The 115,343-nt window shown below is 63.8% G+C and carries 97 protein-coding genes and 1 tRNA gene (1 of these 98 running past the window's edge); 65 read left to right on the forward strand and 33 right to left on the reverse strand.

What is annotated here, in order from left to right; all coding sequences use genetic code 11:
* The first annotated feature begins 91 nt into the window (after nt 1-91).
* Together proB and APH44_RS09710 are read left to right on the forward strand one after the other, a co-directional pair.
* Nucleotides 92-1,210: a glutamate 5-kinase gene (proB, locus tag APH44_RS09705; protein ID WP_054892485.1), complete on the forward strand. Its 1,119-nt coding sequence runs from the start codon at nt 92-94 to the stop codon at nt 1,208-1,210.
* Nucleotides 1,211-1,233: 23 nt separating this feature from the next.
* Nucleotides 1,234-1,677, forward strand: coding sequence for a CreA family protein (locus APH44_RS09710; protein WP_054892486.1), 444 nt, complete (start codon nt 1,234-1,236; stop codon nt 1,675-1,677).
* A gap of 59 nt (nt 1,678-1,736) precedes the next feature.
* Here the strand turns inward: APH44_RS09710 and APH44_RS09715 are convergent, their stop codons facing one another.
* From APH44_RS09715 to mksB, 4 genes are all read right to left on the reverse strand, one after another.
* Nucleotides 1,737-3,281 carry a Fic family protein gene (locus APH44_RS09715; RefSeq protein WP_054892487.1) on the reverse strand — a complete coding sequence of 515 codons (1,545 nt, stop codon included), beginning with the start codon at nt 3,279-3,281 and terminating at the stop codon, nt 1,737-1,739.
* A 196-nt stretch (nt 3,282-3,477) separates the two neighbouring features.
* Nucleotides 3,478-6,309 carry an Mks condensin complex protein MksF gene (gene mksF, locus APH44_RS09720; RefSeq protein ID WP_054892488.1) on the reverse strand — a complete coding sequence of 944 codons (2,832 nt, stop codon included), beginning with the start codon at nt 6,307-6,309 and terminating at the stop codon, nt 3,478-3,480.
* Nucleotides 6,306-7,013, reverse strand: a complete 708-nt coding sequence (gene mksE / locus APH44_RS09725) for an Mks condensin complex protein MksE (protein WP_054892489.1) — start codon at nt 7,011-7,013, stop codon at nt 6,306-6,308. The genes mksF and mksE overlap by 4 nt, the downstream gene beginning before the upstream one ends.
* Entirely contained in the window at nt 7,003-8,289 is a 1,287-nt protein-coding gene (gene mksB / locus APH44_RS09730) for an Mks condensin complex protein MksB (protein WP_054892490.1), read from the reverse strand. The genes mksE and mksB overlap by 11 nt, the downstream gene beginning before the upstream one ends.
* A 268-nt stretch (nt 8,290-8,557) precedes the next feature.
* Between mksB and APH44_RS09735 the strand changes: the two genes are divergently transcribed.
* A complete protein-coding gene (locus APH44_RS09735) occupies nt 8,558-9,352 on the forward strand; it encodes a hypothetical protein (protein ID WP_054892491.1) in 795 nt (264 codons plus the stop codon).
* On the forward strand, nt 9,349-9,804 hold the full coding sequence (gene rimI, locus APH44_RS09740; RefSeq protein ID WP_054892492.1) for a ribosomal protein S18-alanine N-acetyltransferase: 456 nt from the start codon (nt 9,349-9,351) through the stop codon (nt 9,802-9,804). Before APH44_RS09735 ends, rimI begins: the two co-directional genes overlap by 4 nt.
* A 12-nt stretch (nt 9,805-9,816) precedes the next feature.
* Here rimI and APH44_RS09745 read toward each other — a convergent pair whose 3' ends face one another.
* Complete coding sequence (locus APH44_RS09745; RefSeq protein WP_054892493.1) at nt 9,817-10,593, reverse strand: TatD family hydrolase; 777 nt, start codon at nt 10,591-10,593, stop codon at nt 9,817-9,819.
* A 2-nt stretch (nt 10,594-10,595) separates the two neighbouring features.
* Nucleotides 10,596-11,588, reverse strand: coding sequence for a catabolite repressor/activator (cra, locus tag APH44_RS09750; protein WP_054892494.1), 993 nt, complete (start codon nt 11,586-11,588; stop codon nt 10,596-10,598).
* A 279-nt stretch (nt 11,589-11,867) separates the two neighbouring features.
* Here cra and ptsP point away from each other — a divergent pair, with 279 nt between their 5' ends.
* From ptsP to APH44_RS09765, 3 genes are read left to right on the forward strand one after another with little or no spacing between them, the layout of a single operon-like run.
* Nucleotides 11,868-14,720 carry a phosphoenolpyruvate--protein phosphotransferase gene (gene ptsP, locus APH44_RS09755; RefSeq protein ID WP_054892495.1) on the forward strand — a complete coding sequence of 951 codons (2,853 nt, stop codon included), beginning with the start codon at nt 11,868-11,870 and terminating at the stop codon, nt 14,718-14,720.
* A 1-nt stretch (nt 14,721) separates the two neighbouring features.
* A complete protein-coding gene (gene pfkB, locus APH44_RS09760) occupies nt 14,722-15,672 on the forward strand; it encodes a 1-phosphofructokinase (protein ID WP_054892496.1) in 951 nt (316 codons plus the stop codon).
* Complete coding sequence (locus tag APH44_RS09765; protein ID WP_054892497.1) at nt 15,669-17,396, forward strand: PTS fructose transporter subunit EIIBC; 1,728 nt, start codon at nt 15,669-15,671, stop codon at nt 17,394-17,396. The genes pfkB and APH44_RS09765 overlap by 4 nt, the downstream gene beginning before the upstream one ends.
* Before the next feature lie 61 nt (nt 17,397-17,457).
* Here the strand turns inward: APH44_RS09765 and APH44_RS09770 are convergent, their stop codons facing one another.
* Nucleotides 17,458-17,673: a DUF3820 family protein gene (locus tag APH44_RS09770; RefSeq protein ID WP_054892498.1), complete on the reverse strand. Its 216-nt coding sequence runs from the start codon at nt 17,671-17,673 to the stop codon at nt 17,458-17,460.
* A 224-nt stretch (nt 17,674-17,897) separates the two neighbouring features.
* Between APH44_RS09770 and APH44_RS09775 the strand changes: the two genes are divergently transcribed.
* Nucleotides 17,898-18,374: a PA2169 family four-helix-bundle protein gene (locus tag APH44_RS09775; protein WP_054892499.1), complete on the forward strand. Its 477-nt coding sequence runs from the start codon at nt 17,898-17,900 to the stop codon at nt 18,372-18,374.
* Here APH44_RS09775 and APH44_RS09780 read toward each other — a convergent pair.
* From APH44_RS09780 to norR, 11 genes are all read right to left on the reverse strand, one after another.
* Nucleotides 18,371-19,876 (reverse strand): diguanylate cyclase, encoded by a 1,506-nt coding sequence (locus APH44_RS09780; protein ID WP_054892574.1) that lies wholly within the window; start codon nt 19,874-19,876, stop codon nt 18,371-18,373. The genes APH44_RS09775 and APH44_RS09780 overlap by 4 nt on opposite strands.
* A gap of 329 nt (nt 19,877-20,205) precedes the next feature.
* A complete protein-coding gene (locus APH44_RS09785) occupies nt 20,206-21,537 on the reverse strand; it encodes an OprD family porin (protein WP_054892500.1) in 1,332 nt (443 codons plus the stop codon).
* 204 nt (nt 21,538-21,741) lie between these two features.
* Entirely contained in the window at nt 21,742-21,966 is a 225-nt protein-coding gene (locus APH44_RS09790) for a hypothetical protein (protein ID WP_054892501.1), read from the reverse strand.
* 129 nt (nt 21,967-22,095) lie between these two features.
* Nucleotides 22,096-23,508, reverse strand: coding sequence for a heavy metal sensor histidine kinase (locus tag APH44_RS09795; RefSeq protein WP_054892502.1), 1,413 nt, complete (start codon nt 23,506-23,508; stop codon nt 22,096-22,098).
* Nucleotides 23,483-24,157: a heavy metal response regulator transcription factor gene (locus tag APH44_RS09800; protein WP_054892503.1), complete on the reverse strand. Its 675-nt coding sequence runs from the start codon at nt 24,155-24,157 to the stop codon at nt 23,483-23,485. The genes APH44_RS09795 and APH44_RS09800 overlap by 26 nt, the downstream gene beginning before the upstream one ends.
* Nucleotides 24,158-24,166: 9 nt before the next feature.
* Entirely contained in the window at nt 24,167-27,256 is a 3,090-nt protein-coding gene (locus tag APH44_RS09805; RefSeq protein WP_054892504.1) for a multidrug efflux RND transporter permease subunit, read from the reverse strand.
* Nucleotides 27,253-28,416, reverse strand: a complete 1,164-nt coding sequence (locus tag APH44_RS09810) for an efflux RND transporter periplasmic adaptor subunit (protein WP_054892505.1) — start codon at nt 28,414-28,416, stop codon at nt 27,253-27,255. Before APH44_RS09810 ends, APH44_RS09805 begins: the two co-directional genes overlap by 4 nt.
* Nucleotides 28,417-28,665: 249 nt before the next feature.
* Nucleotides 28,666-29,400 carry a YkgJ family cysteine cluster protein gene (locus APH44_RS09815; protein WP_054892506.1) on the reverse strand — a complete coding sequence of 245 codons (735 nt, stop codon included), beginning with the start codon at nt 29,398-29,400 and terminating at the stop codon, nt 28,666-28,668.
* Complete coding sequence (locus APH44_RS09820) at nt 29,397-29,708, reverse strand: hypothetical protein (protein ID WP_054892507.1); 312 nt, start codon at nt 29,706-29,708, stop codon at nt 29,397-29,399. The genes APH44_RS09815 and APH44_RS09820 overlap by 4 nt, the downstream gene beginning before the upstream one ends.
* Nucleotides 29,709-29,798: 90 nt before the next feature.
* The gene (locus tag APH44_RS09825; RefSeq protein WP_054892508.1) at nt 29,799-30,698 is read right to left on the reverse strand and encodes a chemotaxis protein; all 900 of its coding nucleotides are present in this window, start codon (nt 30,696-30,698) and stop codon (nt 29,799-29,801) included.
* Between the two features lie 110 nt (nt 30,699-30,808).
* Nucleotides 30,809-32,353, reverse strand: coding sequence for a nitric oxide reductase transcriptional regulator NorR (norR, locus tag APH44_RS09830; protein WP_054892509.1), 1,545 nt, complete (start codon nt 32,351-32,353; stop codon nt 30,809-30,811).
* A 155-nt stretch (nt 32,354-32,508) separates the two neighbouring features.
* On the opposite strand from norR, the gene hmpA reads away from it, so the two are divergent.
* From hmpA to APH44_RS09895, 13 genes are all read left to right on the forward strand, one after another.
* Nucleotides 32,509-33,687: an NO-inducible flavohemoprotein gene (hmpA, locus tag APH44_RS09835; RefSeq protein WP_054892510.1), complete on the forward strand. Its 1,179-nt coding sequence runs from the start codon at nt 32,509-32,511 to the stop codon at nt 33,685-33,687.
* Between the two features lie 352 nt (nt 33,688-34,039).
* A complete protein-coding gene (locus APH44_RS09840) occupies nt 34,040-34,546 on the forward strand; it encodes a disulfide bond formation protein B (protein WP_054892511.1) in 507 nt (168 codons plus the stop codon).
* 556 nt (nt 34,547-35,102) lie between these two features.
* Nucleotides 35,103-36,047: a ubiquinol oxidase subunit II gene (gene cyoA / locus APH44_RS09845; protein ID WP_054892512.1), complete on the forward strand. Its 945-nt coding sequence runs from the start codon at nt 35,103-35,105 to the stop codon at nt 36,045-36,047.
* Nucleotides 36,048-36,050: 3 nt separating this feature from the next.
* Nucleotides 36,051-38,069: a cytochrome o ubiquinol oxidase subunit I gene (gene cyoB / locus APH44_RS09850; protein WP_054892513.1), complete on the forward strand. Its 2,019-nt coding sequence runs from the start codon at nt 36,051-36,053 to the stop codon at nt 38,067-38,069.
* Between the two features lie 3 nt (nt 38,070-38,072).
* Nucleotides 38,073-38,696, forward strand: a complete 624-nt coding sequence (locus APH44_RS09855) for a cytochrome o ubiquinol oxidase subunit III (protein ID WP_054892514.1) — start codon at nt 38,073-38,075, stop codon at nt 38,694-38,696.
* The gene (cyoD, locus tag APH44_RS09860; protein WP_054892515.1) at nt 38,696-39,028 is read left to right on the forward strand and encodes a cytochrome o ubiquinol oxidase subunit IV; all 333 of its coding nucleotides are present in this window, start codon (nt 38,696-38,698) and stop codon (nt 39,026-39,028) included. The genes APH44_RS09855 and cyoD overlap by 1 nt, the downstream gene beginning before the upstream one ends.
* A gap of 11 nt (nt 39,029-39,039) precedes the next feature.
* Nucleotides 39,040-39,927, forward strand: a complete 888-nt coding sequence (cyoE, locus tag APH44_RS09865) for a heme o synthase (protein WP_054892516.1) — start codon at nt 39,040-39,042, stop codon at nt 39,925-39,927.
* A gap of 120 nt (nt 39,928-40,047) precedes the next feature.
* Nucleotides 40,048-41,175, forward strand: a complete 1,128-nt coding sequence (locus APH44_RS09870) for a hypothetical protein (RefSeq protein ID WP_054892517.1) — start codon at nt 40,048-40,050, stop codon at nt 41,173-41,175.
* A 163-nt stretch (nt 41,176-41,338) separates the two neighbouring features.
* Nucleotides 41,339-42,547 (forward strand): alanine transaminase, encoded by a 1,209-nt coding sequence (gene alaC / locus APH44_RS09875; protein ID WP_054892518.1) that lies wholly within the window; start codon nt 41,339-41,341, stop codon nt 42,545-42,547.
* 198 nt (nt 42,548-42,745) lie between these two features.
* Nucleotides 42,746-43,129 carry a YkgJ family cysteine cluster protein gene (locus APH44_RS09880; RefSeq protein WP_054892519.1) on the forward strand — a complete coding sequence of 128 codons (384 nt, stop codon included), beginning with the start codon at nt 42,746-42,748 and terminating at the stop codon, nt 43,127-43,129.
* Between the two features lie 311 nt (nt 43,130-43,440).
* Entirely contained in the window at nt 43,441-57,426 is a 13,986-nt protein-coding gene (locus APH44_RS09885) for an autotransporter-associated beta strand repeat-containing protein (protein ID WP_054892520.1), read from the forward strand.
* A gap of 175 nt (nt 57,427-57,601) precedes the next feature.
* Nucleotides 57,602-58,165 (forward strand): GNAT family N-acetyltransferase, encoded by a 564-nt coding sequence (locus tag APH44_RS09890; protein ID WP_054892521.1) that lies wholly within the window; start codon nt 57,602-57,604, stop codon nt 58,163-58,165.
* A 50-nt stretch (nt 58,166-58,215) separates the two neighbouring features.
* Nucleotides 58,216-58,755, forward strand: coding sequence for a hypothetical protein (locus tag APH44_RS09895; protein ID WP_054892522.1), 540 nt, complete (start codon nt 58,216-58,218; stop codon nt 58,753-58,755).
* A gap of 10 nt (nt 58,756-58,765) precedes the next feature.
* On the opposite strand, the gene APH44_RS09900 is transcribed toward APH44_RS09895, so the two are convergent.
* Nucleotides 58,766-59,245 carry a DMT family transporter gene (locus APH44_RS09900; RefSeq protein ID WP_054892523.1) on the reverse strand — a complete coding sequence of 160 codons (480 nt, stop codon included), beginning with the start codon at nt 59,243-59,245 and terminating at the stop codon, nt 58,766-58,768.
* Between the two features lie 90 nt (nt 59,246-59,335).
* Here APH44_RS09900 and APH44_RS09905 point away from each other — a divergent pair, with 90 nt between their 5' ends.
* Both APH44_RS09905 and APH44_RS09910 read left to right on the forward strand, forming a co-directional pair.
* The gene (locus APH44_RS09905; protein WP_054892524.1) at nt 59,336-60,253 is read left to right on the forward strand and encodes a LysR family transcriptional regulator; all 918 of its coding nucleotides are present in this window, start codon (nt 59,336-59,338) and stop codon (nt 60,251-60,253) included.
* An 87-nt stretch (nt 60,254-60,340) separates the two neighbouring features.
* On the forward strand, nt 60,341-60,730 hold the full coding sequence (locus APH44_RS09910; protein ID WP_054892525.1) for a lysozyme inhibitor LprI family protein: 390 nt from the start codon (nt 60,341-60,343) through the stop codon (nt 60,728-60,730).
* Between the two features lie 157 nt (nt 60,731-60,887).
* Here APH44_RS09910 and mnmH read toward each other — a convergent pair whose 3' ends face one another.
* Nucleotides 60,888-61,991 (reverse strand): tRNA 2-selenouridine(34) synthase MnmH, encoded by a 1,104-nt coding sequence (gene mnmH, locus APH44_RS09915; RefSeq protein ID WP_054892526.1) that lies wholly within the window; start codon nt 61,989-61,991, stop codon nt 60,888-60,890.
* Nucleotides 61,991-63,025 (reverse strand): selenide, water dikinase SelD, encoded by a 1,035-nt coding sequence (gene selD / locus APH44_RS09920; protein ID WP_054892527.1) that lies wholly within the window; start codon nt 63,023-63,025, stop codon nt 61,991-61,993. The genes mnmH and selD overlap by 1 nt, the downstream gene beginning before the upstream one ends.
* Before the next feature lie 124 nt (nt 63,026-63,149).
* Between selD and APH44_RS09925 the strand changes: the two genes are divergently transcribed.
* Genes APH44_RS09925 through phnE form a run of 4 tightly spaced genes read left to right on the forward strand, consistent with a single transcriptional unit; the run spans nt 63,150 to nt 66,380 of the window.
* On the forward strand, nt 63,150-64,004 hold the full coding sequence (locus APH44_RS09925) for a putative selenate ABC transporter substrate-binding protein (RefSeq protein WP_054892528.1): 855 nt from the start codon (nt 63,150-63,152) through the stop codon (nt 64,002-64,004).
* The gene (locus APH44_RS09930; protein ID WP_054892529.1) at nt 64,001-64,795 is read left to right on the forward strand and encodes a phosphonate ABC transporter ATP-binding protein; all 795 of its coding nucleotides are present in this window, start codon (nt 64,001-64,003) and stop codon (nt 64,793-64,795) included. Before APH44_RS09925 ends, APH44_RS09930 begins: the two co-directional genes overlap by 4 nt.
* The gene (locus tag APH44_RS09935) at nt 64,789-65,616 is read left to right on the forward strand and encodes an ABC transporter permease (RefSeq protein ID WP_054892530.1); all 828 of its coding nucleotides are present in this window, start codon (nt 64,789-64,791) and stop codon (nt 65,614-65,616) included. The genes APH44_RS09930 and APH44_RS09935 overlap by 7 nt, the downstream gene beginning before the upstream one ends.
* A complete protein-coding gene (phnE, locus tag APH44_RS09940; protein ID WP_054892531.1) occupies nt 65,613-66,380 on the forward strand; it encodes a phosphonate ABC transporter, permease protein PhnE in 768 nt (255 codons plus the stop codon). Before APH44_RS09935 ends, phnE begins: the two co-directional genes overlap by 4 nt.
* Nucleotides 66,381-66,395: 15 nt before the next feature.
* Here the strand turns inward: phnE and APH44_RS09945 are convergent, their stop codons facing one another.
* A complete protein-coding gene (locus APH44_RS09945) occupies nt 66,396-67,286 on the reverse strand; it encodes a bestrophin family protein (protein ID WP_054892532.1) in 891 nt (296 codons plus the stop codon).
* A gap of 219 nt (nt 67,287-67,505) precedes the next feature.
* Here APH44_RS09945 and APH44_RS09950 point away from each other — a divergent pair, with 219 nt between their 5' ends.
* From APH44_RS09950 to APH44_RS09970, 4 genes are all read left to right on the forward strand, one after another.
* Nucleotides 67,506-67,802, forward strand: a complete 297-nt coding sequence (locus APH44_RS09950) for a type II toxin-antitoxin system RelE/ParE family toxin (RefSeq protein ID WP_054892533.1) — start codon at nt 67,506-67,508, stop codon at nt 67,800-67,802.
* Nucleotides 67,799-68,095 (forward strand): addiction module antidote protein, encoded by a 297-nt coding sequence (locus APH44_RS09955; RefSeq protein WP_054892534.1) that lies wholly within the window; start codon nt 67,799-67,801, stop codon nt 68,093-68,095. Before APH44_RS09950 ends, APH44_RS09955 begins: the two co-directional genes overlap by 4 nt.
* A 304-nt stretch (nt 68,096-68,399) precedes the next feature.
* Complete coding sequence (locus tag APH44_RS09960; RefSeq protein WP_054892535.1) at nt 68,400-69,455, forward strand: diguanylate cyclase; 1,056 nt, start codon at nt 68,400-68,402, stop codon at nt 69,453-69,455.
* A 644-nt stretch (nt 69,456-70,099) separates the two neighbouring features.
* Entirely contained in the window at nt 70,100-70,555 is a 456-nt protein-coding gene (locus APH44_RS09970) for a hypothetical protein (RefSeq protein ID WP_156343740.1), read from the forward strand.
* Nucleotides 70,556-70,616: 61 nt separating this feature from the next.
* Here the strand turns inward: APH44_RS09970 and APH44_RS09975 are convergent, their stop codons facing one another.
* On the reverse strand, nt 70,617-70,874 hold the full coding sequence (locus APH44_RS09975) for a DUF3077 domain-containing protein (RefSeq protein WP_054892538.1): 258 nt from the start codon (nt 70,872-70,874) through the stop codon (nt 70,617-70,619).
* A 13-nt stretch (nt 70,875-70,887) separates the two neighbouring features.
* Nucleotides 70,888-71,121: a hypothetical protein gene (locus APH44_RS09980; protein ID WP_054892539.1), complete on the reverse strand. Its 234-nt coding sequence runs from the start codon at nt 71,119-71,121 to the stop codon at nt 70,888-70,890.
* Nucleotides 71,122-71,516: 395 nt separating this feature from the next.
* On the opposite strand from APH44_RS09980, the gene APH44_RS09985 reads away from it, so the two are divergent.
* Nucleotides 71,517-72,137, forward strand: a complete 621-nt coding sequence (locus APH44_RS09985) for a LysE family translocator (RefSeq protein ID WP_054892540.1) — start codon at nt 71,517-71,519, stop codon at nt 72,135-72,137.
* Nucleotides 72,138-72,224: 87 nt separating this feature from the next.
* Here the strand turns inward: APH44_RS09985 and APH44_RS09990 are convergent.
* Nucleotides 72,225-72,309, reverse strand: a tRNA-Leu gene (locus tag APH44_RS09990).
* A 108-nt stretch (nt 72,310-72,417) separates the two neighbouring features.
* Here APH44_RS09990 and queA point away from each other — a divergent pair.
* The 6 genes from queA (at nt 72,418) to APH44_RS10020 (ending at nt 78,491) form a co-directional block, all read left to right on the forward strand.
* A complete protein-coding gene (queA, locus tag APH44_RS09995) occupies nt 72,418-73,467 on the forward strand; it encodes a tRNA preQ1(34) S-adenosylmethionine ribosyltransferase-isomerase QueA (protein ID WP_054892541.1) in 1,050 nt (349 codons plus the stop codon).
* 14 nt (nt 73,468-73,481) lie between these two features.
* Nucleotides 73,482-74,597, forward strand: a complete 1,116-nt coding sequence (gene tgt / locus APH44_RS10000; protein WP_162144435.1) for a tRNA guanosine(34) transglycosylase Tgt — start codon at nt 73,482-73,484, stop codon at nt 74,595-74,597.
* Between the two features lie 41 nt (nt 74,598-74,638).
* Nucleotides 74,639-74,974: a preprotein translocase subunit YajC gene (gene yajC / locus APH44_RS10005; protein ID WP_054892542.1), complete on the forward strand. Its 336-nt coding sequence runs from the start codon at nt 74,639-74,641 to the stop codon at nt 74,972-74,974.
* A 65-nt stretch (nt 74,975-75,039) separates the two neighbouring features.
* Nucleotides 75,040-76,902, forward strand: coding sequence for a protein translocase subunit SecD (gene secD, locus APH44_RS10010; RefSeq protein WP_054892543.1), 1,863 nt, complete (start codon nt 75,040-75,042; stop codon nt 76,900-76,902).
* 10 nt (nt 76,903-76,912) lie between these two features.
* Entirely contained in the window at nt 76,913-77,821 is a 909-nt protein-coding gene (secF, locus tag APH44_RS10015; protein WP_054892544.1) for a protein translocase subunit SecF, read from the forward strand.
* 121 nt (nt 77,822-77,942) lie between these two features.
* A complete protein-coding gene (locus APH44_RS10020; protein ID WP_054892545.1) occupies nt 77,943-78,491 on the forward strand; it encodes a glycine zipper 2TM domain-containing protein in 549 nt (182 codons plus the stop codon).
* A gap of 97 nt (nt 78,492-78,588) precedes the next feature.
* Here APH44_RS10020 and suhB read toward each other — a convergent pair whose 3' ends face one another.
* The gene (suhB, locus tag APH44_RS10025; RefSeq protein ID WP_054892546.1) at nt 78,589-79,407 is read right to left on the reverse strand and encodes an inositol-phosphate phosphatase; all 819 of its coding nucleotides are present in this window, start codon (nt 79,405-79,407) and stop codon (nt 78,589-78,591) included.
* Nucleotides 79,408-79,558: 151 nt separating this feature from the next.
* On the opposite strand from suhB, the gene trmJ reads away from it, so the two are divergent.
* From trmJ to APH44_RS10130, 21 genes are all read left to right on the forward strand, one after another.
* Nucleotides 79,559-80,317, forward strand: coding sequence for a tRNA (cytosine(32)/uridine(32)-2'-O)-methyltransferase TrmJ (trmJ, locus tag APH44_RS10030; protein ID WP_054892547.1), 759 nt, complete (start codon nt 79,559-79,561; stop codon nt 80,315-80,317).
* A gap of 5 nt (nt 80,318-80,322) precedes the next feature.
* Nucleotides 80,323-81,108: a serine O-acetyltransferase gene (gene cysE, locus APH44_RS10035; RefSeq protein WP_054892548.1), complete on the forward strand. Its 786-nt coding sequence runs from the start codon at nt 80,323-80,325 to the stop codon at nt 81,106-81,108.
* Between the two features lie 167 nt (nt 81,109-81,275).
* Nucleotides 81,276-81,767, forward strand: a complete 492-nt coding sequence (gene iscR / locus APH44_RS10040) for a Fe-S cluster assembly transcriptional regulator IscR (protein ID WP_054892549.1) — start codon at nt 81,276-81,278, stop codon at nt 81,765-81,767.
* 41 nt (nt 81,768-81,808) lie between these two features.
* Nucleotides 81,809-83,023 carry an IscS subfamily cysteine desulfurase gene (locus APH44_RS10045; RefSeq protein WP_054892550.1) on the forward strand — a complete coding sequence of 405 codons (1,215 nt, stop codon included), beginning with the start codon at nt 81,809-81,811 and terminating at the stop codon, nt 83,021-83,023.
* Nucleotides 83,024-83,069: 46 nt separating this feature from the next.
* Complete coding sequence (iscU, locus tag APH44_RS10050) at nt 83,070-83,456, forward strand: Fe-S cluster assembly scaffold IscU (RefSeq protein WP_003443374.1); 387 nt, start codon at nt 83,070-83,072, stop codon at nt 83,454-83,456.
* Between the two features lie 24 nt (nt 83,457-83,480).
* Complete coding sequence (gene iscA, locus APH44_RS10055; protein ID WP_003248536.1) at nt 83,481-83,804, forward strand: iron-sulfur cluster assembly protein IscA; 324 nt, start codon at nt 83,481-83,483, stop codon at nt 83,802-83,804.
* Nucleotides 83,805-83,812: 8 nt separating this feature from the next.
* Complete coding sequence (gene hscB, locus APH44_RS10060) at nt 83,813-84,334, forward strand: co-chaperone HscB (RefSeq protein WP_054892551.1); 522 nt, start codon at nt 83,813-83,815, stop codon at nt 84,332-84,334.
* 43 nt (nt 84,335-84,377) lie between these two features.
* Nucleotides 84,378-86,240, forward strand: a complete 1,863-nt coding sequence (hscA, locus tag APH44_RS10065) for a Fe-S protein assembly chaperone HscA (protein ID WP_054892552.1) — start codon at nt 84,378-84,380, stop codon at nt 86,238-86,240.
* A gap of 3 nt (nt 86,241-86,243) precedes the next feature.
* Nucleotides 86,244-86,585, forward strand: a complete 342-nt coding sequence (fdx, locus tag APH44_RS10070) for an ISC system 2Fe-2S type ferredoxin (protein ID WP_027920278.1) — start codon at nt 86,244-86,246, stop codon at nt 86,583-86,585.
* A gap of 10 nt (nt 86,586-86,595) precedes the next feature.
* Entirely contained in the window at nt 86,596-86,796 is a 201-nt protein-coding gene (iscX, locus tag APH44_RS10075; RefSeq protein WP_027920277.1) for a Fe-S cluster assembly protein IscX, read from the forward strand.
* Between the two features lie 87 nt (nt 86,797-86,883).
* Nucleotides 86,884-87,309, forward strand: a complete 426-nt coding sequence (ndk, locus tag APH44_RS10080) for a nucleoside-diphosphate kinase (RefSeq protein WP_011532343.1) — start codon at nt 86,884-86,886, stop codon at nt 87,307-87,309.
* A 28-nt stretch (nt 87,310-87,337) separates the two neighbouring features.
* Nucleotides 87,338-88,486, forward strand: coding sequence for a 23S rRNA (adenine(2503)-C(2))-methyltransferase RlmN (rlmN, locus tag APH44_RS10085; protein WP_054892553.1), 1,149 nt, complete (start codon nt 87,338-87,340; stop codon nt 88,484-88,486).
* Between the two features lie 12 nt (nt 88,487-88,498).
* Nucleotides 88,499-89,260, forward strand: coding sequence for a type IV pilus biogenesis/stability protein PilW (gene pilW / locus APH44_RS10090; protein WP_054892554.1), 762 nt, complete (start codon nt 88,499-88,501; stop codon nt 89,258-89,260).
* On the forward strand, nt 89,257-90,264 hold the full coding sequence (locus APH44_RS10095) for a RodZ family helix-turn-helix domain-containing protein (RefSeq protein WP_054892555.1): 1,008 nt from the start codon (nt 89,257-89,259) through the stop codon (nt 90,262-90,264). The genes pilW and APH44_RS10095 overlap by 4 nt, the downstream gene beginning before the upstream one ends.
* Nucleotides 90,265-90,267: 3 nt before the next feature.
* Nucleotides 90,268-91,377, forward strand: a complete 1,110-nt coding sequence (gene ispG / locus APH44_RS10100; RefSeq protein ID WP_054892556.1) for a flavodoxin-dependent (E)-4-hydroxy-3-methylbut-2-enyl-diphosphate synthase — start codon at nt 90,268-90,270, stop codon at nt 91,375-91,377.
* A gap of 24 nt (nt 91,378-91,401) precedes the next feature.
* Entirely contained in the window at nt 91,402-92,688 is a 1,287-nt protein-coding gene (gene hisS / locus APH44_RS10105) for a histidine--tRNA ligase (protein ID WP_054892557.1), read from the forward strand.
* Nucleotides 92,689-92,727: 39 nt separating this feature from the next.
* On the forward strand, nt 92,728-93,369 hold the full coding sequence (locus APH44_RS10110; RefSeq protein ID WP_054892558.1) for a tetratricopeptide repeat protein: 642 nt from the start codon (nt 92,728-92,730) through the stop codon (nt 93,367-93,369).
* Nucleotide 93,370: 1 nt separating this feature from the next.
* Complete coding sequence (bamB, locus tag APH44_RS10115; protein ID WP_054892575.1) at nt 93,371-94,513, forward strand: outer membrane protein assembly factor BamB; 1,143 nt, start codon at nt 93,371-93,373, stop codon at nt 94,511-94,513.
* Between the two features lie 117 nt (nt 94,514-94,630).
* On the forward strand, nt 94,631-96,094 hold the full coding sequence (gene der, locus APH44_RS10120) for a ribosome biogenesis GTPase Der (protein ID WP_054892576.1): 1,464 nt from the start codon (nt 94,631-94,633) through the stop codon (nt 96,092-96,094).
* 193 nt (nt 96,095-96,287) lie between these two features.
* The gene (locus tag APH44_RS10125; RefSeq protein WP_054892559.1) at nt 96,288-97,436 is read left to right on the forward strand and encodes a pyridoxal phosphate-dependent aminotransferase; all 1,149 of its coding nucleotides are present in this window, start codon (nt 96,288-96,290) and stop codon (nt 97,434-97,436) included.
* Nucleotides 97,424-98,215 carry an amidohydrolase gene (locus APH44_RS10130; RefSeq protein WP_054892560.1) on the forward strand — a complete coding sequence of 264 codons (792 nt, stop codon included), beginning with the start codon at nt 97,424-97,426 and terminating at the stop codon, nt 98,213-98,215. The genes APH44_RS10125 and APH44_RS10130 overlap by 13 nt, the downstream gene beginning before the upstream one ends.
* Before the next feature lie 112 nt (nt 98,216-98,327).
* On the opposite strand, the gene APH44_RS10135 is transcribed toward APH44_RS10130, so the two are convergent.
* A complete protein-coding gene (locus tag APH44_RS10135; RefSeq protein WP_054892577.1) occupies nt 98,328-100,883 on the reverse strand; it encodes a sulfite reductase flavoprotein subunit alpha in 2,556 nt (851 codons plus the stop codon).
* Between the two features lie 238 nt (nt 100,884-101,121).
* Nucleotides 101,122-103,410, reverse strand: coding sequence for a TonB-dependent siderophore receptor (locus APH44_RS10140; RefSeq protein ID WP_054892561.1), 2,289 nt, complete (start codon nt 103,408-103,410; stop codon nt 101,122-101,124).
* 246 nt (nt 103,411-103,656) lie between these two features.
* Here APH44_RS10140 and APH44_RS10145 point away from each other — a divergent pair, with 246 nt between their 5' ends.
* Together APH44_RS10145 and APH44_RS10150 are read left to right on the forward strand one after the other, a co-directional pair.
* The gene (locus tag APH44_RS10145; protein WP_054892562.1) at nt 103,657-104,337 is read left to right on the forward strand and encodes a Fe2+-dependent dioxygenase; all 681 of its coding nucleotides are present in this window, start codon (nt 103,657-103,659) and stop codon (nt 104,335-104,337) included.
* Between the two features lie 2 nt (nt 104,338-104,339).
* Nucleotides 104,340-105,089, forward strand: coding sequence for a tetratricopeptide repeat protein (locus tag APH44_RS10150; protein ID WP_054892563.1), 750 nt, complete (start codon nt 104,340-104,342; stop codon nt 105,087-105,089).
* Between the two features lie 139 nt (nt 105,090-105,228).
* Here the strand turns inward: APH44_RS10150 and APH44_RS10155 are convergent, their stop codons facing one another.
* The gene (locus APH44_RS10155; protein ID WP_054892564.1) at nt 105,229-106,392 is read right to left on the reverse strand and encodes a type III PLP-dependent enzyme; all 1,164 of its coding nucleotides are present in this window, start codon (nt 106,390-106,392) and stop codon (nt 105,229-105,231) included.
* A 606-nt stretch (nt 106,393-106,998) separates the two neighbouring features.
* On the opposite strand from APH44_RS10155, the gene APH44_RS10160 reads away from it, so the two are divergent.
* The 3 genes from APH44_RS10160 to APH44_RS10170 all read left to right on the forward strand — a co-directional run bounded on the left by APH44_RS10160 (nt 106,999) and on the right by APH44_RS10170 (nt 111,005).
* Complete coding sequence (locus APH44_RS10160; RefSeq protein ID WP_054892565.1) at nt 106,999-107,487, forward strand: RNA polymerase sigma factor; 489 nt, start codon at nt 106,999-107,001, stop codon at nt 107,485-107,487.
* A 17-nt stretch (nt 107,488-107,504) separates the two neighbouring features.
* A complete protein-coding gene (locus APH44_RS10165; protein ID WP_054892566.1) occupies nt 107,505-108,467 on the forward strand; it encodes a FecR family protein in 963 nt (320 codons plus the stop codon).
* 108 nt (nt 108,468-108,575) lie between these two features.
* Entirely contained in the window at nt 108,576-111,005 is a 2,430-nt protein-coding gene (locus tag APH44_RS10170) for a TonB-dependent receptor (RefSeq protein WP_054892567.1), read from the forward strand.
* A 195-nt stretch (nt 111,006-111,200) separates the two neighbouring features.
* On the opposite strand, the gene APH44_RS10175 is transcribed toward APH44_RS10170, so the two are convergent.
* Genes APH44_RS10175 through APH44_RS10190 form a run of 4 tightly spaced genes read right to left on the reverse strand, consistent with a single transcriptional unit; the run spans nt 111,201 to nt 114,643 of the window.
* Entirely contained in the window at nt 111,201-112,358 is a 1,158-nt protein-coding gene (locus APH44_RS10175; protein ID WP_054892568.1) for a betaine/proline/choline family ABC transporter ATP-binding protein, read from the reverse strand.
* Complete coding sequence (locus APH44_RS10180) at nt 112,355-113,008, reverse strand: ABC transporter permease (RefSeq protein ID WP_054892569.1); 654 nt, start codon at nt 113,006-113,008, stop codon at nt 112,355-112,357. Before APH44_RS10180 ends, APH44_RS10175 begins: the two co-directional genes overlap by 4 nt.
* The gene (locus APH44_RS10185; protein ID WP_054892570.1) at nt 113,005-113,916 is read right to left on the reverse strand and encodes a glycine betaine ABC transporter substrate-binding protein; all 912 of its coding nucleotides are present in this window, start codon (nt 113,914-113,916) and stop codon (nt 113,005-113,007) included. Before APH44_RS10185 ends, APH44_RS10180 begins: the two co-directional genes overlap by 4 nt.
* Before the next feature lie 13 nt (nt 113,917-113,929).
* On the reverse strand, nt 113,930-114,643 hold the full coding sequence (locus APH44_RS10190; RefSeq protein ID WP_054892571.1) for an ABC transporter permease: 714 nt from the start codon (nt 114,641-114,643) through the stop codon (nt 113,930-113,932).
* Between the two features lie 510 nt (nt 114,644-115,153).
* On the opposite strand from APH44_RS10190, the gene APH44_RS10195 reads away from it, so the two are divergent.
* A protein-coding gene (locus APH44_RS10195) for a peptide chain release factor 3 (RefSeq protein ID WP_054892572.1) crosses the window boundary here: on the forward strand, nt 115,154-115,343 show its beginning. The gene runs 1,394 nt beyond the window's last position; the window shows 190 of its 1,584 coding nt (coding positions 1-190); the start codon lies at nt 115,154-115,156; its stop codon lies off the right edge, out of view.

The following is a 115,343-nucleotide window of genomic DNA, read 5'->3' on the forward strand; positions in this document are numbered from 1 at the left end:
TCCCGCGATGGCCTCAACCCCCTCTCACGGTACGCCGCTCAAATGAGCGGCGTTTTGGTATCTACAGATTCGACATAGGTTGGAAGAGAAGATGCGAAGCAAGGTGACGGGCGCCAAGCGCTGGGTCGTGAAGATCGGCAGTGCACTGCTGACCGCCGATGGCAAGGGCCTCGACCGTGGTGCGATGGCAGTCTGGGTCGAGCAGATGGTGGCGCTGCGTGAAGCGGGCGTGGAACTGGTATTGGTCTCCTCCGGGGCCGTGGCCGCAGGCATGAGCCAGCTGGGCTGGACCACGCGACCGAGCGCGATGAACGAGCTGCAGGCGGCCGCCTCGCTCGGCCAGATGCGCCTGGTGCAGGCCTGGGAGTCGAGCTTCGGCGAGCACGGCAAGCACACCGCGCAGATCCTCCTGACCCACGACGACCTCTCCGACCGCAAACGCTACCTCAATGCCCGCAGCACCCTGCGCACCCTGGTCGACCTGGGCGTGGTGCCGGTGATCAACGAGAACGATACCGTGGTCACCGACGAAATCCGCTTCGGCGACAACGACACCCTGGCCGCGCTGGTGGCCAACCTGGTCGAGGCCGACCTGCTGGTGATCCTCACCGACCGCGACGGCATGTTCGACGCCGACCCGCGCAACAACCCTGAAGCCCAACTGATCTATGAAGCCCGCGCCGACGATCCGTCGCTCGACGCCGTGGCGGGCGGTACCGGTGGCGCCCTGGGGCGCGGTGGCATGCAGACCAAGCTGCGTGCCGCACGCCTGGCTGCGCGCTCCGGTGCCCACACCATCATCATCGGTGGCCGTATCGAGCGTGTGCTGGACCGCCTGAAGGCTGGCGAGCGCCTGGGCACCTTGCTGTCGCCTGAGCGCGGCATGCTCGCTGCGCGCAAGCAGTGGCTGGCTGGGCACCTGCAGACCCGCGGCACCCTGGTGCTCGATGCTGGCGCTGTGAAGGCCCTGCGCGAATCGAACAAGAGCCTGTTGCCGGTCGGCGTGAAGACTGTGCAGGGCAGCTTCCGCCGTGGCGAGATGGTGGTCTGTGTCGGTCCCGATGGCCTGGAAGTGGCCCGTGGCCTGGCCAACTACAGCGCCCTGGAGGCGCAGAAGATCATCGGCCAGCCGTCGGACGCCATCGAAAGCCTGCTGGGCTACAGCGCCGAACCCGAGCTGGTGCACCGCGACAACCTGGTCCTGGTCTGAAGGAGACGCCCGTGCTGAAAAGGATGTTTGCCGTGGCAGCGCTGATGCTGCCGATGCTGGCTGGCGCCGAGGAAATCGGCCAGGTGTCCACCGTGTTCAAGTTCCTTGGGCCCAACGACCGCATCGTGGTCGAGGCGTTCGACGATCCCAAGGTCGAGGGTGTGACCTGCTACCTGTCGCGGGCCAAAACCGGCGGCGTGAAGGGTGGGTTGGGGTTGGCGGAGGACCGCGCAGAGGCATCGATCGCCTGCCGTCAGGTTGGGCCGATCAACTTCAAGGGTGAGCTCAAGGATGGCGAGGAGGTGTTCAAGGAACGCACCTCGCTGGTGTTCAAGACCATGCAGGTGGTGCGTTTTCTCGACAAGAAGCGCAACACACTGGTGTACCTGGTGTACAGCGACCGGATAGTCGAAGGTAGCCCGCAGAATGCGGTGACGGCGATTCCGATTCTGCCTTGGGCGCATTGACTCCCCTCGCGGCGCTGGCCGATTTCGGCCAGTAGCCCTTAGCAGCGCAGGCCTGAGGGCTACTCGTCGGTTTCGTCGATGTCGTCGCCCTCGAACGCGGACCGGACGGCTTCCAGAATGCGAGCCGCCCGGCGTTCGTCATCCAGTGGCGGATACTGTTTCTTGAGTTTCCCGGAAATCTTCCAGCCGTTCTCCTTGACGGAGCGAATGATGCGATTGGCATCTTGGTCTGGCATCTCTACAACATCCTTGATGCGCTCCAAGGCACGCTGGAAGACCATCAATACTCTGGCCTCCTCCGCCATTTCCGTGCGAACGGTGTGGGCGACAACACGTGCTGTATACAGCACGTGCTCGGTCAAGTCCGGGTATCGCCAAGCGAACCTGGCGTCCTCGTAGTCGTCGAAAAAGAAGTTGCTCGGTGTTCCGTCCTCGTGATCAATCGTCTCGCCGAAGTGGTAGGCCGTCGCATAGCGTCGCATGAAAGGCCGCGAAAACACTTCCAGTGCACGGTCATAACCTGCTCTGAATTCGGCCGAGCTGGTGATGGTGGCCGACACCGGCAGGATCACACCTTCCGGTATGGCCCTGTCACGCGCAAGGGTGTCGTTGATCAGGAAGCGATGGATTCGCCCGTTACCGTCCCGCATGGGATGAATGTAGACGAAACCGAATGCGATCACTGCGGCGCGGGCGAGTGACTCTCTCCCTTGCGTTGCTCGCTCGAAGCCCTTCAAACCATCGAGCATCGATGTCAGGTCATCGAAGTGAGGCGCAATGTAATGCACGATGTTGTCTCGCATTGTGGCCTGCCCGACGAAAACGGGTGACCGCCGCAGCCCCAGACCAAATGCATCGTGGCCAAGAATCTCGGTTTGCAAAGCCTGAAGGCTTTGGCCGCTGAGCGGATCTTGGATGCGGCCGCAATGTTGGGCGATGACGTGGGCGAAACGTTGGATGCGATCCGCCTGGTCTGCCTCTTTCTCGATCAGAAAGCTGGCGCGCGATTCTTTGAACGTCAGCCAACTGGCTGTTCTCAGGAGTATGTCTGCCCCGTAGGTACGGTCCAGTTCATTCAGCTCGGCAGCAAAATCGAATTGCAGTGCCTCTTGGACCGCTGCTGTCCTTCGTACGATAGGACAGAAGCTTTCGGTTCCCGGAAGATTGTTATTGATCCGCCAGCGTCGGATGCGCACTGGCTCGGTGCTTGTGAGGTATTGGTCGGATGCGACGGCGTCGATGTAGCCGCCATTGGCGATGTCTGGAAGATCCAGACGTTTTTGGGTCAGCCATTCGTAAAAGAATGCGCAGCGACGGGCATACTGGCCGAAAGGCTCATCCCGGCACCAGGATTCGATTGGCTGAGGTCCGATGGCCGCGAACAGCCGTGCAAAGAATTCGAGGTGGATCTCTTCGTATTTGAGCCCGAATGCGAATTGGCCGGCGAAGTCGTCATTTGGGCGGTAGGTGGGAGGGTAGCGATTCTCGATCTGGTCCCCACTGTCACGGCTCTGGCGACTGGTTCCGATCAGAGAGTTGACGCGCAGGGGTTGCACCAAGGAGATGCCATACCGTTCGGCGAGGGCATTGAAACCAACCTGCATAGTGGAAATCCTTTAATCGCGGTGCAAAAGCATTAATTTTCGTTTGGCAGGGTGCCAAAACGATAATGGCTGGAGCTTGGCCAAAACGCTAATGCTGGCTCCAAAGCGCTAAAAAATCGCTCATCTCATGTAAAAGCAATAATATTCCGCTGTGATGGCCCCGATCGGGGCCTTGAAAGGCCCCGCCCTGATAATTTCAGGCTGTCGTCTCAACAGCTTGCTCCCGAATCACCGCTGTCTCCACATCCCGGCGGCTGATGTACTTCCAGTCCGCCTCGTCGATGTAGATCCCGTTCGGCCCGCTGCCGCCTTCCAGGTCGATCGCCACGCGCGCCGACACCTGCGGCTTCACGCTCGCCAGAATCGGCACGAAGCCCAGTTGCTGACTGGTCTCCAGCAGCGCCGCCTGGTTGCGTTCGTCGATGTCCGCCGCTTCGTCGAGGTAGTAGGGCAGGCGGATGCGCCCGGCCAGGTCGCGGTCCATCAGGTGCAGCAACAGGTACATGTTGGTCAGCGCCTTGATGGTCATGGTGGTGCCGTTGGATGCGGCGCCGTCGATGTCGGCGTGGATCACCGGCTGGCTGTTGATCTTGGTGATCTCGAAGGCCAGCTCGAACAGGTCTTTCAGGCCCAGCTGGTTGTGGTTGGCCGCCACCAGTCGCGCCAGGTACTCCTTGGCCTCTTCGTTCTTGTGATCCTGCTCGGCGCTCTGCGTGAGGTCGAACACCGACAGCGTTTCGCCTTCCTCGTACTGGCCGGCACTGTGGATGATCTGGTCGATGTGCTTGAGCGCTTCCTTGTTCGGCGCCAGCACCACGCGGAAGCTCTCCAGGTTGGACACCTGGCGCTTGTTGATCTCGCGGTTGAACAGCGCCAGCTGGTGCTCGAGGCTGTCGTAGTCGCTGCGGATGTTGCGCAGGGTCCGGGCGATGTCGGTGACCGCCGCGCGGCGCGCCTTGGCCAGGGTGAGGGCTTCCTCGGTGCGGTGCGAGTAGGCGTTGATCAGCAGCATCAGGCGACGTTCCATGTCGTCTTCGCTGTCGAACTTGGCCACACCTTTCAGGCGCACCTGGGCGTACAGCGCCTCGATCTGGTTGTCGACGCGCTGCAGCGCCTGCCAGCTGTCCTGGTAGTCGTTGAGCAGCGGCAGCAGGTTGTCCATCGAGTCGTCGACCGGCTCCATGAACGGCGTGCCGAACGGCAGGTCGGCCGGCAACAGTTGGCGGCGGCGCAAGGCGTCGTCCAGGGTGCGCTGCTTGGCTTCCATGTCGGCGATCTGGCGGCCGACCAGTTGCAGCTTGGCCGACAACTGCTGGACGCGTTCGGTGAAGGCGTCGCTGGAGCGCTTGAGCTCGTCCTGGGCGGCTTCGAACTGCGCCAGTTGCTCCATCTTCTCTGGCTCTTCGGCGCTCAGGGTCTCGGTGCGGCGGAAGTCCTCAAGGGCCTTCTGCGCATCCAGCACCTGCTGGTACAGCGCCTCGGTCTGGGCCTTGCTCGCGGCGCGGTCCAGGGCCACGGCCTGCTGGGTCTTGAGCTGCTTGAGCTCCTTTTCCAGGCGTTCTTTCTGGTCGCGCAGGGCCGCACGGTCGGCCAGTGCCTGAAGCGCTGGCGGCTCGATGTGCGACAGGTCGATGGACAGGCCCGGCACTTCGAAGCGCTCGCCCTTGAAGCTGTCGAGCACGCCTTCAAGCGTCTTGACCCACAGGTCGCTGTCGTCCAGTTCGATGCCCCGATCACCCAGCGGCAGGCTGAACAGCGCGCCGTTGAACAGGCGCATCAGGCGGTCGACGTCTTGCTGCGAGAACTCTTCGCGCAGGCGTGCGTAGCTGTTGTTGTCGGCGTGTTCGAGCTGCTGCTTGACCGCCTTGACGCGTTTTTCCAGGTCGCGCACGCGCTCGTCGAGGTCTTCGGCGGAGAACTGGCGCGACTGAGCCAGGGCGCCGGCCAGTTCGTCGTGGGCGTCCTTGGCGGCGAGCAGTTGCTGCTCCAGGACCTTGACGTCATCGACCAGGGCGAAGCGGTGCTTGAGCACCGACAGCTCGCCGAGCCAGCGCTGGATGCCGGTGATCTCGCGTTCCAGGCGCATCAGCTCCTGGGTGCCGCCACGCTGGTCGTTCTGCAAGCCATCCTGCTCGGCGCGGTAGTGCTCGGCCTGGATCACCAGCTCTTCCTTGCGCGCTACGGCGTAGTCCTGCCAGGTGCCGAGCAGGCTGTCGAGCAGGGGGGAGAGACGGTGCAGCTTGCCGCGCAGGATGTCGCGCTGGGCCACGCCGCCGGCAAGTGCTTCGACCAGCGGGCCGGCAGCGACCAGGGCGTTGTAGTCCTGCTCCATGCGGCGCACGTCGCGGAAGGCTTCTTCACAGGCCGCAATGTAGTCGACGCTGCCCGAGCGCAGGCTGTGCTCGAAGGCATCCAGGAACAGCTGCTTGAGCTTGGCGGCAGTGATCTCGCGCATGTGCAGCAGGTTGATGAACAGTGCGCGGAAGGTCTTCAGGCTCTGCTCGCTGGTCGAGCGCAGCGGGATCAGGGTGAGGTCCAGCGGCACCGAGGTGTGGCCGCCGACCAGCAGCCGGCGCAGTTCGTCCGGCTTGAGTTCGTAGGCCTTGAGGCCGTTGCGCTCGAGGTTGGTGAACAGCTCTTTCTGGCGCAGGCAGGTGTCGTCTTTCTGGTAGTGAGCCAGGTCCAGCTCACCCTGGTAGGCGAAGAACTGGTGGCCGAAGCCGCCGCCCGGGCCGCGCCCGACCACGCCGATCACGTGCGGGCCGTGGGGCAGGTTCAGTTCGCAGAGGATGTAGCTGGTGTCGCTGGCGAAGTAGAAGCGCCGCGATTGCTCCAGGCTGTACTTGCCGAAGCTCATGTCCGACATGCGCGCCAGGATCGGGAATTGCAGGGCGTTGATCGAGGCCGATTTACCCAGGTTGTTCGCGCCGTAGACCGACAGCGGATGTTCCAGCGGGAACAGGCCGAGGCTGTAGCCGGCGGTGTTGAGCAGTGCGAAGCGGCGAATGCCGTAGCGTTCCTGGCTCATGCGTCAATCTCCTGTTGCTCTTCGCGGATGGCCCGGGCCAGGGCGTCCTCTTCGCTCTCTTCGCCCTCGAAGGGGGTGAGGTCGAGCGGATCGTCGGTGCGGTTGAGTTGTTCCGGGGTTTCTTCCTCGACCAGCACCGGGACCGGCAGCGGCAGGTCGCTGTGCAGGGTAGCGGCCAGGTCGCGGTCCTGCTGGACCGACAGGCACACATCGAGGAAGCGGTGCATCGGCGGCAGGAAGCGGTAGATGCCGCCTTCTTCATGGGCGAAGCCGAGCTGGGTCATGCGGCGCAGGATCTTCTCTTCGAGCTCCTCGACCGTCTGCACTTCGGCCTGCAGGAACAGGTCGCGGTATTTCTCCAGCAGCGAGGGCAACTCGTCGCGGCCGATGCTGCCGCCGTCGAGCACGGCCATCGGGTCGCGGCCCTGGTCGGCCAGGTGCTCGACCAGGATGAAGGTGAACAGCGACAGGCGCTGGGCGGTCTTGTTGACCTGCGCGGCGGCCTGTTCGGGGACGAAGTAGTAGAAGCCACGGGTGTCGCAGACCAACTCGAAACCGAGCGCCTTGAACAGGGTGCGGTACTGGTCCTGGAAGTTCGACAGTTGGGCGTACAGTTCCGGGTCGCGGCGGCTGACGTGGAAGCCCTTGAACAGCTCGCGGAAGATCGGCGCGAGCTGGGACAGTTCGGAAAGATCAAGATGCATTGGCTGGGCTCGCGGTGGATTCGGTGGCTGCCGGTTGTTGTTCGCGGCTGGATGTCAGGGCGAAGGAACGCAGGCTGACCAGGTGTTCGCGGGTGGTGTAGTCCTGGCGCTGCAGGCGCTCGCGGCTGAAGCGCTTCTCGCGCGAGAGGCGCGAGAACCAGTACAGCAACTCGTCGGTGGCGCCTTCGGGTTCCTGCTCCAGCAGCCAGACCATCAGGTCCGGCAGCGGCAGGGCGTCTTCGCAGCGCTCGAGCATTTCCTTGACCGTACGCGGCGCGCGTGGCAGCGGGCCCTTGTGGGTCTTGTGCGCCTTGGGGAAGCGCGCAGGCTTGGGCTCGAAGCGGGCCAGGGCATAGACATAGGCCTCGACCTGGCTGGCGCTGCCGAGGAAGGTGCTTTGCGGACGGGTGAACATCGGCATGGCCGCCTGCGGCACGGCATCGATGCCTTTCTTGCGGATCACCGACAGCGCCAGTGCCGCGCCGCGGGTGACGGCGTTATGCCGGCGCGCTTCCTCGCGCAGTGGCAGCAGCAGCTCGCGGGCGTGGCGCAGGGTGAGCTGTGCGCTGGTCTGCATCTCGAGGATGCGTGCGTGGGTGCGCAGCAGCATGTCGTCATCGACCAAGTGGCCGAGGCGCGCCTGCTCGCCCAACAGGCGCAGCAGCACGGTCTCGACCTTGCGTACGCCCTGCTCGAAGGCACCGTCGGCGTTGACCAGCTGGATCATCGGCTCGACGTATTCGTCCCAGGTCGCCAGCACTTCGGCGTAGCGCTGGCGCAGCGGGATCTGGCGGTTGCTGGTCTTGGCCCGTTCGGCCACCGCGACCAGCGCCTGTTCGTCGTTGTCGAGCTTTTTCAACACATCGCGCACGCGCATGTCGAGCAGGCGCAGCTGGCGCGCCAGGTCGTCGCTGTCGCGGTTGTCGAAGGCGTCCTGGATGTGCCCGGCGAGGCGCTCGAGGTGGCGCAGGTAGGCTTCGATCTCCAGGCACAGGCCCAGGCGGTGCTCGCGACGCAGGTAGGCGAGGAAGTCGTGGATCTGCGCGTTGAGCTCGAAGCGGTTCGGGCTCTTGGCCACCGGGACCAGGATATCCAGGCGAATCCACACGTCGAGCAACTGGGTGATGTCCTGCGGCGTGCTCTCCACCTGCTGGCGGGCCAGTTGCTGACGCAGCTCGACCAGGCTCAGGGTGCCCTGGTCGAAGCGCTCGCACAGCGGCTCGATCAGGGCCCAGTGTTCGGCTAGGGCGCGCAGGACGCGCTTGGGTTCGATCATTGGCGGGTCGACTCTTGCCAAATAAAAGGGGCGATTGTACTGCATACGGGGGGGAGGATTTCACCCCTTGGTCCGGGATTTGCGTTGATCTGTGCCAGCCTCTTCGCGGGCTTATCACCGTTGGTGGGGCAGGCGCTGTACCTGTGGGAGCGGGCTTGCCCCGCGATAGGGCCGGCACAGGCGATAAATTTCCGCCAGCCTGTTGCGGCACGCCGGCGCCAACAGCGTTAGAATGCCCGACTGAACCAAGCCCCCGGATACCCGAGCCTTGCTGACCGAACCCCGCCGCCGCGCCTACCTTTCCGCCATGCAAGTGGTGCACTGGCTGCCGCGTGCCGAACTGCCGTTCGCCGCGCCTTCGCGCCCCGAGCTGCTGTTGCCGGTGGCGCCGGTCGAGGATCTGGATGTCGAGGCGCAGCCGGTGCGCCAGGCGCCTGCGCAGGGCGAAGCCGCGCCGGCCCATGCCCGCGCTGGCGAACGCCCGAAAATCGAGATCCCACGCCCCGGCAGCACGCCCAAGCCCGTTGCCAAGCCGGTCGAGCGCGAAGAGGAAGCCCCCAAGGCCGCACGTCCGGCGCCTGTGCCTCCGCCGCGTTTCGCCCTGCAGCTGCTGCGTGCCGGCACGTGCCTGTTGCTGGTGGAACTCGCCACCGGCCAGCCGTTCCAGAGCCGCGACCCTTCTTACCTGTTGCTCAAGGACATGCTGCGCGCCGCCGGCCTGCCGGACGCGCCGCAGATCATCGGCGAGCCGGTGCGCTGGCCGCTGTTCGTGCGCGGCAACATGGAGCAGGGGCCGGAGGCTGCGCGTGATTTCGTCCAGGGTTTCATCCAGGCCCGCCTCGAAGAGGTCCCCTGCACCTGCCTGTGGCTGATCGGCCTGCCAGCGGTGCGTTTTGCCGGCGACGCCGATGCCCAGGCCTACTACCAAGCACTGAAGATCGATGGCCTGGGCGACGTCTGGGCGTTGCCGGGTCTTGAACTGTTGATGGACGAGCCGCAACGCAAGGCGGACGTCTGGAAAGCGATGCGCCAGCTGATGGCGCGCTGGAAGAGCGTTGAATGAGTGACTCGATCAGTTTCCGCCCGATGACCGAGGCGGATCTGGATAGCGTGCTGAAGATCGAATATGCCGCCTTCAGCCACCCCTGGACCCGCGGGATCTTCCAGGATGCGCTCAAGTCCTACGAAGTGTGGCTGATGTTCGACGGCCAGCAACAGGTAGGGCATGGCGTGATCAACGTGATCATCGACGAAGCGCACCTGCTCAACATCACGGTCAAGCCAGAAAACCAGGGGCGCGGCCTGGGTTTGCGGCTGCTCGAACACCTGATGGCGCGAGCCTGGCAGCTCAATGGGCGCGAATGTTTCCTGGAAGTACGTGCCAGCAACCAGTCGGCCTATCGTTTGTACGAACGCTACGGATTCAACGAAATCGGTCGGCGTCGGGATTACTACCCGGCCGCTGGCGGACGTGAAGACGCCTTGGTGATGGCCTGCACCCTGTTCGAAGAGTGACCGCCTGCACGGCTACCAGCCGAACAGCTCACAAGCGTTGCGCGTACTGGCTGCGGCCAGCGCGGTGCACTCCACGCCCATGACCTCGGCCAGCGCTCGGGCGATATCGGGCAGATGTTCGGGGCTGTTGCGCGCATTGGGGTGCATCACCGGCGGCATGTCTGGCGCGTCGGTTTCCAGTACCACGCTCTCCAATGGCAAGCGGGGCAAGGTCTTGCGCAGGCGCAAGGCTTGCGGCCAGGTGGCGGCGCCTCCCAGGCCCAGTTTGAATCCGAGCTTGATGTATTCGCGTGCTTCTTCGTAGCTGCCGGCGAAGGCGTGGATGATGCCTGCGCGTACGGGCTTGTAGCGCTTGAGCGTGGCGATCACCTGGGCATGGCTGCGGCGTACGTGCAGCAGCGCAGGCAATTCGAAGTCGCAGGCCATCTGCAATTGCGCTTCGAACAAGGCCTGCTGGCGTGCCTTGTCGAGCTCGGGCAGGTAATAGTCCAGGCCGAACTCGCCGACCGCACACAGGCGCGGGTCGCCCCGCAGGCGTTCGAGCCACCCGCGCAGTTGCGCCAGGTGTTCGGGCTGATGCTGCTCGAGGTACACCGGGTGCAGGCCGAGGGCGGCTGGCAGGCGTGTGTCGCTGCAGGCCAGGTCCCAGACTCGCTGCCAGTTGCCCTGATCCACCCCCAGTACCACCATGCGCTCGACCCCCAGCGCCGCGGCGTTGGCCAGGAGGTGCTCGCGGTCGGCGTCGAAGTCGGGGAAATCCAGGTGGGTGTGGGTGTCGATCAGGCGCATGTTCAGGCCGAGATGCGCTGCTTGAAGGTTCGCGCCACGGCGTGTACGCCGGGGGCGTAGGTCTTCTGCTCGATAGCGGCCAGGGCCAGTTCCAGAGCGGTGGTGGCGATCTGGCCGTGCTGTTGGGCCATGGCGTTGACTGGCAGCGGCAGGAAATCGAGCAACTGGTTGTCGCCGAAGGTGCCCAGTTGCAGCTCGCGTGGCTCGCTGGCACGGGCTTGCAGGGCATCGAAGACGCCTTGCAGCAACACATAGGAGGTCGTCACCAGGGCATCGGGCAGGTCGCCGAGCTCGTCGATCAACGTTTCCATCAGGCGCTGGCCGCAGGCGCGGCTGAAGGCGTCGCCTTCGTAACGGCGAACTTCGCCATCAAAACGCTGCAGGGCCTCGTCAAATCCTCCGGCGCGGGCCTGGCTGACCGACAGCTCCGGACGCGCACCGATCAGGGCGATGCTGCGAGGCTTGCCGCCCAGCAGGCTTTCGGTGAGTTGGCGGCTGGCCTCGCGATCATCGCTGATCACCGAGCAGAAGTGCGCGGGGTCGAGGCGACGGTCAATGGCAATCACTGGCAGGCCCTTGCTCTGCATTTCGCGATAGCTGTCATCTTCCGGCGGCAGGCAACTGGCGACGAACAACGCATCGCAGCGGCGAGCGCGGAACAACTGCTGCAGCTGGCGTTCGCTTTCGGGCTGGTCATCGCTGCTGGCGATCAGCAACTGGTAGCCACGGGCGCGCGCGCCTTGTTCGAGCTGCTTGGCGATGCGTGCGTAGCTGGGGTTTTCCAGGTCCGGGAGGATGAAGCCGAGGGTGCGTGTGTGCCGGCTGCGCAGGCCGGCCGCCTGGGGGTTGGGCGTGAAGTCGTGGGCCTCGACCACCGCGCGCACTCGCTCGACGGTGGCGCTGCTGATGCGCTGCTGTTCGGCCTTGCCATTGATGACGTAGCTGGCAGTGGTCACGGAAACACCGGCCAGACGTGCGATATCGCTGAGTTTCACCGCATTTTCCTTGTTATTACCGGGGCGGCCAGGGGCGCCTGATCGGGTAGTCTTACTCAGAATTGTGTCCAAGTGCAGGCGACCATTGTCGCAATTGTTCCGACAAACTGGGGCTTTTTCCTACGCAGATTATCGAGTAACGTGGCCGCCTGGTCAGATTAAACGTTTCAGCATCCGAGTGAACGGGAACTGCCCCTGAGCCCGCGGGTGAAAAAACGCGTTGAATCCCACAACAATAACCTCAGTCCCGAACGACGGGTACTGCAAAAGGAGAAGGTCATGCTCGAGCTCGCGAGAGAGCAGATAGCCATGGGCCAGGTCGCCAGCGATAAAGCGGCGGCATTGCGCTTGCTGGCCGATCGGCTGGTCAGCGACGGTCTGGTCGCCGAGGGTTACCTACAGGGCCTTGAGGCGCGCGAGGCGCAGGGCTCGACCTTTCTCGGCCAAGGCATCGCCATCCCCCACGGTACCCCGCAGACCCGCGACCTGGTGTTTGCCACCGGTGTTCGCCTGTTGCAGTTTCCCGAAGGGGTGGACTGGGGCGACGGGCATATCGTCTACCTGGCGATTGGCATCGCCGCGCGCTCTGACGAACACCTGCGCCTGTTGCAACTGCTGACGCGCGCCCTGGGTGAAACCGACCTGGCCGAGGCGCTGCGCCGCGCCAGCTCCGCCGACGCACTGCTCAAGCTGTTGCAGGGGGCGCCGCGCGAGCTGGCGCTGGATGCACAACTGATCGGTCTGAACCTGCCCGCCGAAGACTTCGCTGAACTGGCCTGGCGCGGTGCGCGCCTGCTGCAGCGTGGCGGCTGTGTGGACAGTGGTTTCGCAGCGCTGTTGCAGCAGGCCGAGCCACTTCCGCTGGGAGAGGGGCTGTGGTGGTTGCACAGCGAGCGCGAGGTGCTGCAGCCGGGCCTGGCGTTCGTGACCCCACAGCAGCCGCTGCGGCATCGCGATCAGCCCTTGAACGGTCTGTTCTGCCTGGCCAGTCTTGGTGCTGCGCACCAGGCGTTGCTCGAGCGTCTTTGTCAGGTGCTGATCGAAGGGCGTGGGCAGACCCTCTACCAGGCCACCAGCAGTCGCGATGTGTTGCAGGTGCTGGGCGGCGAGGCGCCGCCCGACTGGCCCAGCGTGCGCGTGATACTGGCCAACCCCCATGGTTTGCATGCCCGCCCGGCGAAGGTGCTGGCGCAACTGGCCAAGGGCTTCGAGGGTGAAATCCGCATCCGCCTGACCGACAGCGGCCATCCCGGCGTGTCGGTGAAAAGCCTGAGTCGCCTGCTGTCACTAGGGGCCAGGCGTGGGCAGGAACTGGAGCTGATCGCCGAGCCGGCCATCGCCAGTGATGCCCTGCCGGTGTTGCTGGAAGCCATCGAACAGGGCCTGGGCGAGGACGTCGAACCATTGCCGGCGCTTGCCCTGCCGGTCGCCGAGGTGGTGCGCGAAACCTTGCAAGCGCCGCTGCCCGGTAGCCAGGTCCAGGGCGTCGGTGCAGCGCCAGGCATCGCCAGCGGGCCGGCCCATGTAAGGATTGAGCGCCAGTTCGATTATCCGCTGCGCGGCGAATCCTGCGCCCAGGAGCGTGCCAGGCTGCGTGCTGCCCTGGCGGCGGTCGACGCCGAGCTGCAGACACTGGTGCAACGCAGCGACAAGGCCATCGGTGAGATCTTCATCACACACCAGGAGATGCTCGCCGACCCGGCACTGGGCGATGAGGTGGATCTGCGCCTGGCCCAGGGCGAAAGTGCCGCAGCGGCGTGGATGGCGGTGATCGAGGCGGCCGCCAGCCAGCAGGAGGCGCTGCGCGATGCGTTGCTCGCCGAACGTGCCGCCGACCTGCGCGACATTGGCCGAAGGGTGCTGGCGCAGCTGTGTGGCGTCGCCGAGCAGGCCGAGCCGCAACAGCCCTATGTGCTGGTGATGGCTGAAGTCGGGCCGTCCGATGTGGCGCGTCTCGACCCGGCGCGGGTTGCTGGCATCGTGACCGCGCAAGGAGGGGCCACCGCACACAGTGCCATCGTCGCCCGCGCCCTTGGCATTCCGGCGGTCGTCGGTGCCGGGGCGACAATCCTGTTGCTGGAGGCTGGCACGCCGCTGTTGCTCGACGGCCAGCGCGGCAAGGTCAGCGTTGCGCCAGCTGCTGATGAGCTGCAGCGTGCGTTGGCCGAACGCGATCAGCGTGAGCAGCGTCTGCAGGCCGCCTGGGCGAATCGCCACGAGCCGGCCGTGACCCGCGATGGCCATGCCGTCGAAGTCTTCGCCAACATCGGTGACAGCAGTGGCATCGACAAGGTGGTGGAGCTTGGCGCCGAAGGTGTCGGCCTGTTGCGCACCGAACTGATCTTCATGGCCCATCCGCAACTGCCGGATGTCGCCACCCAGGAAGCGGAGTATCGCCGCGTGCTCGATGGCCTGCAGGGGCGCCCGCTGGTGGTGCGCACCCTCGATGTGGGCGGTGACAAACCCTTGCCCTACTGGCCGATCGCCGACGAAGACAACCCTTTCCTCGGCGTACGTGGCGTACGCCTGACCCTGCAGCGTCCGCAGGTCATGGAGGAGCAGTTGCGCGCCCTGCTGCGGGCGGCCGACGACCGGCCACTGCGGATCATGTTCCCGATGGTCGGCCAGATGCACGAGTGGCGCGCGGCCAAGGCCATGGTCGAGCGGCTGCGTGAGGAGATCCCGGTCAACGACCTGCAGGTGGGGATCATGGTCGAGGTGCCGTCGGCTGCGCTGCTGGCCCCGCAACTGGCCCGGGAGGTGGACTTCTTCAGCATCGGTACCAACGACCTGACCCAGTACGCCCTGGCCATCGACCGCGGCCATCCGAGCCTGTCGGCCCAGGCCGATGGTCTGCACCCGGCAGTGCTGCAACTGATCGACATGACCGTGCGCGCCGCCCATGCCGAAGGCAAGTGGGTCGGCGTGTGCGGTGAGCTGGCGGCCGATCCGCAGGCTGTGCCAGTGCTCCTGGGGCTGGCGGTGGACGAACTGAGCGTCGCGGCGCGCAGTGTCGCCGAAGTCAAGGCCCTGGTGCGCCAGGCCGATTACTCGACGGCCCGCGCCCTGGCGCGCGAGGCCCTGCAACAGGACAGCGCCGAGGCGGTACGGGCGCTGGTGGAGCGTGACTGAAATGGCCAAGATTCTCACCCTGACCCTCAACCCTGCGATCGACCTCACGGTAACCCTCGAGCAGCTGCGCGCAGGCGAGGTCAATCGCACGCATGAACAGTGCAGCCACGCCGCCGGCAAGGGCCTGAACGTTGCCCAGGTGCTGGCTGACCTTGGGCATCAGGTGACGGTCAGCGGTTTTCTGGGGCGCGATAACCTGCAACCTTTCGAAGCGCTGATTGCTCGTCGCGGCTTCGACGACGGGTTCGTTCGCGTGCCAGGCGAAACCCGCACCAACATCAAGCTGGTCGAGGCCGATGGTCGGGTCACCGATGTCAATGGCCTGGGCCCTCAGGTCGACGACGCGGCCCAGGCCGAGTTGCTCGAGTACCTGGCGCAACGGGCGGCTGGGCATGACGTGGTGGTGGTGGCGGGCAGCTTGCCACGTGGCGTCAGCGCGCAGTGGTTCTGCCAGTTGCTGGGCCAGTTGGTCGCCCAGGGCCTGAAGGTGGCGTTGGACACCAGCGGCGAGGCCTTGCGCGCCGGTCTGCAAAGTACGCCCTGGTTGGTCAAGCCCAATACCGATGAGCTCGGCGAGCTGTTCGGCATCACCGTGCAGGCTTTTGCCGAGCAGCGTGATGCCGCCCGGCGCCTGCTCGACGGCGGCGTCACCCACGTGGTGGTGTCCCAGGGCGAGCACGGGGTCAACTGGTTCGCCGCTGACCTGGCCCTGCATGCCCAGCCGCCCAAGGTGAGCATCGCCAGTACCGTGGGCGCGGGCGACTCGCTGGTGGCGGGCATGGTTCATGGCCTGCTGCAGGCCGAGAGTGCCGGGCAGACCTTGCGCCGCGCCACTGCCATCGCCGCCCAGGCGGTGACTCAGGTGGGCTTCGGCATCGACGACCGCGAACAGCTGTCGCGCCTTGAAGCTGCCGTGCAACTGACAGAACAACAACAAGAGGCTCGCCGATGAACATTGCGATCGTCACCGCCTGCCCGAATGGCCAGGTGTCGAGTGTATTGAGTGCACGCTTGCTGGCCGCCGCGGCCCAACGTCGGGGCTGGAGTACCAGTGTCGAGGTGTGGGATGCCGAGCACCCCGAGCGGCACCTGAGTCCTGCACAGATCGCCGAGGCTGACTGGGTGCTGGTGGTCAGTACCGGTTCGGTGGACCTGAGCCGTTTCGTCGGCAAGCCTGTGTACCAAAGCACCCCCGCCCAGGCGCTGGCTGATCGCGAAGGTTTCCTCGATGAAGCCGCGGCCAACGCCAAGGTGCTCGAGGCGAGCGTCGCCGAGGTGCCCGGTCGCAGCGCTGCGCCGCGTATCGTGGCGGTCACCGCCTGCCCGACCGGGGTGGCCCATACCTTCATGGCGGCCGAAGCCCTGCAGCAGGCCGCCCGGGAGCTGGGCTACGGTTTCAATGTCGAAACCCAGGGCTCGGTGGGCGCCCGCAACCCATTGTCGGCCGATGCCATTGCCCAGGCGGACGTGGTGCTGCTGGCTGCCGACATCGAGGTGCCGACGGCACGCTTTGCGGGCAAGCGCATCTATCGATGCGGCACCGGCATCGCCCTCAAGCAGGCGCGGGCGACCCTCGACAAAGCGCTGGCCGACGGCAAGCAGGAAAGCGCCGGAGGCACGGCCGATACGCCCGCGAAAAGTGAAAAGGCCGGGGTCTACAAGCACCTGTTGACCGGTGTGTCGTTCATGCTGCCGATGGTGGTGGCGGGCGGGCTGCTGATCGCCCTGTCGTTCGTCTTCGGCATCGAGGCGTTCAAGGAGCCGGGCACCTTGCCTGCGGCCTTGATGCAGATCGGTGGCGAGGCGGCGTTCAAACTGATGGTGCCGATGCTGGCGGGGTATATCGCCTGGTCCATCGCCGACCGTCCGGGCCTGGCCCCAGGCATGATCGGTGGCCTGCTGGCCAGTACCCTGGGGGCGGGGTTCATTGGCGGTATCGTCGCGGGCTTTCTTGCCGGCTACAGCGCCAAGGCCATCAGCCGCTGGGCGCGTCTGCCCACCAGCCTCGAAGCGCTCAAGCCGATCCTGATCATTCCGCTGCTGGCCAGCCTGTTCACCGGGCTGGTGATGATCTACGTGGTCGGTCATCCGGTGGCGGCCATGCTCGAGGGGCTCACGCGCTTTCTCGACAGCATGGGTACTACCAACGCGATCCTGCTCGGATTGCTGTTGGGTGGGATGATGTGCATCGACCTTGGCGGGCCGATCAACAAGGCGGCCTATGCCTTCTCGGTGGGCTTGCTGGCCTCGTCGAGCTACGCGCCGATGGCGGCGACCATGGCCGCTGGCATGGTGCCGCCGATCGGCCTGGGAATCGCAACCTTCCTGGCCCGGCGCAAGTTCGCCCAGAGCGAGCGCGAGGCAGGCAAGGCGGCATTGGTACTGGGGCTTTGCTTCATCTCCGAAGGCGCGATTCCCTTTGCTGCGAAGGACCCGTTGCGGGTGATTCCGGCGAGCATCGCCGGCGGTGCGCTGACCGGGGCGCTGTCGATGTATTTCGGCTGCAAGCTGATGGCGCCGCACGGTGGCCTGTTCGTGCTGCTGATCCCCAACGCGATCAACCATGCGCTGCTGTACCTGCTGGCGATCCTGGCCGGAAGCCTGGTGACGGCTGTGGTGTACGCGCTGATCAAGAAGGCTGAGCGGGTGGAGATGGTGGTGGCCCCGGCCAAGTGATCGCCCTGGGGGCAATGGTGGAGGCTTCGCAGGCGTGCCCGCGAGGCCTCCATCAACGATCTCAACGTTTGTGCCGCAAGGGCACCAACAACTCCCCCAGACCGTTGTGGTCGATCTCATGCATCAATGCCAGCAACCCGCCCAGCTCTCCGGGCGGAAAACCCTTGCGCGCGAACCAGGCCAGGTAGTCGCCCGGCAGATCGGCGATGATCCGGCCCTGGTATTTGCCGAAGGGCATGGTCCGTGTGACCAGCAGTTGCAGGGATTCGGGTTTCATTCGGTGAACCTGGTGCGCTGAAAACGCCGACCATACAGCAATCGCTGCGCGCATCCACCCTGCAATCTGCACGAGCGCGCAAGCGGCGATCATGCAGAACACCGCTTCCCTGCCGTTGCGCTTAAAAAATAACTATATGATTTTTATGGATTTTTTATATTTTCCAGGCTTGGCATGAAGACTGCTCCTGTCATAGGGACTATCACCTGCCAAGGAGTTACCCCATGAGCAACCCCAACAAAGACGTGATCGACGTGCTGAACAACCTGATCGAGTACAGCAAGGATGGCGAGAAGGGTTTCAAGGAGTCGGCCGATGACGTCAAGAATCCTGAGCTGAAGGCCTTCTTCGTCCAGCGTGCTGGCGAATGCGCCAGTGCCGCAAGCGAGTTGCAGAGCGAAGTACGCCGTCTCGGTGGCGACCCGGAAACCTCCACCAGCTTCAGCGGCGATCTGCACCGTGGCTGGGTCAACCTCAAGTCGATGGTGACCGGCAAGGATGAAGAAGCGGTGCTCAACGAAGTGGAGCGGGGCGAGGACCACGCGCTGAAGGCCTACAAAGAGGCTCGCGAGAAGCTGGTCAAACTCGGCCGCGGCGCCAGTGATCAAACCTATGCGCTGGTGGAGAAGCAGCTGCAAGGCGTACAGCGCAATCACGACCAGGTGAAAGTCCTGCGTGACGCTGCTCGCGCCCGCTCCTAAGCAACAGGCGTGACAGGCCCTTCTACCCGGTTACGGCCCCCCGCCTTGGCCCGGTAAAGGGCTTCATCCGCGGCACCCAGCACTGCTGTAAGGTCGTGCTGGGTGCCGGGTTGGTAAAGGCCGATGCCAATGCTGACCGTGATCGGTCGCTCATCGGCACCGAATTGCGGCATCGCCTCGACACTCAGGCGAATGCGTTCGGCCAGCAGCAACGCGCCGGCCAGTTCGGTTTCCGGCAGCACCACCTGAAACTCCTCGCCACCATAACGCGCTGCCAGGTCGGCCGGCCTGCGAATGCAGCGATTGATGGTGCGCGCCACCTCGCGCAGGGCATGATCACCGCCGGCATGACCGTGGCGCTGGTTGAACGCCTTGAAGTGATCCACATCCACCATCAGTACCGCCAGCGCCGAACGGTTACGTTGCGCGCGCGCCCATTCCTGGCGCAGTACTTGATCAAGGCGACGTCGGTTTGCCAAGCCTGTGAGGCTGTCGGTGGCTGCCAGCGTGGCCAGGCCTTGCTCGGCATCGTGGCGCCGACGCAGTTCGCGCCCCAGCAGCACGGTCAGCCAGAGTATGCCCAGGCACAGCACCCCCGTGGCCAGGCCGACGATCAGCGCCGTGCGCCGCCAGGCCTGGAAGACTTCGGAAGAAGAGTGCGCCACCAGCACGATCAGCGGCAGTTCGCCCACGCGCGCAAAGGTATACATGCGCCGCTCGTCGAACAGGTTCGAGTGCGCGCTGAAGCTACCACTGTGCTCCTGGAGAATGCGCTGGAAATTGGGTTGCTGGCTGAAGTCGCTGCCGATCGCTGGGTCTTGTGGCCGGGTCGGCTCGCGAGCGAGCAACTGGCCGCTGGTGTTGAGCAGGTTGATGCTGCTGTGCTCGCCGATGTCCAGGCGCTGGAACAGTTCGTTGAAATATGACAGGCGCAGGGCGCCGGTGGCCAGGCCTGCGAACTCACCGTTGGGGCCGGGGATGCGCCGGCTGAAACTGATGCACCAGTCCAGATCGCCAAGCCGCGCCTTGAACGGTGGGCCGACCAGCAGACCGAGGTTGGCGTTGGCCTGGTGGGCCTTGAACACCCCCGTGCCGGCAAAGTTCGCCTGGCGTGGAATGATGCTGGTGGAGTCGCCCACCACATCGCCTTGGGCGTCGAGCCACAGTACATCGCCGCGGCTGCGGTCGACGAAGGCCTGGTTGAACAACAGGCGTTGGCGCAACGGGCCAGGCACCTTCGGCAGCTCGCTGCGCCCGACTGCCCAGATCAGTCCCTTGAGCGACTGGTCATAGAGCTCGGCGTTGCGCAGGATGTCACTTTCGATGAGCTGGACGATGTTGCTCGAGGCGCGGATGGAGGACTGTTCGACACTGTCCCGTTCGCGGCCGAGCAGATAGCTGACGATACCTACAATCGCGAGCACGGCGAGGCAACTGCCCAGGTTGAGGATCAGCTCGGGGTGAGGCCTGGGGAGGATGGGGCGCGGGGATCGGGTGTGCAACATCGGGCTCGCTACTGCATAGGCCCCTCTTTCCGTGAGGGTAGGGCTATAAAGCGGCGGCGATATTCTAGGGAAGTGGCAATTGTCGGACAAGATTAGTCCGTCGGAAATGCATCAGGGGTTCGCGTGGCTGGCCCGTTCCTGCAGCACTGCAGGAGCACCTGTCTTGCTCAAAATCTATAGGTCTGGCTCAACCCATGTAGGAGCGGGCTTGCCCGCGAACACGGGCGCAGCCCGTGCCAGGCAGCGCGGTGTCTTTTTCGCGGGCAAGCCCGCTCCTACAAGGACCGCACCGGCAACGCCGGTGCTATCAGTTGCGAGGGTGCGGATCAGAACACGTTCAGCGGATAGTCGACGATCACACGCAACTCGTCGTTGTCGTTATCCACAGCCGAGTACCCCTGGCTGCCACGGTGGCTGGCATAGCGCAGCAGCACCGACAGGTCCTTGAACTGGCCTTCCTGGAACACGTACTTCACGTCCAGGTCGCGTTCCCAGTGGCGCGCATCCTTGCCGTCCTCGCTGTACCAGTGGCCATAGCCGACGCTGTTCGGATCGGCCTTGGTGAGGTCCAGCTTGCCGCGCGAATACGACAGCGACGAGGTCAGCCCCGGGATGCCGAGCCCGGCGAAGTCATAGTCGTACTGCAGCTTCCAGGAGCGCTCGTTTGGGCCGTTGAAGTCCGAGTACATGCGCGAGTTGTCGAGGTAGATGCTGTCGCCCAGGTTGATGTAGTCGAACGGCGTATTGCCGTTGACCCGCTGGTAGGCGGCAGTGACGCTGTGATGACCGGCCGCCACGGTGAAGTGCAGGCTGTAGGTGTTGTTGTCGATCTTGCCCAGTTTCGACTGGCCAGTGTCCTGGGTGTGATAGAAGTGCACGCCCGGGTTGAGGCTGACCAGATCATTGACCGCGTAGGTGTAGTCGAAGTCGGCGTAGTACTGGTTCCAGATGTCTTTCAGTTCGGCGGCATAGAGGTTGGCGGTGATGTTCTCGGTGCCGCTCCACGCGGCGCCAGCCCACGACAGGTGCTTGCTGCGCTGGTCGTCGGTCTGCTGGCTGTAGTAGGTGTCGATGCGGCGGTGGCCGCTTTGGTTGTAGGGCTTGGTGAAGCTCACCTGGCCGCCTTCGAGCAGCAGCCCTTCAACGCTGGTGTTGGTCAGTGCTACACCACGGAAGGTCTGCGGCAGCATGCGCGTCTCGCCACCGGCGATCACTGGGTTGGTGAGGAACAGGTCACCGGCCTTCAGTTCAGTGTCGAAGCCCTTGAGCTTGACCGCGGCGCCTGCGGTGGAGAACGAATGCGGCGCGGCGCCCAGTTCGTCTTCGTTCTTCTGGTGAGTCGGCAGGATGCTGGTGCCAGCGTGGCCGCCACCGCCATCGAGCTTCAGGCCCAGCATGGCGTGGGCATCGACACCGAAACCGATCACACCGGGCGTATAGCCCGACTCGAAGCGGGCGACGGCGCCCTGGCCCCACTCGCGATTGTCGCGCACACCCTGGTTGAGTTGGTTGCGGTTGAAGTAGGCGTTGCGAAAGTGCAGGTTCAGCGACGAACCCTCGATGAAACCATCAGCTTTTTCGTCGTCCGCCTGGGCGGCATGGGGAATCGTTGCGGCCAATGCAACGAACAGAGGCGTGAAACGGAAAGCGAGGGACACGAGTAAATGCTCCTTTGGTCTAACAGTGAGGCAGTTTCTAATTGTCGGAATTGCAGTTTCTTATGAGGGACGTTACAAACCGGCTGATAATTAAAGCGCATAAAAAAAGCCGCTGATGCGCAGCGGCTTTAAAAGGCTAACATATCGACACAGGCACTGCCCATGGCGTAGCCGGGGGAAAACAGGGCGTGTTCCGGCTGCCGATCAGCTGTCGGCATTGTCATCGGTGGTGACTTTGGAAGCTGTCTGTTGCGCGTCTTTTACTGCACCTTGGTGCTGCGCGGCATAGGCGTCCTGCGACTGTTGCAGGGTGGCGGCGATCTCTGCGTTACGGGCGACGAAGGCCGGCGATTCCTCAGCCATGGCCAGGGGCGACAACAACAGGGACGACAGGACGAAGACGCTGGCAATACCCATACTGTTGGACATTTGAAACAACCTTCTTGCGTGGCAAGTGTGAGTGAAGACAGGGCTAAGTTAGTCCTGAACAGACACTTTAAACAGCACCGCGGAGGATAATCACTCTTGCGCAAAAAGTAAGAATGACTGCGTGAGTCTTCAGACTTTTACCCTGAACCCGCGTAGTTGAGCGCTCGGCAGGTTGATACCGAAAGTATTGGCGCCCTCTTCGCTGCGTACAAAGACGCTGCCGCCATGCATCAGCGCGATGGCCTTGACGATCGCCAACCCCAACCCGTGGTTACCACCGCCGCTGTTGCTCCGCGCGGCGTCGACCCGATAGAAGCGTTCGAACAGTAGCGGCAGGTGCGCTTCATCGATAGCCGGGCCGGGGTTGCTTACGGCGATGCTGACCCGCTCTTGCTCAACGTCGATTCGCACCTGGATCACCTGCCCGGGCGCAGTGTGCTGTACCGCGTTGTTCAGCAGGTTGATGAGCGCGCGGCGCAGTTGTGCCTTTTCGATCGGGGCCTGGGCATCGCCACTGACCTCGACGCTGACGCGTGCGTCTTCGAGGATGTAGTCCAGGTAGTCGAGGGTGGTCGCCACTTCCTCGGCCAGTGACGCCTGGGTCAGGGCGGTGGCCTTGCTGCCCTGGTCGGCGCTGGCGAGAAACAACATGTCGTTGATGATGCTGCGCAGGCGCTCCAGCTCTTCGAGGTTCGATTGCAGCACCTCGAAGTAGTGCTCGGCGCTGCGCCCGCGGGTCAGGGCCACTTGGGTCTGGCCGATGAGGTTGGTCAGCGGCGAGCGCAGTTCGTGGGCAACGTCGGCGTTGAAGGCTTCGAGCCGCGAATAGGCCTGGCTGACCCGGTCGAGCGCGGCGTTGAAGGCCTCGGCAAACTGCGCCAGCTCCGGCGGCAGGTCCTGGGTGCGCAGGCGTCCGTCCAGGCGCGGTGGGGCCAGCGCCTGGGCCTCGGCTGACAGCGCCAGCAGTGGGCGCAGGCCGATGCGTGCGACCCAGTAGGCGAGCAGCGAGGCCAGCAGCACACCGAGCACGGCCAGGCCGACAATGGCCACCAGCAGGCTGTGCTGGGCCTGCCAGAAGGTTTGGGTGTCGATACCGATCATGAAACGTACCGCCGGCCGTTCACCCAGTGCCGGCAGTTGGCTGACCAGGATCTTGAACGGGTAGGGGTTGTCGGCCAGGCGCATGTCGCGCATACCTTCCGGGCCCTGGGCGAAGCGGCGCAACTGTTCGTTGGGGTGGCCGTACTCGAAGCGCGGATCATCGCTGACCACCCAGAAGCGGATGCGCCGGTCTTCTTCGGCCAGCAGGTTGAGTTTGTTGTGGATCTTCGCCCAGTGTTCCAGGGTGCCGAAGCGGTTGAGGGTGGACTCCAGCACGCTGAATCGCGCATCCAGCTCCGCTGCCGGCAGCAGGTCGAGGCTGCGGTCGACCTGGCGGTACAACGCACTGCCGATCAGCACGAAGACTGCCAGCGCCACCAGTGTGAACAGCAGCGACAGACGCAGGGCCAGGGAGTTAGCCCGCACGGTTTTCCAGGACATAGCCCATGCCTCGGATGGTGTGCAGCAACTTGTTGTCGAACGGCCCGTCGAGCTTGGCGCGAAGGCGCTTGATCGCGACCTCGACAACATTGGCATCGCTGTCGAAATTGATGTCCCAGACGAGCTCGGCGATGGCGGTCTTGGACAGAATCTCGCCCTGACGCCGGGCCAGTACGCTGAGCAGCGAGAACTCCTTGGCGGTCAGCTCCAGACGCTGGCCCGCGCGGCTGGCCTTGCGCGCCATCAGGTCGATCCACAGGTCGGCGACCTGGATTTGCAGCGGCTCGTGGCTGGTGCTGCGACGGGTCAGGGCCTGCAGGCGGGCTACGAGTTCGAGGAAGGAGAACGGCTTGCCCAGGTAATCGTCGGCACCTTCGCGCAGGCCATGAATGCGGTCCTCGACCCGCTCGCGGGCGGTGAGCATGATCACCGGCGTCTGCTTGCGCGCACGCAGGGCGCGCAGCACGCCGTAGCCATCCAGACCCGGGAGCATGACGTCGAGCACGATCACCGCGTAGTCGCCTTCGAGCGCCAGGTGCAGGCCATCGATACCATCACGGGCCAGGTCGACGGTGAAGCCCTGCTCGGTCAGGCCACGACGCAGGTAGTCGGCGGTTTTTTCTTCGTCTTCGACGATCAGCACACGCATGGGTTTGTCTCAACTGGCAGTCGCGGCCGCGTTGGCGACCTTGCGGCGGTGGAACACACGTTCCAGGGCCAAGTATATGACGGGGGTGGTGAACAGCGTCAGCGCCTGGCTGACCAGCAGGCCGCCGACCACCGCGATGCCCAGCGGCTGGCGCAGCTCGGCACCGGCTCCGAAGCCGAACATCAGCGGCACAGCGCCGAGCAGGGCAGCGAGGGTGGTCATGATGATCGGCCGGAAGCGCGTCAGGCAGGCCTGGTGGATCGCCTGCTCGGGCGTCATGCCCTGGGTGCGCTGGGCGTCGAGGGCAAAGTCGATGAGCAGGATGCCATTCTTCTTGACGATACCGATCAGCAGCACGATGCCGATCAGGCCCATGATGGTGAAGTCCTGGCCCATGGCCCAGAGCAGGATCAGGGCACCAAGCCCCGCCGAGGGCAGGGTGGAGATGATCGTCAGCGGGTGCACGAAGCTCTCGTAGAGCACACCGAGGATGATGTACACCGCCACCAGTGCGGCGAGGATCAGCCACGGCTGGCTCGACAGCGAACTCTGGAACGCCTGTGCCGCGCCCTGGAAACTGCCGACGATGGCGTCGGGCATGCCCAGCTCGCGCTGGGTCTGTTCGAGGATGCGCACCGCATCACCCAGGGCCACGCCGGGGGCGAGGTTGAACGACAGGTTGGCGGCCGGGAACAGGCCGTCGTGGGCGATCGACAGCGGGCCGGTGCTGGGCGGTGCGACATGGGCCAGGGCCGACAGCGGCACCATCTCTCCCGACAACGGCGAGCGCAGGTAGAAGTAGTTCAGGCTCTCGGCCTTGCCGCGCTGGCGGGCGTCGAGTTCGAGGATCACCTTGTACTGGTTGGTCTCGGTCTGGAACTCGCTGATCTGGCGCTGGCCGAAGGCGTCGTACAACGCCTGGTCGACGTCGGTGGTGGTCAGGCCGAAGCGTGCGGCGGCCTGGCGGTCGATGTCGATGTGGGTGACGCTGGCGCCCAGTTGCAGGTCGTTGGACAGGTCGCGCAATGCCGGGTTTTCCCGCAGGCGTTCGGTCAGGCGCTGGGTCCACAGGTTCAGGGCCACGCCATCGTTGCTCTTGAGCACGTACTGGTACTGGGTGCGCGACGGGCCGGAGCTGAGGTTGATGTCCTGGCCGGCGCGCAGGTACAGGACGATGCCGGGCACCTGGGCGAGTTTCGGGCGCAGCCGGTCGATCAGTTCGCTGGCTGATACATCGCGCTCGCCGCGGGGCTTGAGACTGATCCAGAAACGGCCGTTGGCGATGGTCTGGTTGCTGCCGGTGACCCCGACGGAATGGGAGAAGGCGCGCACCGCAGGGTCGGCTTCGATGATCTTTGCCAGGGCCTTGTGCTTCTCGATCATCGCCGGATACGACACGTCGGCTGCGGCCTCGCTGGTGCCGAGGATGAAGCCGGTGTCCTGCAGCGGGAAGAAACCCTTGGGGATGGCGACATAGCCAATCACTGCCAACGCCAGGGTCAGGCCGAACACAGCCAGCGTCAGGCGTTGGTGGGCGAGGGCGCGGTCCAGGCCCTTTTCGTACCAGCGCACCAGGCGCTGGCCAAAGCCGTCGTGGTGTTCCTGCGGCGGTTTGCGCATGAACAAGGCACAGAGGGTCGGGGCCAAGGTCAGTGATACCACCACCGAAATCAGGATGGTCGAGGTGGCCGTCAGGGCGAATTCCTTGAACAATCGCCCGACCACGCCGCCCATGAACAGCAGCGGAATGAACGCGGCGATCAGCGAGAAGCTGATCGAGATCACCGTGAAGCCGATCTCCCCGGCGCCCTTGATCGCCGCCGTGCGGCTGTCATCGCCGGCTTCCAGGTGACGGTGGATGTTTTCCACCACCACGATGGCGTCGTCGACCACGAAGCCCACGGCGATGACGATGGCCACCAGTGTGAGGTTGTTGAGGCTGAAGCCTGCCACGTACATCAGTGCGCAACTGGCGATCAGCGATACCCCCAGCACGCTGGAGACGACCAGGGTTGCCGACCACTGGCGCAGGAACAGCGCCATCACCCCGATCACCAGTATCACCGCGATCATCAGCGTCAGTTCCACTTCATGCAGCGAGGCGCGGATGGTCTGGGTGCGGTCGTTGAGTACCGACACCTCGACCGAGGCCGGCAGCATTTCCTGCAAGCGGGGCAGGGCGTCGAGCACGCGATCCACGGTGTCGACGATGTTGGCGCCGGGCTGGCGGAAGATCACCAGGTTCAGCCCAGGCTTGTCCCCGGACCAGGATTTGACATAGGCGTTCTCGGCACCCTCGATCACCTTGGCTACGTCCTGCAGGCGCACCGGGGCGCCGTTGCGGTAGCTGACGATGAGCTGGGCGTAGTCTTCGGGGTGGAACAACTGATCGTTGGCGGCGATGGTCGAGACACTGTGTTCGCCGTACAGCGCGCCCTTGGCCAGATTCAGGCTGGTCTGCTGGATGGCCTGGCGGATATCGGCCAAGGTCAGGCCGATGGCCGCGAGCTTCTCGGGCTGCGCCTGCACGCGGATCGCGGGGCGCAGTTGGCCGGTGATATTGATCAGGCCGACCCCGTCGATCTGGCTGAGCTGGCGCGCCAGCAGAGTTTCGGTGTAGTCGCTGAGCTCGTTGCCAGGCATCTGCTCGGAGCTGACGGTCAGCACCAGCACGGGGCTGTCGGCTGGGTTGACCTTGCGCCAGGTCGGTGGGCTGGGCAGGTCCTGCGGCAGACGCGCAGTGGCAGTGTTGATCGCGGCCTGGACTTCCTGGGCGGCGGTGTCGATGTTCTTGTCGAGGGTGAACTGCAGAATCAGCGTGGTCGAGCCCAGGGCGCTGCTGCTGGTCATCTGGGTCATGCCGGGGATGGCGCTGAACTGTACCTCCAGCGGCGTCGCCACCGACGACGCCATGGTTTCCGGGCTCGCGCCGGGAAGCTGTGCGGTGACCTGGATGGTCGGGAAATCTGCCTCGGGTAACGGCGCCACCGGCAGGCGCGGAAAGGCGATGGCCCCCAGCAGCACCAGGGCGAAGGTCAGCAGCAGGGTGGCGATGGGGTGGTCGATGCACCAGGCCGAAACGCCTTTGCGGGTGATCATGGCTGGCTCCGGCGGTCAGCCACTTCGGGGCTGGCGGGCACGTCGGGGGCGACCTCGACCCGTGCCCCGGGCTTGAGGCGCGACTGGCCGTCGAGCACCAGGCGATCACCGGCCTTGACCCCGGCGACGATGTTCAGGTCGCTGTCCTGGTAGAGCACCTTGACCGGTACGCTGGCGACCTTGTCGCCATCGAGGCGGTAGACGTAATGACCATCGACGCCGCGCTGCACCACCGGTGGCGGCACCACCAGCGCCTGCTCATCGACAGCGGTGCGCAGGCGGATGGTCACCAGTTGGCCGGGCCACAGCAGGCCATCCTTGTTGTCGAACTCGGCCTTGATGCGCACGGTGCCGGTGTTGGCCGAGATCTGGTTATCGATCAGCGCCAGATGGCCCTGGCCGAGCAGGCTGCGTTCGCCGTCGGCGTCCATGTAAGCCTCGACCAGCGCCGGCGAGGGCGCTCTGAGCAGGGTCTGCAGAGTCGGCAGCATCTGCTGGGGCAGGGCGAACTCGACGGCGATCGGGTCGATCTGGGTGACGCTGAACAGCCCCTGGGTGTCGCTGCTGCGCACCAGGTTACCGGGGTCGACATTGCGAATGCCGACGCGACCGGTTACTGGTGAGCGGATCTGGGTGTACGACAGCTGTACTTCGGCATTGGCGATGGCCGCCTGGTTGCCCTTGACCGTGGCCTGGAGTTGATTCACCAGCGCCTGTTGCTGGTCGAGGGTCTGCTTCGAGACACCGTCGTCGCTGCTCAACAGGCGGTAGCGCTTGAGGTCGACACCGGCCACCTGCAACTGTGCCTGGCTCTGGCCGAGTTGGGCGCGGGCCTGCTCGAGGCTGGCGCGAATCGCACGGTCGTCGAGGGTGGCAAGCAGGTCGCCTTCCTTGACCCACTGGCCCTCCTTGACCAGCACTTGGGTGAGGATGCCCTCGACCTGCGGGCGTACATCGACGCTGTGCAGCGAAAGCACCGAGCCGATCGCGCTGGCAAAGCGCGGCACGTCCTGCTGGGTGACGCTGATCACCCTCACCGGCACGGCGTTTTGTGCGCGTGGGGCAGGCGTGTCCTGGCGCAGGCGCAGCCAACCGGCCACCGCGATCAGCAAGAGGATGGCCAGGGCGGCGAGGACGAGGGGGCGGGAGGGACGTCGCATCAAGGCTGATACCGGTCAGTGGGGGAGGGCTGGAAACCGTGCTGGCGTCTTTCGGTTCCAGACTTTTGTCAGGTTCTTTTCTGCTTATAGCCCGCCGATCGGGTCGGCAACGTGACGTCTGGCTGACAGCGCTGACAGTTTCCAATCATTGATGGCCAGTTGCCAAGGAATTGAGCTGGACCAATGCTCGTCCGGGATTTGCTCTGGAGTCGAACGCCAACGTTGGAGGTGAGGGCCCTGGATTCCAGCTCAGAACCCGATAAAGGCGTAGTACACCGGCGCTTCGCCGGTCGTCAGCAGCCCATGCCCCCGCAGCCCGTCGGCCAGTTCGGCGTCTTGCACATGCACAGTCCATGGCACGTGTGCTCGATCGCTCACCTGATCGAGCGCCGCGAGAAACGCCTGCATGTCTGGCAGCCAGGCGGTAAAACCGTTGCCCTTGAGCGCGCTGGTGGTCATGCCCAGCGCCTGGCAGACGGCAACCTTGGCGGCGATGTCGTCGCGGTCGGCCTGGCGCGAGGCTTCGATCAGTGCGGCCAGTTGCGGATCGACGGCCCTGTTGCCAACGATCAGTTGCGGGCCTTGTTGCCAGGCTTCGGGGGGGCAATCCTTGGCTTCGACGCGCAGAGGCAGGTGCGGGTTGACCTCGGCCGGATAGATACGACAGACCAGCGGGCGTGTTTCATAGATGCCGCACAGGTTGTTGGCATCCAGGTTGCGACAGCGCCCTGGATTGAAGGCCGCGAAGGTCACCGAGACCCGCACCTCGGCGCTCCCGCAAGGCACGGCGAGCGAACGGCGCAGCACATGATCGCGTTGCTCGACCGGCATGCCCGGGCCATCGGTGATGAAGCCTTCGATCAGCACCACGACCTGGCCGCCACTGGCAGCCCACTGGCGGGACTCGGCAAGCGTGAGCGGTACATGGTGGCCGGTGCAGCACTTGCCGCAGCCGGTGCAGGCGAAACGAATGCCGTCGCTCACTTGGCGCCTGGCTTCCATTCGGTGACGTAGGCTTGCTGCTGGGCGCGGTCATAAAGGCACAGTTCGGTGCCTGTCTGATTCTTCATGGATTTTGGCTTGTACACGCCTTCGATCAGCAGGGCGCTATAGGCGGTGCGGTCGTCGAATTCGGCGGGCTTGCCCAGGGCGTGGGCGTCCTTGAACTGGCTGGCGGCCAGGCAGCGCTTGACCATCTGCTGGCGGTACTCGTTCCAGGCGTCGGGGCTGGAGGCCTGGGCAAGACCACTGGTCATGGCGAGGGCAATCAGGGCAATGCGAAGAAGGGTCATAAGCGGTACCGGCAAGAAAACCTCGGAAGGGGAGTGATTATGCCCGAGTCCTCCCCACCATCAAGTGAAGGCATTGTGTCGCCAGATGTATCAGCGCTCGGCGAACCCGACCGCTCGCGCCGCGACGACCAGGCAGTCGGTCAGCTCGGGCGAGGAAAACTTGGTGAGAATCGCGTTGGCGCCTGCGACCTTGGCTTTTTCGGCGCTCATGGCGCTGTCCAGCGAGGTGTGCAGCAGCACGTAGAGGTGCTTGAAGTCCGGGGTCTCGCGCACGGTGCGGGTGAAGGCGTAGCCGTCCATCTCGGACATTTCGATGTCCGACACCACGATGTTGATTTCCTGGGCGGTGCCCTGCAGCTCCAGCAGGACGTTGATCGCATCCTTGGCGCTGCGCGCGGTATGGCATTCGACGCCGAGGTGGCGAAGGGTGTGCACCGATTGCTGCAGCGCCACCTGGCTGTCGTCCACCACCAGGATGTTGGCGGCAGCCAGCAGGCTGGCGTCTTCTGCGCTGAGTTCGCCGGGATGCGTTTCAGGTTCCGGCGGGGCGATGCCGTGGATGACTTTCTCGATGTCGAGCACCTGTACCAGCGTATTGTCGACCCGGGTCACGCCAGTGATGAAGGAGCGGTTGCCCGAGCCGTAGGGCGGTGGCTTGATGTCGGTGCTCAGGCAATGGACGATGCGGCTGACCGCCTGCACGTGCAGGCCCTGGCGGGTGCGGCTGATGTCGGTGACGATCAGGCAGCCGCCATCCGGGTCGGCCAACGGCATTTCGCCGATTGCCCGCGACAGGTCGATCACCGACAGCGAGTTGCCGCGCAGGGTCGCTACGCCTTTGACGTGGGGATGCGACTCGGGAAGCTTGGTCAGGGGCGGGCAGGGGATGATCTCGCTGACCTTGAGCAGGTTGATAGCCATCAGCTTGCCGCTGCGCAGGGTGAACAGCAGCAGGGACAGCGAGTCCGCGCGGGCATTTTGCGTGGCCATGTGTAACCTTCAGGTATGTCTGGAAAGGAGAGATGTCGGGTTATCGGCCTGGAGTAGCCAGGCTTTAGGCCCTCATCCTGATGGTTGGCGCGGGTCCTGTGGGGCTACCGTCAGCGCAACCCCAGGCGCTTGGCCAGTCGGCTCAGGTTCGCCCGGTCCAGCCCCAGTTCGCGGGCGGCAGCAGCCCAGTTGTCCTGATGGCGCGTCAGGCAAGCTTCGATCAGTTGTCGCTGGTAGTCGTCCAGCGCCTCGCGCAGCCCGCCTTGTGGTAGTTCCGTGGGCGATACGGGGACACTGGCAGCGGGTATGGCAACGGTTGGGCGCAGGTCGAGGTCGGGCGCTTCCAGCGTGAGGATGCGTGGACGCTGCGGGTGTGAGCCGAGGGCCTTGAGCGCCGATCGCCCGATCAGATGCTCCAGCTCGCGCACGTTACCCGGCCAGTCATAGGCCAGCAATGCCGACTGGGCACCGGCGCTCAGGCGCAGGCTGTTGAGCCCCAGGCGCGAACGGTTCTGCTCGAGGAAATAACCCGCGATCATCAGCACGTCACGCCCGCGCTCGCGCAGTGGCGGCACCAGCAGTGGATAGACGCTCAGGCGATGGTAGAAGTCGGCGCGGTAGTTGCCATTGCGTACCTCTTCGGCAAGATCGCGGTTGGTCGCCGCGATCAGGCGCACATCGACCCGGTGTTCGCGGTCCGAGCCAAGGCGTTGCAGTTGCCCGCTTTGCAGCACCCGCAGCAGCTTGGCCTGCACGGCCAGCGGCAACTCGCCCACTTCGTCGAGGAACAGCGTGCCGCCGTTGGCCAGCTCGAACTTGCCGCGTCGCTCGCCGTGGGCGCCGGTGAACGCGCCGCGCACGTGGCCGAACAGTTCGCTTTCCACCAGGGTGTCGGGCAAGGCGGCGCAGTTGAGGCTGACCAAGGGCTTGTCGGCGCGATTGCTTGCGCGGTGCAGGGCCTGGGCCACAAGCTCCTTGCCCACGCCGGTTTCACCGGTGATCAACACGGTCAGGTCGCTGCCCCCGACCAGGCGGATTTCCTCGAGCAGCCGCTTGTGGGCCTTGCTCTGGCCGATCAATTCCTTGTCCTGCCCGCTGGCCTGGCGATAGACCTCGGCGCGCAGGTGCTCGTCCTCGGCACGCAGGGCCAGGCCCTCGATACGCTCGGCCACGGTGACGGTCGCGGCGGCGAGGCTGGCGAAAGCCTGCAGTGCTTCGAGCTCGAGGCTCTGGAACTGGCCGGGAGTGAGTGCATCGAGTGTGACCAGGCCCCAGGGTCGTTCATCGACCATCAGCGGGCAGCCCATGCAGTCGTGCACTTCCAGGTCTGCATCGTGGGCGTTGACCAGGCCGTCATAAGGGTCGGGCAGGTCGCTGTCGCTGGCGAAGCGGGTGGGCTCGCTGCGGCTGAGCAGAATCTTGAAGCGGGGGTGTTCGCTGACACGGAAACGCCGTCCCAGGGTGTCCGGCGACAGGCCATCGACCGCCAGCGGCACCAGCCATTCGCCGTCAAGCCGCAGCAAGGCGGCCGCATCGCAAGGCAGCAAACCGCGCATGGCCTGCAGCAGGCGACGATAGCGCTCCTGGTCGGGCAGGTCGCGAGACAGGTCGCTGACAAGGGGGAGGAGGGCGGTGAGCAGGGGCTTTGCAGTCATTTGGACTCCTGTTGGTCATCATGACTATATATCGGAGTAGGTCTTTTTGACATGGGTTGCTTGCAGGCCTTGGTTTCATTGGGCTTTCGAGTTGGCACGATTGCTGAAGTGGGCTGGGTAACCATTCGTAGCCCAAGGCTCAGGGAGTCACTGCAATGCTCAATGCCGAACAACGTGCAATCATCAAGGCTACCGTCCCGCTGCTCGAAAGCGGTGGCGAGGCGCTGACCACCCACTTCTACAAGATGATGCTCAGCGAGTATCCCGAAGTGCGTCCGCTGTTCAACCAGGCGCACCAGGCCAGCGGTGACCAGCCACGCGCGCTGGCCAACGGCGTGCTCATGTATGCCCGCCATATCGACCGGCTGGAACAACTGGGTGGCCTGGTTGGCCAGATCATCAACAAGCATGTGGCCTTGCAGATCCTGCCCGAACATTACCCGATCGTTGGCAGTTGCCTGCTGCGCGCCATCGAGGAAGTGCTGGGCAAGGACATCGCCACCCCGGAAGTGATCGCTGCCTGGGGCGCGGCCTATGGCCAGCTGGCCGATATTCTTATCGGTGCCGAAGAGGGCTTGTACAAGGCCAAGGAAGAGGCTGACGGCGGCTGGCGTGGTGCCCGGGATTTTCGTGTGGTGCGCCGTGAGCAGGAAAGCAGCGAGATCGTCTCGTTCTACTTCGCGCCCATCGATGGCAAGCCGGTACTCAAGGCCGAGCCTGGTCAGTACATCGGCCTGCAACTGTTCATCGACGGTGCCGAACAGCGCCGTAACTATTCGCTCTCGGCATTGTGCGATGGCGAACAGTACCGCATCAGTGTCAAGCGCGAGGCCGGGGGCAAGGTGTCGAACCACCTGCACGATCAACTGCAGGTCGGCGACACGCTCAAGCTGTTCCCGCCGTCGGGCGACTTCACCCTGGCACCTGGCGACAAGCCGCTGGTGCTGATCAGTGGTGGTGTCGGCATCACCCCGACCCTGGCGATGCTCGAGGCTGCGCTGAAGACCGAGCGTCCGGTGCACTTCATCCACTGCGCTCGCAACGGTTCGGTGCATGCTTTCCGTGACTGGATCGACGGCCTGGCGGCGCAGCATCCGCAACTGCAACGCTTCTATTGTTATGCCGAGGACGACGGCAGCCGTGACGCCAATGCGGTCGGCCTGCTGACCCAGGATCTGCTGGCTGAGTGGCTGCCGCGAGCGCGTGACGTGGATGCCTACTTCCTTGGACCAAAGGGCTTCATGGCGGCGATCCGTCGTCACCTCAAGGCCCTGGGGGTTCCGGATGCGCAGAGCCGCTACGAGTTCTTCGGGCCGGCGGCTGCTCTGGAATGATCTACTGACCAGGCTGGCGTCTTCGCGGGCAAGCCCGCGAAGGGGTTGGCCTGTCCATATATAAGGAAGGATGAACAGCGCCCCGCAGCTTTCATCTTTAATCCTCCTTTAATCACTGTATCCTTCACTCCCGGGTGTCGAGGGGCTGGTCCCTGCGCGACGCCCGGGCAGCCGCTTTTTTTTACCGGCCAAGGTTGAACCGATGTTGCCAACGCCGGTCACAGCATCTCCGGATAGCCCTGCGCAGCGCTGTCTCGCCGCTTCCTCGACACGCTAAGAGACCATCCCTGCGTGTAGACTTGCGCCCAGGCAGGCGGAACACGCTGCCACCTATCCATCCAAGGAATCGGCAATGAACGAACAAACCCTGCGCCTGAATCGGGAACGGCGCTTCCTCGTGCTGTTGGGGGTAATCTGCCTCTCGCTGATCGGCGGCGCGCTGTACATGCAGGTCGTGCTGGGCGAGGCGCCTTGCCCGTTATGTATCCTGCAGCGCTATGCCTTGCTGCTGATCGCGCTGTTCGCGTTCATTGCCGCAGCCATGCCCGGACGACGGAGCCTGACCTTCTTCGAGGCGTTGGTCGTGCTCAGCGCAATTGGCGGAATCGTTGCGGCCGGCAACCATGTGTATATACTCGCCAACCCGTACGCCAGTTGCGGCGTCGATGTACTGCAGCCGATCGTCGACGACCTGCCCCTGGCGCGACTCTGGCCCCTGGCATTCCAGGTCGACGGTTTCTGCACCACACCGTACCCGCCCATCCTGGGTCTGTCGCTGGCGCAATGGGCGCTGGTGGCGTTCGTCCTCACTGCCATCCTGGTGCCGCTGGGCATCTATCGGAATCGGCGCCGGGCTTAGACAAAAGTCCCGATTTGATGCAGGTCTATTGCACGGTGAGATAACCGGCAAAATTTCCCCAGAGACTGATCCTGATCAACGTTGAGCCCTTGTAATACAAGGGTTTCAGGGCTATCAAGCAGGGTGCGACAAACTGTCGCGAAGTTGATTTTTCAGGCAGGATTATTACAAATCCTGTAAAAGACTGTTGCTCAATAAGTCATAGTCAAGGGGGGGCGACCTATCTACAATCGCCCCCAATTTCCGTTCGGCACTGCTTGCGAGTCGCAGGATTGAAGGAAGCCCCAGCGCTCCTTTTGCTGACTTCGACAAGTTTCGCCCAACGGCGATCCGGGCGGACACCCCTCCGCGTTTTCCCGCACCAAATGGAATTGGTCTGAAGTACAGGCCTTTAGCCTAAGAAAACCCCAAGCTCGTCCATACGCTCAACGCCCAGATCCAGCAGTCGGATCCCAGGCAGGCGCGGGTTCGAGCTCGAAATGCTAACGCTTGGCAGGACGAAGTGTTGGCGAACAAAACACATTGCATTGAAGCAAGCTGATCTAGAGGTCGTGAGATGAGTAAAAAGCGTTACCCCAGACTGTTTGGCATATTGCCCTTTTTAGGCATGCTTTTACTCAGTGGGTGCAACTGGACCCTGCTCGACCCGAAGGGCCAGGTCGGCATTGAGCAAAAGAACCTGATCCTCATCGCTACCGGCCTGATGCTGCTGGTCGTGGTGCCAGTCATCATCATGACCCTGGTCTTCGCCTGGAAGTACCGTGCTTCCAACAAGGCTGCCACCTACACCCCCGACTGGTCGCACTCGACCAAGATCGAAGCTGCGGTGTGGATCATCCCGATCCTGATCATCATCGCCCTGGGCTACGTCACCTACCACTCCACCCACAAGCTCGACCCTTATCGTCCGCTGGATTCCGATGTGAAGCCGGTGCAGATCGACGTGGTCGCCCTGGACTGGAAATGGCTGTTCATCTACCCGGAGCAGGGCATTGCCACGGTCAACAAGATCGTCTTCCCGGCTAACACCCCGGTCAACTTCCGCGTGACCTCCGACGCCGTGATGAACTCGTTCTTCATCCCTGCGCTGGGCGGCCAGATCTACGCGATGGCTGGCATGACCACCAAGCTGCACCTGATCGCCAACGAAAATGGCGAGTTCGACGGTATCTCCGCGAACTACAGCGGTGCTGGCTTCACCGGTATGAAATTCAAGGCAACCGCCACTTCGCAAGCCGACTTCGATGCATGGGTCGCGCAAGTGAAGGCTTCGCCGAAGAAGCTGGACAAGGCCGAATACGACGCCTTGGCCAAACCAAGCGAAAACAACCCAGTCGAGCTGTACAGCGAGGCTTCGCCTGACACGTTCCAGCTCATCGTCGACAAGTACGAAGGCATGAACCGTGGTCGTCCGAGCCACGAAGAAGCAGGCAGCAAAGACCTGGCCACTACCAAGGGTGTGGAAACGAGTATGCAACCAGCTGCCGGTGCAGAGGAGTAAGAGATGTTCGGTAAATTAAGCCTGGAGGCGATTCCCTATCACGAGCCGATAGTCATGGTGACGCTTGCCATGATCGCGCTCGGGGGCCTCGCCGTCGTTGGTGCCATCACCTATTTCCGCAAGTGGTCCTACTTGTGGACCGAGTGGCTGACCACGGTCGACCACAAGAAGATCGGGGTGATGTACATCATCGTCGCGATGGTCATGCTGCTGCGCGGCTTCGCCGACGCCATCATGATGCGTACCCAGTTGGCTGCCGCTACCGGCGGCTCCGAAGGCTACCTGCCGCCTGAACACTATGACCAGATCTTCACCGCCCACGGTGTGATCATGATCATCTTCATGGCGATGCCGTTCTTCACCGGCCTGATGAACCTGGCCCTGCCTCTGCAGATCGGTGCACGTGACGTTGCCTTCCCGTTCCTGAACTCCCTGAGCTTCTACCTGCTGCTGGCAGGCGTGCTGCTGGTCAACATCTCCCTGGGCGTCGGCGAATTCGCCAAGACCGGTTGGGTTGCCTATCCGCCATTGTCGGGGATCCAGTACAGTCCGGGCGTAGGGGTTGACTACTACATCTGGGCGCTACAGCTATCAGGCTTGGGTACGACACTCACAGGCGTGAACTTCCTGGTCACCGTCCTGAAGATGCGCGCACCTGGCATGAAGCTGATGGACATGCCGATCTTCACCTGGACCTGCACCTGGGCCAACGTGCTGATCGTCGCTTCCTTCCCGATCCTGACCGCCGCACTCGCCCTGCTGACCGTTGACCGTTATCTGGACTTCCACATCTTCACCAACGAGCTTGGTGGGAACCCGATGATGTACGTCAACCTGTTCTGGGCCTGGGGTCACCCTGAGGTGTACATCCTGATCCTGCCGGCGTTCGGCGTGTTCTCGGAAGTGACCTCGACCTTCTCCAGCAAGCGTCTGTTCGGCCACCACGCGATGATCTACGCATCGGGTGCCATTGCCGTACTGGGCTTCGCGGTCTGGCTGCACCACTTCTTCACCATGGGTGCAGGCGCCAGCGTCAACACCTTCTTCGGCCTGGCGACGATGCTGATCTCCATTCCGACCGGTGTGAAGCTGTTCAACTGGCTGTTCACCATGTATCAGGGCCGCGTGCGTTTCACTCCGCCGATGCTCTGGACCCTGGGCTTCATGGTCACCTTCTCCATCGGTGGCATGACCGGCGTACTGCTGGCCGTTCCAGGTGCTGACTTCGTGCTGCACAACAGCCTGTTCGTTATCGCCCACTTCCACAACGTGATCATCGGCGGCGCGGTGTTCGGCTACATTGCCGGCTTCGCCTTCTGGTTCCCGAAAGCCTTCGGTTTCACCCTCAACGAGAAGTGGGGCAAGGCGGCATTCTGGTTCTGGCTGTCCGGTTTCTACGTGGCCTTCATGCCGCTGTACGCGCTGGGCTTCATGGGTATGACCCGTCGTCTGAACCACTCCGACAACCCACTGTGGGAACCCTACCTGTACGTGGCCGTGGTCGGTGCAGTGCTGATCCTGTTCGGTATCGCCTGCCAGCTGATCCAGCTGTACGTATCGGTTCGCGACCGCAACCAGAACCTGGACGTCACCGGCGATCCATGGGGTGGCCGTACCCTGGAATGGTCGACTTCGTCGCCACCTCCGTTCTACAACTTCGCCCACATGCCCGAGAAGGTCGGCCTGGACGCCTGGCAAGAAGCCAAGGAAGCCGGTGTCGCCTACAAGGTGCCGGCCAAGTACGAAGCGATCCACATGCCGAACAACACCGCTACCGGTCTGTTCATGGGTCTGTTCCTGACCATCTTCGGCTTCGCTTTCATCTGGCACATCTGGTGGCTGGTGGGTGCGAGCCTGGTAGCAACCATCGCGGTCTTCGTTCGCCACGCTGCGCGTGACGACCAGGGCTACATGGTCCCTGCCGAAGAAGTGGCGCGCATCGAAGGCGAACGCCAGCGGGCCCTGCAGCTTGCCGGTGTACCTACCGGTGGCGCACGTGTCGAAACCTTTGAACGGGTGTAATCAATGTCCAGTCAAGTAATTCACGGCGATGCACATGGTCACGACCATGGGCACGACGATCACCACCACGACTCGGGCCAGATGACCGTCTTCGGTTTCTGGCTGTACCTGATGACCGACTGCATCCTGTTTGCGTCGCTCTTCGCCACCTACGCGGTGCTGTCCGGCAGTTTTGCCGGCGGCCCGTCGGGTCATGACATCTTCCAGCTCGACTTCGTGCTGGTCGAAACCGCATTCCTGCTGCTGTCCTCGATCACCTTCGGCTTCGCCATGCTGAAGATGTTCGCCGGTAACAAGGCAGGCGTACTGGGCTGGTTGGCAGTGACCTTCCTGTTCGGTGCAGGCTTCATCGCGATGGAAATCTACGAGTTCCATCACCTGATCGTTGAAGGCTATGGCCCGCAGCGCAGTGGCTTCCTGTCGGCGTTCTTCGCGCTGGTCGGTACCCACGGCCTGCACGTGACCTCGGGTCTGATCTGGATGGCCATCCTGATGTACCAGATCAACAAGCACGGCATCACGCCGACTGCCAAGACCCGCATGAGCTGCCTGAGCCTGTTCTGGCACTTCCTGGACGTGGTCTGGATCTGCGTCTTCACCGTCGTCTACCTGCTGGGGGTTCTGTAATGGCTAACGCACACGACACTCACCACGAAGGTAACCACGGCAGCGTGAAGTCCTACATGATCGGCTTCATCCTGTCGATCATCCTGACCGCGATCCCGTTCGGCCTGGTGATGTATCCGACCCTGCCGAAGAACCTGACCGTCCTGATCGTGGTGGCCATGGCCGTCATCCAGGTCGTGGTGCACCTGGTGTACTTCCTGCACATGGACCGCTCGAAAGAGCAGCGTTCCACTGTCTCGACGTTCCTGTTCACCGCTCTGGTAATCGCACTGCTGGTAGGCCTGTCGCTGTGGATCATGTTCAGCATCCACTACGAAATGTTGGCCAAGTGAGGTAAGACTGCATGTCCGTGAAGCACTTTATCCAAATCACCAAACCGGGGATCATTTTCGGTAACGTGCTTTCCGTGGCAGGCGGTTTCTTCCTTGCCGCGAAGGGCCATGTGGACTTCGCCCTGTTCCTGGCGGTGGTGGTAGGTACTTCGCTCGTGGTTGCGTCCGGTTGCGTGTTCAACAACTGCATCGACCGTGACATCGACCAGAAGATGGAACGTACCAAGAACCGCGTCATGGTCCAGGGCGGCATGTCGCTGCCCCTCGCACTGATCTACGCCACCCTGCTTGGGGTGGCGGGCTTCAGCCTGCTGTATGTCCAGGCCAACCCGCTGTCGGCGTTCTGCGCGCTGATCGGCTTCGTGGTCTACGTCGGCTTCTACAGCCTGTGGCTCAAGCGCAAATCGGTGCACGGCACCCTGGTCGGCAGCCTGTCCGGTGCCATGCCTCCGGTGATCGGCTATTGCGCAGTGAGCAACAGCTTCGACCTGGCAGCGGTCACGCTGCTGGTGATGTTCAGCTTGTGGCAGATGCCGCACAGCTTTGCCATCGCCATCTTCCGCTTCAAGGATTACAGCGCTGCCAACATCCCGGTCCTGCCGGTGGCTCGCGGTATCCTGGCGGCGAAGAAGCAGATCGTGCTGTACGTGCTGGCCTTCGTGCTCGCCACGCTGATGCTGACGCTGGGTGGGTACGCCGGTCTGGGTTACCTGGCCGTTGCGGCTGCCATGGGTCTGTACTGGTTGTACATGGCCTGGGGTGGCTACAAGGCCGAGGACGACAGCAAGTGGGCACGCAAGGTGTTCGGCTTCTCCATCCTGACCGTCACCGCGCTGAGCGTGATGATGTCGGTGGACAGCCAGACCGCTGCCGACGTGCTGATGACCTACGCACGCTGAAGCCTTCGCGCTATACAAGAACCCGGCCTCTGGCCGGGTTTTTTGTTGGCAGATTTTCCGTCTGCGTGCAGGCGTTCGAACACACTAGTTTGGGCCTCCAAACCATCAGGAGGCATCCAAATGAGTGTTTTTACCGTCTATTTCTGTGGCACCGGGTCCCATCGTTTCGATGACAAGAACCCCAATTTCTGGGATGGCGAGCTGATCGCCACGTTGGCGAGCAATCACTCCGGCAGGGAGTTCGTCGATTGGATCACAGTCGATGGCCCAGGCAGTGGCAACCTGCAGGACGATGCCCTGTTCGTCGATGACGGCGACCACTACAAAGTGACCGGCACCCTGTTCGGCAAGGGTTGGTATGAGAATGTGCAGCACGCCCTGCAGGTCATCAAGGGCAAGAGTACCTGGGCCCGCACCAAGCTCACCGAGCAGCAATACCAGAACCTGAAGAGTGCAGGCATTCCCATTCCTGATGCCGAGGCCGGCGGCTCGTGGTTCTGGCGCACTTACGACTACGGCGATCGCGCGGTGACCCCTCAGGCTTTGCAGGAGCAGTTGATCAAGCAACTGCGCAAACCCCTGATCCCGGCCACGGTCAACCTGGTGGGGTGGAGCAGGGGCGGAATCAGTTGCCACATGCTTGCCAACGCCATGGCGCAAGACCCGGAGCTGTGCGATGTAAAGGTCAACATCTTTGCCATTGATCCGGTGCCCGGCGTGGGTAACGTGCAGTCTGAGCGTGTGCAACTGGGAGCCAACGTGAAGGAGTACGTGGGGTTCTACGCACGAGACGAGCGATCCAAAGGTTTCGCCTGTGTGGTGCCTGTCACTGCATACGGTACGCGTATGAGCGTTCTCCCGATGCCGGGCCGTCATGCAACGCTGGTGGGCAATGCTTCGATAGACGGCGCAGGTTCCGGCAAGGCACTGCCTGAACCGGGGATGATCGTGCGGCACTTCGCCGAGGTTTGCCTGAAGCGTTGGGGTGTAACGCTGGACAAGTGTCTGGATTTGAGCGATGCAGCGCTGATGACCTATCACAAGACCATCGACGCGAACGACGAGCTCTACCGCGCCATGCGCAAGAAGTCCTATACCGTACTGACCGAAGGCACTGCCGATGAACGTATGGTTCACCGCGGCAGCATTGCCACGGAGTTCACCCAGGTGCGTGGCGAGCACATGGACCCCAGCGATGGGTTGAGCATCCAGCGCTTCGACTTGAACGCCTACAAGGCTTTGCGCTGAGTTACACGCTTACCCGCCAACGAGCGAGTCTCGCTGGCGGGGCTGCCAATCTGTCGGTAGCCCCTTTACAACGCCAGGGCAACCAGACTATTTTCTGCCTCGGCCACCGCAGTGGCCAACGTCGCTCGGACGGTTCCGGGCGCTTACGTCTCTCGAGGAAAGCATGGCCAACCCAGGTTCGCCGCGCCGCTTTGCGCGCATCGATCGTCTCCCCCCCTACGTCTTCAACATCACTGCCGAGCTCAAGATGGCGGCACGCCGTCGCGGCGAAGACATCATCGACCTGAGCATGGGCAACCCGGATGGCGCGACCCCGCCACATATCGTCGAGAAGCTGGTGCAGGTCGCCCAGCGTGAAGATACCCACGGCTACTCCACCTCGCGCGGCATCCCGCGCCTGCGCCGCGCCATCTCCAACTGGTACAAGGAACGCTACGAGGTCGAGATCGACCCGGACAGCGAAGCCATCGTCACCATCGGCTCGAAAGAGGGCCTCGCGCACCTGATGCTCGCCACCCTCGACCATGGCGACACGGTGCTGGTGCCCAACCCGAGCTACCCGATTCACATCTACGGGGCGGTGATTGCCGGTGCTCAGGTTCGCTCGGTGCCGCTGGTACCGGGAGTGGACTTCTTCAATGAGCTAGAACGTGCGATCCGCGAATCGATTCCCAAGCCGAAGATGATGATCCTGGGCTTCCCGTCCAACCCGACTGCGCAGTGCGTGGAGTTGGACTTCTTCGAGCGTGTGGTCGCCCTGGCCAAGCAGTACGACGTGCTGGTGGTGCACGACCTCGCTTACGCCGATATCGTCTATGACGGCTGGAAGGCCCCCTCGATCATGCAGGTGCCCGGCGCCAAGGATATCGCGGTGGAATTCTTCACCCTGTCCAAGAGCTACAACATGGCGGGCTGGCGGATCGGTTTCATGGTCGGCAACCCCGAGCTGGTCAGCGCCCTGGCGCGGATCAAGAGCTACCACGACTACGGCACCTTCACTCCGCTGCAAGTGGCGGCAATCGCTGCGCTGGAAGGCGACCAGCAGTGCGTACGCGACATCGCGGAGCAGTACCGGCAACGCCGCAACCTGTTGGTCAAGGGGCTGCATGAGCTGGGCTGGATGGTCGAGAACCCGAAAGCCTCGATGTACGTCTGGGCCAAGATCCCCGAAGCTTATGCGCACCTCGGCTCGCTGGAGTTCTCCAAGAAGTTGCTGGCCGAGGCCAAGGTCTGTGTCTCGCCCGGTATCGGGTTCGGCGACTATGGCGATGACCATGTGCGTTTTGCCCTGATCGAGAACCAGGATCGTATCCGCCAGGCCATCCGCGGCATCCGTCAGATGTTCCGCGCCGACGGCCTGACCAGCAAGTAAGCCCCAGGCTCAAGCCGCAAGCAGGTCTGCGATGGCAGGCCGTTTGCGGCTTTACGTGCTACTGGCAGCATGGCGCTCGAAGGTCGCGACCAGCGGCCGTCTTTTTTTCATTTCCCCTCTATCCAGCCGCTCGTGCTTGGATTAAAAATGGCGCCGCGAGCGCCCGCTCGATAACAACAACTTCCCTTCCTGGCCATCATGTCCGAACAGAACCCTTGCCTGACCTGCGGCGCCTGCTGCGGCTACTTTCGTGTGTCTTTCTTCTGGGGTGAATGCCAGTCTTCGGGCGGGTTGGTGCCCGACGATCTGGTGGTGCAGATCAATCCGACCCGCGTGGCGATGATCGGCACAGACGCCAAGCCTTGCCGCTGTATCAGCCTGGACGGCGAGATCGGCAACAAGGTCGGGTGCACCATCTACGAGAATCGTTCCACCCCCTGCCGCGAGTTCGACGCTTCATGGGAGAACGGGGTGCACAATCCCAGCTGTGATGACGCCCGTGCCGCCTATGGCCTACCACCACTGACACCTCCCGGTGCCAACGAGCCGCACTGGCCTGACGATGGGGCAGAGGTCGCGTGAAAGTGAACGGCCGGATCATTTGCGAAACGGCCAAGCCCATCACGTTTTGCCTGCCGGACACGACCGTTCGTCGGTTGGATCCAAGCGGCGCACCGCTGCAGCCCGCGAAATACGGGCTGCCTTGAAAAAGTATTAACACCATTTGACCGCCCCGGCGGAGCCTCACGCCTGCTCGCCAGCGGCTACACATTCCCAACAAGGAATCATGTAGCCATTGGTCAGGTGTTTCGTCGTCGCGTGTTCGACTAGCCGGCAACATTGCAGTGCGAGCGTTCAAGGACCGAACCACCTGATCCACGAAGGAGCTCTCCGTGGACAGAAGCGTCGCCTCCGTTTTGCCTACCCGTCTCTCCCATTTGTCGCTCGCTGTGAGCCTGGCTGTCGGAGGGCTGGCCTTCGGTCTTTCGAGCGAGCAGGCCCTGGCCGTGTGCAGCGCGGCCGGGTCCACCGTCACTTGCAGCGGTGCTGCCAACCCGCTGGCCCCGAGCTATACCAATGGCGGTAGCGGCCTGACGGTCAACGTGAACCCTGGCGCCAGCCTGGGTACCCTGCTGGGCGTGGGAGGCACGTCGCTGTCGCTGGCGGGCAACGGCAATACGTTGAACAACTCCGGCACCATCGACCCTACGTTGCTGGGGTTGCTGAGCATCCAGTCCAGTGCTGTGCTGATCGGCAATACTGGTACCGGCAGCACGCTCAATATCAACAACAACGCCTCGGGGGTGATCAAGGGCACGGGTGCCTTGCTTGGCGCCAACCTTCTTAACCTTACGGGCATGGCGCTGGACGCGCGCAATGGTGTGGGCGGTACCACTACCATCACCAACGCCGGCAGCATCGGCTCCTCGGCGTTGCTTGGTCTCACGCTGCTCAGCGAGGACACGCCGGTCATCGCTGTGACCGGCGGCAGTACGGTTAACTTCACCAACACCGGTACCATTCTTGGGCGGGCAGCGTTCGAGGCTTCTGCTGCGGGCAACACCTTCACCAACGCCGGCACCTTGACCGGCAGCTTGTCGATGGGGGCCAACAGCACCAACCGCTTCAATGCCATCACCGGTTCGAGTGTCGGTGCCGGGCTTGGTGTCAGCATTGCACTGCTGGTCACCAGCAATCCCAACCTGAGCTTCGCAGCCGCCGGCAAGATCGATGGCGGTGCCGGTGGCAACAACACCCTCGCCTTGCAGAATGCCATTGGTGGCGGTAGCGGAACCACCGGCTCCGGCACGATCAATGCCAACAACTACATCAACTTCAACCGCCTTATCGTCGACAGCGGGACCTGGAGCCTGATCGGCCAGGTGCTCAACGGCACCACCCAGACCACCCTCAATGGCGGTTTGGTCAACTTCGACAATGCCAGCGCCTTTGGTGCCGGCGGCATCACCGTCAACGGTGGCGGGCTTGCCGGTACCGTCGCAGGTCTGAGCCTGACCAACGCCCTGACGCTCAACGCCGGCATCAACGTCGGCGGTGCTACCGACATGGCCCTCAATGGGGTCATCTCCGGCGTTGGCGGCTTGACCAAGACTGGCGCCGGCCTGCTCACCCTTGGGGCCACCAACACCTATAGCGGTGGTACCACCCTGGCCGCTGGCGGCCTCAATCTGACCAGCGCTGCGGCGCTCGGCAGTGGTGCGCTCACCGTCAGTGGTGCAGGCAGCCTGCAAGGCAGCGTGCCGCTGGTATTGAATAATGCCGTGGCGCTGAACGCGGCGCTGACCTTGCCCGGCAGCAACGCCCTGACCCTCGGGGGCGTGCTCAGCGGCACGGGCTCGCTGGTCAAGAGCGGCACCAGTAACCTGACCCTCAACGGCGCCAATACCTTCTCCGGCGGCACCAGCCTCGGCGGCGGCACGCTCACCCTCGGCAACAGCGCTGCCCTGGGCATTGGCGCGCTGACCCTGACCGGCAGCGGCGTGCTGGACACCACGGCCGCCATGACGCTGGCCAACGCGGTCAACCTCGGTGCCAACGCCCTGACCCTGACGGGCAACAACGCCCTTACGCTGGGCGGCGTGATCGCCGGCGCGGGTGGCAGCTTGATCAAGAACGGCGCCGCCGACCTGAACCTGAACGGCACCAACACCTTCAGCGGTGGCACCACGCTCAACGCCGGCAAGCTCACCGTCGGCGCCAACGCCGCGCTCGGCACCGGCGCCCTGACCCTGGGTGGCAACGCCAGCCTCGACGCTAGCACCGCAGTCAGCCTGGGTAACGCAATCAACCTCGGCGCCAACACCCTCAACCTGTTGGGCACCAGCGCCACTACCCTGGGCGGGGTGATCAGCGGCACCGGTGCACTGGTCAAGAACGGCGCCGCCGACCTGGCGCTCAACGGCAACAACACCTTCAGCGGCGGCCTGACCCTCAATACCGGCAAACTCACCGTGGGTAACAACAACGCCCTGGGCGGCGGTGCCCTGACCCTGGGTGGCAACGCCAGCCTCGATGCCAGCACCGGGGTCAGCCTGGGCAATGCCATCAGCCTGGGCGCCAATACCCTCAACCTGCTGGGCACCAGTGCCACCACCTTGGGTGGAGTGATCAGCGGCACTGGCGCGCTGGTCAAGAACGGCGCCGCCGGCCTGACCCTCAACGGCGCCAACACCTTCAGCGGTGGCACCACCCTCAACGCCGGGGTGCTGACCGTCGGTAACAACAACGCGCTGGGCACTGGCGCCCTTGTCCTGGGCGGCAATGCCAGCCTCGACGCGGGTGTGGCCGTCAACCTGGGCAACGCCATCAATCTGGCGGGCAACACCCTGAGCGTGGTGGGTAGCAACGCCACCACCCTGGGCGGTGTGATCAGCGGCACCGGTGCATTGGTCAAGAATGGCGCCAGCAACCTCACCCTCGGTGGCACCAATACCTTCACCGGTGGCCTGACCCTCAACGCCGGCACCCTGACCCTGGCCAGCGCTGCGGCGCTGGGCACCGGCGCGCTGACCGTGGGCGGTGCATCCACACTCGCCAACAGCGCGGCGATGACCTTGAACAATGGCGTCAACCTCGGCGCCAACCTGACCCTGGCCGGCGCCAACAACCTGAGCCTTGCAGGCAACCTGAGCGGTACCGGCGGCCTGATCAAGAACGGGGCGAGCACCCTGACCCTGAGCGGCAACAACACCCAGAGCGGTGCCACCGCGCTCAACGCCGGCACGCTAGTGGTCGGCAGCGCCACTGCCCTGGGCACCGGCGCACTCAACGCCGCCGCCAACACCACGCTGGATTCGTCGGTGGCCGGGCTGACCCTGGGCAACGCGCTTAACCTGGCCGGCAACCTCAACCTCGCCGGCAGCAACAACCTGACCCTCGGAGGCGTAATTGCCGGCGTCGGTGGCCTGACCAAGAACGGCAGCGCTACCCTGACCCTCAACGGTGCCAACACGCAGATCGGCGCGACCAACCTCAACGCCGGTACCCTTGTGGTCGGCAGCAACACGGCCTTGGGCTCTGGCGTGCTGAATGCCGCTGCCGGTACCCACCTGGACGCCAATGCCGCAGTCAACCTCGGCAACGCCGTGAACCTGGCCGGTGCCCTGACCCTCGACGGCACCGCCAACCTCGGCCTTGGTGGCGTGATCGCCGGTGCCGGTAGTCTGGTCAAGAACGGTGCCGCCACGCTGACGCTTTCCGGTCCCAACACCTACCTGGGCGGCACGACCCTCAATGCCGGTGGACTGGTTCTGGGCAATGGCGCCGCACTGGGCGCCGGCAAGCTGACCGTGGCGGGGGCCGGTAGTCTGGATACCTCGGCTGCGCTGACCGTTGGCAACGCCGTCACCCTGGATGCCGACCTCACCCTGGCCGGCAGCAACAACCTCAACCTCACCGGTCTGGTCGATGGCACCGGCCGGCTGATCAAGAACGGCACCAGCACGCTCACCCTCGGCGGGCTGAACACCTATGCCGGTGGCACGCTGCTCAACGGTGGCGCCCTGGTGCTGGGTAATGGCAGTGCCATCGGCACCGGCGATCTTACCGTCGGTGGCGCCGCGAGCCTGGACAGCAGCGCTGCACTGAGCCTGGGCAACAACATTGGCCTGAACGCCGACCTTACCCTCACCGGCAGCAACGCGCTGACCCTCGGCGGTGTGGTTAGTGGGGCAGGGCAGTTGGTCAAGAACGGCAGCGCCACTGTGACCTTGAACGGGGTCAACACCTATACCGGTGGCACCACGCTCAACGCGGGTGGCCTGGTGATAGGCAACGGCAACGCCCTGGGGACCGGCGCCCTGACCGTGGCCGGCGCCGCCAGCCTGGACAACAGCGCGGTCGCTACCCTGGGCAACGACATTGCACTGAACGCCAACCTGACCCTCGGCGGCAGCAACAACCTGACCCTTGGCGGCATCATCAGCGGTACTGGAGGCTTGATCAAGAATGGCCTGGCCGACCTCACGCTAACCGGCAACAACACCTTCAGCGGCGCCGTCGACTTGCTCGGCGGCACCCTGACCACCGTTGGTACGGGTGCGCTGGGCAACGCCTCGGCGGTCAATGTCGGCGCTGGCGCCAACCTCAACCTTGGGGCCAGCACCACGGTCGGCGGGTTGAGCGGTGCCGGCGCGGTGAGCGTGGCGGGGGGCAGTGATCTGACGGTCGGCGGCAACAACCTCAACAGCGTATTCAGCGGCGCCCTGGCCGGTAGCGGTGGCCTGATCAAGGCTGGCACCGGTGCTCTGGAGCTGTCCGGTGTGAACGTGCTTGGCGGCGCCACCACGGTCAATGGCGGCCTGCTCAATGTCAGCGGTTCGCTCGCCAGCTCCGGCGTACAGGTCAATGTCGGCGCCAGCCTGGGCGGCACTGGCAGCGTGATCGGCCCTGTGGACATCGCCAACGGGGCGCACCTGCTGGCCAACAGCGGCGCGACCCTCAACACCGGTGCGCTGACCCTGCACAGCGGCTCGATCCTCGACTTCGGCCTCGGCTCGCCCTCCACGGGCGGCACTGCCTTGGTCAACGTCAACGGCAACCTGACTCTCGACGGCACCCTCAACGTCACCGACCTCGGTGGTTTCGGCACCGGTATCTATCGGCTGTTCGACTACACCGGCGCGTTGGTCGACAACGGCCTGCTCGTTGGCACGTTGCCGGGCAGCGTACTGCCGGGCGATGTCCAGGTGCAGACCGCCATCGGCGCGCAGATCAACCTGCTGGTGGGCGGTGGTACCGGTAACGTGCAGTTCTGGGACGGTTCGCAAAGCGTGCCGAACGGCGTCATCGACGGTGGCGCCGGCACCTGGAACGGCAGCAATACCAACTGGACCGACATCAACGGTGTGCTCAACGGCAGCTGGGCCAGCGATTTCGCCGTGTTCCAGGGCGCCGCTGGCGATGTCACCGTGGTGGGCACCCAGGTTGCCACCGGTCTGCAATTCGTCACCGATGGCTATCGCCTGATCGGTACCGGTGGCCTGAACCTGGTCAATGGCAGCAACGGTGCATTCGCTGTGCGTGTCGATCCGGGCGCTACTGCGACGATCAACGTCGGCCTCTCCGGCAGCGGCCAACTGGCCAAGCTCGACACCGGCACCCTGGTGCTGAACGGCGCCAACAGCTACACCGGTGGGACCTTGCTCAACGGCGGCACCCTGGTGGTAGGCAATAACACCGCCCTGGGTACTGGCGCGGTCAGCGCCGCAACGGGCACCACGCTGGACAGCAATACCGCAGTCACCCTTGGCAACGCCCTGGCCCTGAGCGGCGCCCTGACCATCGCTGGCAGTGCCGACCTCGGCCTGTCTGGTGTGGTTTCGGGCGCCGGCAGCCTGGTCAAGAACGGCGGTGCCAACCTGACGCTGGGCAACGCCAACACCTACAGCGGCGGCACCACCCTTGCCGCTGGCACCCTGACCCTGGGCAACGACCTGGCCCTTGGGACGGGCGGCCTGAACGTCACTGGCGCCTCCAGCCTCGCCGCCACGGGTAACGTGGCGTTGGCCAACACCGTTGCGCTGAACGCCAACCTGACCGTGCCAGGCACTGGCAACCTCACGCTCAACGGCGCACTCAGCGGCACCGGTGGGCTGATCAAGACAGGCACCGGCGTGCTCACCCTGAACGGCAGCAACAGCCAGCAGGGTGCTACCAGCCTCAATGGCGGCACTCTGGTGGTTGGCAGCAACACTGCCTTGGGCACTGGCGCGCTGAATGCTGCAGGTGGTACCACCCTGAGCGCAGGCGCCAACGTGACCCTGGCAAACGCCCTCAACCTGGCGGGCAACCTGACGCTCGCCGGCGCGCAGGACCTGGTGCTAGGCGGCAACATCAATGGCGTCGGCGGCCTGACCAAGACCGGCAGCGGCACACTGACCCTCAATGGCACCAATGGCAACCTGGGCAACACCAACCTCAACGCGGGCACCTTGGTGCTCGGCAGCGCAAGCGCGCTCGGCCTCGGCCAGCTCAACGCGGCTGCGGGCACTACCCTGGACAGCAACTCGGCGCTCACTATCGGCAACACCGTCAATCTGGGCGGCAACCTCACCATCGCCGGCAGCAACGACCTGGGCCTGGGTGGGCTGGTCACGGGCGCTGGCAGCCTGACCAAGAATGGCGCCGGCAACCTCACCTTGAGTGGCCCCAACACCCTGTCCGGTGGCGTGACCCTTAACGCCGGCACCCTGACCCTGGGCAATAACTCGGCACTGGGCCTCGGCAACCTGACCGTCGGCGGCGCCAGCAACCTGGCCACCACCGGCGCCCTGATCGTGGCCAATCAGGTCACGCTCAACGACACCCTGACCCTGCCTGGTAACAACGACCTGGCCCTGAGCGGCGTGATCAGCGGTACCGGTGGCCTTGCCAAGACCGGCACCGGCAACCTGACCCTCGGTGCCGCCAACACCTATCAAGGCACCACCACGCTCGCCGCAGGCACCCTGACCCTGGGCAACGGCAGCGCGCTGGGCGCTGGCAACCTCTCGGTGACCGGCAACAGCATCCTGGCCACCACTGGCGCCCTGCAAGTAGCCAACGCCATCGGCCTGGGTACGGGCGCCACTTTGGGCGTCAACAACGCCCAGACCCTGACCCTCGACGGGGTCATCAGCGGCGGCGGCAGCCTGAACAAGACCAGCACCGGTCAACTGGTGCTCAACGGCGCCAACAACTACACCGGCGGCACCTCGCTGCAGGCCGGCAGCCTGCTGCTGGGTAACGCCAGTGCCCTGGGCAGTGGTGCCCTGAACGTCACCGGCGCCGCAGCCCTCGACGCCAGCCAGGCCCTGGCTCTGGTCAACGCGGTCAACCTGACCGGTGGCAATCTTACCCTCGGTGGCAGCCAGGCCCTCACCCTCAACGGTGTGGTTTCCGGCGCCAACGCACTGGTGAAGAACGGCGCCGCCGGTCTGACCCTCAATGGCAACAACACCTACAGCGGCGGCACCACCCTTAACGCCGGCACGCTGACCGTCGGCAGCAATACCGCGCTGGGTACCGGGGATCTGAGCACTGCTGCCAACACCTCCCTCGATGCCAGCGTGAACGCCGCATTGGCCAACAATGTGCACCTGGGCGGCGCGCTCAACCTACCAGGCACCGCCGACCTGACCCTCAACGGCGCGGTCGACGGTGTCGGTGGCCTGAACAAGGCTGGCGCCAGTACCCTGACCCTCAATGGCGCCAACAGCTACCTGGGCGGCACCACCCTGGGCGCCGGGCAACTGGTGGTGGGTAACGACAACGCGCTGGGGCAGGGCGCCCTCACCGTCGCGGGTGCCTCCACCCTGAGCAGCGGCGTCGCCAGTACCACATTGGCCAATAACGTCACCCTCAACGCTGGCCTCACCGTCGCCGGCACCAACGACCTGACCCTCAACGGAGTGATCAACGGGACCGCCGGGCTGACCAAGAACGGCAGCGGCAACCTCACGCTCAACGGTAACAACGGCTACCAAGGCGGCACCCAGCTCAATGCCGGGCGCCTGACCCTCGGCAGCAGCGGCGCCTTGGGCACCGGCACCCTCGACGTGACCGCCGACGCCACCCTGGTCAACAGCGCGTCGATGGCACTGGGCAACACCATCGCCCTGAGCAACGGCGCCAACCTGATCGTCGACGCCGCCAATGCCCTGATCCTCAGCGGCGACCTGGGCGGCACAGGTAACCTGGTCAAGGCCGGTGCCGACGATCTGACCCTGGTCGGCGTCAAGACCTTCACCGGCAACGTCGATATCCAGGCCGGCTCGCTCACTGCGCTCGGCAGCGGCGTCCTGGCCAACGTCGACACCCTCAACGTCGGTGCCAGTGGCCAGCTCAACCTCAATGGCAACACCAGCCTCGGTGCCCTCACCGGCAGCGGCAACGTCGATGTCGGCGTTGGCAGCACCCTGAGCCTGGGCAGCAACAACGCCAGTACCACCTTCGCGGGTGCCCTCAACGGCTTGGGCGGCCTGGCCAAAGATGGCACCGGTACCCTGACCCTCACCGGTACCAGCAATCTGGCTGACAACACGCAGGTCAATGCGGGCACGCTGAAAGTCGATGGCAGCCTGGGCAGTAACCTGCTGACCGTCGCCAGCGGGGCAACCCTCACCGGCAGCGGCTCTGCCAATGCCTCGGTGGTGATCGACAACGGCGGCCACCTGGCAGGCCAGAGCGGCGCCACCCTGGGCCTCGGTTCGCTGGTGCTCAACAGCGGATCGATCGTCGATGTCGGCCTGGCTTCGCCAAGCACTGGCGGCACCGCGCTGTTCAATGTCGGCGGCAACCTGACCCTCGACGGCACCCTCAACGTCAGCAATATCGGTGGCTTCGGCAACGGCGTGTATCGCTTGTTCGACTACGCCGGTGCGCTGACCGACAACGGCCTGGACTTCGGCACCCTGCCGCTGGGCGTGAGCCTTGGCGATGTGTCGCTGCAGACCGCGCTGGCCAACCAGATCAACCTGCTGGTCAGCTCCAGCGGCCTGAACATCCAGTTCTGGGACGGCAGCCAGACTGCCCCGAACGGCCAGGTCGATGGTGGCACCGGCGTGTGGAACGCCGGCAACACCAACTGGACCGACCTCAACGGCACCGTCAACACCACCTGGGGCAGCACCTTCGCGGTGTTCCAGGGCACGGCAGGTGACGTCACCGTCGACGGCAGCCAGAGCGTCAATGGCATGCAGTTCGTCAGCAACGGCTATCGCCTGCTGGCTGGGACCGCCGGCCTGCTCGACCTGGTCAACGGCAGCGGTGGCGATACCAGCGTGCGGGTCGATCCCGGCGTGATCGCGACCCTGGATGTTGGCCTGGGCGGTGTCGGCAAACTGAACAAGCTCGACACCGGCACCCTGGTGCTCAACGGCAACAACAGCTACAGCGGCGGTACCCAGCTCAGTGGCGGCACCCTGGTCCTGGGCAGCAACACTGCGCTCGGCACCGGCCTGCTGGACACTGCCAGCGGTACCACCCTGGACACCAACAAGAGCGTGAGCCTGGCCAATGCGATCACCCTCGCCGGCCCGCTGAACCTGACCGGCAACAACGACCTGGCGCTCACTGGCAACGTCGGTGGCGCCGGCAGCCTGGTCAAGGCCGGTAACGCGCAACTGGCCTTGTCCGGCAACAACAGCTACAGCGGCGGCACCGCCCTGAACGGCGGCACCCTGGTGGTAGGCTCCAACACCGCCCTGGGTACTGGCGTGGTCAGTGCGGCGGCAGGCACCAGCCTGGACAGCAGCCAGGCCGTGACGCTGGCCAACAACGTCAACGTCGCCGGCAACCTCAACGTGCTCGGCAGCAATGACTTGAGCCTCGGCGGCACCGTCGCTGGCGCTGGCCGTCTGATCAAGTCCGGCAACGCGCGGTTCAGCCTGCTGGGCGCCAATACCTTCAGCGGCGGCACCGAGCTGCAGGCCGGCACCCTGGTGGTTGGCAACAACGGCGCGCTCGGCACAGGTGGCCTCGACGTGACCGGCAATGCCAACCTCGACAGCAGCACTGCGGTGACGCTGGCCAATCCGGTCAATGTCACCGGCGTCCTCAACGTGCTGGGCAGCAACGACCTGCAACTGGCCGGTGTGCTCAGTGGCAACGGCGTGCTGAACAAGAACGGCCTGGCCGACCTCACCCTGTCGGGCAACAACACCTTCAGCGGTATCCTCAACATCCTCTCCGGCAGCCTGAGCACCATCGGCACCACCGCGCTGGGCACCCAGAGCGAGTTGAACGTCAGTACCGGCGCGAGCCTCAACCTCGATGGCAACACCACCCTGGGCGAGATCGGTGGCACCGGCGCGATCCAGATTGCTGCAGGCAACAGCCTCAACGTCGAAGGCGGCGTGTTCGATGGCAACATCAGCGGCACCGGCACGCTCAACAAACTCGGCACCGGCACCCTGGCCCTGAGCAGCAGCAACAGCCACACCGGCAATACCAACGTGCAGGCCGGTGGCTTGAAGGTGGATGGTTCGCTCGCCAGCAGCGCGGTCAACGTTGCCAGTGGTGCGACGCTGTCGGGTGCGGGCAACCTCGGCGGGGCGGTGACGGTCGCCAGCGGCGGTAGCCTCGCTGCCGCCAGCGGCGCGACCCTGAACGCGAGCAATCTGTCGCTGGATGCCGGTTCGAACTTCAACGCCGCGCTCGGCACGCCGACCGGCGGTAATTCGCCGCTGGTCAACGTCGCCAACAACCTGACCCTCGGTGGTACGCTCAACGTCACCGACATCGGCGGCTTCGGTGCAGGCGTCTACCGCCTGTTCGCCTACGGCGGCAGTCTGATCAACAACGGCCTGGCCTTTGGCACCACGCCCGTTCCAGTGACCGACCTCACCGTGCAGACCGCCGTGGCCAATCAGGTCAACCTGGTGGTCGGTGGTGCCAGCAACGTGCTGTTCTGGGACGGCAGCAACACCGTCGCAAACGGTGTGATCGATGGTGGCAGCGGTGTCTGGGATGCCACCAACAGCAACTGGACCGATGCCAACGGCGTACTCAACAACACCTGGAACGACACCTTCGCAGTGTTCCAAGGCACCGCCGGGACCGTCACCGTCAACGGCAGCCACAGCACCACTGGCCTGCAATTCATCACCGATGGCTACGTGCTCAACGCAGGCGCAGGCGGCGAACTGCTCACCAGCACCAGCGGCACTACCAACCTGCGGGTCGATAGCGGCGTCACGGCAACCCTCAACGTTGCCCTCAACGGCACCGGCAATGTCGCCAAGTACGATGCCGGCACCCTGGTGCTCAATGCTGCCAACGGCTACAGCGGCGGCACCGCGCTCAACGGCGGCACCCTGGTGGTCGGCAACGACAGTGCGCTGGGTAGCGGCACGCTGACCGCCGCAGCGGGCACCACCCTGGACAGCAACACCGCCGTCACCCTGGCCAACGCCGCAGTCCTCAACGGCGCACTGGCCATCGGCGGCAGCAACGCGCTGACCCTCAACGGCGATATCAGCGGTGCTGGCGGGCTGGTCAAGAATGGCGCAGGCCTGCTGACCCTGGGCGGCAGCAACAGCTACAGCGGCGGCACCCAGATCAACGCGGGCAGCGTGGTCGGCAACACCACCAGCCTGCAGGGTGCGATCCTCAACAACGCGGCGCTGACCTTCGAGCAGAACGCCAACGGCAGCTACACCGGCAACCTCACTGGTAGCGGTACGCTGACCAAGAACGGCAGTGGTGAACTGCTGCTGACCGGTGTCAACGGCTTGACCGGTGCCACCACCGTCAATGCCGGCAGCCTGCTGGTCAACGGACGCCTGGACAGCGCCACGGTACAGGTCGCTACCGGCGCTCGCCTGGGCGGCAGCGGCACCTATGCCGGGGCTGTGCAGATCGCCGACGGCGCCACCCTGGCCGCGGGCCAGAGCAGCACACCGCTGACGGTAGGCAGCCTGAACCTGAGCTCCGGCAGCGCCCTGGACTTCTCGCTCGGGGCGCCAGCGGCGTCCACTACGGTAGTCAAGGTCGACGGCAACCTGGTGCTCGACGGTACGCTGAACATCACCAATGCCGGCGGCTTCGGCACCGGTGTCTACCAGCTGTTCAACTATGGCGGCGCACTGACCAACAACGGTCTGGTCTTCGGCGCCATCCCCGGCAGCGTGGCACTGGGCGACCTGAGCCTGCAGACCGCCATCGCCAACCAGATCAACCTGGTGGTGCAAGGCGCGGGCGACCAGTTGCAGTTCTGGAACGGTGGCAAGACCAATCCGGATGGCAGCATCGGCGGCGGCAGCGGCACCTGGGGCCCTGGTACCAACTGGACCAACTCCAACGGCACCACCGGCGAAACCTGGAGCGATGCCTTCGCTGTGTTCGGTGGCCAGCCTGGCACCGTCACCGTGGTCGGCAACCAGTCGTTCAGCGGCATGCAGTTCCTCAGCGACGGCTACCAGGTGGTGCCGGGTACAGGCGGCAGCCTGACCCCGGTCAACGGTGCCGATGGCAGCCTGGCCCCGGTACGGGTCAACGCAGGTGCCAGCGCCGTGATCAGCGCGCCACTGGTAGGCACTGGCGGTATCGAAAAACTCGACGCTGGCACCCTGCTGTTGACCGGAGCCAACACCTACACAGGTGGCACCATTATCAGCGGCGGTACCTTGGCCGGTAACACCACCAGCCTGCAGGGCAACATCACCAACAACGCCAACCTGGTGTTCGCGCAGGGCACCAACGGCACCTTCAACGGCACCCTGAGCGGTACCGGCACCACCACCAAGCAAGGGGCGGGCAGCCTGTTGCTGACTGGCAACCAGCCGTTCAGCGGGGCCTTCAACGTCAACCAGGGCACGCTTCAAGTCGGCAATGCCGACAACCCAGGCACCAACCTTGGCGCCCAGGTCACCGTGGCCAACGGCGCGGCGCTCACCGGCAACGGTACTGTCGCCAGCCTGACCAACCACGGCACCGTGCTGCCAGGGCCTGCGGGCAACCTCAATGTCAGCGGCAACTTCACCAACGCCAGCGACGGCAACCTGGTCATCGACCTGGGCACCGCGCCGGTGAACTACCTGAATGTCGGCGGCACGGCCAACCTGGGCGGCAGCCTGACGGTGGCCAACCTCGCCGGTGGCAACGGGCAGTACACCGTGGTCAGTGCAACTGGCGGCATCAACGGCACCTTCGCCAGCAACAACCTGATGAACTCGGCATTCCTCAACAGCTCGCTCGACTACGGTGCCAACCAGGTGACCCTGTCGGTCAGCCGCAACGGCAACGCGTTCGCCGATGTCGCGGCCTCCAGCAACCAACGTGGTGTCGCCACGGCCCTGGAAAGCGCCGGTGCGCCGACCAGCCTGCGCGACAACATCCTGCCGCTGGACCGTCAGGCCGCGCAGTCGGCGTTCGACAGCCTGTCCGGGGAAATCCACGCCAGCACCGCGACCGTGCTGATCGAGGATTCGCGCTACATCCGCGACGCGGTCAACGACCGTATGCGTCAACCGGATTGCAGCCGCGAGGACGATCCACGCCGTACCCTGGCGCCAACCGCCAACCAGCAACTGACCAGCGAAGGTTGCCAGGGCCAGGCCGTGGGCTGGATCCGCGCCATTGGCGGCTGGGGTGACTACGACGGCAGCAGCAGCCATGCCAGCGTCGACCGTGACCTGTCGGGCTTCATGCTCGGTGTCGACCGCGCCCTGGACGATCAGTGGAAAGTCGGTATCGCTGCCGGATACACCCGCAGCAGCATCGATGCTCACCGTCGTCAGTCGGACGCCAGCGTCGACAGCTACCACCTGGCCACCTACCTGGGTTACCAGATGGATGCCTTCGCCGCACGCCTGGGCGCCAGCTACACCTGGCATGACATCGACACCAAGCGCGATGTTCAGGTGGGCAGCTACGACGACCGCCTGAAGGCCAAGTACAAGGCGCGCAGCGCCCAGGTGTTCGGCGAGGTGGGTTACGCCATCGACGCTGGCGGTATCGCCCTGGAACCGTTTGCCGGCCTGGCCTATGTCAACTACGACAGCGACAGTGCCCGTGAGAAGGGTGGCGACGGCCGCCTGAAGGCCAGCGTCGATCAGGACGTGACCTTCTCCACCGTCGGGGTGCGCGCCGGCAAGCGCATCAAGCTGGACAACGGCAGCGAGATCACACCACGGCTGTCGGTTGGCTGGCGGCATGCCTTCGGCGACACCAAGCCCGATGCCGACGCTCGCTTCATCGCCGGTGGCGCTGGTTTCAGCACCGAAGGCGTACCGATCGCCCGCGATGCTGCAGTGGTCGAGGCCGGTGTCGACCTGGCTGTCGGCCAGAGCGGCAAGCTGGGTGTGGGGTACTCCGGACAACTGTCCAGCGAGAACCGCGATCATGGCGTGGTGCTGAGCTTCAGCATGGGTTTCTGATCGGCTGAACCGCGGTGGGCTGTTCTGCAGCCCTATCACGGAACAAGCCCGCTTCCACGGATCTGGTGGACGCGGGCTTGTTGCGTGATAGGCCCCTCACTGACGCCCGGCTTACTTTCATCACGCCGCTGACGCTAGACTGTCATCTTTCCAAAAGTCGGACAGGAGTCCCTGCGTGACCCACCCCCGCAGTTTCCCCAGCGACCTGTGCCTGGACAGCCCGCGCCTGCAACTGCGCCCCATGCGTCATGGCGATGCGGCGCAGTGGCTGGCGATCATGGCTGATCCTGAGGTCATGCGTTTCTGGCACCACGCCCCTTGGCAGGAACTGGCCGAGGCCGAAAGCGCCCTGGCCGCCGATCGCGAAGCCTATGCTGCCGGCAATCTGCTCAAGCTCGGCATGTACCGTCGCGACAATGGCGAACTGATCGGCATGGTCCAGTTGTTCAATCTCGATGACGATTCGCGTCGCGGCGAGATCGGCTACTGCCTGGCCAAGGCCGTGCAAGGCCGGGGTTACATGGACGAGGCGCTGACCTGCTTCATCGACTACCTGGCCCATACCCTGCACATGCGCCGCCTGGAGGCGGAGATCGACCCGCGTAACCAAGGCTCGGCGCGCACCTTGGAGCGCCAGGGCTTCGTCCTCGAAGGCACCTTGCGCGCCCGTTGGTGCGTGGCGGGTGAGTTGTCCGACTCGGGGATCTACGGGTTGTTGCTGGAACCGCCTGTCGTCTGAGGCGCGGGTGCGGTAAGGTCGGGGTTTCGCCCGATCCGATGGAGCTCCGGTTGCCAGCCTACTACATCAGCATCAGCCTGCTGCTTTACCTGCTTGGCCTGTTTTTCGATGGCGCCCTGATGGGCGCCGAGCAGCATATGCCTGCTTTGCAGATGCTGCTCTACGGCCCCTGGGGCGTGGCATTCGAGCTGTATCAGTGGTTCGCCAACCCCCTGCTGGCGCTGGCGATCCTAAGCCATCGGCGCTTGCGGCGGCTGTCGCTGCTGTTCGGTCTGCTGGCGCTATATCTGGCGGCAAGCAGCCTCGGCGTTGAGCGGCTGCCCGACAACCGCAGCTACGCATTCCACGATGTCACAGGTTTCGGGGCCGGGTTCTACCTGTGGTCGCTGTCGATCCTCACCTTCTGCGCAGGTCAGGCCTGGTGGTGCTGGAAGGCCCGCAAGGCCGACGACATGCCGGGTTGGAACTGGCTGGACGTGGCCCTGATCGCAGCGCTCGGCGTGATGCTGTATGCCGCCACGCAGATGCCCTCGCTGCGCTTCGAGGTGGATCAGGTGCTGATGCCCCCCGAGCCTGCACACAGCCTGTAGCGGCCTGGGCTCAGGCGCTGCGTGCCGTGCCCCACTGCACCACCAGCATGCCCCCGACGATCATCGCCACCCCCAACAGCCGTGGCAGGTTCACGGGTTTCTCCGGCAGGCCCATCAAGCCGAACTGGTCGATCAGCAACGACGACAGCACCTGTCCGGCGATCACGCAGACGATGAACCCCGCCGCGCCCAGGCGTGGCGTCAGCACCAACGCGGCGGTGATGTAGATCACCCCGGCGACGCCCCCCAGCCAGGCCCACCAGGGTGCCTGGGCCAGGTTCTGCAGCTGTGGCATGGGCGCGCGCATCAGCAGCAGCGCTGGCACCAGCATCATCAGGCTGACCAGCAGCGAAACCCCCGCCGCCCACAACGGGTGCCCGAGCAAGCGCCCCAATGCAGCATTGCTGCCAGCCTGAAAAGGCACCGCCGCCCCGGCGAGCAGGGCGATGAGCAAGGGAAGGGTGGCGGACAAGGCAATGACCTTGGGCATGGCGTGAGCTCCTGTGGATAACCTTGGCCCAGTCTCTTGTATGCGCTTAAATGATGGAAATTCGAATTCTGCACAGGCCTTATTCGTCGCATGGATGATTTGCGTCGCATCGACCTCAACCTGCTGCTGACCCTGCATGCCCTGCTCAGCGAGCAGCACGTATCCCGGGCAGCAATTCGCCTGCACCGCAGCCAGCCGGCGGTGAGCCATGCCTTGGCGCAATTGCGCGATATCTTCGCCGACCCGCTGCTGGTGCGTCGTGGCGCGCGCCTGGTACTCAGCCCCCGCGCCCAGGCCCTGCGCGACCCATTGCAGCAGGCACTGGCGCAGCTCGACGGGCTGTTGGGCAGCCCGGGGTTCGAGCCGGGCAGGGCTCGCCGTACATTTCGCCTGGCGATGTCCGACTATGGCGCCCAGGTAGTTCTGCCTGCGCTGATGCGCGAGCTGCGCACCCTGGCACCGCAGATCGATCTGGTCGTCTCCCAGGGCAGCCGCGAAGCGATGCTCGGGCAGTTGATCGACGGGGAGGTCGACCTGGCGCTTGGGGTGTTCCCCGAGTTGCCCTCGGAGATCCATGAGCAGGGTTTGTTCGACGAGTCGTTCGTCTGCGTGGCCGATCGTGGCACCTTGCCGATGCGCGGCAACCTGACCCTCGACGCCTGGCTGGCGCGTCCGCATGTGCTGGTGGCGGTCCGCCCCGGTATCGACAACGAGATCGACCAGGCACTCAAGGCCCTCGGCGTCCGTCGGCGCATTGCCCTCACGCTCCCGCATTGGGGGGTGGCCCAGACCGTGCTGGCCGGGACCGACTTGGTGTTGACCGTGGCCCGGCGCAGCCTGGCAGCAAGCCCGCCAGACAAGGCCCTGCGCGTATTCGAGCCGCCGCTGCCGATCAGCGCGTTCAGCTTTGCCCAGGCCTGGCATGCCCGGCGCGAGGGCGATGCTGGGCATCAGTGGTTGCGCGAGCTGATCCTTGCCCATTGTCGGGGCTGGCATTCGCGCGCGTAGGACAGGTCCGATTTCACAGGGTCACAGGGGCCTTGCGGCGCACTTGCTGCTAGGCTGGCAATCTTTCTGATCAGAGGGTTCTCTTCGATGTTCAAGCATTCCCTTGCAGCCGTCGTTGCCGCGCTGGTGTTCGCCTCTCAGGCCCAAGCCGACGAGAACTCCCCCACCTATACCAAATGCATGGACAAGGCCTCCAGCACCGTTGCGATGAGCGCCTGCATCAAGGATGAAACCAAGCTGCAGGACGACCGCCTCAACCGTGTCTACAAGCAGTTGCTCGGCAAGCTCGATGCGCCGCAGCAGAAAAGCCTGCGTGAAGTGCAGCGCGACTGGATCAGCTTTCGTGACAAGAACTGCAAGTTCCATGTCCAGGCCAGCGGCGGGACCATGGCGCAACTCGAAGGCGGCATGTGCGTACTGGACATGACCCGCGAGCGCGCCGCGGAGCTGGAGCGGATTCTCAGCCCCGGACAGTGAACGGTCTCGAACCCTGTAGGAGCGGGCTTGCCCGCGAAAAATACACCGCGCTGCCTGGCACGGGCTACGCCCGTGTTCGCGGGACAAGTCGCAGCGGCGAACCGCTGCTCCTAGAGGTACCGCACCGGCAAAGCCGGTGCCATGCCCCGCGGAGCAATCAGCGCCGGCGCATCGCCCGTGCTTTCAAGTACTCCCGCACCTCGAGTGCATCACCGGCAAACTCGATCCTGCCCGACTTCGCCTCACGCTGGTACGCATACATCGGGTCGTAGTACTCGTTGAGCAAACCCTCGATCCAGCCTCGGTGCAGATCCACCTCACCGCTGTGCAACTGCACCTGCAGCGCCTGCTCCAGCAGCGCATACAGCCGCTGGAAGCGTTCGCCCCCCAGACGCTTGTGGATATTGCCCATGCTCTGACGCAGGCGCTCGGCAAACAGGCGGCGCCCATCCTCTTCGCCATGCAGGGCAACGAATTCGGCACACAGGTTGATCACATAGTCGCGCAGGATACGCTCGACGCGATTGGCAAAACTGTCCTCCAACCACACCAGCGGATACTGCTGCATGCCTTGGTACAGCGCCAGCGGCACCGAGCAGCTGCCGACCATCCGCCCCTCGTCCTCCAGCACGAACTGCTGCACGCCCCGCGCAAGTTTTTTCAGCACGTCGATGGCCAGGCGGTTCTCAAAATCGATCGGTGCCGGTTGCACGGTGGCGCGCTTGCCGAAGCTGGAGCCGCGGTGGTTGGCGTGGCCTTCGAGGTCGAGCACGTTGTCCAATTGCAGCAGCACGTCGGTCTTGCCGGTGCCGGTCAGGCCGCCCAGCAGCACGAAGTCACATTGCTCGACCGCCTGTTGGGTGGTGTCCATCAGGAAGGTCCGCAGGGCCTTGTAACCGCCTTTGACCCGCGGATAGTCAATGCCCACGTCTTTCAGCCAGCCCTGGACGATCTGCGAGCGCAGGCCGCCACGAAAACAGTACAGGTAGCCTTGGGGATGGGCCTGGGCGAATGCGGCCCAGGCCTCCAGGCGCGCGTGCTTGACCGCGCCGCTGACCAGTTGGTGCCCCAGGGCGATGGCTGCGCTTTGGCCCTGGTGCTTGTAGCAGGTGCCAACCTTCTGCCGCTCCTGGTCGTTCATCAGCGGCAGGTTGATAGCGCTGGGGAAGGCGCCCTTGGCAAACTCGACCGGTGCGCGCATGTCCATCATCGGCGCATCGTCGAGGAACAGCTGTTTGAAGTCGGTGCAGTCGGGGCGCATCAAATCACCTCGACTGCGTAGGTCTGTCGCTCGACCAGCGTGCCGATCGGCGCCAGATCCAGGCCCAGTTCAGCGGCGACCGCCAGAAACTCCGCCCGACCCTCAGGGCTTACGGCTACCAGCAAGCCACCGCTGGTCTGCGGGTCGCACAGCAGGTGCTTCTGTTCATTGCTCAGGGCGCCGATCTTGTGGCCATAGCTTTCGTGGTTGCGCAGGGTGCCGCCGGGGATGCAGCCCTCGGCCAGGTAGTGCTCGACACCCGGCAGGCGCGGTACTGCATCGAACTGCAGACGCGCGGTGAGACCGCTGCCTTCGGCGACTTCGACCAGATGGCCGAGCAGGCCGAAGCCAGTCACGTCGGTCATGGCCTTGACCCCGTCGAGCTTGCCGAAGCGGCTGCCGGGTGTGTTCAGGGTGCACATCCAGTCGCGCGCCAGGCCTTGGTCCTGTTCACGCAGCTTGGATTTTTTCTCGGCGGTGGTGAGGATGCCGATACCCAATGGCTTGGTCAGGTACAGCGTGCAGCCGACGGTCGCGGTGTCGTTGCGCTTGAGATTGCGCTTGCCGACCACGCCGGTCACCGCAAGGCCGAAGATCGGCTCGGGCGCATCGATGGAGTGGCCGCCGGCCAGTGGAATGCCCGCTTCGGCACAGACCGCACGGCCACCACGGATCACCTCGCGGGCAACCTCAGGCGGCAATACGTTGACTGGCCAGCCGAGGATGGCGATGGCCATCAGCGGGTCGCCGCCCATGGCGTAGATGTCGCTGATGGCGTTGGTCGCGGCGATACGGCCGAAGTCGTACGGATGGTCGACGATGGGCATGAAGAAGTCGGTGGTCGAGACCACCCCGCGCTCGTCGTCCAGGGCGTACACGGCAGCGTCGTCACGCGAGGCGTTGCCGACCCAGAGCTTGGGGTCCAGCGCCTGGCTACCGCTTTCGGCAAGGATCACATCCAGCACCTTGGGGGAGATCTTGCAGCCACAGCCTGCGCCGTGGCTGTACTGGGTCAGGCGAATCGGCTCGCTCATAGGTACCTCGGGGTCCAATTGTTGCGCGATTGTAGCAAAGCTGGCCTTTGCGCCATCGGCTCTTATAATTCCCGCAGTCGGTGCGTCGCCGGCACTTTCCCCGCTATTGAACCGGAGAACTCCCATGCTCAAACGCCCCTTGGCGCTCGCCGCCGGCCTCGTGCTGTCCTGCTGCGCCGTCATCGCACAGGCCGCCGACTCTTTGCGGGTCAGCGCTATTCCCGACGAAGCGCCGACCGAGCTGCTGCGCAAGTTCAAGCCGCTGGGTGAATACCTCGAGCAGCAACTGGGCATGAAGGTGCAGTTCGTACCGGTCGCCGACTACCCGGCGGTGGTCGAGTCGCTGGCCAGCAATCGCCTGGACCTTGCCTGGCTGGGTGGCTTTACCTTCGTCCAGGTGCACCTGAAGGACCCGACCGCCACACCGCTGGTGCAGCGCGAGCAGGACGCGCAGTTCACCAGCAAGTTCATCACCGCCAACCCGGATGTGAAGAGCCTGGCCGACCTCAAGGGCAAGACCTTCGCCTTCGGTTCGATTTCCTCGACTTCCGGCAGCCTGATGCCGCGCTATTTCATGCTCAAGCAAGACAACATCAAGCCTGAGAGCTACTTCAGTCGGGTTGCCTATTCCGGTGCGCACGACGCCACCGTGGCCTGGGTTCAGGCGGGCAAGGTCGATGCCGGCGTGCTCAACGCCAGTGTCTGGCAGAAGCTGGTCGATGCGGGCAAGGTCGACACCAGCAAGGTGAAAGTGTTCGCCACCACGCCGACCTACTACGACTACAACTGGACCGTGCGCGGCAACATGGACCCGGCCCTGAAAGACAAGATCAAGCAAGCCTTCCTCGCCCTCGACCCGGCCAAGCCTGAGCACAAGGCGATCCTCGATCTGCAGGCGGCCAGCCGCTTCATCGAGACCAAACCCGAAAACTACGCCGGCACCGAACAGGCTGCCCGTGAGGCCGGCTTGCTCAAGTGAGTATTCAACTGCACGCGGCAGGGCTTCGGCACGGCCAGGTACGCGCCCTCGAAGACGTGAGTCTGCGCATCGACAAGGGCGAGCGGGTGGCGGTGATCGGGCCGTCGGGGGCGGGCAAGTCCAGCCTGCTGCACCTGATGGCCACGGCCGTGCAGCCCGGCGCCGGGCATCTGGAGTTGCTTGGCGAACGGCCCTGGGCACTGTCGGCGGGTGCGCGACAACGCCTGCGGGCGCGGGTCGCGCTGGTGCATCAGGCGCCGCCGTTGCCGCCGCGCCAGCGGGTGGTCACCGCCGTATTGGCCGGGCGTCTTGGCCAGTGGGGCACCTTGCGCGGCCTGCTCAATCTGCTGCACCCCAGCGATGTGCCGGGCGCGCGACAGGTGCTGGCGGAGCTGGGGCTGGCCGACAAGCTGTTCGTGCAGTGCGGGCAGTTGTCCGGTGGCCAGTTGCAAAGAGTGGGTATCGCCCGTGCGCTGTACCAGCAACCTGAAGTACTGCTGGCCGACGAACCGGTCTCGGCGATGGACCCGGTGCTGGCTGATCACAGCCTGGCCCTGCTCAATCGCCATGCGCAAACCCGTGGCGTGACCCTGGTCGCCAGCCTGCATGCGGTGGAGCTGGCGCTCGCGCATTTTCCCCGGGTGATTGGTATCCGCGAAGGGCGCGTGGTGTTCGATTGTCCGGCAGGGGCGGTGACCGATGCCTTGCTCGACGCCCTCTACGCCAATGAGCAACTGGCCGCGCCGACGACCGTGGGGCCGACGCTGACGGTGCAGATCCCGCGATGCTGAAGACCGATGCCCGCGACCCTGCGGCGCTGCCACGCCTGTTGTTGACCCTGTTGTGCCTGGCCCTGTTGTGGCCGGGGTTGCAGTTGAGCGAACTCGACCCCGGGGTGCTGTTGCAGGCCGAGAACCGTCAACAGATGGCAAGCTTCGTTGGCGCCTTCTGGCCACCTGCCCATGATCGGGACTTTCTGGCGTTGCTGTTCGAAGCCACCCTGCAGACGCTTGCCGTGGCTACGGCCGGCATGACCCTGGCATTGCTGTTGGCTATCCCCGCCAGTCTGCTGGGCAGCCGGGCATTGTCGTTAAGGGCGGCATCACGCGCCGGTCGCCCGGGGCCTTGGTCGCGGCTGGCGCGCATGCCGGTACGCGGCCTGCTGGTGTTCCTGCGCAGCGTGCCGGAGATCGTGTGGGCGTTGTTGTTCGTGCGTGCCGTGGGGCTGGGGCCGACAGCGGGGGTACTGGCCATCGCCATCACCTACAGCGGCATGCTTGGCAAGGTCTATGCCGAGATCTTCGAGTCGGTGGACCAGCGCCCGGCTCATGCCTTGATGCAGGCCGGCAGCGGACGGTTGAGTGCGTTCTGCTATGGCATCCTGCCGGTGGCGGCGGCGGAGGTTGTGTCTTATACGGTCTACCGCTGGGAATGCGCGGTGCGGGCTTCGGTGGTGATGGGCTTTGTCGGTGCCGGTGGGCTGGGGCAGCAGATCGACCTGTCGATGCGCATGTTCGCTGGCGCCGAGGTGGCGAGCATGCTGCTGGCGTTTCTCGTACTGGTGACCCTGGCCGATGTGTTGAGCCGCGTGTTGCGCGGGAGGCTGACATGAACCGGGCGATCAACCTGCTGGTGATCGTCGCCATCGTTGCGGCGGTGGTGTCGTCGTTCGCCTACCTGGAACTCGATCTTGCGTCGGTCATCGGCAATGGTGGCCTGGCGCAGATGGGCGAGTACGCCTCGCGTTTCCTGAGCCCCGATCTTTCTTCCGAGCACATGCGTGCAGTGGCGCGCGGTGCGCTGGAGACCCTCGCCATGTCCGGGCTGGGCACCTTGCTGGCGATGCTGCTCGGCCTGCTGTTGGCATTGCCTGCGGCCGGGCGCTTCGGCTGGCCGCTGCAGGGTGCGGCGCGCTTGCTGCTCAATGCCCTGCGGGCTATCCCTGAGCTGGTGTGGGCGGCCTTGACCGTGCTGGCAGCCGGGCTCGGGCCCAATGCCGGCACCCTGGCCCTGGCGCTGCACACCGCAGGCGTGCTGGGGCGCCTGTTCGCCGAGGCGCTGGAGAATGCCCCCGCAGAGCCGGCGGCGGCGATCCGCTTGCAGGGCGGAAGCCAGGTCGCGGCGTTCTGCTTTGGCACCTTGCCCAATCTGTGGCCGCAGTTGCTGGCCTACAGCCTGTATCGCTGGGAGAACAACATCCGCATGGCCAGTGTGCTGGGCTTCGTCGGCGCGGGCGGGCTGGGGCAGATGCTCTACACCACCCTCAGCCTGTTCCAGGAAGCCCAGGCCAGCACGGTGATCATCGGCATGCTGGTGCTGGTGTTGCTGGTGGATGCCTTCAGTGATGTGCTGCGCCAACGGTATGTGCGGGCGTAGGTGAACGGGTCGACCTCAGTCCACCCACTCCCCACACTGCGCTTCGCGCTGCATCGATTCCAGGTTCCGCTCGATGGTCTCGCAGATCGTATCCATCGGAATCTGGTGCTCGCTGCGTCGGAATGGGCTCTGCAAGTCGGTGCCGATCCGCTCGATCGCCAGCAGCATGAAGCCCACCACCGTCGAAGCCAGCGGCGTGAACCACTCCAGCGACTCGACCAGCCCGATCGGCACGATCACGCAGAACAGGGTGATGAACAACCGTGGAAAATACACGTAGGGGTAGGGCAGCGGTGTATTGGCGATCCGCTCCATCCCGCCCTGGGCGTTGGACAGGTCTACCAGCGTCGACTCCAGCCGCGCCAGGCGAATGCTGTCCAGCCGCCCAGCCTTGTATTCGCCTGCCAGCAAGGCGGCGGAGCCGGCCAGAATGTCATTGGCGAAGTTGTTCGAACCATTGCGCCGCTCGAACTCGTGATGGGGGATGAACGCCATCAGTTCCGGCGGGCACGGCTCGTTCTTCAGGTGCGCCGCCAGGCAGTTCACATAGGCCACATGCCGACGCAGCAAGGTCGCCTTGACCGGATTGAGCCCGTCATCCGGATCGTCCACCAGCGTCAGCACCTGCCGCGCGAAGCTGCGAGAACTGTTCACCATCGCCCCCCACAGCGTGCGCGCTTCCCACCAGCGGTTGTAGGCACTGCTGTTGCGAAAGCTCACCAGCACTACAAGGGCCGAACCCAGCAGCGTCAGTGGGATCAGCGGCAGGCTGAACTTGCTGTTGAAGAACAGCATGAAATCGATGGTGACCAGGATGTCCCACACCAGCAGCCACAGCAGCGACCAGCCGATGTAGTTGAAGGTCTTGAGGACCAGGCGGTACTTGCGCACGAGGTAGTTTTTCACGCAGGGATCTCTTCGTGGAGCGGATTAAGGATCCGACGTCGGGGGCGGGGCAAGGTTCGTTGAAAGGATGTTGCAAGAGTTGTGCGGTGATTGCGGTTTCGGAAGAGGACGACATGTCCGGTGCAAACCTTTACCTGCCAACCACGGCGGTGGAGAGGAAAAATAGCGAGCTCATCCTGTTGATATTCTGTATTCGTATGGATACAGTTGGAGCTATGTGTGATTCACAAAATTCAGCAGACGAAGCTTTTTTCTCATTGGTTGATCAACCTTCGGGATAACCGAGCCAAGCTCGCGGTGGGTCGTCGTATCGAGCGTATGGCGGCAGGGAACTTCGGGGATATGAAATCGTTGGGATGCGGGCTGCATGAACTCAGAGTCGACGTCGGTGCGGGTTATCGGGTTTATTTCACCCGAAGATATGAGTGCTTGATCGTGTTGCTCGCCGGAGGTGACAAATCCTCGCAGACTGCTGACATCCTGCTGGCTAGAAAAATGGCAAAGGAGCTGAAATGAGCGATGACCTGATTCCATTCGATATGGCGGTGTTGCTGGATAGTGACGAAGCGATCAGCGAGTACCTGAGTCAGGTGCTCAGCGATGGCGATACAGATGAGGTGCTTCGAGCGCTTGGTCACGTTGCTAGAGCAAAGGGTATGTCTCAGGTCGCTAGTGAAAGCGGTCTGGGGCGTGAAAGCCTTTACAAAGCCCTTAGTCCTGGAGCCAAACCGCGTTTTGATACTGTCTTCAAGGTGATTCGTGCCCTAGGGATTGATCTGCTCGCTCAGCCACACGCTGCCATTCGGTGATAGCGATACGTGGGGACCGTCCCCTGTTCGACTCTGTGGAAATTAGCGAAGCCCAGCATCATGCCGTCACGTTCCACTACGGGCGATCCAATAAACTGGGCGATGGCCCTGATCGTGGTGCCGCAGAGCCCGGGCCGGGTGGTCAGAGGGAATTAACCCGACGGTTAGTGTATTTCGTCCAGCGTGTTTGAAGTCCTGTTTTCGATAGTGGCACAATGCTCGAACGCCGACCCCCAGGGCATTTTCCCGCCTGGCTGCCTGTCCGGTGCATTCAAGGACAGTCCATTTTTTCGGTGAGCCCTCGATGATCGAGCGAACGGGTAAGGGTCTTTCCTTCGCCAAACGCATGTACCCACCCCGCGCAATCGGCACCGGGCTTGGGTTTTTCTGTGTGCTGATTGGCATCTGGCCGCTGCAGCCGGCCTGGTGGACCTGGGCCTTGCTCGCGCTGCACGGCTTCGTCTGGCCGCACGTCGCTTATCAGCTGGCCCGGTTGTCGAAGCAACCCTTTCGCGCCGAGCAGCGCAACCTGGTGTTCGATGGCTTCGCCGGAGGCTGCTGGGCTGGTGTCATGGGGCTCAACCCCCTGCCGAGCGTGATCATCCTGTCGATGATCGCCATGGACAAGATCGCCGCAGGCGGCTGGCACATGCTCGGCAAGACCTTCCTCGCCCAGGCGCTGGGCATTGGCCTGGGGCTCTGGTTGTACGCACCACCGCTATTCCCGCCTACCAGCCAGGCACAGATGCTCGCCTGCCTGCCGATCCTGCTGATCTACCCCATGGCCATCGGCCTGATCTGCTATCAAGTCACCGTCCAGCTCGCCCAGCACAAACGCACTCTCTCGCGCCTGAGCCAGACCGACAGCCTCACCGGCCTGATCAACCACGGCGCCTGGAAAGACCTGCTGCTGCGCGAATTCCAGCGTTGCCGCCGCGACAATCAGGCCAATGTGCTGGCACTGATCGACATCGACCATTTCAAGCAGATCAACGACCGTCACGGCCACCTGATGGGCGACGACATCCTGCGCACCCTCAGCGCCTTCCTGCCGACTCACCTGCGCAAGAGCGACCCGGTGGCGCGCTATGGCGGTGACGAGTTCTGCGTGATGCTGCCCGGCGTCAGCGTGGCCCAGGCCGAGGAAGTGCTCGAGCGACTGCGCGAGGCGGTGGAGTGTTATCGCCATCCTGAATTGCCGGAGCAGGGGTTGAGCCTGAGCATCGGCGTCGCGCCTTTTGGCGGGCATCTGCAGAGCGCCGAGGCCTGGTTGCATGAGGCGGATATGGCGCTGTATCAGGCCAAGAGTGCGGGGCGGAATCGGATTGTGGTGGCGGGCCGGTATGGGGCGCTGGTGTGACACCCGCAATTGCATAGCTGCTATGTGTTGGTCTTGAGTTTGCTCAGCAGGCCGACCTCTTTTGACCTGCGCCAGCGAGTCGGGACGGGCAGATGCATTAGCGCGTTTTCACTCATCTCAACGCCGCGCAGCTCACAAATAAACGGATATAATCGTCCGTTTATTTCAATTAGTCGGACAGATTGAGCCGCTTATGGAAAGGTTTTTTCCGGTGGATTGTGACGCAAGCCTCCAGCGCATAGGGCTTCTAGTCAAAACAGCGCGCCTGGAGCAGGGTGTCCGGCAACTGGATGTGGTCAGCAGACTCGGCGTTACCGAGAAGATGCTGCGTCGAATCGAGCTTGGGGATCCATCGGTCAGTGTTAGATCGTTGATGCTCGTGCTGTGGAAGCTTGGTCTCACAGACAAGGTTTTTCGTCCTCTGGAGGACGCTTCAGTCTCCTTCTCTGAGTTGAGGGAAGAGACAAGCGGTCGCCGAGCGCGCAGACGTCGCGCCAAGCCGGAGGACTTCTGATGCCCAGTGCCTGCATCTACATGGAGCCCCTCAAGACCGGTGGTAAGTTTCTGGTACCTGGGCGTCTGACCTTGCATAGCAATCAATCCGGTGAGTTCGTCTGTTCTCCCGCTCTGGTGTTCTGGCCTTGATGAATTATCGGCTTCGGCGATTTACTCAATTATCTTGGGGCGCGATGGATGCGCTTATCATCGTGCTCTACGCATTCGGCAGTCTTCGCCGTGGTCGGATTCCATTTTGGGATGATCTGCAAAGCATTGTGGCCTTGTCACGTGAGCATGGCGAGCTGGCATTATTTATCGGCCTTACAGGCGTAGCGGTGCATCTCTCGGTAGTCGCCAGTGGTTTGCTGTTTATCAAAGGCGTGCGTGCTGCGGCCTATGTGGGCCTGGCCCAGGCGCCATTTCGAATGATCCTGCTTCCCTCGATACCTATCGCCTTCCTATGGCCCAACGTCCTTGTTACGCCAGCACCCTGGCTGCTTTTTCTGCTGGGAGTTGTCGCGGAAGCAGTCAAAGTGTGGAGTTTGGTACTGCTGGTGCGAAGCCAGCGGTTCGCCCAAGCGACTGAATCACAGCCTGTGTAGCCGATTCGATTCAATGCTGGGGCTACGTGCAGCCCCAGCCTATCGACAATGCTGCTCTGACCTAGCGGCTTTCCCGCCCGCGTCCTATCTCCACGTCATCCATCACCGCCTTGACCATGTCGCACAGCAAGTGCGCGGCCCAGCCCAGGTCGGCCTCGCCGTCGGTGGAGGCGAGCAAGGTCATGCGCTTGGCGCAGGCCATCATCGCCGAGGCCTGTTCCATTGCCAGTTTCGAATCATGTCCGGGCTCGACCCGGAACAGCGGCTTGTCGCCATCGCCGTAGCCGAACCCGGTTACACCTGCAGTGGTGTCGCTCATCTCCGATGCTCCTTCAGTGACGGACCTGGATCCTGCTTAGTGCAGTTTCCGCCAGCGTCAGGGCGGCATCGACTTCGTGGGCGGTGGTGATGGTCAGGGGCTGGGCGGGGGAGCCGAGGGTGAGGGCGGTGCTGTGGCGGGTGATGGCGAGGGCGCAGGTGAGGTGTTCGATGAGTTGGAGGACGAGGTCTTCGAGGGCGTGGGGATTTTCGCTGGGAAAAGGGGGATCGGGGACGATCTTTAGCATGGTGATGCTCCTGTCGTGATGGAGCGGCCACCTATCGCGGCTAATCGATTGGGTGGCAGCTGAACGCGGGTTAGCCGACCGGGACGTCAGGCACCCGGCGCACCAAGAGGTGCCCCGCGCACAGCCGCCATAAAACGCCAGCGCCGAAAATTCGGTCTGGTTATGGCTGCGGTGTCCGACGAAGTTCGAGCGGCTAAGCCCGGTCGTTGATGAGCAACGACCGGGCGAGACTAGAACGCGCCCCATGGCACCGCAACGGCTTTAGGCGGCCGAGAGTATGTTTGGGAAACGGACTACAGGGAATGGGGAAAAACTGAAAATCGAGCCACTTATACACAACGAAAAAAGCTTCGCCCAAGCTAATCTAGGGCAACTTCCTTCCAGGCTGAACACCCATGTCCATCGCCGACAATCTGATTGCCTTTACGCTCGCGGCTACCCTGCTGACGGTAACCCCCGGCCTCGACACCGCCATGATCCTCAGAACCTCCGCCGTCGAAGGACGCAAGCAGGGACTGCGCGCGGCCCTGGGCATCAACGCCGGTTGCCTGCTCTGGGGCGCGGCGGTCGCCTTCGGCCTTGGCGCATTGATCGCCGTCTCCGAGCTGGCGTACGACATCCTCAAGTACTGCGGCGCGGCCTATCTGGCATGGTTGGGCGTGAACATGCTCCTGCGCCCACGCCAGTCGCTGGCGCCTGCCGAGGCCGAGGGGCGACCGGCAGCGAACTGGATCCTCAAGGGCATGATGGGCAATCTGCTCAATCCCAAGGTCGGGATTTTCTACGTATCGTTCCTGCCGCAATTCATTCCGCAAGGCCAGCCATTGATTGCATGGACCTTCGGGCTTGTGGGCATTCATGTGCTGCTGGGGCTGATCTGGGCGGTGGGGTTGATCAGTGCGACACAATCCATGGCGGGTGTGCTGCGCAAAGGGAAAGTGATCCAGTGGATGGACCGGGTGACTGGAATGGTGTTTGTATTGTTTGCGGCGCGTTTGGCGTTGAGTCGGCGTTGAGGTGGGCGGCGGTTCGCTGCCCCGAAAACGTCGGTCTGAATCCCGCCCACAAAAAAACCGACCATAAGGTCGGTTTTTTCTGGATCTTGGTGCCCCGAGGGAGACTCGAACTCCCACTCCTTTCGAAAACGGATTTTGAATCCGCCGCGTCTACCAATTCCGCCATCAGGGCTTGTGGCGCCGCAGTATAGAGAGGCTCCTGCAGTCGGTCAATCGGCTTTCATGGTCAATTTTCATGCATTGGGCTAAACTTCCCGGCCCTGCCAAGCCGAACACGATCATGCGCGTCGCCGATTTTTCCTTCGAACTCCCCGATTCCCTTATCGCCCGCCATCCCCTGGCCGAGCGCCATGGCAGCCGTCTGCTGGTCCTTGACGGGCCGAGCGGGGAGCTGGCGCACCGGCGCTTCACCGATTTGCTCGAGTACCTGCGCCCGGGCGACCTGATGGTGTTCAACAACACTCGGGTGATTCCGGCGCGGCTGTTCGGTCAGAAAGCCTCCGGCGGCAAGCTGGAAGTGCTGATCGAGCGGGTGCTCGACAGCCATCGGGTACTGGCCCATGTGCGTGCCAGCAAGGCACTGAAGGTCGGCGCCACGGTGCTGATCGATGGCGGTGGCGAGGCCGAGATGGTCGCGCGCCATGAGACGCTGTTCGAGCTGCGCTTCACCGAAGAGGTGCTGCCACTGCTCGATCGCGTCGGCCATATGCCGCTGCCGCCGTATATCGACCGCCCGGATGAAGGCGCCGACCGTGAGCGCTACCAGACCGTGTACGCCGAGCGTGCCGGTGCCGTCGCCGCGCCCACTGCCGGCCTGCACTTCGACGAGGCTCTGTTGAAAGAGATCGCCGCCAAGGGCGTCGAGCGCGCCTTCGTCACCCTGCACGTGGGTGCCGGCACCTTCCAGCCGGTGCGGGTCGACAAGATCGAAGATCACCACATGCATAAAGAGTGGCTCGAAGTGAGCCAGGATGTGGTCGATGCCATCGAGGCCTGCCGCGCCCGTGGTGGGCGGGTGATCGCGGTCGGTACCACCAGCGTGCGCTCGCTGGAGAGTGCGGCGCGCGATGGTGTGCTCAAGGCGTTCAGTGGCGACACCGACATCTTCATCTACCCCGGCCGACCGTTCCATGTGGTCGATGCGCTGGTGACCAACTTCCATTTGCCCGAGTCCACGCTGCTGATGCTGGTCTCGGCCTTTGCGGGGTATCCCGAGACCATGGCCGCGTACGCCGCGGCGGTCGAGCAGGGGTACCGCTTCTTCAGTTACGGTGATGCCATGTTCATCACCCGCAATCCGGCGCCGCGCGGCCCCGAGGATCAAGCATGAGTCGCACCTGTCGAATGTCCTTCGAACTGCTGGCCACCGACGGCAAGGCCCGTCGCGGTCGGCTGACCTTCCCCCGTGGCACCGTGGAAACCCCGGCGTTCATGCCGGTGGGCACCTATGGCACGGTCAAGGGCATGCTGCCGCGGGACATCGAGGCCATCGGCGCCGAGATCATCCTGGGCAACACCTTCCACCTGTGGCTGCGCCCGGGCACCGAGGTGATCAAGAAGCACAACGGCCTGCACGACTTCATGCAGTGGAAAGGCCCGATCCTCACCGACTCCGGCGGTTTCCAGGTGTTCAGCCTGGGCGCGATGCGCAAGATCAAGGAAGAGGGCGTGACCTTCGCCTCGCCGGTCGACGGCTCCAAGGTGTTCATGGGCCCGGAAGAGTCGATGCAGGTGCAGCGTGACCTGGGCTCGGACATCGTGATGATCTTCGACGAGTGCACGCCGTACCCGGCCGAGCACGATGTGGCGCGCACCTCCATGGAGCTGTCGCTGCGTTGGGCCCAGCGCTCGAAGAACGCCCACGGCGACAATACCGCGGCGCTGTTCGGCATCGTTCAGGGTGGCATGTACCAGGACCTGCGCATGCGCTCGCTGGAGGCGCTGGTCAACATCGACTTCGACGGCCTGGCCATCGGCGGTCTGTCGGTGGGCGAACCCAAGCACGAGATGATCAAGGTACTGGATTACCTGCCGGCACAAATGCCTGCTGACAAACCTCGTTACCTTATGGGGGTAGGCAAACCGGAAGATCTGGTTGAGGGTGTGCGCCGCGGCGTCGACATGTTCGACTGCGTGATGCCCACGCGCAACGCGCGCAACGGCCATCTGTTCGTCGATACAGGGGTGATCAAGATCCGCAATGCGTTCCATCGCCACGATGATTCGCCGCTGGATCCGACCTGTGACTGCTATACCTGCACCAACTTCTCCCGCGCTTATCTGCATCACCTGGACAAGTGCGGCGAAATGCTGAGCAGCATGCTGAATACCATCCACAACTTGCGCCATTACCAGCGCTTGATGGCCGGTTTACGCGAGGCTATTCAACAGGGTAAATTGGCCGCCTTTGTCGACGCCTTCTATGCCAAGCGCGGACTTCCCGTTCCGCCTTTGGACTGACTGTTCGCACACATAACTAAATTCAGCAACTGGAGTGCTACATGAGCTTTCTGATTCCCGCCGCTTACGCGGACGCTGCAGCCCCTGCCGCCGGCCCAGCCGGTACTGGCTTCGAGTGGATCTTCCTGGTCGGTTTCCTGGTCATCTTCTACCTGATGATCTGGCGCCCACAGGCCAAGCGTGCCAAAGAGCAGAAGAACCTGCTCGGCGCTCTGCAGAAGGGTGACGAAGTGGTCACCAACGGCGGTATCGCCGGCAAGATCGTCAAGGTTTCCGACGATTTCGTGGTGCTGGAAGTGTCCGACAACGTCGAGCTGAAGTTCCAGAAGGGCGCCATCGCCGCGACCCTGCCAAAAGGTACGCTCAAGGCTATCTGAGTTACCGGTTTCATTTTTTCCAGTCGGGGCGCGCAAAGCGCCCCGCGTCTTGAACGGGCGGCGTGATGCTGAACAAATACCCTCTGTGGAAATACCTGCTGATCCTGGTGGTACTGGCGGTCGGCTTTATTTATTCCGCTCCCAACCTCTACCCGGATGACCCGGCGGTGCAGATCAGCGGCGCAAGTTCCGCGCTGCACGTGAGCCAGGCCGACCTCGACCGCGCCACCAAAGCGCTGGCCGATGCCGGTATCACCGTCAAGGGTGGCAGCCTGGGCGAGAAGGGCAGTGCGCTGGTGCGCCTGACCAACCAGGAAGACCAACTGCCGGCCAAGGATGTGGTGCGCAAGACCTTGGGTGACGACTACGTCGTCGCACTGAACCTGGCCCAGACCACCCCGCAGTGGCTGCGCAACCTGGGTGCCAGCCCGATGAAGCTGGGCCTGGACCTCTCCGGTGGTGTGCACTTCCTGCTGGAAGTGGACATGGACAAGGCCATGAGTGCCCGCCTGAAGGTCTACGACGGCGAAGTGAAGACCCTGCTGCGCAAAGAGCGCGTGCGCTACCGTAGCCTGCCCCAGCAGGACGGCAGCATCATGCTGGGCTTCGCCGACGATGCTACTCGCGAACAGGCACGTGCCCTGGTCCGCAAGAATTTCAATGATTTCGACATCACCACCACCGAGCGCAACGAGCTCTCCGTGCTGCGTCTGGCGCTGACTCAGGCCAAGGTCGCCGAAATCCGCGAATACTCCATCAAGCAGAACCTGACCACCGTCCGCAACCGTGTGAACGAGCTGGGCGTGGCCGAGCCGCTGGTTCAGCGCCAGGGCGCCAACCGTATCGTGGTCGAGCTGCCGGGCGTGCAGGACACTGCCGAAGCCAAGCGTATCCTCGGCAAGACGGCCAACCTGGAGTTCCGCTTCGGCGCTGAGCCAGGTGCTTCGAAAGCGACCACCGAGGTCTTCGAGTTCCGTGACGGCAACCGTTCGGCTGCGGTCGAGCGTGGCTTGATCATCACCGGTGACCAGGTTACCGATGCCCAGGCGAGCTTCGACGAGCACGGTCGTCCGCAGGTGAACATCCGCCTGGATGGCCCCGGTGGCGAGTTGATGAGCCGCGCCACGCGCAGCAACGTCGGTCGCAGTATGGCGGTGATCTTCATCGAGCAGAAGCCGGTGACCCGCTACGTCAAGCAGACCGTCGACGGCGTCGAGAAGGAAGTGGCGGTACAGAGCTTCCAGGAAGAGAAGAAGATCATCAGCCTGGCGACCATCCAGTCGCCGCTGGGCAGCCAGTTCCGTATTACCGGCCTGAACGGCCAGGGTGAATCGTCCGAATTGGCCCTGCTGCTGCGTGCCGGTGGTCTGGCCGCACCGATGTACTTCGCCGAAGAACGTACCATCGGTCCAAGCCTGGGTGCCGACAACATCACCAAGGGTGTGGATGCATCGCTGTGGGGCATGCTGTTCGTCTCGCTGTTCATCATCGCCATCTACCGTGGCTTCGGCGTGATCGCCACCATCGCCCTGGCGGGCAACATGGTGCTGCTGCTGGCGCTGATGTCGCTGTTGGGCGCGACCCTGACGCTGCCGGGTATCGCCGGTATCGTGTTGACCATGGGTATGGCGGTCGACGCCAACGTGCTGATCTTCTCGCGGATTCGCGAGGAGCTGAAAAACGGCATGTCGGTGCAGCGCGCCATCCACGAAGGCTTCAACCGTGCCTACACCGCGATCATCGACGCCAACCTGACCAGCCTGCTGGTCGGCGGCATCCTGTTCGCCATGGGTACCGGCCCGGTCAAGGGCTTCGCGGTCACCATGTCCCTCGGGATTTTCACCTCGATGTTCACCGCCGTCATGGTGACCCGCGCAATGGTCAACCTGACCTGTGGCGGGCGTGACATCAAGAAGCTGTGGGTTTGAGGGAGCTGCGATGAAAACCATCAACTTCATGGGCGTGCGCAACGTTGCGTTCGCCGTCACTGTCCTGCTGACCGTACTGGCGCTGTTCAGCTGGTGGCACAAGGGCTTGAACTTCGGCCTGGACTTCACCGGCGGTACGCTCATCGAGCTGACCTACGAGCGTCCGGCCGACCTCAAGGCGGTGCGTGCCGAGCTGGTCGAGTCTGGCTTCCACGAGGCCATCGTGCAGAGCTTCGGTGCCACCACCGACCTGCTGGTGCGCATGCCTGGCGACGACCCGCAACTGGGCAATCAGGTTGCCCAGGCGCTGCAGAAAGTGGGCGGCGACAACCCGGCCACCGTCAAGCGTGTCGAGTTCGTCGGCCCGCAGGTCGGTGAAGAACTGCGTGACCAGGGCGGCCTGGGCATGCTGCTGGCGCTGGGCGGGGTACTGATCTACCTGGCGTTCCGCTTCCAGTGGAAGTTCGCGGTGGGGGCGATCGTCTCGCTGATTCACGACGTGATCGTGACCGTGGGCATCCTCTCGTTCTTCCAGATCACCTTCGACCTGACGGTGCTGGCGGCAGTGCTGGCGATCATCGGCTACTCGCTCAACGACACCATCGTCGTGTTCGACCGCGTGCGTGAGAACTTCCGCGTCATGCGCAAGGCGTCGCTGATCGAGAACATCAACGTCTCGACCACCCAGACCCTGCTGCGCACCATCGCCACTTCGGTGTCGACCTTGCTGGCGATTGCTGCGCTGCTGTTCTTCGGTGGCGACAACCTGTTCGGCTTCTCGCTGGCGCTGTTCCTGGGCGTCATGGCGGGTACCTACTCGTCGATCTACATCGCCAACGTGGTGCTGATCTGGCTGAACCTGAACAGTGAAGACCTGATCCCGCCGGTCAAGGCCGAGGGTGTGGACGACCGTCCGTAAGGGCTTGTCCTACGCCGTTTGGCGTAAAGAGAGGCGCGAGTGTTGAACTCGCGCCTTTTTTTTTGCTCCAAGGCAGGGAGAAGGCGGGCAATGTCCCGCGGGTATGATCAGGAGATTCCACGTGAACAAATCAATGCTGGTGGGTGCGGTTCTGGGTGCTGTCGGTGTTACAGCCGGAGGTGCTGTGGCGACCTACAGCTTGGTGAACAAAGGGCCGGAATACGCCCAGGTCACTGACGTACAACCGATCAAGCAGCAGGTGAAGACACCACGCGAGGTGTGCAAGGACGTGACCGTGACGCGCCAGCGTCCGGTGCAGGACCAGCACCAGATCGCCGGTACCGTGGTGGGCGCCCTGGCCGGTGGCCTGCTGGGTAACCAGATCGGTGGCGGCACCGGCAAGAAGATCGCCACGGTCGCAGGTGCGGTGGGTGGTGGTTATGCCGGCAACAAGGTGCAGGAAGGCATGCAGGAGCGTGACACCTACACCACCACGCAAACGCGCTGCAACACGGTCAACGACATCAGCGACAAGGTGGTGGGCTACACCGTGAAGTACACCATCGGTGACCAGGCTGGTGTGGTGAAGATGGACCACGAGCCAGGTTCGACCATTCCGCTGGACAAGAATGGCAAGCTGGTGCTGAGCCAGGCACAGCCCGGGCAGTGATCAGGATGCTGGCCTCATCGCGGGCCAGCAGAACCACGGAAAGCAGGCACAAAAAAAGCACCCCGAGGGGTGCTTTTTTTGCATCCGAAGCCCTGGCTCAGCGCTTCAGGTTTTCCGGCAGGTGCGGCTGGATGGCGGTCAGTACCGCCTTGAAGCACTTGATGTTGCCGGCAACGATGTGGCCTTTGTCGAGGAAGTCGTGGCCACCGTTGAAGTCGCTCACCAGGCCGCCCGCTTCCTGGATCAGCAGTACGCCTGCCGCCATGTCCCACTCGGACAGGCCCGACTCCCAGAAGGCGTCGAAACGACCAGCGGCAACGTAGGCCAGGTCCAGGGCGGCGGAACCCGCGCGGCGGATGCCGGCGGTCTGGCCGGTGAGGGCGCGGAACATGCCGAGGTAGTTGTCCAGGTCAGCCATCTGGCTGTCGCGGAACGGGAAGCCGGTACCCAGCAGGGCGCCTTCCAGGCTGGTGCGCGAGCTGACACGCAGGCGACGACCGTTGAGCTGGGCGCCACGACCGCGGCTGGCGGTGAATTCTTCCTGGCGGACCGGGTCGACGATGACCGCGTGCTCGAGACGGCCGCGGTATTTGCAGGCGATGCTGACCGCGAAGTGCGGAACGCCACGCAGGAAGTTGGTGGTGCCATCCAGTGGATCGATGATCCACAGGTAGTCCTTGCCTTCCTCACCGGAGCCGGCGTGCAGGCCAGTCTCTTCACCCTGGATCGAGTGGTTCGGGTAAGCCTTGCGCAGGGCGTTGACGATGGTCTGCTCGGCGGCGCGATCGACCTCGGAGACGTAATCCTTGGCCTCTTTCTCGTCGACCTTGATGCTGTCCAGGCGTTCGATGGAGCGGAAAATCAGTTCACTGGCGCTGCGAGCGGCGCGCAGGGCGATATTCAGCATAGGCTGCATGGGCGTTTCACCTGGAGATGTTAAAGAAGAAAGCCGCCTAGTCTATCAGAAAACTGTTCCGGCAGAAGGGTGACATTCGCATTCGTGGCGTTACGCCCGTCGCTTAGGTAAGATCGTTCCCCCCTTTATAGGCATCCGTGAGCTCGACACCTTGCTGCAGAATATTCGTGTTGTTCTGGTCAATACCAGCCACCCCGGCAACATCGGCGGCGCTGCTCGTGCCATGAAAAACATGGGCTTGTCGCGCCTGGTGCTGGTTCAGCCTCTGGATTTCCCCGCGGCCGACGCCAGTGCCCGCGCCTCTGGTGCCGACGATGTGCTGGACGGCGCCATCGTGGTCGATACGCTCGAGCAGGCGCTGGCCGGTTGCAGTCTGGCGATTGGTACCAGCGCCCGTGACCGCAGCATGCCGTGGCCGATGCTCGACCCGCGCGAATGCGGGGTGCAGAGCGTCGCGCGTGCGGCCGCTGGCGAGGAGATCGCCCTGGTGTTCGGTCGTGAACACGCAGGCCTGACCAATGACGAACTGCAGCGATGTCACTTCCACGTGCACATTCCATCGAACCCCGATTTCAGCTCGCTGAATCTTGCCGCCGCGGTCCAGGTGCTCGCCTACGAGGTGCGCACCGCATGGCTGGCGGCGCAAGGTGCGCCGGCGAAGGTCGAGAAGGTCGATGCCAGCGATGAGCTGGCCACCCTGGACGAAATGGAGCTGTTCTACGAACACCTGGAAAAGACCCTGGTGGACATCAGCTTCCTTGACCCTGAGAAGCCCAAGCACCTGATGGCGCGCCTGCGCCGGTTGTATGGGCGCAGCTCGGTCAACCGTTCGGAAATGAGCATTTTGCGCGGCATCCTCACCGAGACCCAGAAGGTCGCACGGGGTGATGCGCACAAGCGGAAGGACTAGAAACAATGTTCGAGCGTCTGCGTGAAGATATCCAGAGTGTGTTTCATCGTGACCCGGCGGCGCGCAATGCCTTCGAGGTACTGACCTGCTACCCGGGGATGCATGCCATCTGGCTGCATCGCCTGGGCAATGCCCTGTGGAAACGCGACTTCAAATGGCTGGCGCGCCTGGTGTCGAACTTCGGGCGCTGGATGACCGGCATCGAGATCCACCCGGGCGCCACCATTGGCCGGCGCTTCTTCATCGATCATGGCATGGGCATCGTCATCGGCGAGACCGCCGAGATCGGCGATGATGTGACGCTCTACCAGGGTGTTACCCTCGGCGGCACCAGCTGGAACAAGGGCAAGCGACACCCGACCCTGGAAAACGGCGTAGTGGTGGGGGCGGGCGCCAAGGTGCTCGGCCCGTTCACGGTTGGTGCCGGGGCCAAGATCGGCTCCAATGCGGTGGTGACCAAGGCCGTGCCGGCCGGTGCCACGGCAGTCGGGATCCCGGGGCGGATCATCGTCAAGACCGAAGACAGCGAGGTCGAGGCCAAGCGCAAGGCCATGGCCGAGAAGATCGGCTTCGATGCCTACGGCGTCAGTGGCGACATGCCCGACCCGGTAGCGCGCGCCATCGGCCAGATGCTCGACCACCTGCAGGCGGTCGACGAGCGCCTGGAGGGCATGTGCGGGGCGCTGACCAACCTGGGCAGTGACTACTGTGCCAAGGCCCTGCCGGCGCTGCCGGAAGAAGACTTCGCCGAGGTCAAGCAGGCTGCGCAGAGCGACACTCCGTCGCATTGATTACGCCTGGCTGATACACGAGGCGTGTGCTCGCGCCCCTTGTCTGCTATCATCGCGCCCGCTTCCCGCGTGCAAACCCGACTAAAGCACTAGGTCTTATAGTTGACTTAAATGCTCGGGAATCGCATACTCGCACACATCCTGTAACTCCCGTGGTACCCATAGCCATGCGATTGACTACCAAAGGCCGTTACGCCGTCACCGCCATGCTCGACCTGGCGTTGCACGCGCAGCATGGGCCGGTATCCTTGGCCGACATTTCCGAGCGCCAGGGCATCTCCCTCTCCTATCTGGAACAGCTGTTCGCCAAGCTGCGCCGCAGCAGCCTGGTATCCAGCGTGCGCGGTCCGGGTGGCGGCTACCAGCTGTCGCGGGGCATGGAAACCATCCAGGTGGCGCAGGTAATCGACGCGGTCAACGAGTCGGTAGACGCCACTCGCTGCCAAGGCCTCGGGGATTGCCACGCCGGTGATACCTGCCTGACCCACCACCTGTGGTGCGACCTCAGCCAGCAGATCCACGAATTCCTCAGCGGCATCAGCCTGTCCGACCTCGTCATGCGCCGTGAGGTGCAGGAAGTCGCCCAGCGCCAGGACCTGCGTCGAGTCGCCGGTCGCGTTGCCCAGCTGGACAAGATTGAGACGTCCGCCGTCGACTGATGCAGCGACGAGCGACGCCAACGCCTGATAGGAGATACTCAATGAAGTTGCCGATCTACCTCGATTACTCCGCGACCACTCCGGTCGATCCCCGCGTCGCCCAGAAGATGGCCGACTGCCTGCTGGTCGACGGAAACTTCGGTAACCCGGCCTCGCGTTCCCACGTGTTCGGCTGGCGCGCTGAAGAGGCGGTCGAGAATGGCCGCCGCCAGGTCGCCGAGCTGATCAATGCCGACCCGCGCGAAATCGTCTGGACCAGCGGTGCCACCGAGTCCGACAACCTCGCGCTCAAGGGTGTCGCGCACTTCTATCAGACCAAGGGCAAGCACATCATCACCTCCAAGATCGAGCACAAGGCGGTCCTCGACACCGCTCGCCAGCTCGAGCGCGAAGGTTTCGAAGTCACCTACCTCGAACCCGGTGAAGACGGCATCGTCACCCCGGCGATGGTCGAGGCAGTGCTGCGCGACGACACCATCCTCGTCTCGCTGATGCATGTGAACAACGAAGTCGGCTCGATCAACGATATCGCCGCCATCGGTGAACTGACCCGCTCGCGCGGCGTGCTGTTCCACGTCGATGCCGCTCAGTCGGCCGGCAAGGTCGAAATCGACGTGCAGAAGACCAAGGTCGACCTGATGTCGTTCTCGGCGCACAAGGTCTACGGCCCGAAGGGCACCGGCGCGTTGTACGTCAGCCGCAAGCCGCGTGTGCGCCTGGAAGCCATCATTCACGGCGGTGGTCATGAGCGCGGCATGCGTTCGGGCACCCTGCCGACCCACCAGATCGTGGGCATGGGCGAGGCCTTCGCCATCGCCAAGCAGGAAATGGCCGCTGAAAACGTGCGCATCAAGGCGTTGAGCGACCGCTTCTTCAAGCAGGTCTCCGACCTTGAAGAGCTGTACGTCAACGGCAGCCAGACCCAGCGCGTTCCGCACAACCTGAACCTGAGCTTCAACTACGTCGAAGGCGAGTCGCTGCTGATGTCGCTCAAGGACATCGCCGTATCTTCCGGTTCGGCCTGCACCTCCGCGTCGCTCGAGCCGTCTTATGTACTGCGCGCCCTGGGCCGCAACGACGAGCTGGCGCACAGCTCGATCCGCTTCTCCTTCGGTCGCTTCACCACTGAAGAAGAAGTCGACTACGCCGCGCAGGAAGTCTGCAAGGCAGTGAACAAGCTGCGTGAACTGTCGCCGCTGTGGGACATGTACAAAGACGGCGTCGACATCTCCAAGATCGAGTGGGCCGCCCACTAAGCAGTCGCCAGCAAGAGCGGCTCCCTGATGAGGAAGGAATTGCACCATGGCATACAGTGAAAAGGTCATCGACCACTACGAAAACCCGCGCAACGTCGGCAAGATGGACGCCGAAGATCCGGACGTCGGTACCGGCATGGTCGGCGCCCCGGCTTGCGGTGACGTGATGCGTCTGCAGATCAAGGTCAACGAGCAAGGCATCATCGAGGATGCCAAGTTCAAGACCTACGGCTGCGGTTCGGCCATCGCCTCCAGCTCCCTGGCCACCGAGTGGATGAAGGGCAAGACCCTGGACGAAGCCGAAACCATCAAGAACACCCAGCTGGCCGAAGAACTGGCGTTGCCGCCGGTCAAGATCCACTGCTCGGTACTCGCCGAAGATGCCATCAAGGCAGCCGTTCGCGATTACAAGCAGAAGAAAGGCTTGATCTAAGTCGCCGCGAGGTAAGGAGTTCCGATGGCTATCAGCATGACAGAAGCCGCCGCCAACCACATTCGCCGCTCCCTTGATGGGCGCGGCAAGGGTGAAGGCATCCGCCTGGGCGTGCGCACCACCGGCTGCTCGGGCCTGGCCTACGTGCTGGAGTTCGTCGACGAGCTGGCCGACGAGGACCAGGTGTTCGAGAACCATGGCGTGAAGGTCATCATCGACCCGAAGAGCCTGGTGTATCTCGATGGCACCGAGCTGGATTTCGTCAAGGAAGGGTTGAACGAAGGCTTCAAGTTCAACAACCCCAACGTGCGCGGTGAGTGTGGCTGCGGCGAAAGCTTCAATGTCTGAGGCTTGACGTGGGTACTCCTTGCCATTTCGCCCTGTTCGACCTGCAGCCGGGCTTTCGCCTGGACCTCGACAAACTGGCCACCCGTTATCGTGAGCTGGCCCGCGAGGTCCATCCGGACCGCTTCGCCGACGCCTCCGAGCGTGAGCAGCGTGTCGCCCTGGAAAAGTCCGCAGCACTCAACGACGCCTACCAGACGCTGCGCAGCGCGCCGCGTCGCGCGCGTTATCTGCTGGCCGTCAGCGGTCATGAAGTGCCCCAGGAGGTCACGGTCCACGACCCCGACTTCCTGCTGCAGCAGATGCAGTGGCGCGAAGAACTCGAAGAGCTGCAGGACGAAGCCGACCTCGACGGTGTTGCCGTGTTCAAGAAGCGCCTGAAGGTCGCCCAGGACACGCTCAACGAGGATTTCGCCGCCTGCTGGGATCAAGCTGCCGAGCGCGACAGGGCCGAGCGCCTGATGCGCCGCATGCAGTTTCTCGACAAGCTCGCCCAAGAAGTGCGCCAACTCGAAGAGCGCCTAGACGATTAACCCCGGCGTTGCCCGTGATGACGCCTAAGGTATTCAGATAAGCATGGCCCTACTGCAGATCGCCGAACCCGGTCAGAGCCCCCAGCCGCACCAGCGTCGCCTGGCGGTGGGTATCGACCTGGGTACCACCAACTCTCTCGTCGCTGCGGTGCGCAGCGGTCGCAGCGAGCCCCTGCCCGACGCCCAGGGCAACGTCATCCTGCCGTCCGCAGTGCGCTATTTGCCAGGGCACAGCGATGTCGGCCAGGCGGCTCGTGATGCAGCCGCCAGCGACCCGCTGAACACCGTGCTTTCGGTCAAGCGCCTAATGGGGCGCGGTCTTGCCGACGTCAAGCAGCTGGGCGAGCAATTGCCCTACCGCTTCGTTGGCGGCGAGTCGCACATGCCGTTCATCGACACCGTCCAGGGGCCGAAGAGCCCGGTGGAGGTGTCGGCCGACATTCTCAAGGTCCTGCGTCTGCGCGCCGAGCAAACCCTCGGTGGCGAACTGGTGGGGGCGGTCATCACCGTGCCGGCCTATTTCGACGACGCCCAGCGCCAGGCCACCAAGGACGCTGCGCGTCTGGCTGGCCTGAACGTGCTGCGCCTGCTCAACGAGCCGACCGCTGCCGCGGTGGCCTATGGCCTGGACCAGAACGCCGAAGGCGTGGTGGCGATCTTCGACCTGGGGGGCGGCACTTTCGATATTTCGATCCTGCGCCTGACCGCGGGCGTCTTCGAAGTGCTGGCCACGGGGGGCGACACTGCCCTGGGCGGCGATGACTTCGACCACGCCATTGCCGGCTGGATTATCGAGCAGGCCGGTCTGTCCGCCGATCTCGACCCGGCGACCCAGCGTCAACTGCTGCAGACGGCCTGTGCCGCCAAAGAGGCTTTGACCGACGCCGATACCGTCAGCGTCGCTCATGGCGCCTGGCAGGGCGAGCTGAGCCGTGCCGCCTTCGAAGCCATGATCGAACCTCTGATCGCCCGCAGCCTCAAGGCCTGCCGCCGCGCGGTGCGCGACAGCGGTGTCGAGCTGGAAGAGGTCGGTGCGGTGGTGATGGTCGGTGGCTCGACGCGCGTGCCGCGTGTGCGTGAAGCCGTCGGCACGCTGTTCGGCCGCGCTCCGCTGACCTCGATCGATCCGGACCAGGTCGTCGCCATTGGTGCCGCGATCCAGGCCGACACCCTGGCCGGTAATCGCCGCGAGGGTGGCGAATTGTTACTTCTGGATGTCATCCCGCTGTCGTTGGGTCTTGAGACCATGGGCGGGTTGATGGAGAAGGTGATTCCACGCAATACCACGATTCCCGTGGCTCGCGCCCAGGAGTTCACCACCTACAAGGATGGCCAGTCGGCCATGATGATTCACGTCCTGCAGGGTGAGCGCGAGCTGATCAGCGACTGTCGTTCGCTGGCCCGCTTTGAGCTGCGCGGCATCCCGGCGATGGTGGCCGGTGCAGCGAAGATCCGCGTGACCTTCCAGGTCGATGCCGACGGCCTGCTCAGCGTCGCGGCCCGCGAACTGGGCTCGGGCGTGGAGTCGAGCATCCAGGTCAAGCCGTCGTACGGTCTGACCGACGGCGAGATCGCTCGTATGCTCAAGGACTCCTTCGAGCACGCAGGCTCCGACAAGCAGGCGCGCCAGTTGCGCGAGCACCAGGTCGATGCCGAGCGGTTGCTCGAAGCGGTGCAGGGCGCCCTGGATGCCGATGGCGAGCGTCTGCTCAGTGCTGACGAGCGCGAGGCCATCGCCTTCCAGATGCAAGAATTGCGTGATTTGCTCAGCGGCACCGATGGCGCTGCCATCGAGCAACAGACCAAGCGTCTGTCGCAGGTGACCGATGCCTTTGCCGCCCGTCGCCTTGATTCGACGGTCAAAGCCGCACTGGCCGGGCGCAACCTGAATGAGATCGAGGAGTAACCGATGCCCCAGGTGATTTTCCTGCCGCATGAGAAGTTCTGCCCGGATGGGCTGGTGGTCGAAGTGGAGCCAGGGACCAACATCCTGGAGCTGGCCCACGAGCACCATATCGAGATGGAAAGCGCCTGCGGTGGCGTGTGTGCCTGCACCACCTGCCACTGCATCGTGCGCGAAGGCTTCGACTCGCTCGAGGAAGCCGACGAGCTGGAAGAAGACATGCTGGACAAGGCCTGGGGCCTGGAAGCGCAGTCTCGCCTGGCGTGCCAGGTGATCGTCGGTGAGGACGACCTCACCATCGAGCTGCCTAAATATACGCTCAACCACGCTGCCGAAGCGCCGCACTGAGGTTTGCCCCATGAGCCTGAAATGGATTGATGTACTTGAGATCGCCATCCAGCTTGCGGAAAGCAAGCCGGACGTCGATCCTAAATATGTGAATTTCGTCGATCTGCACCGTTGGGTGCTGGCTTTGCCAGAGTTCAGCGACGATCCGTCACGCGGCGGTGAGAAAGTGCTCGAGGCCATCCAGGCGGCCTGGATCGAAGAAGCCGACTGAGCGTCTCTGCAGGTTAGGCAATCCCCTGGAACCCGCGTATAATTCGCGGGTTTAATTTTTCGCAACACTCAAATTCTGGAGTTTTCCATGGCTGTTCAACGTACTTTTTCCATCATCAAGCCTGACGCAGTTGCCAAGAACGTCATCGGCAAGATCACCACTCGCTTCGAAGAAGCCGGCCTGAAAATCGTCGCTTCGAAAATCAAGCAGCTGTCCAAGGCCGAAGCCGAAGGCTTCTACGCCGAGCACAGCGCTCGTGGCTTCTTCGGTGATCTGGTTGCCTTCATGACTTCCGGCCCGGTCGTTGTCCAGGTGCTGGAAGGCGAGAACGCCATCGCTCTGAACCGTGAGCTGATGGGCGCCACCAACCCTAAAGAAGCCGCTCCAGGCACCATCCGTGCCGACTTCGCCGAGTCGATCGACGCCAACGCCGTTCACGGTTCGGACTCCGAAGCCGCTGCAGCTCGCGAAATCGCTTACTTCTTCGCTGCTACCGAGGTAACCACTCGCTAAGCGAAAGCTTACGAGTGAGGGTGAATCCATGACGACATCTACTGGCAAAATCAACCTGTTGGGGCTGACCCTGCCGGAAATGGAACAGTTCTTCGACTCGATCGGGGAGAAGCGCTTCCGTGCCGGTCAGGTGATGAAATGGATTCACCATTTTGGCGTGTCCGACTTTGCGGACATGACCAACGTTGGCAAGGTCTTGCGCGAAAAGCTCGAGGCCGTTGCCGAGATTCGCCCCCCGGAAGTGGTCAGCGAGGACATTTCCGCCGACGGTACCCGTAAATGGGTAGTCCGCGTTGCCTCCGGCAGCTGCGTCGAGACCGTCTACATTCCCACCGACGACCGCGGTACCCTCTGCGTTTCGTCGCAAGCCGGCTGTGCCCTGGACTGCAGTTTCTGCTCCACCGGCAAGCAAGGCTTCAACAGCAACCTCACCGCCGCCGAAGTGATTGGCCAGGTGTGGCTTGCCAACAAATCTTTCGGGACCGTCCCCGCCAAGATCGACCGCGCTATCACCAACGTGGTCATGATGGGCATGGGCGAGCCCTTGCTGAACTTCGACAATGTCATCGCCGCGATGAAGATCATGATGGACGATCTGGGCTATGGCATTTCCAAGCGTCGCGTCACCCTGTCCACCTCGGGTGTCGTGCCGATGATCAACGAGCTGGCCAAGCACATCGACGTGTCGCTGGCGTTGTCGCTGCATGCGCCCAACGACGCGCTGCGCAACCAGTTGGTCCCGATCAACAAGAAGTACCCGCTCAAGATGCTGCTCGAGTCCTGCATGGGCTACATGTCCACGCTCGGCGGCAAGCGGGTGCTTACCATCGAGTACACCTTGCTCAAGGACGTCAACGATCAGCCTGAGCATGCCGCGCAGATGATCGAATTGCTGCGTGACGTGCCGTGCAAGATCAACCTGATTCCGTTCAACCCGTTCCCGCACTCCGGTTACGAGCGCCCCAGCAACAATGCGATCCGTCGCTTCCAGGATCTGCTGCACCACGGCGGCTTCAACGTCACCACCCGCACCACCCGCGGCGAAGATATCGACGCGGCCTGCGGCCAGTTGGTGGGGCAGGTAATGGACCGCACCCGCCGCAGCGAACGCTACATCGCCGTGCGCCAGATCAACGCCGATGGCAGCGAGCTGCAAGACAGCGCTGCGCGCCACTGACGGACTCCGCCGATGACCCTGCGCGCCGCGCTGTCGATCCTGTCGCTTTTGCTGCTGGCCGGCTGCGTGTCCGGCGGTGCAGGTGATCCGCTTTCCAGCCGACAGGGCAGGGCGGAGGCAGGGCGTGCCTACGTGCAGTTGGGCCTGGGGTATTTGCAACAAGGCATGACTGAGCAAGCCAAGGCCCCGCTGGCAAGGGCGCTTGCGTTGAACAGCCGTGATGCCGATGCACACGCCGCCCTGGCCCTGGTCTTTCAGGCCCAGGGCGAGCCCGATCTGGCCGATGGCCATTTCCGCGAAGCCTTGTCGCAACGCCCGGATGACACGCGGATTCGCAACAACTACGGCAGTTTCCTATATGCTCAAGGGCATTTTCGCCTGGCAGAGCAGATGTTTCGCCAAGCCGCCGCCGATACCCTGTATCCTGAGCGCTCCCGGGTGTACGAGAACCTTGGCCTGACCGCACTCAAGCAGGGGCGCCGCGAGCAGGCGCACGAATACCTGGACAAGGCCCTGCGGCTCAATCAACGGCAACCACGAGCGCTGCTGGAAATGGCTGAGTTGTCCTACGAAAACAGGCATTATGTGCCGGCCCGGGACTACTACGAACGTTTCAGCCAGCAAGGCGATCATGACGCCCGCAGTCTGTTGTTGGGCAGCCGCCTCGCCCGAGTCTTCGAAGAGCACGGCACCGCGGCCGAGCTGGGCAAGAAATTACAACGACTTTATCCCGGTACGCCGGAATATCAGCAATACCTGTCGGAGCAACGATGAAAGCCGCGCACCCCGAAGCAGCAGCAGCGATTCAGCAGAATCCCGGTGATGTCTTGCGCCAGGCCCGCGAGAACCGGAACTGGTCGCAGGCCGAGGTCGCCCGTAAGCTGAATCTCACGGTCACTTCGCTGAACAACCTGGAAACCGGCGCCTTCGACAAGCTTCCCGGACACACGTTCGCGCGCGGCTATATCCGCGCCTACGCCAAGCTCATGGACATGGACCAAGCGCCGCTCGTCGAGGCTTTCGACCAGATCACCGGGACTCACGCCAAGGGCAGCGAAGTGCACGCCCTTGGTCGTATCGAGGAGCCGGTGCGCCTTTCGCACAACATCCTGCGTGTCGTCAGCCTGTTGCTGCTGGTGGCTGTGGTCGGTGGCGGCTTCTTCTGGTGGCAGGACCAGAGCAGCCTGCGTGGCAAGGACCTGGCCAAGATCGCCCTGGAGCATGTCGAGGTCGAAAGCGCCGACGGTACCACCCAGATCCACCCGCTCGACGAGCCGGAAGACCAGGCCGTGACTGCTGGCCAGCAGCCTGAAAGCGCGCCCCTGCCGCTTGAGCAGGCTCCGACCGAACCCGCCGCCGAGGCGCCTGTGGAGAGCGCCCCGGCCACCTCGGCATCAGCCGCCGCTCCAGCCGCTCCGGTTGCCCAGGCTCCTGCCCAGACCCACACGCCGGCCACCACGCCCGCACCGACCGCGCCTGCCACCCACGCCGCACCGACCGCTCCAGCTGCTGCCGAGCCTGCCGTGGTTGCTGCTGGCGATGGCAAGGTCGCCATTCAATTCACCGCCGATTGCTGGACCCAGGTCACCGATGGCAACGGCAAGGTGCTGTTCAGCGCGATCAAGCGCAAGGGTGACAGCCTGGAACTGACCGGCAAGCCGCCGTTCGCGGTCCGCCTGGGCTTTGCCCGCGGCGCTCAGGTCAGCTACAACGGTCAGGCCGTCGATGTCGCCCCGTTCACCAGTGGCGAGACCGCTCGCCTGAAGTTGGGACAGTAAGTCATGCACGGCGAATCTCCGATCAAACGTCGCGAATCCCGCAAAATCTGGGTTGGCAATGTGCCGGTGGGTGGTGATGCACCCATCGCGGTACAGAGCATGACCAACACCGACACCAATGATGTCGCCGCCACCGTAGGGCAGATCCAGCGCCTGGTCGATGCCGGTGTCGACATCGTCCGCGTCTCTGTGCCAGACATGGACGCGGCCGAAGCCTTCGGCAAGATCAAGCAACTGGTCAGCGTGCCATTGGTCGCCGACATCCATTTCGACTACAAGATCGCCCTGCGCGTCGCCGAGCTTGGTGTTGACTGCCTGCGCATCAACCCGGGCAACATCGGCCGTGAAGACCGCGTACGCGCGGTGGTCGATGCCGCTCGCGACCGTGGCATCCCGATTCGCATCGGCGTCAACGCAGGTTCGCTGGAAAAGGACCTGCAGAAGAAATACGGTGAACCGACCCCGGCTGCGCTGGTCGAGTCGGCGCTGCGCCATGTCGAGCACCTTGACCGCCTCGACTTCCAGGATTTCAAGGTCAGCGTCAAGGCCTCCGACGTGTTCATGGCCGTCGAAGCCTACCGCCTGCTGGCCAGGCAGATCGTGCAGCCGCTGCACCTGGGCATCACCGAAGCCGGTGGTCTGCGCTCGGGGACGGTGAAATCCGCCGTCGGCCTCGGTATGCTGCTCGCCGAAGGCATTGGCGATACCATTCGCATCTCGCTTGCTGCCGATCCGGTCGAGGAAGTGAAGGTCGGCTACGACATCCTCAAGTCGCTGCACCTGCGCTCGCGTGGCATCAACTTCATCGCCTGCCCGAGCTGTTCGCGGCAGAATTTCGATGTGGTCAAGACCATGAACGAGCTTGAAGGGCGCCTGGAAGACCTGCTGGTGCCGCTGGACGTCGCGGTGATCGGCTGCGTGGTCAACGGCCCGGGCGAAGCCAAGGAATCCCACGTCGGCCTGACCGGTGGCACCCCCAACCTGGTGTACATCGATGGCAAGCCGGCGCAGAAGCTGACCAATGACAACCTGGTCGATGAGCTGGAAAAGCTCATCCGCCAGAAAGCGGCCGAGAAGGTCGAGGCCGACGCGGCGCTTATCGCCCGCGGCTGATAGACAGATTCGTAAGGACTTTTCGTGAGCAAATCGCTGCAAGCCATCCGTGGCATGAACGACATCCTGCCCGAGCAGTCGCCCCTGTGGCGCTACTTCGAAGGCACCGTGGCCGGCCTGCTGGACGGCTACGGCTACAGCCAGATCCGCACGCCGATCGTCGAGTTCACCGAGCTGTTCAAGCGCTCGATCGGTGAAGTCACCGATATCGTCGAAAAAGAGATGTATACCTTCCAGGACAACAAGGACTCGCTGACCTTGCGTCCCGAAGGCACTGCCGCCTGTGTGCGTGCTGTGCTCGAGCACGGCATCATCGGCAACGGCCAGGTCCAGAAACTCTGGTATGTCGGCCCGATGTTCCGCCACGAGCGCCCGCAACTGGGGCGCTATCGCCAGTTCCACCAGATCGGCGTAGAGGTATTCAACCTGGCCGGTCCGGATATCGACGCCGAACTGATCATGCTCACCTGGCGCCTCTGGGCGCGCCTGGGTATCCAGGACGCGGTCACGCTCGAGCTCAACAGCCTGGGCACCAGCGAAGCCCGTGCGCGTTATCGCGACGCGCTGGTCGAGTTCCTCAGCGAACGTATCGATCAGCTGGACGACGACAGCAAGCGTCGTTTGCAGAGCAACCCGCTGCGCATCCTCGACAGCAAGAACGAAGGCACCCAGGCCGCCCTGGTGGGCGCTCCGAAGCTCGAAGAGTACCTGGACGAAGAGTCCCGCGTGCACTTCGAGGGCGTGAAGGCCCGCCTGGACGCTGCCGGAATCCCGTTCGTGATCAACACCAAGCTGGTGCGTGGCCTGGACTACTACAGCAAGACCGTGTTCGAGTGGGTGACCGACAAGCTCGGTGCCCAGGGCACTGTCTGCGCTGGTGGCCGCTACGATGGCCTGGTCGAGCAGATGGGCGGCAAGCCGACGGCTGGCGTGGGCTTCGCCATGGGTATCGAGCGCCTGCTGTTGCTGATCGAGACGCTGGGCAAGGTGCCCGAGTCGATCAGCCGCACGCTGGATGTCTATCTGTGCGCCTTCGGCGAGCAGGCGGAGCTGGCGGGCCTGAAGATCAGCGAGCAACTGCGCGATCGCTTGCCGGGCCTGCGCCTGGCGGTCAACGCCGGTGGTGGCAACTTCAAGAACCAGTTCAAGAAGGCCGACAAGAGCGGGGCGCTGTTCGCCCTGATACTGGGGGACGACGAGCTGGCGCAACAAGTGGTAGGTTTCAAGCCCCTGCGTGGCCAGGGCGAACAACAGAACATTGCCTGGGATGCTCTGGCCGAGCACCTGCAAGCTGCTCTCGCGCAGGCGTGAAGCGGTCAAACAGCCGAATTGCTGAAAAGGAGTATTGGGGTGTCGAGTACCGATGATGATGGCCTGGCCGCAGCCAAGGACTGGTGGAACCGCAACGGCAAGCCGCTGCTGACCGGTGCCCTGCTCGCCGCCGCGGTGGTGATGGGCTGGCAGGCCTGGCACAAGTACCAGAGCAACCAGTCGCAAGGCGCTTCGGCGCTGTACCAGGCGTTGCTGGAAACTACCCTGACGCCTGACGGCAAGCCGGATGCGACCAAGGTCGCCGAATTGTCCGGCAAGCTCAAGAGCGAATTTGGCGGTTCGGCCTATGCCCAGTACGGCAGCCTGTTCGTGGCCAAGGTCGCGGTCGACAGCGGCAAGCTGGACGATGCCGCCGCCGAGCTCAAGAGCGTGATGGACAAGCCGGCCGATGCCACCCTCGGCGAGATCGCGCGCCAGCGTCTGGCCCGCGTGCTCGCTGCCCAGGACAAGGCCGAGGAGGCCCTCAAGCTGCTCGACGGTGATGCCGACAAGGCGTTCCTGGCCAGCCGCGAGGAGCTCAAGGGTGACTTGCTGGTCCAGTTGGGCCGTGCCGACGATGCCCACGGTGCGTATGAAAAAGCCAAGGCCGCGCTGTCCGACGACGCCGCGATCGGTGGCCTGCAACTGAAGCTGGATGACCTGGCCAAAGGGGACGCGTGAAGTGACCGGTTGGAAACAAGCAGCAGTGCTCGCCCTGGCCGTGCTGGCCGCGGGTTGCAGCAGCAACAGCAAGAAGGAACTGCCCCCGGCCGAACTGACCAAGTTCACCGAAGAGGTGGTGCTCAAGAAACAGTGGAGCCGTTCGATCGGTGACGGCCAGGGTGACAAGTACAACACCCTGGTGCCGGCCATCGAGAACGACCGCATCTACGCCGCCGACGTCAACGGCAAGGTCTTCGCCCTGAACCGCAGCAACGGTGACGTGGTGTGGAAAAAGGACCTGGAGGTGCCGGTTTCCGGCGCTGTCGGCGTGGGTTACGGCCTGTTGATGATGGGCACCCTCAAGGGTGAAGTCATCGCCCTGGACTCCAGCACCGGTGAAGAGCGCTGGCGCTCGCGCGTCACCAGCGAAGTGCTGGCTCCGCCGGCGACCAACGGTGATGTGGTGGTGGTGCAGACCCAGGACGACCGTCTGATCGGCCTGGACTTCAGCACCGGTGATCGCCGCTGGATCTACGAGAGCTCGCCTGCGGTACTCACTCTTCGTGGTACCGGCGCGCCGATCGTCACCAACCGCCTGGCGGTGGCTGGCCTGTCCACCGGCAAGGTGATTGCGGTCGACACGCAGAACGGCGTACCGGTGTGGGAGGCCCGCGTGGCCGTGCCGCAAGGCCGTTCCGAGCTGGACCGCGTGGTGGACATCGACGGTGGCTTGCTGCTGTCCGGTGGTACCCTGTACGTCACCAGCTACCAGGGTCGCGTCGCGGGCCTGGATCTGGAAAGCGGCCGTGTACTGTGGCAGCGCGATGCCTCCAGCTACGTCGGTGTCGCCCAGGGCTTTGGCAACGTCTACGTGAGCGAGGCTTCGGGCACCGTCGAGAGCGTCGATGAGCGTTCGTCTTCGGCGCTGTGGACCAACGACTCCATGGCCCGTCGCCAACTGTCGGCACCGGAAGTGTTCTCCAGCTATGTCGCGGTGGGTGACTTCGAGGGTTACCTGCACCTGCTCAGCCAGGTCGATGGTCGCTTCGTCGGCCGTGAGCGTATCGACAGCGATGGCCTGCGCGCCCGTCCCCTGGTGGTCGGCGACACCATCTATGTCTATGGCAACAGCGGCAAGCTCGAGGCACTGACCATCCGCTGAAGCTATGCTTGAGACCGTCATCGGTTTCAGGCTGCGGCGCAGGAAGCGCCGCCCGAACTCCGGCCGCTGCCTTGCAGCGGCCTTTGCATTTTCAAGAATTCACGAATGGAGAGCCGCATGGTTCCCGTAATCGCCCTGGTGGGACGGCCGAACGTCGGCAAATCCACCATGTTCAACCGCCTGACCAAGACCCGCGATGCCATCGTCGGCGACCTGTCGGGCCTGACCCGTGACCGCCAGTACGGCGATGCCAGTTGGCAGGGTCGTTCGTTCATCCTCATCGACACCGGCGGTATCACCGGTGACGAAGTGGGCATGGACGAGAAGATGGCCGAGCAGTCACTGATGGCCATCGAAGAAGCGGACTATGTGCTGTTCCTGGTCGATGCCCGCGCCGGCATGACCGCCGCTGACCAGATGATCGCCGAGCACCTGCGCAAGCGGAACAAAGAGGCGATCCTGGTCGCCAACAAGATCGACAACATCGATGCCGATGTCGCCCGCGCCGAGTTCTCGCCGCTGGGTATGGGCAACGCCATTCCGGTCGCTGGCTCGCAAGGCCGTGGTATCAATGCGCTGATGGAAGCCGTGCTTGGCCACATCCCGCGCGACCAGGTCGAGGAAGCGCTGGATGCCGAGGTCGCCGAAGGCGAGGAAGCGGTGCGTATCCCCGGCCCGAGCGAGAAGGATGGCATCAAGATCGCCATCATTGGTCGCCCCAACGTCGGCAAGTCCACGCTGGTCAACCGCATGCTCGGTGAAGAGCGCGTGGTGGTCTACGATCAGCCGGGCACCACCCGTGACAGTATCTACATCCCGTTCGAGCGTGATGGCGAGAAGTACACCTTCATCGACACTGCCGGGGTGCGCAAACGCGGCAAGATCCACGAGGAAGTCGAGAAGTTCTCGGTGGTCAAGACGCTGCAGGCGATCAAGGACGCCAACGTGGTGATCTTCGTCATGGACGCGCGCGAGGGTGTGGTCGACCATGACCTGAACCTGCTGGGCTTCGCCCTGGACGCCGGCCGTGCCATCGTCATTGCCCTGAACAAGTGGGACGGCATGGAGCCGGGCGAGCGCGACTACGTGAAGACCGAGCTGGAGCGCCGGCTGTTCTTCGTCGACTTTGCCGATATCCACTTCATCTCCGCCCTGCACGGTACTGGCGTTGGCCACCTGTACAAATCGGTGCAGGCCGCGTTCAAGTCGGCGGTTACCCGCTGGCCGACCAGCCGCCTGACCCAGATCCTCGAAGATGCGATCAGCGAGCACCAGCCGCCGCTGGTCAATGGTCGTCGGATCAAGCTGCGCTATGCCCACCTCGGTGGCGCCAACCCGCCGCTGATCGTGATTCACGGTAACCAGACCGACAAGATCCCGCGTTCCTATTCGCGCTACCTGGAAAACACCTACCGCCGTGTGCTGAAGCTGGTCGGTACGCCGATCCGCATCGAGTACAAGGGCGGCGAGAACCCGTACGAGGGCAACAAGAACACCCTCACCGATCGCCAGGTCAACAAGAAGCGTCGCTTGATGTCGCACCACAAGAAGGCTGAGAAGAAGCGCAAAGACAAGCGCTGATTCTCGCGTCTGCTTCTTCGCGGGCAAGCCCGCTCCCACTGGGTAAGGCACAGGCATGAGATCTGTGAACGACCTGTGGAGCGGGCTTGCCCACGAATGAGCCTTTAAATGTTTCAACCTTTTTCCTGCCTGCCCGATCCGCTATGCTCGGACTCCACCCCGTGCCGGACCACCCCGCAGGAAAGAGGGCTCCATGATCCGCAGCAAACTGCCGAACGTCGGCACGACCATCTTCACCACCATGTCCCAGCTCGCCGCGCAAACCGGCGCGCTCAACCTGTCCCAGGGTTTCCCCGATTTCAATGGCCCGCAGCCGCTGCTCGATGCGGTCGGCCGACACGTGGCCGCTGGCAACAACCAGTACGCGCCGATGACCGGGTTGCCGGTGTTGCGGCAGCAGGTCGCGGCGAAGATCGCCCGGCTTTATGGCGCCCAGGTGGACGCCGATCAGGAAGTGACCATCACGCCTGGCGCCACCGAGGCGATCTTCTGTGCGATCCAGGCGGTGATCCAGGCTGGCGGCGAGGTGATCGTCTTCGACCCGTCGTACGACAGCTACGAGCCGTCGGTAGAGCTGGCCGGTGGTCGCTGCGTGCATGTGCAGCTAAGTGATGGCGATTTTCGCATCGACTGGCAGAAGTTCAGCGATGCCCTGACCCCGCGCACGCGCATGGTCATCCTCAACTCGCCGCACAACCCCAGCGGCGCCCTGATCACCCGTGAAGACCTCGACCAGCTTGCCGCCTTGATTGCCGAGCGCGACATCTACCTGGTGAGCGACGAGGTCTACGAGCACCTGGTCTACGACGGCGTACGCCATGCCAGCGTGCTGGCTCACCCGCAGCTGTATGCGAGGGCCTTCGTGGTCAGCTCGTTCGGCAAGACCTACCACGTCACCGGCTGGAAGACCGGCTATGTGATTGCACCGCCTGCGCTGAGCGCTGAGCTGCGCAAGGTCCACCAGTACGTCAACTTCTGCGGCGTGACGCCGCTGCAATGGGCGCTGGCCGACTTCATGGCCGAACACCCGGAGCATATCGACGAACTGCCAGGCTTCTACCAGGCCAAGCGCGACCTGTTCTGCGACCTGCTGCAAACATCGCGATTTGCCTTCACCCGCACCGCGGGCACCTATTTCCAGTTGGTGGATTACTCGGCCATCCGTCCCGACCTCAATGATGTGGAGATGGCCTTGTGGCTGACCCGCGAACACGGCGTGGCGACCATCCCGGTGTCGGTGTTCTACCAGCGCCCCATCCCCGAGCAACGCCTGGTGCGCCTGTGCTTTGCCAAACGTGAGGAGACGCTGCGTCAGGCGGCGGAAAAACTATGCGCGATCTGAGTCAACTGCCGAACCTGAAGCTCGCCCTGGTGCAGACCACCCTGGCCTGGCATGACCGCGAGGGCAACCATGCGCACTTCGAGGTGTTGCTGGAACAGGCCCGTGGCGCTGACCTGGTGATCCTGCCGGAGATGTTCACCACTGGCTTCTCGATGGAGTCCGAACGCCTTGCCGAGCCCGAGCATGGTCCGACCTACAAGTGGCTCAAGGCACAGGCAAAGAAGATCGATGCGGTGATCACCGGCAGTGTGATCATCCAGGCCGCCGACGGCAGCCATCGCAATCGCCTGCTGTGGGCGCGACCGGACGGCGAGGTGCTGCATTACGACAAGCGCCACCTGTTCCGCATGGCGGGTGAGCACAAGCACTACACGCCTGGCGAGCGCCAGGTGCAGTTCGAGCTCAAGGGCTGGCGAGTTCGCCCGCTGATTTGCTACGACCTGCGCTTCCCGGTGTGGAGCCGCGACGCCCAGGACACCGACCTGCTGCTGTACACGGCGAACTGGCCGGCCGCGCGGCGCCAGCACTGGAACCGGCTGCTGCCGGCGCGGGGGATCGAGAACCTGTGCTACGTGGCTGCGGTGAATCGAGTGGGGACCGACGGCAAAGGCTTTGCCTATTCGGGTGACAGCCAGGTGCTGGACTTCCAGGGCGAGAGCCTGCTGAGTGCGGGGGAGGCCGACGGGGTGTTCAGCGCGGTGTTGAGCGCCGCTGACCTGGCGGCGTATCGGGCCAAGTTCCCGGCGAACCTGGATGCCGACACCTTCGAGCTGCATTGAAACTGCAGTGCTCTTTTCGCGGGCAAGCCCGCTCCCACAGGTAAAGCGTTACTCAATGCTTTACCTGTGGGAGCGGGCTTGCCCGCGAAAAGACCGATACATCAGGCGCTGGTCAGTACACATCCCGCCGATAGCGCCCATCCTCGATCAGCCGCTCGACGAGCTCTTCACCCAGAAGCCCCTTCAGCGCTGCATCCACGCCGCCTGCCATCCCCTGCAGGCTGCCGCAGACATACACACAGGCACCCTCGTCGATCCAGTTGCGCAGCTCTTCGCCTTGCTGCAACAGCACATCCTGCACATACACCTTTTCCGCCTGGTCTCGCGAGAACGCCAGGTCCAATCGTGCCAGATCGCCGCTGTCCAGCCAGCCTTGCAGCTCGCGGCCGCAGAGCAGATCGTGGGCGCGGTTGCGTTCGCCGAACAGCAGCCAGTTGCGCTGCTCACCACTCGCGATCCGGGCCTTGAGCAGGCTGCGCAGGCCTGCCAGGCCAGTCCCGTTGCCGATCAGCACCATCGGTACCGAGGCGGCCGGCAGGTGGAAGCTGCTGTTGCGGCGCAGACGCAGACTGGCATGGCCGTCCATGGGCAGGTATTCGGTCAGCCAGCCGGAGCCCAGCCCGAGGCTGCCATCGGCATGACGCTCCTGGCGCACGATCAGTTCCAGCACGCCGTCGCTGGCGATCGAGGCGATGGAGTATTCGCGGGCACCGAGTGGAATCAGTGAATCGACCAGGGCCTGGGCGTGCAGGCCGACCAGATGCTCGCGGCTGGTTGGCAACTGGCGGCTGGCCAGCGCCTGGCCAAGCGGTTCGACAAGACCGTCAAGTTGCACCGACAGATTCGCATCGAGCCCCAACCCTTGCAGGAAGGCATCGATCCGCGCCTGGCTGTGGCGGGGCAGCACCTCGACCAGGTCGCCAGCGTCCCAGACGCTTGGGTGTTCGGCACTCAGGCCCAGCAAGTACACCGGTGCGCCCTGGCTCCCGGGGTTGAGGCGCTCGCGTCGTACCAGGCGCCAGTTGCCGTAGCTGGGCGGTTGCCAGGCGGCGAGCGGACGTGCGCCGGTCAGTTGCCCCAGGGCCTGCTGCCATTGTTGCAGGGCGTTCTGGTCGGCACTGTCGACTTCGATCGGGCTGAACGCGGTGGTCGCGCCACGCTCGGCCAGCCAGGCCTGCAAACGCCGGGCGAAACCGCAGAAATGCGGATACTGCCGATCGCCCAGGGCGAGCAGGGCGTAGTTCAGGTGTTGCAGGGCCCAGGGCTGGCCCAGCACCTTGCGCTCGAAGCCGCGGGCGCTGTCAGGCGCCTCGCCGTCACCGAAGGTGCTGACCACGAACAGCGCGCGACGGGCCTGGCGCAGCTCGTCCTCGCCCAGCTCGGCGAGCGAGCGCACCTGTACCGGCAAGCCCGCCGCCTGCAACTGCCCTGCGCTCTGCCAGGCCAGTTGCTCGGCCAGGCCACTCTGGCTGGCGAAGCCGATCAGCCAGCTGTCGCCGTTGGCGTTGGCGGTGTCGACCGAGCCTCGGGCGGCACGGACCTGGCGCTTCTTGCGGCGGCGATCGAGATACAGCAGCCAGCCGGTGACGAAGAACAGCGGCATGGTCAGGCTGGCGATGGTGAGGATGATCCTGCCCGGCAAACCGAAATAGCTGCCCACGTGCAGGGCGTAGACGCTCTGTAGCAGTTGGGCTTTGAACGACTTGTCGGTGTAGCGCTCGTGACGTTTGATCTGGCCGGTGGCGGGGTCAAGCGTCACGGTGTTGAAGGCGCGCTCGTGGGCCGAGTCATCGAGCAGGTAGAACAGCGTCGCCGGTTGCCCGCCGCCAGGTGGCAGGCGCAGGTTATAGCTGGCAAGGCGTGGGCCTGCGGCATCCTTCAGATTGCTCCAGATGGCGTCGTAGTCGACCACCAGCGGCGCTGCCTTGGCATCCGCTGCTTGTGGCCCGGGCCGGCCGCGACCTGCGCCGCGCTGATGCTGCTCGCCGGCTGCGGGTTTGTCGGCGAGCAGTTTGTTCAGGCCCTCGCGGTACCAGTCGTAGGACCAGAACAGGCCAGTCAGGGCAAACAGCAGGTAGAACAGCAGGCACCAGGTCCCTGCAACGGCGTGCAGGTCCCAGTTGAAGGCGCGGCCTTTCTTGGCCCAGTCGAAGCTCAGCCAGACCCGCCAGTTCAAGGCCCGGCGCGGCCAGCGCAGGTACAGGCCGGAGAGGCAGAAGAAGATCAGCATCAGGGTGCAGGCACCGGTGATCTGCCGGCCGGTATCGCCCATGGCCAGGAAGCGGTGCAACTGCAGCATGAGGTTGAAGAAGCCCAGGCCCGTCACTTCACCCTTGAGCTCGCCAGTGTAAGGATCGGCATAACGCAGCTCACCGCGGCGTTCGCCGGGCGGCGGGGTGAAGAAGAGGCGTGCGGCAGTGTCGGCGTGGGTATCGACCCAGAGCATCGCCACCTTGTCACCCTGGGCCAGTTCCGCACGGCGCACCAGTTCCGGCAGCGGCAGCACACCCTCCTGGCGCACCTCGACCTTGAGCACATCGGCGTTGAACAGGCGCAGCAGTTCTTCCTGGAACGACCAGATCGCACCGGTGATGCCCATCAGCGCCAGCACCAGGCCGGCGGTGATGCCAAAGAACCAGTGCAATTGGAACAGCGACTTCTTCAGCACATCGATCACCTTGTGTTGCTGCCACAGACCGCGCGGCGTGCATTATGCCTTGATACGTAAAAGCCCCGCTCACAGGAATGATCGGGGCGGGGGGCGTTCTGTCTAGTGCTCGACTGCACCGGCCTCTTCGCGGGCAAGCCCGCTCCCACAGGTGTTCCACAGGTTTGAGGATTGTGGTGTCCCTGCGGGAGCGGGCTTGCCCGCGAAGAGGCCGGTGCAGACTAGCCCAGTCCCATCATCAGAAGTGGACGCTGGTGGTCAGCAGCGCCGTACGCCCGGCCGCCTGGTTGGCGAAGTGGGTGGAGAAGGCCTTGTCGTAGTACACCTCGTTGGTCAGGTTCTGCACGTTCAGTTGCAGATCGACGTTCTTGGTCAGCTTGTATGCTGCCATGGCGTCGTAGCGCACGTAGCTGTCGACCATGGTGGTGTTGGCCACGCTGCCATACACGTCATCCACATAGAAGGCGCCGCCGCCAACGGTCAGCTTCGGTGTGATGGCGTAGGTGGTCCAGAGGCTGGCGCTGTTGTTCGGCGTATTCGGCAGCTGGTTGCCGTCGTTGGCCTTGCCCAGCGGGCCACCGTCGATCTGGCGTGCCTGCATGTAGGTGTAGCCGGCGAACACCTGCCACTTGTCGGTGAGCTTGCCGCTGGCCGACAGCTCGATGCCCTGCACGCGAGTTTCGCCGACGTTCTCGTAGGTGGTGGTGTTCACCTGGACGCGGGCGTTTTCCTTTTCGGTGCGGAACAGCGCAGCGGCCAGGGACAGGCGCTGGTCAAGCAGGTCCCACTTGGTACCGATCTCGTAGTTGGTGGTTTCTTCAGGTTCCAGGTCGCTGGACAGCAGGTTGCCCGAGCGGTCCGGGGTGCCCGGCAGCGGGTTGCCTTCCTGGCCTTCGCCGAGCATCGCGCCCGGTGGCGTGGCGGAGGTGGCGTAGGACACGTAGATGCTGCCGTTGTCCGCCGGTTTCCACACCAGGCCCAACTGGCCGGTGATGAACTCGCTCTTGTCGCGGCCCTTGGCAGTGGTGGCGCCGGCTGCGGTGTAGGTCTTGTAGTCGGTATCGAAGTGGTCGTAGCGCAGGCCCATGTTCAGCAGCCACTGCGGGGTCAGTTCGAGGGTGTCGAAGACGTACAGCGCGCGGGTCTTGCTGTTGGTGGTGGTGCCGGCGTAGTTGCGCGAGATCGCGCCGTTCCACGGGTCGTCCGGGTTGGGGTTGCTCAGCGAGGTGCAGTTGTAACCGCTGGAGACGATCATGCCCGGGGTGCAGTTGGTGCTGGCGTTGCCGGGCGAGGCTGGCGTGGTGTCGGTGTTGACGTTGTAGGAGGACCGTTCGCTTTCTTCGCGGCTCAGCTCGATGCCGGTGGAGAAGCTGTTCTTCAGGCCGCCCAGGTAGAACTCGCCGAACAGGTCGGTCTGGTTGGTGGTAGTGGCGGTATTGCCTACGCGGGTATTGGCGCGGCGCCAGACACTGCCGTTGTTGACGTTGCCCTTGCTGTCGTCCGGCTGGGTGAGGATGTAGTCCTGCATGCTGTTGCCGTGGCGCAGGGTGTTCTTGATGGTCAGCGAGTCCGACAGGTCGTGTTCGACGGCGATGGTGGCGATGTCTACCCGCGACTTGCGGAAGTCGCGGCCGGTCAGGCCGTAGAAGTTGTCGTGGTCGCCACCTGCGTAAGGCTTGCTCGGGTTGGCCGAGGTACGGGCGGCGGTGCCGCCGGCCGGTACGGTGTAGGGGATGCCCGAATCCGGCAGGTCGTCGCTTTCCAGGTGGTAGTAGTCGAGGTTGACGCGGGTCGGGGTGCCCAGGCCGAAGGCCAGCGACGGGGCGATGCCCCAGCGGTCGTAATTGACCTTGTCGCGCCCGGCGACGTTGCTCTCGTGGGTCATCAGGTTGAGGCGCCCGGCCACGCTGTCGCTGAACTGATAGTTGCCATCGAAGGTGTAGCGCTGGGTCTGGTCACTGCCCCAGGTCCAGGCGCCGTCGAGCGAGTTGCCCAGGTGGGCGCGCTTGCTCACCAGGTTGATGGTGCCGCCTGCCGCGCCGCGCCCGCCAATCGCAGAGTTCGGGCCCTTGGCCACTTCCACCGATTCGATGGCGAAGATCTCGCGTGTCTGTGCACCCGTGTCGCGCACGCCGTCCAGGTAGGTATCGCCCTGGGCGTCGAAGCCGCGGATGAAGGGGCGGTCGCCTTGCGGGTTGCCGCCTTCGCCGGCACCGAAGGTGATACCTGGTACGGTACGCAGTGCATCCTGCAGGCTCAGGGCGTTGGTGTCCTTGATCACCTGCTGCGGGATCACCGTGACCGAGCGCGGGGTGTCCACCAGCGGCGCAGTGTATTTCTGCGAGGAGGCTTTCTCGACCTTGTACTCGGTGCTCGCCTGTTCGGCCTTGCCGTTGACGCTGGTGGCGTCGAGCGTCACGGGCTGGGCTGCGGGGTCGGCGGCATAGGCCGAGGTCGCGCTGATGGCGACGCCGATGGCGCAGGTGAGCAGGCGTGGAGAGCTGACAGCGGATGGTACGTGGCGCATGTTGTTTTTGACCTTCCCCAAGGTGTGAAGGCCGCGGATGTTAATGTAAGCAATTGTAAGTAACAATTGAGACTCGTTACCATTCGCAAGAAACTTACAATCTTTACATTTTGCCCTTACGGTTTTTCCGGGTTCATGCGTCTGCGCCCGCCATCTGTATCAAAGAGATTGCCCAAACGGCACTTGCCTGTCGCAAAAGGGAATCAATATCATTGGGGCCTTTGCCCTCTGCCAGGTAACCCGCGCATGCTTCTGCACATCCCCGGCCTGTTCGACGCCGACGAGATTTCCCGCATCCGCCTGGCGCTGGAGCAGGCCGACTGGGCCGATGGCAAGGTCACTGCCGGCTACCAGTCGGCCAAGGCCAAGCACAACCTGCAACTGCCCGAAGGCCACGCCCTGGCCAAGGAGATCGGCAGCGCGCTGATCGACCGGCTATGGCGCAATCCGCTGTTCATGTCGGCGGCGTTGCCGCACAAGGTGTTCCCGCCGCTGGTCAATTGCTACCGCGAGGGTGGCAACTTCGGCTTCCACATCGACAATGCATTGCGCCAGCCCAAGGGCAGCCCCGAGCGGGTGCGCACCGACCTTTCGTCCACGCTGTTTCTCAGTGAGCCGGACAGCTACGACGGCGGCGAACTGGTGATCCAGGACACCTACGGTGTGCAGCAGGTCAAGCTGGCGGCAGGCGACATGGTGCTGTATCCGGGCACCAGCCTGCACAAGGTCAACCCGGTGACCCGTGGCGAGCGTTACGCGGCGTTCTTCTGGACCCAGAGCCTGGTGCGCGACGATGGCCAGCGCACGCTGCTGTTCGAGATGGACAACGCCATACGCCAGCTCGGTGCCGATGTGCCCGATCATCCGTCGCTGCTGCAACTGACCGGCACCTACCACAACCTGTTGCGTCGCTGGGCGGAGGTTTGAGCATGTCGTATCAGTTGCGGCGCGAGGATGTGATCGATGTCGCCGAGCTAAAGGCCATGCTCGAGCACAGCCCTGGCAAGGCCGCCCAGGCGATTCTTGCCGCAGCGGGGCAAGGTGTGGTCGAGGCGCAGGCATTGCTTGGGCAGATCCTGCTCGACGGGCACGGTATCGAACAGGATGAACGCTTGGCGCGGCATTGGTTCGCCATTGCCGCGCAGGCTGGCAATGCCATGGCCTTCAACATGCTGGGGCGTTGCCTGGAGCACGGCTGGGGTGGGGAGATCGACCTGACCCAGGCGGCCATCCATTACGCACAGGCCGCCGATGCCGACTCCGAGTGGGGCCTCTACAATCTGGGCAACCTGTTGGCTACCGGACGTGGAGTGCCGGTGAACCAGGCGCAGGCGCTGTTCTGCTACGAGAAGGCGGCGCACATGGGGCATGCCAAGTCGATGAACCTGTACGGACGTTATCTGGAGCAGGGCATCGCCACGACCGCGAGCCCGGTGCGGGCGGTGCGCTGGTATCGGCGTTCGGCCGAGGCGGGGGATTTTCGCGGAATGTTCAGTTTGGCGCTGGTGCTGGTGGAGCGAGGTGAGGTCGCCGAGGCTGCGCCATGGTTCGAGCGGGCGCGAGGGGAGGGCAACCTGAGCTTTCTGCGCAGTGCATTGGTGACGTTACAGAACGCAGGGCCGGTGCTGATGAGCTTTGCCGCGCGCTATGCCGAGGAACTGGAGCGGCGCGAAGAATGATGTCGCCTGTACTGGCCTCTTCGCGGGTAAACCCGCTCCCACAGGGACCGCGCCACATTGAAATCTGGCGCTGTACCCGCGAAGGGGCCAGTACAGGACGCCACAAACGAGAACGGGGCCTTGCGGCCCCGTTCGGGTATTACAGGTAGAACGCCTTCAGCGGCGGGAAACCGTTGAACTCCACCGCGCTGTAGCTGGTGGTGTAGGCGCCGGTCGACAGCCAGTACAGGCGGTCGCCAATGGCCAGGTTCAGCGGCAGGCCGTACTTGTAGTTCTCGTACATGATATCGGCGCTGTCGCAGGTCGGGCCGGCGATCACCACTTCTTCGGCTTCACCTTTCTTCTCGGTCCAGATCGGGAACTTGATGGCTTCGTCCATGGTTTCGATCAGGCCGGAGAACTTGCCCACGTCGGTGTAGATCCAGCGCTCGACCGCGGTGCGCGACTTGCGCGCCACCAACACCACTTCGCTGACCAGGATACCGGCGTTGGCGATCAGCGAACGGCCCGGCTCCAGGATGATTTCCGGGAGGTCGTCACCGAAGTCTTCCTTGAGGAAGCGGATGATCTCTTCGGCGTAGGTTTCCAGGCTGTTGGTGCGGGTGATGTAGTTGGCCGGGAAGCCGCCGCCCATGTTGATCAGCTTCAGCTCGATGCCGTCTTCTTCCTTCAGGCGCTCGAAGATCACCTTGACCTTGGCGATGGCCGCGTCCCAGACGCTGATGTCGCGCTGTTGGGAACCGACGTGGAAGGAGATGCCGTAGGGCACCAGGCCTAGGTCTCGGGCCAGGATAAGAAGGTCCATGGCCATGTCGGTCTGGCAACCGAATTTACGCGACAGCGGCCAGTCGGCAGTGGTCGAGCCTTCGGTGAGGATACGCACGTACACCTTCGAGCCCGGTGCGGCCTTGGCGATGTTGCGCAGGTCGGCTTCGGAGTCGGTGGCGTAGAGACGCACGCCCTTCTCGTAGAAGTAGCGGATGTCCTTGGACTTCTTGATGGTGTTGCCGTAGCTGATGCGGTCGGCGCTGACACCACGGCCCAGCACCTTGTCCAGCTCGTAGATCGAGGCGATGTCGAAGCTCGAGCCTTTATCCTTGAGCAGGTCGATGATCTCGACCGCCGGGTTGGCCTTGACTGCGTAGTAGACCTTGGCGAATTCGAAGCCCGCGCGCAGGTCGTCGTAGGCCTGGCTGATCATCTGGGTGTCGATGAGTACGAACGGGGTTTCCTGCTTGTCGGCGAACGCCTTCATTTTCTGGAAGGTATCGCGCGCGAAATAGTCTTCGACCTGGATCGACATGCTTAGGGACTCCATGGGCAAACTGAAAAGATAAGTGGCTGCAAACTGAACGTCCTCCGTATCCCCACTTTGGTTCGCCTACTTCCCAAGGCATGTCGCCGAAAGCAAAAAGGTCGCTGTAAAAAGCGGCGGCCTTGCTGTCTCGTCGTCAGTACTTGAGCCGGATGGATCGTTTCCAGCATGGACGTTCGGCGCGCACTTTAGGGCGTGAGGAATGCAGAATCAACCCGCAATCCCGGCGTGTTCCGGTGCAATCGACGAGCAGCCATTTGAATAACCGACTCGTGTGACCGGCAGATGTTCCCCAGGCCAATTCCAGCGTAAAGAATTGTGGAATGGAGCATGTCGGCCCGTTCGCCAGCGAACCCGTTTTCATAGGCGTCACGGTGTTTGGGCGGCGCCGTGCTCGATCGCGAAAAGCGCTTGGGTGTTCATATTTATGGCCACGCAGAGCGGGTACATCCGTGCCGGAATCCATCGATAAATTTTTTGTTACCAAGGCAAAAAAATGCCCTCGGTCGAACAGGCACACGCCGATTTGCCGCTTTTAATAAGAAGTATTACTATTTGCGACTTCTTGTCCCCGCCTCCCTGACGAGCCAGACCGTGTCCGGACACAAAGGCTTTCTCGACCACTATCACGAGCTGATCGGCACCTGGACGCGCAAGTTGCGCAGTCGTCAGCAGGCCGAGGATCTCGCCCACGATGCCTTCGTCCGCGTGCTGGAGAATCCGCGCGAGCAGGTCGAGCAGCCGCGCGCCTATCTGCACCAGACCGCGCGCAATATTGCGGTGGATGGTTTCCGTCGCGAAGACCGCCGTCAGGCCCTGGAAATTGAACTGTTCGATGAAGGCACCGGCCATGGCGGCGACCCGGAAGCCTATGTGCACGCGCTGGAGTTGGCCGACACGGTCGAGCGGGCGCTGGCGCAACTGCCGGTCAACTGTCGGCGGGTGTTCATCTGGCAGAAGCTCGAAGGCTTGACCCAGGCCGAGATCGCCAAGCGCATGGGTTTGACCAAGAACATGGTCGAAAAGTATATGATTCGCACGCTCCGACATCTGCGTGAGCACCTGGACGTGACTACCAGATGAGTCAGGAGACCCTTTCGATGAATCAGCAAGGCGCCGACAACCCGCGCGAACAGGCCGCCGCCTGGTTTGTTCGCATGCAGGACGCGCCCGATGACAGCGCCCTGCGCGAGCGTCTGCAGCATTGGCTGGACGAGCGCCCCGAGCATCGGCAGGAATACGAACTGCTCGGCAGGTTGTGGTGTGCAGCCGATTTCATCCCTCCCGAGCGCCTCGAAGCCTTGTGCGAACCAGAGCCGGTGCGCCAACTGCCGCGCAGGCGCCTGCTGCGCCAGGCCCTGGCCGCGGGGGTGGCGCTGGCCGCGCTTGGCCTGGGTTGGAGCGGCTGGCAGTACCAGCAAATGAACCACCACGACGTGCTCGCCACGCAGGCGGGCGAGCGCCGCATGTTCGAGCTCCCGGACGGCTCGCGCCTGGAGCTCAACAGTGCCACGCGCATCGACGTTGCGTTCAGCGCCGGGCGCCGGCAACTGCGGCTGCTGGCCGGCGAGGCGATGTTCAGCGTCGCCCACGACAGCAGCCGACCGTTCGTGGTCGATACCGCGCAAGGCAGCGTCACCGTCACCGGTACCCGTTTCGACGTGCGTCAGGACAACGGCCTGACCCGGGTTGCCGTCGAGCAGGGCTCGGTGAAGGTCGAGGGCGCGGCGGGCTCGCTGGCACAGTTGGGGGCAGGGCAGGGCGCGCATATCGACCACCAGGGCAAGGTCGCCGCGCCCTACACGATCAACGCCGCCACGCTCACCGCCTGGCGCCAGGGCAAGCTGGTGTTCGATAACGCCACCCTTGCCGAAGTGGTCAGTGAAGTCTCGCGCTACCGCAGCCATCCGCTGTATGTCGCACCGGGCAAGGTTGCCAACCTGCGCCTTTCCAGCACCTTCAGCACCGACGATCCGGATGCGCTGCTGCGGGCTCTGCCGAACATCTTGCCGGTGGCCGTGAAAACCCACTCCGACGGCTCCAGCGAAATAATCGCGAAATAAATTCAGGTTTTTTTCGCCTCGTTCGTCTTCCCCGCCAGCTGCAACTGCCAAGCATTTACATTTGCATGCGGTTGGCATTCATCCCGACTTTCAGGACTGATCGAAGACGTGAACAACAACAAGCCCCTGCTTCATCTGCGCCGCCTGGCGCTAGCCCTGGCGGTCAGCGCCGCTGCCACCCACGGTTATGCCGCCCAGGCCCCGGCCGCCATCCAGATCCAGGCCCAACCGCTGGCCCAGGCTTTGGCCCAGCTCGGCCAGCAGACCAACCTGCAACTGTTCTTCAGCCCGGACCTGGTGGCCGGCAAACAGGCGCCGGCGGTGTCCGGTAACCTGGCCCCCGAGCAGGCGCTGCAACAGTTGCTGCAAGGCAGCGGGCTGACCTACGAGATGTCCCAGGACACCGTGGTGGTCAAGCCGGTGCAGAGCGCTGGCACCTTGACCACCGGTAGCCTGGAACTGGCGCCTACGGATGTGAAGGTAGTGGGTGACTGGTTGGGCGACGCCGACCAGACCGTGGTGCAGAACCACCCCGGTGCGCGTACCGTGGTGCGCCGCCAGGAAATGGTCGAGCAGGGCACCATGAACGTGCGCGACGCGCTGCGTGGTATCCCGGGTGTGCAGGTACAGGACTCCAACGGCACCGGCGGCAGTGACCTGTCGCTCAACGTCGGGGTGCGCGGCCTGACCTCGCGCCTGTCGCCACGCTCGACCGTGCTGATCGACGGCGTGCCGGCGGCCTTTGCTCCTTATGGCCAGCCGCAGTTGTCGATGGCGCCGATCTCCTCGGGCAACCTCGACAGCATCGACGTGGTCCGCGGTGCAGGCTCGGTGCGTTATGGCCCGCAGAACGTCGGCGGGGTCATCAACTTCGTCACCCGGGCGATCCCGGAAAAAGCCACGGCCGAGCTGGGCACCACCCTGGAAACCTCCAGGTACGGTGGCTGGAAACACACAGAGTCGGCCTTCGTCGGCGGTACTGCCGACAACGGCATCGGCGTCGCGTTGCTGTACTCCGGCGTCAACGGTAACGGCTACCGCCGCAGCAACAACGACAACGACATCGATGACGTGCTGCTCAAGACCCACTGGGCACCCACCGACAGCGACGAGTTCTGGCTCAACTTCCACTACTATGACGGCCGCGCCGACATGCCCGGTGGCCTGACCCAGGCGCAGTTCGACCGCGATCCGTACCAGTCGGTACGCGACTACGACTACTTCAGCGGCCGTCGCAAGGACGTCTCGTTCAAGTGGCAGCGCCAGCTCGACGAAGCCACTCAGTTCGAAGTGCTGACCTACTACACCGACAGCTTCCGCGGCAGCGCCATTGCCGCCCGCGACCAGCGCACCCTGTCGTCGTTCCCGCGTAACTACACCACCTTCGGTATCGAGCCACGCGTGTCGCGGGTCTTCTTCACCGGGCCTGTGACCCAGGAAGTCAGCGTCGGTTATCGCTACCTGAAGGAAACCATGCGCGAGCAGGCATCGCGCCTGGCGCTGATCGACAACGTACCGACCGTCACCCCGACTTCCGATGGCCACGTCTACCAGGACCGTACCGGTGGTACCGAGGCCAGTGCCTACTACATCGATGACAAGATCGACGTCGGCAACTGGACCATCACCCCGGGCATCCGCTTCGAGCACATCAACACTGACTGGCGCGACCGTCCGGTGCTGGACACCAACAACCGCCCGGTGCCGGAGAAGAACCGCAGCATCACCAGCAACGAGCCGCTGCCGGCCCTGAGCGTGATGTACCACATGTCCGAGGCGTGGAAATTGTTCGCCAATTACGAGACCTCGTTCGGTAGCCTGCAGTACTTCCAGCTGGGCCAGGGCGGCTCGGGTGACAACACCGCCAACGGCCTGGAGCCGGAGAAAGCCAAGACCTACGAGATCGGTACCCGCTATGACGACGGCCACTTCGCTGGCGAGCTGACTGCGTTCTACATCGACTTCGACGACGAACTGCAGTACATCAGCAACGACGTGGGCTGGACCAACCTGGGCGCGACCAAGCACCAGGGTATCGAGGCATCGGTGCGCTATGACCTGGCCGGCCTGGATCCGCGACTGGACGGCCTGTCGGCCAACGCCGGCTTCACCTACACCCGTGCTACCTATGAAGGTGAGATCCCTGGCTTCAAGGGACGCGACCTGCCGTTCTACTCGCGTCAGGTGGCCACGGCCGGGCTGCGTTACCAGATCAACCGCTGGACCTGGAACCTGGATGCCTATGCCCAATCCAAGCAGCGCGCACCGGGCACCGGGGTCAATGCCGACGGCAGCTTCACCGGCAACTACATCACCCAGCCGAGCGCCGATGGACAGTACGGCAACATTCCGGGCTATGTGACCTGGCATGCGCGTGGTGGCTATGACTTCGGCCCGCAGCTGTCGAACCTGAAGCTGGCGGCGGGGGTGAAGAACATCTTCGACAAGCAGTACTACACCCGTTCCAGCGACAACAACGCCGGGTTGTACGTGGGTGAGCCGCGCACTTTCTATGTGCAGGCCAGTGTAGGGTTCTGATACCGAGTCGCCCCATTCGCGGGCAAGTCGGATCGCCGCACCGCCGCTCCCACAGGGTCCAGCGCAATCCCTGAGGCTGGCGCTGTACCCTGTGGGAGCGGCGGTGCGGCGATCCGACTTGCCCGCGAATAGGCCCGTACAAGCACTACCTATCCAGGATTCGACATTGCCGGGGCGCAAAGCGCCCCCAGCAATTTAAAGGGCCACCGTCTCGGCAGGCGACACAATGCTGGTCTTGGCCCCGCGCGAGCGCCCGGAACTCAGGTAGGCCGCAATGGACTCCTGGGTCACCTCGCCGAGAAACACCTGCTCGGCATCCAGCACCGGCAACCAGGCCCGATTGAACTCGTACATGCGCGACAACAGGATGCGCAGGTGCTCGTCATGGGATGCGGTGGCATTGAACGATCGCAGGAAGTCCCCACAGGTGCCTTGCTGACGGTGCATGTCGCGCCGACGCACATACCCCATCGCCTTGTTCGCCGCATCGGTGACCACCACGTAGCGGCGGTCGTGCTCGTCGAGCAACTCCAGTGCCTCGCTCACCGGGGTCTCGGGGCTGACCGACGGCGCGTTGTCCGCGGCATCTTCTGCGCGCACCAGCAGCAGGCGCTTGAGGGTGCTGTCCTGGCCGACGAAGTTGCTGACGAAGTCGTCCACCGGATGCGCCAGCAGCGTGTCCGGGTGGTCCAGTTGCAGCAGCTTGCCTGCGCGGAAGATGGCGATCTTGTCGCCCAGCTTGATGGCCTCGTCGATGTCGTGGCTGACCATGATCACGGTCTTGTTCAGCGCCCGCTGCATCTCGAAGAACTCGTTCTGGATCATCTCGCGGTTGATCGGGTCGACCGCACCGAACGGCTCGTCCATCAGCAGCACCGGGGCCTCGGCCGCCAGCGCGCGGATCACGCCGATGCGCTGCTGCTGGCCACCCGACAGTTCGCGAGGGTAGCGCTGCAGGTATTGCTTGGGCTCGAGCTTGATCATGCTCATCAGCTCGCGGGCGCGGTCATGGCAGCGCTGCTTGTCCCAGCCGAGCAGGCGCGGCACTACGGTGATGTTTTCCTCGATGGTCATGTTGGGGAACAGACCGATCTGCTGGATCACGTAGCCGATGTGTCGGCGCAGGGTCACTTCGTCAAGGCCGGTGGTGTCCTCGCCATTGATGAACACCTGGCCGGAGGTCGGGGTGATCAGGCGGTTGATCATCTTCAGCGTGGTGCTCTTGCCGCAGCCGGAAGGGCCGAGGAACACGCAGATTTCGCCTTCGTTGACGGTGAGGCTGACCGAGTCGACGGCTTTGACGTCCTTGCCGTTGACGTTGAAGGTCTTGCTGAGGTTCTTGAGTTCGATCATGAGCGCAGTCCTTCTGGAGTCAGGGCACGTTGCAGGGTTTGCAGGAGCAGGTCGGCGATGATCGCCAGCAGGCTGACCAGCACGGCGCCGACCAGCAGCATCGACATGTCGCTGCGGCTGATGGAGGTAAGAATGAGCACACCCAGGCCGCCGGCACCGATGGTCGCGGCGATGGTCATCACGCCGATGTTCATCACCACGGCGGTGCGCACGCCGGCGAGGATCACAGGTACGGCGATGGGCAGCTCGACCATGCGCAGGCGCTGGCCGAAGGTCATGCCGATGCCGCGTGCCGCTTCGCGGATGCCAGGCTCGACGTTGGTCAGGGCCAGGTAGGTGTTGCGCAGGATCGGCAGCAGCGAATAAAGGAACACCGCCGTGATCGCCGGCAGCGGGCCGAGGCCCTGGCCGAACTTGCTGTAGAACGGCAGCAGCAGGCCGAACAGGGCAATCGACGGGATGGTCAGCAGTACCGTGGCGCTGGCTTGCAGCGGGCCGGCCAGTACCGGGAAGCGGGTCATCAGGATGCCCAGCGGCACGCCGATGACGATGGCCAGGCTGACGGCGATGCCAACCAGCATGATGTGTTGCCCGGTCAGTTGCAGGACCAGGGCCCAGTCGAGATGGGCGAAAGTATCGATCAGGTTCATCGCGCGACCTCGCTGAAGGCATGTTCACGCAGGAAAGCGGCCGCCACGCTGGACGGGCTCTGGTGCTCGACATCGACCTTGGCGTTGAGCTGGCGCATGGTCTCGTCGTCGAGCGTCTCGGCCAGCGGCTTGAGCAGGTCGGCCAGTTGCGGATGGGCGTCGAGCACGGCCTTGCGTACCACCGGCGCGGCGGTGTAGTCGGGGAAGTAGTGCTTGTCGTCGTCCAGCAGCTTGAGGTCGAAGGCGCTGAGGCGACCGTCGGTGGTGTAGACCAGGCCGGCGAACACTTGGTTGTTGCGCAGGGCGGTGTAGACCAGGCCCGCATCCATCTGGCGGATGTTGGCGCGCCCCAGTTGCATGCCGTACATCGCCTGCAGGCCATCGAGACCGTCGGGGCGATTGGCGAACTCGGTGTCCAGCGCCACCAGGTGCTTGCGCGCCTGTTCGTCCTGCAGCACCTGGTTCAGCTGGCTGATGGTGGTGACCTGCGGGTAGGCTTCGGCGACCTTGCGTGGCAGGGCCAGGGCATAGGTGTTGCTGAACTTGGAGGGGGTCAGCCAGATCAGGTCCTTCTTCGCATCCAGGGCCTTGACCTTGTTGTAGGTCGCTTCGGCGCTGGGCATGCGTTCCTCGATGTGGTTGTACGAAACCAGCGATACCCCGGTGTACTCCCACATCAGGTCGAGCTGCCCGGTTTCGTGGGCCTGGCGCGCCAGGCTGCTGCCCAACCCGCCGGTGACTCGGACCTGGAAGCCGTTGGCACGCAGGTACTGGGCAGTGATTTCGGCGAGCACGGTCTGCTCGGTGAACACCCGCGCGCCGATGCGCACCAGGGGTTTTTCTGCAGCTTGGGCAAAACCTGCGCATAGCAGTGCCGCGCCCAGCAGCAAGGCGATTGTCTTTTTCATGGGTTCCCTCTTGTTATCCGGCCAGGCCGCGTTCCAGCCAGCGCTTGCTGGAGAAGCTCACCAGGGCATCCAGTACCAGGGCCAGGAGCGCCGTGCAGGCGGCGCCCAGCAGCAGCTGTGGCTGGTTGTTCAGGGCGATGCCGGGGAAGATCAGGCTGCCAAGGCTGTTGGCGCCGATCAGAAACGCCAGTGGTGCGGTGCCCACATTCAACGCCAGGGCCACGCGCACGCCGCCGACGATGATCGGCACGGCGTTGGGCAGCTCGACCTGCCAGAGTTGCTGGCGCGGGGTCATGCCGATGCCGGTGGCGGCTTCCTTGAGCGAGGCGGGGACGTTTTTCAGGCCCTCGTAGGTGTTGCGCACGATGGGCAGCAGGGAGGCGAGGAACAGCGCGAAGATCGCAGGGCCTGCGCCGATGCCCAGAATGCTCAGGGCAATGGCCAGAACGGCCAGGGGGGGAATGGTGTTGCCAACGTTGAAGAACTGCATGAAGCGCTCGGCTTTGTCGACCCGGTGCGGTCGACTGAGCGCAATGCCGGCGGGGATGCCCACGGCCAGCGCCGCCGCCATCGAAGCCAACACCAGTACCAGGTGCGCTTGCAGGTAGAACCCAAGATCGTCGCGGTAACGCGCGATCGTGTCAGTGCCGATCCAGTGGATCAGCAGGGCCAGGATGACGAGCACGCAGGCCCATCCCATCAGCCCTTTTCCGTAGCGTTTCGCCACAGGTGGACTCCTTATGTCGTCGGCGGACACACTTCTTCGTAGCCGGCCCGTGCGGGAGGCGGGTGGTGTGTTCGCGAGTAGCAGCATGACGCCTGCGAGGCAGTGCGTTCATGCCATGAGTCGAGCCCCGTCAGGCTCGTGAATGCTGGTGAAACCAGCCCTGAACCGAAACGGGTTGCAGGGGAGTGGACGTCTCCGAGGGCGTAAAGGTTCCCATCTGAGGCGGCATTTGGCCAGTGTTAATCACTGGCTAAGCAGGATAAAGGCGCGTGAAAAATGCGATTTGTCGCGCTGCAGGCGTTGAAAACACTAAGGTGGAGGGCTTTTGGGCGATGCCATGAATTTAGAGTGACTGGGCAGGCTTCTTCGCAGGGCATCGCCAACCCGTAGGCGCGGGCGTGCCCCGCGAAGAGGCCGGTTCTGCAATCACTCGTGCAGCCGGCTTTGGTCCAAGCCCGAGTTCAGGTATGATATCGCCCCATTTTTCGATCCCCAGTCAGGCGATTTCCCATGACCAACCAGGCCGCCGAAGTCGCGAAGCGCCGCACTTTCGCAATCATTTCCCACCCCGACGCCGGTAAGACCACCATCACCGAGAAGCTCCTGCTGATGGGCAAGGCAATCTCCGTCGCGGGGACCGTGAAGTCGCGCAAGTCCGACCGCCATGCCACCTCCGACTGGATGGAAATGGAGAAGCAGC

The organism is Pseudomonas sp. NBRC 111143 (assembly GCF_001320965.1).
Lineage (GTDB): Bacteria > Pseudomonadota > Gammaproteobacteria > Pseudomonadales > Pseudomonadaceae > Aquipseudomonas > Aquipseudomonas machongensis.

What these genes read in the sequence shown, in the direction of transcription:
- iscX (WP_027920277.1), top strand. Translation starts at nt 86,596, where the DNA reads ATGAGCCTGAAATGGATTGATGTACTTGAGATCGCCATCCAGCTTGCG.
- tgt (WP_162144435.1), top strand. Translation starts at nt 73,482, where the DNA reads ATGTCCTTCGAACTGCTGGCCACCGACGGCAAGGCCCGTCGCGGTCGG.
- APH44_RS09715 (WP_054892487.1), bottom strand. Translation starts at nt 3,281, where the DNA reads ATGCAGGTTGGTTTCAATGCCCTCGCCGAACGGTATGGCATCTCCTTG.
- iscA (WP_003248536.1), top strand. Translation starts at nt 83,481, where the DNA reads ATGGCTATCAGCATGACAGAAGCCGCCGCCAACCACATTCGCCGCTCC.
- APH44_RS10045 (WP_054892550.1), top strand. Translation starts at nt 81,809, where the DNA reads ATGAAGTTGCCGATCTACCTCGATTACTCCGCGACCACTCCGGTCGAT.
- ptsP (WP_054892495.1), top strand. Translation starts at nt 11,868, where the DNA reads ATGCTCGAGCTCGCGAGAGAGCAGATAGCCATGGGCCAGGTCGCCAGC.
- APH44_RS10145 (WP_054892562.1), top strand. Translation starts at nt 103,657, where the DNA reads ATGCTTCTGCACATCCCCGGCCTGTTCGACGCCGACGAGATTTCCCGC.
- APH44_RS09880 (WP_054892519.1), top strand. Translation starts at nt 42,746, where the DNA reads ATGTCCGAACAGAACCCTTGCCTGACCTGCGGCGCCTGCTGCGGCTAC.
- proB (WP_054892485.1), top strand. Translation starts at nt 92, where the DNA reads ATGCGAAGCAAGGTGACGGGCGCCAAGCGCTGGGTCGTGAAGATCGGC.
- APH44_RS10095 (WP_054892555.1), top strand. Translation starts at nt 89,257, where the DNA reads ATGAAAGCCGCGCACCCCGAAGCAGCAGCAGCGATTCAGCAGAATCCC.
- APH44_RS09710 (WP_054892486.1), top strand. Translation starts at nt 1,234, where the DNA reads ATGTTTGCCGTGGCAGCGCTGATGCTGCCGATGCTGGCTGGCGCCGAG.
- APH44_RS10155 (WP_054892564.1), bottom strand. Translation starts at nt 106,392, where the DNA reads ATGTCGATCCAGGTCGAAGACTATTTCGCGCGCGATACCTTCCAGAAA.
- ispG (WP_054892556.1), top strand. Translation starts at nt 90,268, where the DNA reads ATGCACGGCGAATCTCCGATCAAACGTCGCGAATCCCGCAAAATCTGG.
- APH44_RS09745 (WP_054892493.1), bottom strand. Translation starts at nt 10,593, where the DNA reads ATGCGCCTGATCGACACCCACACCCACCTGGATTTCCCCGACTTCGAC.
- selD (WP_054892527.1), bottom strand. Translation starts at nt 63,025, where the DNA reads ATGAGCGAGCCGATTCGCCTGACCCAGTACAGCCACGGCGCAGGCTGT.
- APH44_RS09935 (WP_054892530.1), top strand. Translation starts at nt 64,789, where the DNA reads ATGCTGAAGACCGATGCCCGCGACCCTGCGGCGCTGCCACGCCTGTTG.
- APH44_RS10130 (WP_054892560.1), top strand. Translation starts at nt 97,424, where the DNA reads ATGCGCGATCTGAGTCAACTGCCGAACCTGAAGCTCGCCCTGGTGCAG.
- pilW (WP_054892554.1), top strand. Translation starts at nt 88,499, where the DNA reads ATGACCCTGCGCGCCGCGCTGTCGATCCTGTCGCTTTTGCTGCTGGCC.
- APH44_RS09870 (WP_054892517.1), top strand. Translation starts at nt 40,048, where the DNA reads ATGAGTGTTTTTACCGTCTATTTCTGTGGCACCGGGTCCCATCGTTTC.
- APH44_RS09905 (WP_054892524.1), top strand. Translation starts at nt 59,336, where the DNA reads ATGGATGATTTGCGTCGCATCGACCTCAACCTGCTGCTGACCCTGCAT.
- queA (WP_054892541.1), top strand. Translation starts at nt 72,418, where the DNA reads ATGCGCGTCGCCGATTTTTCCTTCGAACTCCCCGATTCCCTTATCGCC.
- APH44_RS09795 (WP_054892502.1), bottom strand. Translation starts at nt 23,508, where the DNA reads ATGTCCTGGAAAACCGTGCGGGCTAACTCCCTGGCCCTGCGTCTGTCG.
- APH44_RS10150 (WP_054892563.1), top strand. Translation starts at nt 104,340, where the DNA reads ATGTCGTATCAGTTGCGGCGCGAGGATGTGATCGATGTCGCCGAGCTA.
- hmpA (WP_054892510.1), top strand. Translation starts at nt 32,509, where the DNA reads ATGCTCAATGCCGAACAACGTGCAATCATCAAGGCTACCGTCCCGCTG.
- APH44_RS09975 (WP_054892538.1), bottom strand. Translation starts at nt 70,874, where the DNA reads ATGAGCGACACCACTGCAGGTGTAACCGGGTTCGGCTACGGCGATGGC.
- alaC (WP_054892518.1), top strand. Translation starts at nt 41,339, where the DNA reads ATGGCCAACCCAGGTTCGCCGCGCCGCTTTGCGCGCATCGATCGTCTC.
- rlmN (WP_054892553.1), top strand. Translation starts at nt 87,338, where the DNA reads ATGACGACATCTACTGGCAAAATCAACCTGTTGGGGCTGACCCTGCCG.
- APH44_RS09985 (WP_054892540.1), top strand. Translation starts at nt 71,517, where the DNA reads ATGTCCATCGCCGACAATCTGATTGCCTTTACGCTCGCGGCTACCCTG.
- APH44_RS09790 (WP_054892501.1), bottom strand. Translation starts at nt 21,966, where the DNA reads ATGTCCAACAGTATGGGTATTGCCAGCGTCTTCGTCCTGTCGTCCCTG.
- APH44_RS10165 (WP_054892566.1), top strand. Translation starts at nt 107,505, where the DNA reads ATGAATCAGCAAGGCGCCGACAACCCGCGCGAACAGGCCGCCGCCTGG.
- phnE (WP_054892531.1), top strand. Translation starts at nt 65,613, where the DNA reads ATGAACCGGGCGATCAACCTGCTGGTGATCGTCGCCATCGTTGCGGCG.
- norR (WP_054892509.1), bottom strand. Translation starts at nt 32,353, where the DNA reads ATGACTGCAAAGCCCCTGCTCACCGCCCTCCTCCCCCTTGTCAGCGAC.
- yajC (WP_054892542.1), top strand. Translation starts at nt 74,639, where the DNA reads ATGAGCTTTCTGATTCCCGCCGCTTACGCGGACGCTGCAGCCCCTGCC.
- APH44_RS09770 (WP_054892498.1), bottom strand. Translation starts at nt 17,673, where the DNA reads ATGAAACCCGAATCCCTGCAACTGCTGGTCACACGGACCATGCCCTTC.
- cyoA (WP_054892512.1), top strand. Translation starts at nt 35,103, where the DNA reads ATGAGTAAAAAGCGTTACCCCAGACTGTTTGGCATATTGCCCTTTTTA.
- APH44_RS09925 (WP_054892528.1), top strand. Translation starts at nt 63,150, where the DNA reads ATGCTCAAACGCCCCTTGGCGCTCGCCGCCGGCCTCGTGCTGTCCTGC.
- APH44_RS09900 (WP_054892523.1), bottom strand. Translation starts at nt 59,245, where the DNA reads ATGCCCAAGGTCATTGCCTTGTCCGCCACCCTTCCCTTGCTCATCGCC.
- APH44_RS09955 (WP_054892534.1), top strand. Translation starts at nt 67,799, where the DNA reads ATGAGCGATGACCTGATTCCATTCGATATGGCGGTGTTGCTGGATAGT.
- iscR (WP_054892549.1), top strand. Translation starts at nt 81,276, where the DNA reads ATGCGATTGACTACCAAAGGCCGTTACGCCGTCACCGCCATGCTCGAC.
- APH44_RS09800 (WP_054892503.1), bottom strand. Translation starts at nt 24,157, where the DNA reads ATGCGTGTGCTGATCGTCGAAGACGAAGAAAAAACCGCCGACTACCTG.
- APH44_RS09825 (WP_054892508.1), bottom strand. Translation starts at nt 30,698, where the DNA reads ATGGCCACGCAAAATGCCCGCGCGGACTCGCTGTCCCTGCTGCTGTTC.
- fdx (WP_027920278.1), top strand. Translation starts at nt 86,244, where the DNA reads ATGCCCCAGGTGATTTTCCTGCCGCATGAGAAGTTCTGCCCGGATGGG.
- mksF (WP_054892488.1), bottom strand. Translation starts at nt 6,309, where the DNA reads ATGAGCCAGGAACGCTACGGCATTCGCCGCTTCGCACTGCTCAACACC.
- APH44_RS09765 (WP_054892497.1), top strand. Translation starts at nt 15,669, where the DNA reads ATGAACATTGCGATCGTCACCGCCTGCCCGAATGGCCAGGTGTCGAGT.
- APH44_RS10140 (WP_054892561.1), bottom strand. Translation starts at nt 103,410, where the DNA reads ATGCGCCACGTACCATCCGCTGTCAGCTCTCCACGCCTGCTCACCTGC.
- cysE (WP_054892548.1), top strand. Translation starts at nt 80,323, where the DNA reads ATGTTCGAGCGTCTGCGTGAAGATATCCAGAGTGTGTTTCATCGTGAC.
- APH44_RS09820 (WP_054892507.1), bottom strand. Translation starts at nt 29,708, where the DNA reads ATGACCCTTCTTCGCATTGCCCTGATTGCCCTCGCCATGACCAGTGGT.
- secF (WP_054892544.1), top strand. Translation starts at nt 76,913, where the DNA reads ATGAAAACCATCAACTTCATGGGCGTGCGCAACGTTGCGTTCGCCGTC.
- iscU (WP_003443374.1), top strand. Translation starts at nt 83,070, where the DNA reads ATGGCATACAGTGAAAAGGTCATCGACCACTACGAAAACCCGCGCAAC.
- APH44_RS09775 (WP_054892499.1), top strand. Translation starts at nt 17,898, where the DNA reads ATGAGCAACCCCAACAAAGACGTGATCGACGTGCTGAACAACCTGATC.
- APH44_RS09855 (WP_054892514.1), top strand. Translation starts at nt 38,073, where the DNA reads ATGTCCAGTCAAGTAATTCACGGCGATGCACATGGTCACGACCATGGG.
- cyoE (WP_054892516.1), top strand. Translation starts at nt 39,040, where the DNA reads ATGTCCGTGAAGCACTTTATCCAAATCACCAAACCGGGGATCATTTTC.
- APH44_RS09805 (WP_054892504.1), bottom strand. Translation starts at nt 27,256, where the DNA reads ATGATCACCCGCAAAGGCGTTTCGGCCTGGTGCATCGACCACCCCATC.
- APH44_RS09970 (WP_156343740.1), top strand. Translation starts at nt 70,100, where the DNA reads ATGAATTATCGGCTTCGGCGATTTACTCAATTATCTTGGGGCGCGATG.
- mksB (WP_054892490.1), bottom strand. Translation starts at nt 8,289, where the DNA reads ATGATCGAACCCAAGCGCGTCCTGCGCGCCCTAGCCGAACACTGGGCC.
- APH44_RS10175 (WP_054892568.1), bottom strand. Translation starts at nt 112,358, where the DNA reads ATGATCGAACTCAAGAACCTCAGCAAGACCTTCAACGTCAACGGCAAG.
- hscA (WP_054892552.1), top strand. Translation starts at nt 84,378, where the DNA reads ATGGCCCTACTGCAGATCGCCGAACCCGGTCAGAGCCCCCAGCCGCAC.
- APH44_RS09840 (WP_054892511.1), top strand. Translation starts at nt 34,040, where the DNA reads ATGAACGAACAAACCCTGCGCCTGAATCGGGAACGGCGCTTCCTCGTG.
- APH44_RS10180 (WP_054892569.1), bottom strand. Translation starts at nt 113,008, where the DNA reads ATGAACCTGATCGATACTTTCGCCCATCTCGACTGGGCCCTGGTCCTG.
- cyoD (WP_054892515.1), top strand. Translation starts at nt 38,696, where the DNA reads ATGGCTAACGCACACGACACTCACCACGAAGGTAACCACGGCAGCGTG.
- cyoB (WP_054892513.1), top strand. Translation starts at nt 36,051, where the DNA reads ATGTTCGGTAAATTAAGCCTGGAGGCGATTCCCTATCACGAGCCGATA.
- APH44_RS10185 (WP_054892570.1), bottom strand. Translation starts at nt 113,916, where the DNA reads ATGAAAAAGACAATCGCCTTGCTGCTGGGCGCGGCACTGCTATGCGCA.
- APH44_RS09810 (WP_054892505.1), bottom strand. Translation starts at nt 28,416, where the DNA reads ATGCGACGTCCCTCCCGCCCCCTCGTCCTCGCCGCCCTGGCCATCCTC.
- mksE (WP_054892489.1), bottom strand. Translation starts at nt 7,013, where the DNA reads ATGCATCTTGATCTTTCCGAACTGTCCCAGCTCGCGCCGATCTTCCGC.
- APH44_RS09960 (WP_054892535.1), top strand. Translation starts at nt 68,400, where the DNA reads ATGATCGAGCGAACGGGTAAGGGTCTTTCCTTCGCCAAACGCATGTAC.
- APH44_RS09910 (WP_054892525.1), top strand. Translation starts at nt 60,341, where the DNA reads ATGTTCAAGCATTCCCTTGCAGCCGTCGTTGCCGCGCTGGTGTTCGCC.
- secD (WP_054892543.1), top strand. Translation starts at nt 75,040, where the DNA reads ATGCTGAACAAATACCCTCTGTGGAAATACCTGCTGATCCTGGTGGTA.
- der (WP_054892576.1), top strand. Translation starts at nt 94,631, where the DNA reads ATGGTTCCCGTAATCGCCCTGGTGGGACGGCCGAACGTCGGCAAATCC.
- rimI (WP_054892492.1), top strand. Translation starts at nt 9,349, where the DNA reads ATGAGTGACTCGATCAGTTTCCGCCCGATGACCGAGGCGGATCTGGAT.
- mnmH (WP_054892526.1), bottom strand. Translation starts at nt 61,991, where the DNA reads ATGCGCCCCGACTGCACCGACTTCAAACAGCTGTTCCTCGACGATGCG.
- APH44_RS10125 (WP_054892559.1), top strand. Translation starts at nt 96,288, where the DNA reads ATGATCCGCAGCAAACTGCCGAACGTCGGCACGACCATCTTCACCACC.
- pfkB (WP_054892496.1), top strand. Translation starts at nt 14,722, where the DNA reads ATGGCCAAGATTCTCACCCTGACCCTCAACCCTGCGATCGACCTCACG.
- ndk (WP_011532343.1), top strand. Translation starts at nt 86,884, where the DNA reads ATGGCTGTTCAACGTACTTTTTCCATCATCAAGCCTGACGCAGTTGCC.
- APH44_RS09980 (WP_054892539.1), bottom strand. Translation starts at nt 71,121, where the DNA reads ATGCTAAAGATCGTCCCCGATCCCCCTTTTCCCAGCGAAAATCCCCAC.
- suhB (WP_054892546.1), bottom strand. Translation starts at nt 79,407, where the DNA reads ATGCAGCCTATGCTGAATATCGCCCTGCGCGCCGCTCGCAGCGCCAGT.